General features: G+C 70.5%; 104 protein-coding genes and 6 pseudogenes (2 of these 110 running past the window's edge). 47 read left to right on the top strand and 63 right to left on the bottom strand.

Features of this window, described 5'->3' with window-relative positions; all coding sequences use genetic code 11:
* Together CES90_RS18245 and CES90_RS18240 are read left to right on the top strand one after the other, a co-directional pair.
* Positions 1-65, top strand: partial view of a DNA repair helicase XPB gene (locus CES90_RS18245; RefSeq protein ID WP_189785254.1) — the 3' portion only. It extends 1579 nt beyond the left edge of the window; 65 of the gene's 1644 nt are visible here — the last part of the coding sequence; its start codon lies beyond the left edge, outside the window; it ends in the stop codon at positions 63-65.
* Between the two features lie 66 nt (positions 66-131).
* The gene (locus tag CES90_RS18240; RefSeq protein ID WP_189785253.1) at positions 132-590 is read left to right on the top strand and encodes a PPOX class F420-dependent oxidoreductase; all 459 of its coding nucleotides are present in this window, start codon (positions 132-134) and stop codon (positions 588-590) included.
* Here CES90_RS18240 and CES90_RS18235 read toward each other — a convergent pair.
* Both CES90_RS18235 and CES90_RS18230 read right to left on the bottom strand, forming a co-directional pair.
* On the bottom strand, positions 580-1782 hold the full coding sequence (locus CES90_RS18235; protein ID WP_373313488.1) for a glycosyltransferase 87 family protein: 1203 nt from the start codon (positions 1780-1782) through the stop codon (positions 580-582). The genes CES90_RS18240 and CES90_RS18235 overlap by 11 nt on opposite strands.
* Positions 1783-1854: 72 nt before the next feature.
* On the bottom strand, positions 1855-2052 hold the full coding sequence (locus tag CES90_RS18230; protein ID WP_189785252.1) for a hypothetical protein: 198 nt from the start codon (positions 2050-2052) through the stop codon (positions 1855-1857).
* A 384-nt stretch (positions 2053-2436) separates the two neighbouring features.
* Between CES90_RS18230 and CES90_RS18225 the strand changes: the two genes are divergently transcribed.
* Positions 2437-4401, top strand: coding sequence for a HelD family protein (locus CES90_RS18225; protein ID WP_229914088.1), 1965 nt, complete (start codon positions 2437-2439; stop codon positions 4399-4401).
* 78 nt (positions 4402-4479) lie between these two features.
* On the opposite strand, the gene CES90_RS18220 is transcribed toward CES90_RS18225, so the two are convergent.
* Positions 4480-5682, bottom strand: coding sequence for a trypsin-like serine peptidase (locus CES90_RS18220; protein WP_189785250.1), 1203 nt, complete (start codon positions 5680-5682; stop codon positions 4480-4482).
* 439 nt (positions 5683-6121) lie between these two features.
* Here CES90_RS18220 and CES90_RS18215 point away from each other — a divergent pair, with 439 nt between their 5' ends.
* Positions 6122-6901, top strand: coding sequence for an NPP1 family protein (locus CES90_RS18215; protein WP_189785249.1), 780 nt, complete (start codon positions 6122-6124; stop codon positions 6899-6901).
* A 76-nt stretch (positions 6902-6977) separates the two neighbouring features.
* Here the strand turns inward: CES90_RS18215 and CES90_RS18210 are convergent, their stop codons facing one another.
* The 3 genes and pseudogenes from CES90_RS18210 to CES90_RS18200 form a co-directional block, all read right to left on the bottom strand.
* Complete coding sequence (locus CES90_RS18210) at positions 6978-7250, bottom strand: hypothetical protein (RefSeq protein WP_308437884.1); 273 nt, start codon at positions 7248-7250, stop codon at positions 6978-6980.
* Between the two features lie 139 nt (positions 7251-7389).
* Positions 7390-8555: pseudogene (locus CES90_RS18205) on the bottom strand (RNA-guided endonuclease InsQ/TnpB family protein).
* Between the two features lie 340 nt (positions 8556-8895).
* The gene (locus tag CES90_RS18200; RefSeq protein ID WP_189785248.1) at positions 8896-9609 is read right to left on the bottom strand and encodes a copper homeostasis protein CutC; all 714 of its coding nucleotides are present in this window, start codon (positions 9607-9609) and stop codon (positions 8896-8898) included.
* A gap of 171 nt (positions 9610-9780) precedes the next feature.
* Between CES90_RS18200 and CES90_RS18195 the strand changes: the two genes are divergently transcribed.
* Complete coding sequence (locus CES90_RS18195; RefSeq protein ID WP_189785247.1) at positions 9781-10644, top strand: helix-turn-helix domain-containing protein; 864 nt, start codon at positions 9781-9783, stop codon at positions 10642-10644.
* The gene (locus CES90_RS18190; RefSeq protein ID WP_189785246.1) at positions 10604-10894 is read left to right on the top strand and encodes a DUF397 domain-containing protein; all 291 of its coding nucleotides are present in this window, start codon (positions 10604-10606) and stop codon (positions 10892-10894) included. Before CES90_RS18195 ends, CES90_RS18190 begins: the two co-directional genes overlap by 41 nt.
* A gap of 42 nt (positions 10895-10936) precedes the next feature.
* On the opposite strand, the gene CES90_RS18185 is transcribed toward CES90_RS18190, so the two are convergent.
* Positions 10937-11314, bottom strand: coding sequence for a beta/gamma crystallin domain-containing protein (locus CES90_RS18185; RefSeq protein ID WP_189785245.1), 378 nt, complete (start codon positions 11312-11314; stop codon positions 10937-10939).
* 239 nt (positions 11315-11553) lie between these two features.
* On the opposite strand from CES90_RS18185, the gene CES90_RS18180 reads away from it, so the two are divergent.
* A complete protein-coding gene (locus tag CES90_RS18180) occupies positions 11554-12354 on the top strand; it encodes an SGNH/GDSL hydrolase family protein (protein ID WP_229914069.1) in 801 nt (266 codons plus the stop codon).
* A gap of 14 nt (positions 12355-12368) precedes the next feature.
* Here the strand turns inward: CES90_RS18180 and CES90_RS18175 are convergent, their stop codons facing one another.
* Both CES90_RS18175 and CES90_RS18170 read right to left on the bottom strand, forming a co-directional pair.
* On the bottom strand, positions 12369-13043 hold the full coding sequence (locus tag CES90_RS18175; RefSeq protein WP_189785243.1) for a maleylpyruvate isomerase family mycothiol-dependent enzyme: 675 nt from the start codon (positions 13041-13043) through the stop codon (positions 12369-12371).
* A gap of 9 nt (positions 13044-13052) precedes the next feature.
* Positions 13053-13421 carry an AQJ64_40280 family protein gene (locus tag CES90_RS18170; protein WP_189785242.1) on the bottom strand — a complete coding sequence of 123 codons (369 nt, stop codon included), beginning with the start codon at positions 13419-13421 and terminating at the stop codon, positions 13053-13055.
* 49 nt (positions 13422-13470) lie between these two features.
* On the opposite strand from CES90_RS18170, the gene CES90_RS18165 reads away from it, so the two are divergent.
* Genes CES90_RS18165 through CES90_RS18155 form a run of 3 tightly spaced genes read left to right on the top strand, consistent with a single transcriptional unit; the run spans position 13471 to position 16590 of the window.
* Positions 13471-14127 (top strand): HD domain-containing protein, encoded by a 657-nt coding sequence (locus CES90_RS18165; protein ID WP_189785241.1) that lies wholly within the window; start codon positions 13471-13473, stop codon positions 14125-14127.
* Positions 14128-14182: 55 nt separating this feature from the next.
* A complete protein-coding gene (locus tag CES90_RS18160) occupies positions 14183-15463 on the top strand; it encodes a Cmx/CmrA family chloramphenicol efflux MFS transporter (RefSeq protein WP_189785240.1) in 1281 nt (426 codons plus the stop codon).
* A 29-nt stretch (positions 15464-15492) separates the two neighbouring features.
* Positions 15493-16590 carry a GNAT family N-acetyltransferase gene (locus CES90_RS18155; protein ID WP_189785356.1) on the top strand — a complete coding sequence of 366 codons (1098 nt, stop codon included), beginning with the start codon at positions 15493-15495 and terminating at the stop codon, positions 16588-16590.
* Positions 16591-16622: 32 nt separating this feature from the next.
* Here CES90_RS18155 and CES90_RS18150 read toward each other — a convergent pair whose 3' ends face one another.
* On the bottom strand, positions 16623-16889 hold the full coding sequence (locus CES90_RS18150) for a DUF4031 domain-containing protein (protein ID WP_189785239.1): 267 nt from the start codon (positions 16887-16889) through the stop codon (positions 16623-16625).
* Positions 16886-17311: a hypothetical protein gene (locus CES90_RS18145; RefSeq protein WP_189785238.1), complete on the bottom strand. Its 426-nt coding sequence runs from the start codon at positions 17309-17311 to the stop codon at positions 16886-16888. Before CES90_RS18145 ends, CES90_RS18150 begins: the two co-directional genes overlap by 4 nt.
* A 56-nt stretch (positions 17312-17367) precedes the next feature.
* Between CES90_RS18145 and CES90_RS18140 the strand changes: the two genes are divergently transcribed.
* The 3 genes from CES90_RS18140 to CES90_RS18130 all read left to right on the top strand — a co-directional run bounded on the left by CES90_RS18140 (position 17368) and on the right by CES90_RS18130 (position 20420).
* Positions 17368-18318: a MurR/RpiR family transcriptional regulator gene (locus CES90_RS18140; protein ID WP_373313478.1), complete on the top strand. Its 951-nt coding sequence runs from the start codon at positions 17368-17370 to the stop codon at positions 18316-18318.
* Between the two features lie 216 nt (positions 18319-18534).
* Complete coding sequence (gene murQ / locus CES90_RS18135) at positions 18535-19488, top strand: N-acetylmuramic acid 6-phosphate etherase (RefSeq protein WP_189785237.1); 954 nt, start codon at positions 18535-18537, stop codon at positions 19486-19488.
* A gap of 350 nt (positions 19489-19838) precedes the next feature.
* Positions 19839-20420 carry a hypothetical protein gene (locus CES90_RS18130; protein WP_189785236.1) on the top strand — a complete coding sequence of 194 codons (582 nt, stop codon included), beginning with the start codon at positions 19839-19841 and terminating at the stop codon, positions 20418-20420.
* Positions 20421-20442: 22 nt separating this feature from the next.
* Here CES90_RS18130 and CES90_RS18125 read toward each other — a convergent pair whose 3' ends face one another.
* Positions 20443-20655, bottom strand: coding sequence for a hypothetical protein (locus CES90_RS18125; RefSeq protein WP_189785235.1), 213 nt, complete (start codon positions 20653-20655; stop codon positions 20443-20445).
* Positions 20652-20891 carry a hypothetical protein gene (locus CES90_RS18120; RefSeq protein ID WP_229914068.1) on the bottom strand — a complete coding sequence of 80 codons (240 nt, stop codon included), beginning with the start codon at positions 20889-20891 and terminating at the stop codon, positions 20652-20654. The genes CES90_RS18125 and CES90_RS18120 overlap by 4 nt, the downstream gene beginning before the upstream one ends.
* Before the next feature lie 114 nt (positions 20892-21005).
* On the opposite strand from CES90_RS18120, the gene CES90_RS18115 reads away from it, so the two are divergent.
* The 9 genes and pseudogenes from CES90_RS18115 (at position 21006) to CES90_RS18075 (ending at position 27332) form a co-directional block, all read left to right on the top strand.
* Positions 21006-21845, top strand: coding sequence for a helix-turn-helix domain-containing protein (locus CES90_RS18115; protein WP_189785233.1), 840 nt, complete (start codon positions 21006-21008; stop codon positions 21843-21845).
* Complete coding sequence (locus tag CES90_RS18110; RefSeq protein ID WP_189785232.1) at positions 21829-22116, top strand: DUF397 domain-containing protein; 288 nt, start codon at positions 21829-21831, stop codon at positions 22114-22116. Before CES90_RS18115 ends, CES90_RS18110 begins: the two co-directional genes overlap by 17 nt.
* Before the next feature lie 66 nt (positions 22117-22182).
* On the top strand, positions 22183-22707 hold the full coding sequence (locus CES90_RS18105; RefSeq protein WP_189785231.1) for a DinB family protein: 525 nt from the start codon (positions 22183-22185) through the stop codon (positions 22705-22707).
* 298 nt (positions 22708-23005) lie between these two features.
* Complete coding sequence (locus CES90_RS18100; protein WP_189785354.1) at positions 23006-23836, top strand: hypothetical protein; 831 nt, start codon at positions 23006-23008, stop codon at positions 23834-23836.
* Positions 23833-24519: pseudogene (locus CES90_RS18095) on the top strand (Uma2 family endonuclease); the annotation flags it as partial. The gene CES90_RS18100 and the pseudogene CES90_RS18095, both read left to right, overlap by 4 nt.
* 546 nt (positions 24520-25065) lie before the next feature.
* On the top strand, positions 25066-25542 hold the full coding sequence (locus tag CES90_RS18090; protein ID WP_189781234.1) for a roadblock/LC7 domain-containing protein: 477 nt from the start codon (positions 25066-25068) through the stop codon (positions 25540-25542).
* A gap of 49 nt (positions 25543-25591) precedes the next feature.
* A complete protein-coding gene (locus CES90_RS18085; RefSeq protein WP_189781233.1) occupies positions 25592-26029 on the top strand; it encodes a DUF742 domain-containing protein in 438 nt (145 codons plus the stop codon).
* Positions 25977-26591, top strand: a complete 615-nt coding sequence (locus CES90_RS18080) for a GTP-binding protein (RefSeq protein WP_189781232.1) — start codon at positions 25977-25979, stop codon at positions 26589-26591. Before CES90_RS18085 ends, CES90_RS18080 begins: the two co-directional genes overlap by 53 nt.
* A gap of 105 nt (positions 26592-26696) precedes the next feature.
* The gene (locus CES90_RS18075) at positions 26697-27332 is read left to right on the top strand and encodes a LysE family translocator (RefSeq protein ID WP_189781231.1); all 636 of its coding nucleotides are present in this window, start codon (positions 26697-26699) and stop codon (positions 27330-27332) included.
* Between the two features lie 202 nt (positions 27333-27534).
* On the opposite strand, the gene CES90_RS18070 is transcribed toward CES90_RS18075, so the two are convergent.
* The 5 genes from CES90_RS18070 to CES90_RS49665 form a co-directional block, all read right to left on the bottom strand.
* The gene (locus tag CES90_RS18070; protein ID WP_189781230.1) at positions 27535-28650 is read right to left on the bottom strand and encodes a hypothetical protein; all 1116 of its coding nucleotides are present in this window, start codon (positions 28648-28650) and stop codon (positions 27535-27537) included.
* Positions 28647-29837 carry a hypothetical protein gene (locus CES90_RS18065; protein ID WP_189781229.1) on the bottom strand — a complete coding sequence of 397 codons (1191 nt, stop codon included), beginning with the start codon at positions 29835-29837 and terminating at the stop codon, positions 28647-28649. Before CES90_RS18065 ends, CES90_RS18070 begins: the two co-directional genes overlap by 4 nt.
* A 21-nt stretch (positions 29838-29858) precedes the next feature.
* Entirely contained in the window at positions 29859-30920 is a 1062-nt protein-coding gene (locus CES90_RS18060; RefSeq protein WP_189781228.1) for a glycosyltransferase family 2 protein, read from the bottom strand.
* Positions 30917-32113 (bottom strand): glycosyltransferase, encoded by a 1197-nt coding sequence (locus CES90_RS18055; RefSeq protein ID WP_189781227.1) that lies wholly within the window; start codon positions 32111-32113, stop codon positions 30917-30919. The genes CES90_RS18060 and CES90_RS18055 overlap by 4 nt, the downstream gene beginning before the upstream one ends.
* Before the next feature lie 87 nt (positions 32114-32200).
* Positions 32201-32923 carry a LuxR C-terminal-related transcriptional regulator gene (locus CES90_RS49665; RefSeq protein WP_229913628.1) on the bottom strand — a complete coding sequence of 241 codons (723 nt, stop codon included), beginning with the start codon at positions 32921-32923 and terminating at the stop codon, positions 32201-32203.
* Positions 32924-33148: 225 nt separating this feature from the next.
* Between CES90_RS49665 and CES90_RS18045 the strand changes: the two genes are divergently transcribed.
* The 4 genes from CES90_RS18045 to CES90_RS18030 are packed head-to-tail and all read left to right on the top strand — an operon-like array spanning position 33149 to position 37061.
* The gene (locus CES90_RS18045; protein ID WP_189781226.1) at positions 33149-34696 is read left to right on the top strand and encodes a tryptophan halogenase family protein; all 1548 of its coding nucleotides are present in this window, start codon (positions 33149-33151) and stop codon (positions 34694-34696) included.
* Positions 34696-36000: a cation:proton antiporter gene (locus CES90_RS18040; protein ID WP_229913627.1), complete on the top strand. Its 1305-nt coding sequence runs from the start codon at positions 34696-34698 to the stop codon at positions 35998-36000. Before CES90_RS18045 ends, CES90_RS18040 begins: the two co-directional genes overlap by 1 nt.
* Positions 35987-36565 (top strand): flavin reductase family protein, encoded by a 579-nt coding sequence (locus CES90_RS18035; RefSeq protein ID WP_189781225.1) that lies wholly within the window; start codon positions 35987-35989, stop codon positions 36563-36565. Before CES90_RS18040 ends, CES90_RS18035 begins: the two co-directional genes overlap by 14 nt.
* A gap of 1 nt (position 36566) precedes the next feature.
* A complete protein-coding gene (locus CES90_RS18030) occupies positions 36567-37061 on the top strand; it encodes an aminoacyl-tRNA deacylase (RefSeq protein WP_189781224.1) in 495 nt (164 codons plus the stop codon).
* A 90-nt stretch (positions 37062-37151) separates the two neighbouring features.
* On the opposite strand, the gene CES90_RS18025 is transcribed toward CES90_RS18030, so the two are convergent.
* The 5 genes from CES90_RS18025 to CES90_RS18005 are packed head-to-tail and all read right to left on the bottom strand — an operon-like array spanning position 37152 to position 42972.
* Positions 37152-38339 (bottom strand): NAD(P)/FAD-dependent oxidoreductase, encoded by a 1188-nt coding sequence (locus CES90_RS18025; RefSeq protein ID WP_189781223.1) that lies wholly within the window; start codon positions 38337-38339, stop codon positions 37152-37154.
* A complete protein-coding gene (locus tag CES90_RS18020) occupies positions 38329-39270 on the bottom strand; it encodes an L-tyrosine 3-hydroxylase (RefSeq protein WP_189781222.1) in 942 nt (313 codons plus the stop codon). The genes CES90_RS18025 and CES90_RS18020 overlap by 11 nt, the downstream gene beginning before the upstream one ends.
* On the bottom strand, positions 39267-39779 hold the full coding sequence (locus CES90_RS18015; protein WP_189781221.1) for a VOC family protein: 513 nt from the start codon (positions 39777-39779) through the stop codon (positions 39267-39269). The genes CES90_RS18020 and CES90_RS18015 overlap by 4 nt, the downstream gene beginning before the upstream one ends.
* A gap of 10 nt (positions 39780-39789) precedes the next feature.
* A complete protein-coding gene (locus CES90_RS18010; RefSeq protein ID WP_189781220.1) occupies positions 39790-41595 on the bottom strand; it encodes a gamma-glutamyltransferase family protein in 1806 nt (601 codons plus the stop codon).
* Positions 41596-41604: 9 nt separating this feature from the next.
* The gene (locus tag CES90_RS18005) at positions 41605-42972 is read right to left on the bottom strand and encodes a TrpB-like pyridoxal phosphate-dependent enzyme (protein WP_189781219.1); all 1368 of its coding nucleotides are present in this window, start codon (positions 42970-42972) and stop codon (positions 41605-41607) included.
* Between the two features lie 187 nt (positions 42973-43159).
* Here CES90_RS18005 and CES90_RS49660 point away from each other — a divergent pair, with 187 nt between their 5' ends.
* Positions 43160-43537, top strand: coding sequence for a nuclear transport factor 2 family protein (locus tag CES90_RS49660; RefSeq protein WP_229913626.1), 378 nt, complete (start codon positions 43160-43162; stop codon positions 43535-43537).
* Positions 43538-44109: 572 nt separating this feature from the next.
* The gene (locus CES90_RS17995; protein ID WP_189781218.1) at positions 44110-47463 is read left to right on the top strand and encodes a S8 family peptidase; all 3354 of its coding nucleotides are present in this window, start codon (positions 44110-44112) and stop codon (positions 47461-47463) included.
* A gap of 195 nt (positions 47464-47658) precedes the next feature.
* Here CES90_RS17995 and kstD read toward each other — a convergent pair whose 3' ends face one another.
* The 7 genes and pseudogenes from kstD to CES90_RS17970 all read right to left on the bottom strand — a co-directional run bounded on the left by kstD (position 47659) and on the right by CES90_RS17970 (position 52230).
* Complete coding sequence (kstD, locus tag CES90_RS17990) at positions 47659-49413, bottom strand: 3-oxosteroid 1-dehydrogenase (protein WP_229913651.1); 1755 nt, start codon at positions 49411-49413, stop codon at positions 47659-47661.
* Positions 49414-49851: 438 nt separating this feature from the next.
* On the bottom strand, positions 49852-50082 hold the full coding sequence (locus CES90_RS49655; RefSeq protein ID WP_229913625.1) for a hypothetical protein: 231 nt from the start codon (positions 50080-50082) through the stop codon (positions 49852-49854).
* Positions 50083-50106: 24 nt separating this feature from the next.
* Positions 50107-50271, bottom strand: coding sequence for a hypothetical protein (locus CES90_RS51625; protein ID WP_332836429.1), 165 nt, complete (start codon positions 50269-50271; stop codon positions 50107-50109).
* Between the two features lie 188 nt (positions 50272-50459).
* Positions 50460-51248, bottom strand: coding sequence for an AAC(3) family N-acetyltransferase (locus tag CES90_RS17980; protein WP_189781216.1), 789 nt, complete (start codon positions 51246-51248; stop codon positions 50460-50462).
* Positions 51241-51876, bottom strand: coding sequence for a hypothetical protein (locus CES90_RS17975; RefSeq protein WP_189781529.1), 636 nt, complete (start codon positions 51874-51876; stop codon positions 51241-51243). The genes CES90_RS17980 and CES90_RS17975 overlap by 8 nt, the downstream gene beginning before the upstream one ends.
* Positions 51812-51991, bottom strand: a pseudogene (locus CES90_RS51980) (hypothetical protein); the annotation flags it as partial. The gene CES90_RS17975 and the pseudogene CES90_RS51980, both read right to left, overlap by 65 nt.
* Before the next feature lie 56 nt (positions 51992-52047).
* Positions 52048-52230 (bottom strand): hypothetical protein, encoded by a 183-nt coding sequence (locus CES90_RS17970; protein WP_189781215.1) that lies wholly within the window; start codon positions 52228-52230, stop codon positions 52048-52050.
* Between the two features lie 154 nt (positions 52231-52384).
* Here CES90_RS17970 and CES90_RS17965 point away from each other — a divergent pair, with 154 nt between their 5' ends.
* Positions 52385-53299, top strand: coding sequence for a DUF4231 domain-containing protein (locus tag CES90_RS17965; RefSeq protein ID WP_189781214.1), 915 nt, complete (start codon positions 52385-52387; stop codon positions 53297-53299).
* Positions 53300-53325: 26 nt separating this feature from the next.
* Here CES90_RS17965 and CES90_RS17960 read toward each other — a convergent pair whose 3' ends face one another.
* The 5 genes from CES90_RS17960 to CES90_RS17940 all read right to left on the bottom strand — a co-directional run bounded on the left by CES90_RS17960 (position 53326) and on the right by CES90_RS17940 (position 59837).
* Entirely contained in the window at positions 53326-53814 is a 489-nt protein-coding gene (locus CES90_RS17960) for a hypothetical protein (RefSeq protein ID WP_189781213.1), read from the bottom strand.
* Between the two features lie 133 nt (positions 53815-53947).
* Positions 53948-55027 (bottom strand): rod shape-determining protein, encoded by a 1080-nt coding sequence (locus CES90_RS17955; RefSeq protein ID WP_189781506.1) that lies wholly within the window; start codon positions 55025-55027, stop codon positions 53948-53950.
* Between the two features lie 228 nt (positions 55028-55255).
* The gene (locus CES90_RS17950; RefSeq protein ID WP_189781212.1) at positions 55256-56614 is read right to left on the bottom strand and encodes a carboxyl transferase domain-containing protein; all 1359 of its coding nucleotides are present in this window, start codon (positions 56612-56614) and stop codon (positions 55256-55258) included.
* Positions 56607-58067 carry an acyl-CoA synthetase gene (locus CES90_RS17945; protein ID WP_189781211.1) on the bottom strand — a complete coding sequence of 487 codons (1461 nt, stop codon included), beginning with the start codon at positions 58065-58067 and terminating at the stop codon, positions 56607-56609. The genes CES90_RS17950 and CES90_RS17945 overlap by 8 nt, the downstream gene beginning before the upstream one ends.
* A 348-nt stretch (positions 58068-58415) precedes the next feature.
* Positions 58416-59837, bottom strand: coding sequence for a non-reducing end alpha-L-arabinofuranosidase family hydrolase (locus CES90_RS17940; RefSeq protein WP_189781210.1), 1422 nt, complete (start codon positions 59835-59837; stop codon positions 58416-58418).
* Positions 59838-60271: 434 nt separating this feature from the next.
* Here CES90_RS17940 and CES90_RS17935 point away from each other — a divergent pair, with 434 nt between their 5' ends.
* Complete coding sequence (locus CES90_RS17935; RefSeq protein ID WP_189781209.1) at positions 60272-60727, top strand: ASCH domain-containing protein; 456 nt, start codon at positions 60272-60274, stop codon at positions 60725-60727.
* 180 nt (positions 60728-60907) lie between these two features.
* On the opposite strand, the gene CES90_RS17930 is transcribed toward CES90_RS17935, so the two are convergent.
* On the bottom strand, positions 60908-61624 hold the full coding sequence (locus CES90_RS17930; protein WP_189781208.1) for a tetratricopeptide repeat protein: 717 nt from the start codon (positions 61622-61624) through the stop codon (positions 60908-60910).
* Between the two features lie 95 nt (positions 61625-61719).
* The gene (locus CES90_RS17925) at positions 61720-62784 is read right to left on the bottom strand and encodes a MerR family transcriptional regulator (protein ID WP_373313282.1); all 1065 of its coding nucleotides are present in this window, start codon (positions 62782-62784) and stop codon (positions 61720-61722) included.
* Positions 62785-63160: 376 nt separating this feature from the next.
* Between CES90_RS17925 and CES90_RS17920 the strand changes: the two genes are divergently transcribed.
* From CES90_RS17920 to CES90_RS17910, 3 genes are all read left to right on the top strand, one after another.
* Entirely contained in the window at positions 63161-63997 is an 837-nt protein-coding gene (locus CES90_RS17920) for a DUF3152 domain-containing protein (RefSeq protein ID WP_229913650.1), read from the top strand.
* Between the two features lie 61 nt (positions 63998-64058).
* Positions 64059-64964, top strand: coding sequence for an ATP-grasp domain-containing protein (locus CES90_RS17915; RefSeq protein ID WP_189781205.1), 906 nt, complete (start codon positions 64059-64061; stop codon positions 64962-64964).
* Positions 64965-65088: 124 nt separating this feature from the next.
* Positions 65089-67617: a LuxR C-terminal-related transcriptional regulator gene (locus CES90_RS17910; protein ID WP_189781204.1), complete on the top strand. Its 2529-nt coding sequence runs from the start codon at positions 65089-65091 to the stop codon at positions 67615-67617.
* On the opposite strand, the gene CES90_RS17905 is transcribed toward CES90_RS17910, so the two are convergent.
* From CES90_RS17905 to CES90_RS17850, 12 genes are all read right to left on the bottom strand, one after another.
* Positions 67589-68167, bottom strand: coding sequence for an ATP-binding protein (locus CES90_RS17905; protein WP_232791323.1), 579 nt, complete (start codon positions 68165-68167; stop codon positions 67589-67591). The genes CES90_RS17910 and CES90_RS17905 overlap by 29 nt on opposite strands.
* Positions 68168-68184: 17 nt before the next feature.
* Positions 68185-69048, bottom strand: a complete 864-nt coding sequence (locus tag CES90_RS17900; RefSeq protein WP_229913623.1) for an MEDS domain-containing protein — start codon at positions 69046-69048, stop codon at positions 68185-68187.
* A gap of 271 nt (positions 69049-69319) precedes the next feature.
* Entirely contained in the window at positions 69320-69940 is a 621-nt protein-coding gene (locus CES90_RS17895) for a hypothetical protein (RefSeq protein WP_189781202.1), read from the bottom strand.
* Positions 69906-70730 carry an FkbM family methyltransferase gene (locus CES90_RS17890; RefSeq protein ID WP_189781201.1) on the bottom strand — a complete coding sequence of 275 codons (825 nt, stop codon included), beginning with the start codon at positions 70728-70730 and terminating at the stop codon, positions 69906-69908. The genes CES90_RS17895 and CES90_RS17890 overlap by 35 nt, the downstream gene beginning before the upstream one ends.
* Complete coding sequence (locus CES90_RS17885) at positions 70727-70975, bottom strand: Trm112 family protein (protein WP_189781200.1); 249 nt, start codon at positions 70973-70975, stop codon at positions 70727-70729. The genes CES90_RS17890 and CES90_RS17885 overlap by 4 nt, the downstream gene beginning before the upstream one ends.
* Positions 70972-71892, bottom strand: a complete 921-nt coding sequence (locus tag CES90_RS17880; RefSeq protein WP_189781504.1) for a hypothetical protein — start codon at positions 71890-71892, stop codon at positions 70972-70974. Before CES90_RS17880 ends, CES90_RS17885 begins: the two co-directional genes overlap by 4 nt.
* 14 nt (positions 71893-71906) lie before the next feature.
* Positions 71907-72653, bottom strand: coding sequence for a class I SAM-dependent methyltransferase (locus CES90_RS17875; protein WP_189781199.1), 747 nt, complete (start codon positions 72651-72653; stop codon positions 71907-71909).
* Positions 72653-74191 carry a condensation protein gene (locus CES90_RS17870; RefSeq protein WP_189781198.1) on the bottom strand — a complete coding sequence of 513 codons (1539 nt, stop codon included), beginning with the start codon at positions 74189-74191 and terminating at the stop codon, positions 72653-72655. The genes CES90_RS17875 and CES90_RS17870 overlap by 1 nt, the downstream gene beginning before the upstream one ends.
* A complete protein-coding gene (locus CES90_RS17865) occupies positions 74188-78591 on the bottom strand; it encodes an alpha-(1->3)-arabinofuranosyltransferase (protein ID WP_189781197.1) in 4404 nt (1467 codons plus the stop codon). The genes CES90_RS17870 and CES90_RS17865 overlap by 4 nt, the downstream gene beginning before the upstream one ends.
* Positions 78588-79328, bottom strand: a complete 741-nt coding sequence (locus CES90_RS17860; RefSeq protein WP_229913649.1) for a class I SAM-dependent methyltransferase — start codon at positions 79326-79328, stop codon at positions 78588-78590. Before CES90_RS17860 ends, CES90_RS17865 begins: the two co-directional genes overlap by 4 nt.
* Before the next feature lie 101 nt (positions 79329-79429).
* Positions 79430-80581, bottom strand: coding sequence for a glycosyltransferase family 4 protein (locus CES90_RS17855; RefSeq protein WP_189781196.1), 1152 nt, complete (start codon positions 80579-80581; stop codon positions 79430-79432).
* Between the two features lie 212 nt (positions 80582-80793).
* Positions 80794-81771 (bottom strand): DUF3068 domain-containing protein, encoded by a 978-nt coding sequence (locus CES90_RS17850; protein ID WP_189781195.1) that lies wholly within the window; start codon positions 81769-81771, stop codon positions 80794-80796.
* Positions 81772-82020: 249 nt separating this feature from the next.
* Between CES90_RS17850 and CES90_RS17845 the strand changes: the two genes are divergently transcribed.
* The 8 genes and pseudogenes from CES90_RS17845 (at position 82021) to CES90_RS17815 (ending at position 91522) form a co-directional block, all read left to right on the top strand.
* A complete protein-coding gene (locus CES90_RS17845; protein ID WP_189781194.1) occupies positions 82021-82173 on the top strand; it encodes a hypothetical protein in 153 nt (50 codons plus the stop codon).
* Positions 82174-82176: 3 nt separating this feature from the next.
* A complete protein-coding gene (locus CES90_RS17840; RefSeq protein WP_189781193.1) occupies positions 82177-83418 on the top strand; it encodes a PucR family transcriptional regulator in 1242 nt (413 codons plus the stop codon).
* A gap of 295 nt (positions 83419-83713) precedes the next feature.
* The gene (locus CES90_RS49645; RefSeq protein WP_229913622.1) at positions 83714-83866 is read left to right on the top strand and encodes a hypothetical protein; all 153 of its coding nucleotides are present in this window, start codon (positions 83714-83716) and stop codon (positions 83864-83866) included.
* Complete coding sequence (locus tag CES90_RS49640; protein ID WP_308437833.1) at positions 83863-84075, top strand: DUF397 domain-containing protein; 213 nt, start codon at positions 83863-83865, stop codon at positions 84073-84075. The genes CES90_RS49645 and CES90_RS49640 overlap by 4 nt, the downstream gene beginning before the upstream one ends.
* A gap of 535 nt (positions 84076-84610) precedes the next feature.
* Complete coding sequence (locus CES90_RS17830; protein WP_189781192.1) at positions 84611-89224, top strand: glycosyl hydrolase family 18 protein; 4614 nt, start codon at positions 84611-84613, stop codon at positions 89222-89224.
* Between the two features lie 98 nt (positions 89225-89322).
* Positions 89323-89530 (top strand): annotated as a pseudogene (locus tag CES90_RS49635) (hypothetical protein); the annotation flags it as partial.
* A 373-nt stretch (positions 89531-89903) separates the two neighbouring features.
* A complete protein-coding gene (locus CES90_RS17820) occupies positions 89904-90677 on the top strand; it encodes an IclR family transcriptional regulator (protein ID WP_189781190.1) in 774 nt (257 codons plus the stop codon).
* Positions 90674-91522 carry an SMP-30/gluconolactonase/LRE family protein gene (locus CES90_RS17815; RefSeq protein WP_189781189.1) on the top strand — a complete coding sequence of 283 codons (849 nt, stop codon included), beginning with the start codon at positions 90674-90676 and terminating at the stop codon, positions 91520-91522. Before CES90_RS17820 ends, CES90_RS17815 begins: the two co-directional genes overlap by 4 nt.
* 31 nt (positions 91523-91553) lie before the next feature.
* Here CES90_RS17815 and CES90_RS17810 read toward each other — a convergent pair whose 3' ends face one another.
* Genes CES90_RS17810 through CES90_RS17800 form a run of 3 tightly spaced genes read right to left on the bottom strand, consistent with a single transcriptional unit; the run spans position 91554 to position 94853 of the window.
* The gene (locus tag CES90_RS17810; protein WP_229913620.1) at positions 91554-92972 is read right to left on the bottom strand and encodes an FAD-dependent oxidoreductase; all 1419 of its coding nucleotides are present in this window, start codon (positions 92970-92972) and stop codon (positions 91554-91556) included.
* A complete protein-coding gene (locus tag CES90_RS17805; protein WP_229913619.1) occupies positions 92965-94272 on the bottom strand; it encodes an MAB_1171c family putative transporter in 1308 nt (435 codons plus the stop codon). Before CES90_RS17805 ends, CES90_RS17810 begins: the two co-directional genes overlap by 8 nt.
* A 20-nt stretch (positions 94273-94292) precedes the next feature.
* Positions 94293-94853, bottom strand: coding sequence for a toxin-antitoxin system, toxin component (locus CES90_RS17800; protein ID WP_189781187.1), 561 nt, complete (start codon positions 94851-94853; stop codon positions 94293-94295).
* Between the two features lie 372 nt (positions 94854-95225).
* Between CES90_RS17800 and arfA the strand changes: the two genes are divergently transcribed.
* The 3 genes from arfA to CES90_RS17785 all read left to right on the top strand — a co-directional run bounded on the left by arfA (position 95226) and on the right by CES90_RS17785 (position 98294).
* Positions 95226-96740, top strand: coding sequence for an arabinosylfuranosidase ArfA (gene arfA, locus CES90_RS17795; RefSeq protein ID WP_189781186.1), 1515 nt, complete (start codon positions 95226-95228; stop codon positions 96738-96740).
* Positions 96741-96788: 48 nt separating this feature from the next.
* The gene (locus tag CES90_RS17790) at positions 96789-97247 is read left to right on the top strand and encodes an RrF2 family transcriptional regulator (protein WP_189781185.1); all 459 of its coding nucleotides are present in this window, start codon (positions 96789-96791) and stop codon (positions 97245-97247) included.
* Positions 97248-97385: 138 nt separating this feature from the next.
* Complete coding sequence (locus tag CES90_RS17785; protein WP_189781184.1) at positions 97386-98294, top strand: sulfite exporter TauE/SafE family protein; 909 nt, start codon at positions 97386-97388, stop codon at positions 98292-98294.
* A 93-nt stretch (positions 98295-98387) separates the two neighbouring features.
* Here the strand turns inward: CES90_RS17785 and CES90_RS49630 are convergent.
* Positions 98388-98556 (bottom strand): annotated as a pseudogene (locus tag CES90_RS49630) (protocatechuate dioxygenase); the annotation flags it as partial.
* A 133-nt stretch (positions 98557-98689) separates the two neighbouring features.
* Here CES90_RS49630 and CES90_RS17780 point away from each other — a divergent pair.
* Together CES90_RS17780 and CES90_RS17775 are read left to right on the top strand one after the other, a co-directional pair.
* Complete coding sequence (locus CES90_RS17780) at positions 98690-99724, top strand: cellulase family glycosylhydrolase (protein WP_189781183.1); 1035 nt, start codon at positions 98690-98692, stop codon at positions 99722-99724.
* Positions 99725-99846: 122 nt separating this feature from the next.
* A complete protein-coding gene (locus CES90_RS17775) occupies positions 99847-100167 on the top strand; it encodes a hypothetical protein (RefSeq protein WP_229913618.1) in 321 nt (106 codons plus the stop codon).
* Positions 100168-100221: 54 nt separating this feature from the next.
* Here the strand turns inward: CES90_RS17775 and CES90_RS17770 are convergent, their stop codons facing one another.
* Positions 100222-100692 (bottom strand): ATP-binding protein, encoded by a 471-nt coding sequence (locus CES90_RS17770; protein ID WP_189781182.1) that lies wholly within the window; start codon positions 100690-100692, stop codon positions 100222-100224.
* A gap of 346 nt (positions 100693-101038) precedes the next feature.
* Positions 101039-102310 (bottom strand): ABC transporter substrate-binding protein, encoded by a 1272-nt coding sequence (locus CES90_RS17765; protein ID WP_229913617.1) that lies wholly within the window; start codon positions 102308-102310, stop codon positions 101039-101041.
* A 472-nt stretch (positions 102311-102782) separates the two neighbouring features.
* Here CES90_RS17765 and CES90_RS17760 point away from each other — a divergent pair, with 472 nt between their 5' ends.
* The gene (locus tag CES90_RS17760; RefSeq protein ID WP_189781181.1) at positions 102783-103655 is read left to right on the top strand and encodes a calcium-binding protein; all 873 of its coding nucleotides are present in this window, start codon (positions 102783-102785) and stop codon (positions 103653-103655) included.
* Between the two features lie 90 nt (positions 103656-103745).
* On the opposite strand, the gene CES90_RS17755 is transcribed toward CES90_RS17760, so the two are convergent.
* From CES90_RS17755 to CES90_RS17720, 8 genes and pseudogenes are all read right to left on the bottom strand, one after another.
* Positions 103746-105353 (bottom strand): pyridoxal phosphate-dependent aminotransferase, encoded by a 1608-nt coding sequence (locus CES90_RS17755; protein ID WP_189781180.1) that lies wholly within the window; start codon positions 105351-105353, stop codon positions 103746-103748.
* Positions 105354-105523: 170 nt separating this feature from the next.
* Positions 105524-106576, bottom strand: a pseudogene (locus CES90_RS17750) (aldose epimerase family protein); the annotation flags it as partial.
* A 55-nt stretch (positions 106577-106631) separates the two neighbouring features.
* A complete protein-coding gene (mmsB, locus tag CES90_RS17745) occupies positions 106632-107876 on the bottom strand; it encodes a multiple monosaccharide ABC transporter permease (protein ID WP_189781178.1) in 1245 nt (414 codons plus the stop codon).
* Positions 107873-109423 carry a multiple monosaccharide ABC transporter ATP-binding protein gene (gene mmsA, locus CES90_RS17740; protein WP_189781177.1) on the bottom strand — a complete coding sequence of 517 codons (1551 nt, stop codon included), beginning with the start codon at positions 109421-109423 and terminating at the stop codon, positions 107873-107875. The genes mmsB and mmsA overlap by 4 nt, the downstream gene beginning before the upstream one ends.
* Before the next feature lie 41 nt (positions 109424-109464).
* Complete coding sequence (gene chvE, locus CES90_RS17735) at positions 109465-110577, bottom strand: multiple monosaccharide ABC transporter substrate-binding protein (RefSeq protein ID WP_189781176.1); 1113 nt, start codon at positions 110575-110577, stop codon at positions 109465-109467.
* Positions 110578-110718: 141 nt separating this feature from the next.
* Positions 110719-111684, bottom strand: a complete 966-nt coding sequence (locus CES90_RS17730; protein WP_189781175.1) for a glycosyltransferase family protein — start codon at positions 111682-111684, stop codon at positions 110719-110721.
* 121 nt (positions 111685-111805) lie between these two features.
* Positions 111806-112810 (bottom strand): zinc-dependent alcohol dehydrogenase, encoded by a 1005-nt coding sequence (locus CES90_RS17725; RefSeq protein ID WP_189781174.1) that lies wholly within the window; start codon positions 112808-112810, stop codon positions 111806-111808.
* 34 nt (positions 112811-112844) lie between these two features.
* On the bottom strand, positions 112845-113735 hold the 3' portion of the coding sequence (locus tag CES90_RS17720; RefSeq protein WP_189781173.1) for a mandelate racemase/muconate lactonizing enzyme family protein. 273 nt of this gene lie beyond the right edge of the window; the window shows 891 of its 1164 coding nt (coding positions 274-1164); its start codon lies beyond the right edge, outside the window; the stop codon is at positions 112845-112847.

The raw sequence follows: 113735 nt of genomic DNA, 5'->3' as shown, positions 1-113735 counted from the left end.
TCCTGGCGGAACAGGGCTACGCCTACCGGATCATGGACGCGGACGAACTGTTGGCGGAGGGCTGACGAGAGCCGGTCGGGTTGCACACGAGAGCGTGGAATGCCCAGGAGGTCGCCCAAGTTGATCAGAGCATGACCCAAAAGCCGGCGCCTCGCGCCCTGTCCGACGAAGCCCTCTCCGACCTACTCGCCAGGCAGCAGTTCGGGACCCTGGCCACTGTCAAGCAAAGTGGCCATCCGCATCTGACCACCTTGCTCTACAGCTGGGACCCCGAGGCCCGCATCGTGCGGCTGTCCACCACGGCCGACCGCATCAAGGTCAAGCACCTGCGTCGCAACCCGCGCGCGGCGCTGCACGTGCAGGGCAGCGACGTCTGGTCGTTCGCCGTCGCCGAGGGTACGGCGGAGGCTTCCGAGATCACGACGGTGCCCGGCGACGCGGTCGGGCGGGAACTGCTCGCGGTGATCCCGACGGCCGCGAGGCCGGAGGACGAAGACACGTTCTTCAAGCAACTGGTCGCCGAGCGCAGGGTCGTCATTCGGTTGAGGGTGGAGCGGCTGTACGGGACGGCCCTGGATGTCAATGGCTGAGGGGCGTTTCGGAAGTCCTGTGCGGTGCCTGCGGTGCCCGCGGTGCCCGCGGTGCTCGGTGCGTGCCGTGCGCCGTGGGTGCTGCGCGGGACTTCCCGAACACCCCAACGGAGGTCGGGGCGGGGCCTGACACCGTGACCAGGGCGAACAGTGCGAACGTCAGCAAGGCGTACGCCGACGTCAATGGTTGCTGCCACCAAGGCAGTTGAAGGTCACGAGTGCCCTCGTGCGGGATCAGCCAGAGGGTGCGGGTGGTGAAGGCGGTGGCCACCAGCGCCGCGTAGCGGTGGTGGCCCTCCGTCCACAGGAGCGCGAGCAGCGGGACGCACCAGACCCAGTGGTGGGACCAGCTGATCGGGCAGACGAGCAGGGCGGTGAGTGCCGTCAGGGGGACCCCCCAGCGGTCCTCACCGGCCCGGCGGGCGAGCCAGAGGCCGAGGAACGCCGTCGCCGTCGCCGGTACGGCCCATGCGAGGCCCGGTGACGGGTCGCCCAGGGCTCGGGCCACCAGCCCCTGCAGTGACTGGTTGTCGACGATCCAGGCCTTGCCCACCCGCTCGGTCTCGTACAGCCGGCGGGTCCAGAAGTCGGCGGAGGCGGCGGGGAGGGCGAGGGCGCCGATGGTGACGGTGGTGGAGAAGGCGGCCAGGGCTGTCACGCCTTCGCGTACGCGTCGGGTCAGGAGCAGGTACGCGATGAAGACGGCCGGAGTCAGCTTCACTCCCGTCGCGATGCCCAGGGCGATTCCCTTGCCCGGCGCTCCGGGGGGCCGGGTCAGGTCCCACAGGACCAGGCAGGCGAGGGCGAGGTTGATCTGGCCGAAGAGGACGGTTTGGAAGACGGGTTCGAGCCAGAGGGCCAGGGCCGTGGCGGTGAGCAGGGTCGGGGTCGGGAGGCGGTGAGTGCCGGTCAGACGGGCGGAGAGGTGGACCAGGAGCGCGAGCAGTGCGGTGTTGCCGAGGACGAAGGCCGCCTTGAGTGCGGAGAGGGGCAGCCAGGCCGTCGGGACGAAGAGGAGGGCGGCGAAGGGCGGGTAGGTGGCGGGCAGGCGCCATTCGGTGACCGTGAAGCCGTAGAGGTCCGTGCCGTTCAGGACGGCCGCGCCCTCGGCCCGGTACACCAGCGCGTCGGCCATGGGGGCGTGCTGGACGACGCACAGCGCGACGAAGGCGCAGAGGGAGGCGAGGAGCAGGGCGCCCGATGCGAGGGGTGACCGGAGGATCGCGTTCCGTCTCCGTCGAGTCACAGAGCGGACCCTAGCCGGTCACGGACGTCGTATGCCCGCTTCCTCCGCGTACTCGCCGAGCACGATCACGCCGAACGCGGCGCCCGCGAACACCTTGATGGCGCGCAGGGCGTCGGCCAGGCGGTGGCGGTGGTGACGGTCGTCGAGGCCGGTCGCGCCGGGCGGCGAACCGGGTCGGCCGGAGGCCGAGGCTGGGATGAAGGTCGCTGCACTCATGTCTCCATAGTGGAACTCGCGCCTTTGGATTACGTCGGTCTACGGAGTGAACCCACTGAGCCCCCAGCTCACTCTCAGGTCCCGCCCACCCGTAGTACCGGCGACGTACCCACCCCCTAGGGGTACAGCAAGCCGGATGGAAATCCGTTGGCCTCCGCCCCCTCCCCTGCCCTAGGATCTCCGCTCTTGCCCGCCTCCCGTACGAGGAGAGCCGCCGCCCGGACGGAAACCGGTCGGCCCATCGCACTCATCACCCCGTAGCTCTCCGGAGGCACCGCCTTGTCCGCGCACCCCCACGACGCCGCGCACCCCGCCGACGACGTCACCGACCCCCTCTACCGTGAACGCTCCCACCTCGCCGCGTCCCGTTCCGCGCTCCGCGCCATGCGGGAGGACGTGGAGGCGCTGGACATCCGGGATGTGACCGCGAACTGGGTGAACGCGGAGGTGCTCGCGCATCAGATCGACGAGCGGATCAAGGCGCTGGCCGACCTCAGCGACACTCCCCTCTTCTTCGGGCGGCTCGACTACCTGCACGCGCCGGGCGCCGGCCAGGCCGAGGGGGCCGAGAGGGAACGGTTCTACATCGGGCGGCGGCATGTGCATGATGCCGACGGGGACCCCATGGTCATCGACTGGCGTGCGCCCGTGTCGCAGCCGTTCTACCGAGCGTCCAAGAAGGATCCGATGGATGTCGGGCTGCGGCGCAGGTTCGGTTACACGGGCGGTGATCTCACCGCCTACGAGGACGAGCATCTCTCCGACCCCGCCGAGGCGGCGACCACCAGCAAGCTGCTCCAGCAGGAGATCGAGCGGCCGCGTGTCGGCCCGATGCGGGACATCGTCGCGACCATCCAGCCCGAGCAGGACGAGATCGTCCGGTCCGACCTGTCCGGCAGCCTGTGTGTCCAGGGCGGGCCCGGCACCGGGAAGACCGCCGTCGGCCTGCACCGGGTCGCCTACCTCCTCTACGCCCACCGCGAGCGTCTCTCCCGCACCGGCACCCTCGTCATCGGGCCGAACCGGTCCTTCCTGCACTACATCGAGCAGGTCCTCCCGGCGCTGGGCGAGTTGGAGGTCAAGCAGGCCACCGTCGACGACCTCGTCGCCCACGTCGAGGTGAAGGGAACCGACGACGCCGCGGCCGCCGTCGTGAAGGGCGACGCGCGCATGGCCGAGGTGCTCCGCCGGGCCGTACGCTCGCACGTCACCCTCCCCACCGAGCCGGTCGTCGTCGTGCGCGGGTCCCGCCGGTGGCGGGTACCGGCGTACGAACTCGAAGGCATCGTGCGGGAGTTGCTCGGCAGGGACATCCGTTACGGTGCCGCCCGCGAGGCCCTGCCGCAGCGGATCGCGCACGCCGTCCTCGTCCAGATGGAGCGGTCCGGTGAGGCGCCCGACGACCGGGTGCAGGACGCGGTGGCCCGCAACACCGCCGTGAAGGCGGCCGTCAAGGAGATGTGGCCGCCCGTCGACCCCGCGAAGCTCGTCCTCCGCCTCCTCTCCGACGCCGACTTCCTCGCCGTACACGCGGACGGGATCCTGAGCGACGACGAGCAGAAGACGATCCTCTGGGCGAAGCCGGCCCGGAGTGTGAAGTCCGCCAAGTGGTCCGCCGCCGATGCCGTCCTCATCGACGAGGCGACCGACCTCGTACGGCGCACGCACTCCCTCGGCCATGTCGTCCTCGACGAGGCGCAGGACCTGTCCCCCATGCAGTACCGGGCTGTCGGCCGCCGCTGCACCACCGGCTCCGCGACCGTCCTCGGCGACCTCGCGCAGGGCACCACCCCCTGGGCGACCCGGAGTTGGCAGGAGGCACTGACACACCTCGGCAAGGCGGAGGCCCATGTGGAGGAGCTGACCGCCGGTTTCCGCGTCCCGACCGACGTCATCACGTACGCCTCCCGGCTCCTCCCCCACATCGCGCCCGGCCTGACCCCGGTCGCGTCGGTACGCGAGAACCCCGGCTTCTTCGACGTACGGCCGACCACGGACGACGGCCAAGTGATCGCCGCCTGCGAGGAGTTGCTCCGCAACGAGGGCTCGGTCGGCCTCATCGCCGCCGACGCCCGCGTCCCCGCCCTCGCCGAGGCGCTCACCGCGGCCGGCCTCGGCCACCTCGCGCCGGGCGAGGAGACGACGTACGAGACCCGCCTCACGCTCGTACCGGCGTCGCTCGCGAAGGGTCTGGAGTACGACTACGTGGTGCTCGACGAGCCCCGGGCGGTGGTCGACGGCGAGCCGGACGAACGGACGGGGCTCCGCCGCCTGTACGTGGCCCTCACCCGGGCGGTGTCGGGCCTGATCGTGACGCATGCGGCGCCGCTGCCGCCGCAACTCGTGTGAACGGGCGCGGCCCCCGGCGACCGATCGAGGTCACCGGGGGCCGCGCGCACGCCCACAGGGGCGCTTGCTTGACTTCGCTTACTTGAACTTGTTGCTCGTAGCCAAGTACACCTGCTTGGCGTTCTTCCCCAGCCGTGGCCCGGTGATGAACGTCGAGCGGTCGCTCAGCGAGTTGTTCGAGACGAGGTAGGTCTTGCCCTTGTAGCTCATGAACCAGGGGCCGCCGGAGGCGCCGCCGTTCATGGTGCAGCCGACCATGTACTGGGCGGGGTAGCTGCTCGGGTAGCTGTAGCCGAGGACGAAGCGCTTGGTGGGGCCCTGACAGTGGTACATCTTCGAGCCGTCGTACGGCGACTCGGCCGGGTAGCCGCGGACCTTCATGTTCTTGACCTTGTTGGCGGCCGGGGCGTTGAACCACACCGGCAGCGCCGAACCGACGCGCTCCTCGAGCGACTTGCCGCCCTTCTCGGGCTTCACGTGCAGCACGGCGTAGTCGTACGCGGCGGCCACGGTGCCCTTGCTGGCGGCACCGCCCTTGATCCAGTCACCGGAGGTGGTGGCCCAGTTGGCCCAGAAGATGCCGTACGGGGAGACGTTCCCGGCGCGGTAGTTGCGCGACGCCTGGCTGATGTTCAGCTTGCCCGTGTTGTTGAAGGACGGGACGAAGGCGATGTTGCGGTACCAGCCGCCGCCCTTGCCCGCGTGCACGCAGTGCCCGGCGGTCCACACGAGGTTGGACTTGCCCGGGTGGGCCGGGTCCTTCACGACCGCGGCCGAGCAGACGCTCGAACCCTGCGGGGTGGTGAAGAAGAGCTTGCCGACCGGCGGGGCGTACTTGTGGTACGTCGCCTTCACCTTGGCGGCCTGCTGCCGCTTCACCTTGCCGTCGGGCAGCCAGACCTTGGTTGTCTTGCCGGAGCCCTTCCCGGTGTTGCCCGCCTCGGCGATCTCGGGCAGCTGCGTCGGGAGCTGCGCCTTGGCCTCGGCGATCCGCTCGGGCGTCCAGAAGTCCTTGATGTAGGGGTTGGCGAAGTCCTCCGCCTTGGAAGCCCAGTTGCTGCTGAAGTCCTGCCAGCCACCCTCCTTCCACTTCTGCAGCGCGTCACCGGCGAGCTCGGTGGGTACGCCCTCCGGGAGCTTGAAGCCGCCGATGGTCGTGCCACCGTCGCTCTCGTTCTCGCCGGTGTCGACGTTCGCGCCGGTGTCGACCTGGGCGGTCGTCGAGGACGAGGCCTTCGCCGCCTCGTCGTCGGTCTTGCTGCAGGCAGTGGTGGTGACCATGACCGCGGCGATCACGGCGGCGGCGGCCGTGAGGCCGCGGCGGCGTATGGATGGCCGGCGTATGGATGGCGTGGATGGCGTGGATCGCATGAAGCGCCTGTCCCCCTGTGGCTGAAACTTGTCATGCCCCCGCTTGGCTTGGGGCGGACACAACTATGCACGTGGACGGGCGGGGAATGATCGCCGGGAGGGCTTTCACGGCGAGTTCGCACACAACAACTACGTGGCGGATATCGAGCCGTGATATGACGCGACGTCACCTTAAGCCCCTCGCGCCCCAGCTCACAGCGTCTTCACAGCAATTGACTCTTCATCACCAGGACACCTCCAACCTCTTGTGGACTACCCGCGAGTAGCGCCAATCTGACCTGCACATGCCATCACCTGCGCATGCCATCACCGTCGCCACCCCCGCGCCGCGGCCCACCAGGAGGACGCAGTGAAGAAGAGCTCACGCCGTTTCCGCATCCGCAGATCCGTGCTCACCGTCGGCGGCGCGCTCGCGCTGGTCGTCGGCGTCGCCGGCAGCGCGTACGCCGCCCCGCCCGCGGCCCTGCCCGCCAACGCGGAGACGCTGGAGACGACCTGGCAGCCCGCCTACGACTACGACGGCGACGGCTGCTACCCCACCCCCGCCATCGGCCCCACCGGCACCGTCAACGGCGGCCTCAAGCCGACCGGTTCGCTCAGCGGGGACTGCCGCGACGCCTCCGACCTGAACAACACCAACGGCTACTCGCGCTACAAGTGCAACAACGGCTGGTGCGCGATCATGTACGACCTCTACTTCGAGAAGGACCAGGCACTCGCGGGCAGCAGCATCGGCGGCCACCGCCACGACTGGGAGCACGTCGTGGTCTGGGTCCAGAACGGCTCGGCCCGGTACGTCTCGACCTCCAACCACGGCAAGTTCACCGTGCACGCCGCGTCCTCGGTCCGCTGGGACGGCACCCACCCCAAGATCGTCTACCACAAGGACGGCATCAGCACGCACTGCTTCCGTCTGGCGGGCTCCGGCGACGAGCCGCCGGAGAACCACAAGGGCACCTGGCAGTACCCGCCGCTCGTCGGCTGGAACGGCTACCCGTCGACCGCGATCCGCGACACCCTCGTCGCGTACAACTTCGGCAGCGCCAACTTCGGTCTGAAGGACGGCAGTTTCAACTCCAACCTCGCGGCCGCGATGCCGTCGGGGATCTCGTTCGACCCGAACGCGTAGCCACCCGGAGGGGCCGGTCGAGTCCGGTTGCAGGGAGGCGGCGGCGTTCCGGCGCCGTCCGCCTCCTCCCCACCACTCAGGTGTGCTCGCCCGACCGGCCCGCGCCCTCCGGCCAGACGACATCCACTGGCAGGCCCGCCCGGTGGGCCTCGGCCACGGCGGTGGCGGTGCCGCCCCGGGCCGTCGAGGACTCGCCGTCCCATACGGCGATCAGGCGGTCCGCGCGCTCCAGCAGGACACGGTTGACGTCCTCGTACGCCTGCCCGTCCGCGCGCTCGTGCCCGAGTACGACGACCTCGTCGGCGGCCTCGACGAGCCGGTCGAACGTTTCGGCGTGGGCGGGGCTCACCCGGCGGTCCCGTGATCCCCTCCGGCTCGTACGGCCGCAAAGCGTCCCGCAGGGCCTGCCGGACGAGCGGTACGCCCGCCTCGGTCAGGTCGATGTGCCCGTTGAATCCTCCCCTCCCTGAAGGGAAGGGATTCCTGGCTCAGGCAGCCTCCGGGAGCAGCGCTCCCGGAGGTCTTACGCCCTCGGCACCAGCCGGGTTGAGACCAGCCCGGACGAGCATCACGCGTGCGGAGTTCTTGTCCCGTGGGGACACGGTCCCGCATGCGGTGCAGGTGTAGGTGCGCTCACCCAGCGGCAGGCGATGCTTGGCTCTCGCATCGCAGTTGGCGCAGTCCATCGTGGTGTGCGCGGGGTGTACCAGGCGGATGTCCCGCCCGTGCTTGCGGCCCATCTCGATCAGAGCGGCCTTGGTGGCGCCGATGGCGGCGTCAGCGGCCTTGCGGGCCATCGTGGTACGGCTGAGGAACTTCGGACGGAAGTCCTCCACAGCGATAGCGTCATGCTCGCGGACCACCTTCTTCGCCCACTTACGGCCGGTGTCCTCACGCTGCCTGGCGACCTTCTTGTAGGCCTTCGCCCGCAGTTTCTTCGCCTCGCGGTAGCCCTTCGATGCCGGCTGTCCTTTCTTCGGCCTGCGGCGGGCCATCATCCGGTCGTACCGCGACAGCTTCTCCTTCGCCTTCTTGCCGTGCCCGGCGTGGGTGAGGTCGTGCGCGTCGGACGTGGTCGTCGCGGTCTCCTGCACACCCCAGTCGACACCGAGTACGCGACCGGTCTCCGGCAGCGGCTGCACCTGGGCGGGCACGACGAACGAGCAGTACCAGTGCCCGAGACTGTCCTGGTACACGCGCACCGAGGACGGCTCCGCCGGCAACTCGCGCGACCACACAACCCTCACCACGATCTCGCCCGCCAGATGCAGACGGCCCTCCTTCAGACGAAACCCGCGCGTGGTGTAGTTGAGGGTGGGCAGTGCCTCGCGCTTGGTCTTCCACTTCGGCATCCCGGCCCGCTGCCACACCGGCAGGCGTTCCCGGATGTCCTTGTGCGCCTTGGCGCGAGAGCGGCCGAAGTCACGAATGACCTGCTGCTGAGGAACCGAGGAGCCCTCACGCAGCCACGGCGTCGTCCGCCGGGCTTGGGTCAGCATCCTGTCCAGCTGCGCCGGGCCGCACGTCTGTTTCCTCCCACTCGCCTTGTTGCGCAGGTGCACCGCCTGAGACTTGGCGACACACTCGTTCCACACCACCGGCACCGGTCCCACTCCGCCGCCAGGACGGTGCGGGCGGTGGACGACACACGCAGCCGGTAGGTGTACCGGGCATGCCCGACTCCCCAGCCGCCCCCACCTGCGCCATCCCGCCCCCCTCACGGTTCCCAGCCGGAACGACACCGCATCCCGAACCCTCCGGGAAACCATATGTACGACCGCCGCACACACGTACCCTGATCCCACAGCCACCACCCCAACCAGCGACTCCCGGAACGCGCGTTCGAATCACTGTGGAAGCGTCCAACAGCAATACGGGCGCTCCGCGCCCTGAACCGGATGCGGCGACGCTCCGCGTCACAACACCCAGATGCGATTCCTCCCCGGCGTGAACGCCGGGGCCTCCTCTCAAGGAACAGGCGACGGCGATGGCGATCATCTCTGCCGCTGCCTCTCCTGCCTGCCGTCCAGCGCCGTACGCCATTGCCGTACGGCGTCGGCGTCGACCGGCGCGGTCCAGCCGGCGGGGCGGGCCGCGCCGCCGATGTGGAAGGCGTCGACACCGGCTGCGCGGAGCGTCGGGAGGTGGTCGAGGCGGAGACCGCCGCCGATCATGAGCCGCTGGGTGTAGCCGGGCTCCCCGCGGCGGGCGGCCTCGGCAAGCAGGAGGGGCATCCCGTCGTCGACCCCGTCGGCCGAACCGGCCGTGAGGTAGGCGTCCAGCCCCGGCAGATCGGCGAGTTGCTTGCGCAGGGCGTCCCGGTCGGCGGCGCGGTCGATCGCCCGGTGGAACGTCCACCGGCACCCGTCCAACTCCGCGACGACCCGCTCCACGGCATCGAGATCGGCCCCGCGGTCCTCGCCGAGGAACCCGAGCACGAACTCGTCCGCCCCCGCCGCCCGCATGTCGCACGCGACCCGTACGAGGGCGGCGAGGTCCCCGGCGGCGAAGCCGTCCGCGAGCCGCAGCATCACCCGTACGTCGATGTCCACGGCCGTCCTGACCTCGGCGTACGTCCGCACCGACGGGCTCAGCCCGTCCGCCCCCATGTCGGTGACCAGCTCCAGCCGATCCGCACCTCCGGCCTGGGCTGCGACGGCGTCCTCGGCATCGAGGGCGATCACCTCCAGGAGCGCACGCGTGGCCATGAGGCCCCTTTCTCTACGTCTCCACACTTCACGAACAGGTCTAGTCCAATTTACAACAGCCGTATCTGCTGGACGCAGCCCTCACGATCGGCACGCGGACGACTACCCTCCGCACCTACTCTCGAACCGGCGCAGTGCAACAAGACCGGCCGCCCGAGAGGGAGTTCTCGCATGCCCAAGCCCAAGACTCTCGACCCGTCCCAGTCCACCCGCGCCATGTACGGCGCCGAACTCCGCTATCAGCGCGAGCGAGCCGGGATGTCCCAGGAGGAGCTGGGGGCGGCGATGTTCGTCTCCGGGTCGTTCGTCGGCCAGTTGGAGTCGGGAGCCCGGAGGATGCGCCTGGAGTACGCGAAGGCGGTGGACGAGATTCTGGGGACCGACGGGTTCTTCGTCCGCAATCTGGAGGCGGCGCGAGCGTCCCCCTACAGCGCGCACTTCGCGGACGTGGTGGACATGGAAGGCATGGCGGAAACGATCAAGGACTGGGCCCCGACGCTGGTCCCCGGTCTCCTGCAGACGGCGGCGTACACGCGAGCGCTCGTCGAGGCGTACGACCCGTTCCTGCCCGAGGAAGACGTCGAGGCGCGAGTCCAGGCCCGACTGGCCCGTGCGCACATCTTCAACGGGCCGAATCCACCCCAGTATTGGGCGGTCCTGGACGAGACCATCGTCCGGCGCTCAGTGGGCGGCCCGGCCGCCATGGCCGAGCAACTTCACCACATCGCGGCGATGGCCCGCCGCAAGAAGGTCATCGTCCAGATGCTGCCCCTCTCGGAGGGGGCGAACGCCGGTCTGTCGGGCATGTTCAAGATGATGACGTTCGCCGATGCTCCAGCCGTCGTATACGTCCAAGGCACCGAAACCGGCCGCCTGATGGACGAACCGGCTGTAGTGACCCGCTCCACGCTGACTTACGATCTGCTTGGGGGTGCGGCGCTGTCGCCTGCCGCGTCCCTCGACCTGATCGAGCAGGCGGCCAAGGAGTACGAGGATGCGCACCGCGCCCGATCCGAGGACCGTGACTTGGCGTAAGAGCAGCTACAGCGGCGGCGAAGGCGATGAGTGCGTCGAAGTCGGCGGCGACTTCACCGGCGCCGCCCTGTCCTGGCGCAAGTCCACGCACAGCGGCGGCACCAGCGCCGAATGCCTCGAAGTCTCCGACAATCTCCCTGGCCTCGTCCCCGTCCGCGACAGCAAGAACCCCACCGGAGGTGTCCTCGTCTTCGGGGCCGCCGCCTGGTCGTGCTTCGTGGCGGCGGCCCGCGAGCTCAGTAATCGGTGATCGGTGATCGGTGATCGGTGATCGGTGATCGGTGATCACCGATCAGTAAATGGTGATCTGCTCGATCTTGTGGACCTTGCCACTGGGGGAACCGGACGCGCGGCCGAGGTCGAAGGCGTAGTACTTGGGGAGTCGGCCCGAGTCCCACTGCGGGCCACCCAGGACCGTGCGGTATTTGAAGCTCACCTCGTTGTTGCCGGTGTTCATCCAGCCCACGCCGTAAATGGCGACGTTGATGGTGCCGGCGTTGGCGAAGCAGGGATCGACGCCGTCGACCTCGAAGTAGAGGAACTCACCATAGTTGCCGCAGTCCACCCGGTTGATGGCGTGGGCGGGCAGGGCGGTGGCGACAGTGGCCGCCAGTGCCGCGCCGGTGACGCCGGCGAAGCGGAGGGCGCGGCGCGTGATCGAACGGTTCATCAAAGGCCCCTCTGTCTCTCACGATGGGGGTGGGAATGGGGATGGGATTCAGGGAGTGAGATTCGCCGGCGGCCCATCAGGTTGCCTGAGTATCGGCAAACTCGTCGAAGAATGCCCTTGAGGGCAAAGGCGGTTGCCCTCCCGTACACAGTGAATTGCGAAGCGGATTTCCCGCTGTACGCTCTGCCCGATCAATTCCGGTCCGGCTTGAAGCTTCAAAAGCGATGCAGAGGGAAGTCATGCGCAGAATCACAGCGGCCGTCGCCGCCGGTCTGATGACATTCGCGGGGCTGGTCGCGGCGGGTGCCCCGGCCCAGGCGGCGACCGAGGCGGAGTACGTCGCGCTCGGCGACTCGTACGCCTCCGGCGTCGGCGCGGGTTCGTACGACGCGTCGAGCGGCGACTGCAAGCGGAGCACGAAGAACTACCCCCGCCTGTGGGCGGCGGCCAACCCCGAGTACTCCCTGAAGGACGTCACTTGTAGCGGCGCGACGATCGCGGACGTACGGGCCGACCAGCTGTCCGCGCTGAGCGCGAGCACCAACCTCGTCACGCTCACCGTGGGCGGCAACGACGCCCAGTTCTCGACGGTGGTGCAGACGTGCCTCACCGACACCGAGAACGCCTGCGCGCTCGCCACCGGGTGGATGTCGCAGTACGCCAGGAACCAGCTGGTGGACGAACTCACGGGCCTGTACAAGGACATCAAGGCCCGTTCGCCCAAGGCCTTGATCCTCGTCTTCGGCTACCCGCAGACGCTTTCCACCAGCGGTGTGTGCTCCCCGATCGAACTCAGCGCCAAGAAGCGCGCCGGGATGAACGGGCTGGCCGACGCGCTGGCCGAGGGCACCCAGAAGGCGACGGTCGACGCGGGCGTCTACTTCATCGACATGCGCAAGCAGTTCACCGGCCACGGCGCCTGCGGCACCGACCCGTGGGTGCACAGCGTCAACGTGTCCGACACGAAGGCGTCCTTCCACCCCAACGCGGCGGGCCACGAGAAGGGCTACGCCGCGAAGTTCATCGCGACCTGGGGCTGACCGCCCTGCCGGGCTCAGGCGTACAGGTTGAGCTCGGCCTCGGTGGCGCCGGCCAGTTCGTAGAACGTACCGGCGGGTGGGCGGCGCCCCGAGTAGAGCCGTACGAGAGTGGCGGCGCCCCCGATGTACCGCGCGGGCGGACCGTCACCACTGGACGCGCCCAGCCGCAGGGGATCGTCCAGGTCGTCGAGGTCGGCGTGGAGCGGGACGGTTCCGCGTACGTGCGTGAGGTGGAGCAACAGGTCCAGGGCCAGGCCGAGTTGAGGGCCGCCGTACGCTCCGGGAAGCCCCCAGGCCTCCCGCACGTCCCCGGCGTGCACCCACTCCCCGAGGGCGATGCCGTCCAGCGCGCCGCCCGCGTCGGCGATCACGCGCCCGGCGTCGGTCATCCCCCGCTCCACCTCGTCCACGACCTCCGCCACGGACCAGCCGTCCCGCTCGGCGATGTCGCGGTCGTTCGACTCCGGGCTGAAAACCCCTTTCTCGAACCGCCCTTCCACCACCCGCGACAGCGCGGCCCCGCAATGCGCGAGCACATGCCGCACCGACCACCCCGGACAACACGTCCCCACGGTGAAGTCCTCTTCCGGCCGCCCCCGCAGCAGCGGCACGAGCACATCCCGCTCGGCGACCAGCAACCGGCCGGGCAGCTCCGAGTCACGTACACCGTGTTCCTCAGCAGCAGTCATGAAGCCAGGCTAGGCCGTCTCTCCCCGGACGCTCCGGAGGGCGGCCCGCACGCCCTTGCCCAGCACCTGGTGCACGGTCATGCCCGGCAGGGTGGGCAGTGCCGCCCAGTGGGTGACGGGTTCGGCGCAAGGCCGGCCGTAGGGCAGGCGGACGACCCGGTCGGAGTCGACGAAGCAGTCGCGGTACTCGGTCCCGTCCTCAGCGACGTGGAGGGTGGTGAAGTACATGGGCAGCACCAGCCAGAACTCCTCCCCTGCCGCCGCCTCGGGCCCCGCCCCGCCGTGGGGTGGGTAACGCCCCGTCGTCGCCGCTGCCACCGGCGTGCCTCTCCTCGGCAGCCGCTCGCGCACGTCCACCCACTCCACAACCGCGTCCATGTTCCCTCCAGCTCACTTCTGACCCCGCCGGCGACGGGACAATGGGCGTATGCCCGACTCCGACATCCGTGAAGCCCTCCGTTTCCGCTGGCTGGGTGCGTTGCTCTCCGCCCGCGACGGTGCCTGTCACCCCGAGCCGTCCCGGTATGCCGAGAACCTGCTGAAGCGCTGGTCGGAGCCGCAGCGGCGGTATCACACGGTTGAGCACCTCACGGCTGTTCTGGATCACATCGACACGTTGGAGGAGTACGCGGACGATCCCGACCTCGTGCGGCTCGCCGCCTGGTTTCACGATGCCGTGTACCTGCCGGAGCGGTCGACGAACGAGGAGCGGTCGGCGCGGCTCGCGGAGCGGGCGTTGCCCGAGGCGGGGGTGCCGCAGGAGAAGGCCGCGGAGGTCGCCCGCCTCGTCCGGCTCACCGTGACTCACGACCCGGCCGAGGGCGATCGCAATGGCGCCGTGCTGTGCGATGCCGACCTGGCGATCCTGGCGGCGGCGCCCGACGCGTACGCCGCCTACGCCGCCGCCGTCCGCGAGGAGTACGGCTTCGTGCCCGACGCGGCGTTTCGGGAGGGGCGGGCCGCCGTTCTGCGTCAACTTCTCGCGCTGCCACGGCTGTTCAGAACGCCGTATGGAGAGCGGGAGTGGGAGGCGCGGGCGCGGGAGAATCTGCGGGGCGAGTTGGTCGCGCTCACTGCGGAGTGAGCCACTCCGGTCGTACGAGGGAATGCGCCCCCGAAGTCGTCAGTTGCCCATGAACATGCCCGCTCATCCTGACCGTCCCCGCGTCCCCCTCTCCGTCTACGTCCTCGGGCTCGCCGTTTTCGCGCTCGGTACGAGTGAGTTCATGCTCTCCGGGCTGTTGCCGCCCATCGCAAAGGACATGGACGTGTCCATTCCGCGGGCGGGACTACTCATCTCGGCGTTCGCGATCGGGATGGTCGTGGGGGCGCCGCTGCTGGCCGTGGCGACTCTTCGCCTCCCTCGCCGGACCACCCTCGTCACGCTCATCACCGTCTTCGGGATCGGGCAGGTCGCGGGGGCCGTGGCGCCCAACTACGCCGTGCTCTTCATCTCTCGGGTCGCGAGTGCGCTCGCGTGTGCCGGGTTCTGGGCCGTCGGGGCAGCGGTGGCCGTGGCCATGGTGCCCGTCAACGCACGGGCCCGGGCGCTCGCCATCATGATCGGCGGGTTGTCGATCGCGAATGTGCTGGGCGTGCCGGCGGGGGCGTTCCTCGGGGAGCACTTCGGGTGGCGGTCGGCGTTCTGGGCGGTGGCCGTGGCGTCGGCCGTCGCGCTCCTCGGGGTCCTGACGCTCGTCCCCGCCATCCCGCTGCCCGAGGAACGGCCCCGCCTGAGCCATGAAGTCCGGATCTACCGCGAACCCCAGCTCTGGCTGTCCATCGGCGTCGTCGCGCTCGCCGCCGCAGGGGTGTTCTGCGTGTTCAGCTATCTCGCTCCGCTGCTCACGGACGTGGCAGGGCTGGACAACGGCTGGGTGCCCACCGTGCTCGCGCTGTTCGGGATCGGGGCGCTGATCGGCACCGCGATCGGCGGGCGCATCGCGGACGCGCACCTCTTCGGGGTGCTGCTCAGCGGTATCGCCGCCTCCACCGTGCTGCTCGTCGCCCTCGCTCTCCTCGCCCAGTACGCCGTCGCCGCCGTGCTGCTCTCCTTCCTCCTCGGGGTGTCCTGCTTCTACACGGCCCCCGCCCTCAACGCCCGTATGTTCGACGTCGCCGGGGCCGCCCCCACCCTCGCCGGCGCCACCACCACCGCCGCGTTCAACCTCGGCAACACGAGCGGACCCTGGCTCGGCGGGATCGTCATCGACGCCGGGTTCGGGTTCACGTCGACGGCCTGGGCGGGCGGGGCGCTCACCGCGGGCGCCATCGGCATCACCACCGTGTCGCTGCGCCACCACCGTCGTACGGCCGCGTCGCGCGTCGTGGCCGGGGGCGACGGCGGGGAGGGCGGCATAGCCATCGGCGAGAAGCGAGAAGTGGAGACCGTCGTAAAACCAGTGCGTGGCGAGCCCTGACCCCACCTATCCTCGCCGCCATGCGACCAATGGGTGGGGAACAGGTACGAGAAGCCGTCGAGCACAGCCTCGGAGTGCTGCGGGAGGCGGTCGGCCGGGACTGGGAAGGGGTCAGGGCGGGGCGGCTGGAGTGGAGTTGCCGGGAGACCGCCGAGCACATCGCGTCGTGTCTCCTCGGGTACGCGGGGCAGTTGGCGGGGCGGGCGACGACGTCGTACCTGCCGTTCGAGTTCACGATGGACGAGGCAACCGGCAACGCCGACGTCCTCGACGTCATCCGGACGACCGGCGAACTGCTCGCCTCCACCGTCCGCACCACGCCCCGCGAGGTGCGCGCCTTCCATCCGGCCCCGTTCCGCGCGGCCGACCGCGAGGGCTTCGCCGCGATGGGGGTCACCGAGGTCCTGCTGCACACGCACGACATCGTCGAGGGGCTGGGGCTGCCCGCGTACATGCCGCCGGCCGACCTCTGCACGAGCCTCCTCACCCGGCTCTTCCCGCACGTCCGCCCCGGCGACGACCCTTGGCCGACCCTGCTGTGGGCCACCGGCCGCGCCGATCTCCCCGGCCGCGCCCGCGTCACCGAGTGGCGCTGGAGCAATACGCTGCACATCCCCGCCGAACGCATCGTCCTGCAGGGCATCCACCCGGCGGCCGCCGCCGACCTGGCCGAGGGCGGCACCGGCGGCTTCGACTGGATCGAGGGCGGGCCCGTCGAGGGGACGCGGGTCGGCGCCGGGATGGTGTTCAAGGCGTACGAGGCGGGGGTGCACCGGCCCGAGTGGGGCATGTTCGCCCTGGTCCGCAAGGAGGACGGGCTGGCCATCGGCGCCCTCGGCTACCACGGCGCCCCCGACGAGGACGGCCGCACCGAGGTCGGCTACGACTTGGTCGAAGGAGCGCGCGGCCGCGGTTACATGACCGAGGCGTTGCGCACCCTGGCCGACTGGGGGCGCGAACGGGCCGCCGAGCGCGGGGACGTCCGCTCCCTCTTCGCCGTCGTCGACAAGGACAACGCCCCTTCCCAGGGCGTCGTCTCCCGCGCCGGTTTCGAGAAGGTGAGCGACGACTGGGGCGACGGGGAGGACGGGGCGCAGTTCGCGTACGAACTCCGGCTGCGCGACTAGGGACTTCCAAAGCACCCCCTGGCGTACGGCGGTTACGCCGGGCGCCCCTTCGGCCTCCGCAACCCCGCTTCCACCAGCCTCCGCAGCAGCTCCTTCGAGCCGACCTCCACCGCCCCCGCCCGTACGACCTCCGCGTAACGGTGGGAGGGGATGTCGTAGTGGTCGCGTTCGAAGGCGCGCTCGGGGACGCCCACCCGCCGTGCGAAAGCGTGCAGTTCGTCGAAGGAGACATCGCTGACGAGGTGCGACCACATGCGTCCGTGCCCCGGCCAGGTGGGCGGATCTATGTAGAGCGTCACGACGACGGCGTCTCCCCGGTCGCCCCGCCGGTGGCGGTCCCCAGCGACCCCACCGCCGCGACCCGCACCCCCGCCTTGTGGCACACCCACTGCGGATCGGGGCCGAGCTCCGGTTCGACGTCGAGGGCGTGCGGGTCGCCGGCGCCGCAGACCGGGCAGAGCGGCCAGCGGCCGTAACGGTCCAGCAGCGCGTCCTGGACGTCCTGCGCGACGAGCCCGGCCACGTACGCGGCGCCGTCCGGCCACTGCTCCACCCACCAGCGGCGCTCGACTACGGAGTCCTCGACCAGCGAGACGACGTCCGCCTCCGCGACCTCGCCCGCGACGAGATCGGCGAGCACGAGCGCGCGAGCCGCGTGCAACGCCCGCTCAAGGAGGCTTACGGGGTCACCGGGGGCACCGGGGGCACTGCTGGGGCTCATGCATCCATTGTGCGCACCCTTGACCACACAGCCGAACAGAAAATATCTTTCATGGTGTGAGCGACGAAGTGAAGGAAATTTTCACAGCCACCGGGGCCACCACGACCGCCGCATCCGCGGCCCCGCCCGCCCCCGCCGCGCTCGCGGCTAAGGTGCGTACGCTGGCGCCTTCCATGACGCGTTCCATGCAGCGGGTCGCGGAGGCGGTCGCGGGCGACCCGGCGGGCTGCGCGGCGCTCACGGTCACCGGTCTCGCCGAGCTCACCGGCACCAGCGAGGCGACGGTCGTGCGCACCGCCCGCCTCCTCGGCTACCCCGGCTACCGCGACCTCCGCCTCGCCCTCGCCGGCCTCGCCGCCCAGCAGCAGTCGGGCCGCGCGCCCTCGGTCACGGCCGACATCGCGGTCGACGACCCGCTGCCCGATGTCGTCGCCAAGCTCGCGTACGACGAACAGCAGACCCTCGCGGACACGGCCGCCGGACTGGACATGGGCCAGCTCGGCGCGGCGGTCGGGGCGCTCGCCGGGGCCCGCCGGATAGATGTCTACGGTGTGGGGGCGTCCGGCCTTGTCGCCCAGGACCTCACGCAGAAGCTGCTCCGCATAGGGCTGATTGCCCACGCGCACAGCGACCCGCACCTCGCCGTCACCAACGCGGTGCAGCTCCGCGCGAAGGACGTGGCGATAGCGATCACCCACTCCGGTTCGACGGGCGACGTCATCGAACCGCTGCGGGTCGCCTTCGACCACGGGGCGACGACGGTCGCGATCACCGGACGACCGGACGGGCCGGTGTCCCAGTACGCCGACCACGTCCTGACCACGTCCACGGCCCGGGAGAGCGAGCTGCGGCCGGCCGCGATGTCGTCCCGGACGAGTCAACTGCTGGTGGTGGACTGCCTGTTCATCGGGGTGATGCAACGGACGTACGAGTCGGCGGCGCCGGCGCTTTCGGCGTCGTACGAGGCGCTGGCGCATCGGCATCGGAGTGGGGGTGCTCCGCGGTAGGACGTTGGGCGCCGTGGATGGTTGGCGCCATGTGTGACTGCGGGCCGTCTGCGGCTGATCGCTCCCCCCTCTCGGCTTCTCCCCCACTCTCGACTTCGCTCGAGCGGGAGGGACCCCCATGAGCGGGGGGACCCCATCGCGGCGGAGCCGCACATGTGCAGAGTCCCGCGCTCCTTGAGGGGCGCTGTCGGCACCGTACGGATAGAGAGTCAGCCCATGCAATCCCTCCCCTCCGACGCCTCCCCCAACCACCTCGCCGTCCGTGCCGAGTTGGAGATGTTGACGACCGAGGCTTTCCGGCCGGAGCTCGCCGACATCGACCGGCTCCCCACCCTCGACATCGCGAAGCTGATGAACGGCGAGGACGCGACCGTGCCGACGGCGGTGGCGGCGCGGCTGCCGCTGATCGCGGCGGCGATCGACGCGATCGCGGAGCGGATGTCCCGGGGCGGCCGGCTGATCTACGCGGGCGCGGGTACGGCGGGCCGGCTCGGTGTGCTGGACGCGTCCGAGTGCCCGCCGACCTTCAACACGACCCCTTCCCAGGTCGTGGGCCTGATCGCGGGCGGCCGGGAGGCGGTGGTCACGTCGATCGAGGGCGCGGAGGACTCGGCGGAACTGGCCAGGACCGACCTCGACGCGCTCACCCTGACCCCCGAGGACACGGTGGTCGGCGTCTCCGCCTCCGGTCGTACGCCGTACGCGATCGGCGCGGTCCAGCACGCCCGCGCCCACGGAGCCCTGACGGTCGGCCTCTCCTGCAACGCGGCCAGCGCGCTCGCGGCGGCCGCCGACCACGGCATCGAGATCGTCGTGGGCCCCGAGCTGGTGACCGGCTCGACCCGTCTGAAGGCGGGCACGGCCCAGAAACTCGTCCTCAACATGCTGTCGACGATCACGATGATCCGCCTCGGCAAGACGTACGGGAACCTGATGGTCGACGTACGCGCCTCCAACGACAAACTCCGCGCCCGCTCCCACCGCATCGTCGCCCTCGCCACCGGCGCGACCGACGACGAGATCGAGACGGCCCTCACCGCGTCGAACGGCGAGGTGAAGAACGCCATCCTGACCATCCTCAGCGGAGTGGACGCCCCGACGGCCACCCGCCTCCTCACGGAGAACGAGGGCCACCTGCGCGCGGCGCTGGCGGCGGCGACGACACCGTGAGGCGCCGCTGGGGGCAAACGCGGCGGTGGGGCCGGGACAGTCGTGCTGTCCCGGCCCCGTCGTGGTTCACCTCGCCGCCGGAGCGAGGGTGCCAGGTGGATGGTGGGCCCGCCACCCCAGGTACGGTCACTTCTTGCCCGGCCGGAACGGGTTCCGTCCGTCGGTGCCCGCCAGGTACTTCTCGGCCGTGCAGTCGGCGGCCTCGGCGTCGGTACGTTGCGCGCCGTACCGCGAGGTGTGCGGCTGCTGAAGCGCCGGGCTCGGCCGAGGCGGCGATGTCAGTGGCGTGTGCGAGTGTGGGCACGAACGACCTACGTACGGGACACGGATACGAAACGGAGCCGCACGCCGTGAATCACGCCCAGCTCACCGCCCTCGGCCGAGCCCTGCGCGTCCTCGGGGAGCACGGCGAGGCCCTCACCGCCGAAACCCCGGACGCCAAGTTGCACGAGGTCAAGGCGGACATCAAGCGTGCCCTGGAGCTGCTGGACGAGACGGTCACGACGGCCGCCCCGACGACGCGCTGCGCCGAGCATCCGAACGGCCCGGTCGACGAGGAGGCCCCCGACCGCTGCCTGCTCTGCGAGACCCGCCGCCGCGCCGCCCGCCGCACCGAGCTGAACGACAGCTACGGCCAGGCCCGCCCCACCGGCCCGGCCGCCCCGACCCCGTCCCGCTACGGCGTACGGGACGACCGCCCCCAGCCCCAGCAGCGCTGGCTCCCGGAGTCCTGGAACGGCCAGGTCTGGCAGCTCTGCGGCACCCCCCGCCGAGACCGCCGCGAGGCCGAGCTCTACCTCACCGCCCAACGCCGCGGCCCCCGCCCCGCGATCTCGTACCGCCTGGTCCACGAGTTCACGGACTACGAGGTGCTACGGGTCTGGGGCGAGCCGGTACGGGTGGACATCGAGCCGATGGGGGGCGGCCTGTAGACCCGCGGCCCTTCGAGGCCGCTCAACAGGGCAGCCGCCCCGCCTCGTTGACCTGCCGCACCCGCTCCCGCAGCACCTCCCCCGTCGCCGCCTCGCGCACCGACTCGGGCGGACAGTCCCACTCGCGCCCGCCCCCGACGGGCCGCAGCTGCACGTAACCGCCCTCCCGCCCCATCACCTCACCGAGCCGTCCGCTGCGTACGTCCACGGCGTACGACCGCAGCCGCCCGGTCACGTCTCCGCCACCTTGCGCAGTACGTCGGCGAGCCGCGACGCGACCTGGATGTTGCACCGGCCCAAGTCCACGAGTGCGTCCGGGAGTTCGCTGGCCCCGGTCAACGGGTCGACCCGCAACGACGGCAGGATGATCCCCACCCCGCGCAACGCCTGATCGAGCCGCTCCACGACCTCCTCGGTCGACCCGAGCCGCCCACCGACCCGCCGCGCGTTCGCTGCCGCTCTGTTCTTCACGTCCACTTCCTCCACGCTGAGTTTCCAGTTCGCCACACAGAGTGGCCGAGACCTGTCTAGCCTGGCCAGATACGACGCCCCAACATCAAGGCTGCTGGACAGGGAGTTGTGGCCATGCCAGGACCGAAGGATCTCGACCCGTCGTCATCACCACGCGCGATGCTGGGAGCGGAGCTGCGCCATGCCAGAGAGAGGGCGGGCCTCAGTCAAGAGGAACTGGGGCAACGGCTGTTCGTGAGTGGTTCGTTCGTCGGCCAGTTGGAAGCGGCGACGAGGCGGATGACGCCGGAGATCGCCCGACTGCTCGACGAAGTCCTGGACACGGACGGGTTCTTCTTGCGGAACTGCAAGGTGGCGGCCAAGTCCAAGTATCCGGGGCACTTCGCGGAGGCAGCGGAGGCGGAAGCGGCCGCCCTGGAGCTCCGGCAATACTCCCCGATGCTGATTCCCGGGCTCCTGCAAACTCCCGCGTACGCACGGGCCGTCTTCCGCGCCTACCGCCCCACAGCGGCAGAGGAAGCGATCGACGCGTTGGTGGTGGCACGGATGGAGCGGGCCCACATCCTCGATGGTCCAACAAGTCCGTTGTTGTGGGCGGTGATTGACGAGGCAGCATTGCGTCGCGTGACAGGCGGGAAGGAGGTGATGGCCGAGGCACTACGCCACATCGCCACCCTGGTCCGTCAGAACGGAGCCATCGTGCAGGTGCTGCCGTTCGACGCGGGAGCCCACGCTTCGATGGAGGGTTCCATCAAGCTGATGGACTTCGAGGACGCCCCACCACTCGTCTACTACGAAGGGGTCGGCACCGGACGACTGGAGGATGACCCTGCCACCGTCCGACACGTGCGGCGCAACTACGAATTCCTCACGGCCTCCGCTCTCTCGCCGGAGAACTCCCTGGTTCTGCTCGATGCAATGGCGCAGGATTACGCGCATGAGGAGCATCTCTGAGTACGACCTGGACGCGGCCACCTGGTACAAGTCCAGCTACAGCGGCGGCAGCGGCGGAGACTGCCTGGAAGTCGCCCGCTGGCACAAGTCGAGCTACAGCGGCGGCGACGACGGCAACTGCCTCGAAGTCGCCGTCGCCCAAGGCCACCCCACCCACCTCCCCGTCCGCGACTCCAAGACCCCCCACGGCCCGAAGCTCGTGTTCCGGGCGGAGGCGTGGTCGGCGTTCGTCGAAGACCTGAAGCACCCGAGGCAAGCGGACAGGATCTGACCTAATCGACTCCTAACGTGGGTCTCGACCGACGGACCGGAACCAAAATCCACGGAGGCCGAGACCATGAGCCAGACCATGAACGACACCGAGCGCGCCGACCTGCTTGAGACCCTGGCCAACCAGCGCCACTTCCTCCGCTTCACCACCCGCGACCTCACCGACGAGGAGGTCGGGCGCCGGACCACCGCCAGCGAACTCTGCCTGGGCGGCCTGATCAAGCATGTCACGTCGGTGGAGCGGAGCTGGGCCGGCTTCATCCAGGACGGTCCCTCCGCGATGCCCGACTTCATGGCCATGACCGAGGCCGACTACGCCAAGCGCGCCGACGAGTTCCGGATGCTGCCCGGCGAAACGCTGGCCGGTGTGCTGGCGGCCTACGACGAGGTGGCCGCCCGGACCGACGAACTGATCGCCGCCCTGCCCGATCTGAACGTCGCCCACCCGCTGCCCAAGGCCCCGTGGTTCGAAGGGGACGCGCACTGGTCGGCCCGAAGGGTGCTGATGCACATCGTCGGCGAGACCGCCCAGCACGCCGGCCACGCCGACATCATCCGGGAGTCCCTGGACGGCGCCAAGAGCATGGGCTGATCCACCCCTTCAACCGCCCCGAAGCTCAAGCACCGAACTCCGAGCCCTCTTTTCAAGGAACGGGTGGAGGGCCTCAACCCACCCTCCCACCCGGCAAGTTGACGCGACGCGTTCGGTTTGCCACACACGGTGACGCTCGTCTAACGTGCCCGCATAACGAACAGCCCCCGCCAGGTGCTACCAACACCTGCGGGGGCTTGACCTACGAGATCGAGAGAGATTCGATCCCATGGCTGACGCCAAGCTTAGTGCTGCCTTCCTGCCCGCGCACGCGACCCCGCTCGACTCCGGCCACCCCATGGCCAAGCCGGGCTACGGCAAACGCGCCGCCCCCGACGAACTCCCCCGCACGGCCCACGACTTCGCCCACCTCCCGCCCCGCGAAGCCGCCATCGCCGCATACATCGACCGCCTCCCCAACGGCGCCGACATCAGCGTAAAAACGCTGGCCAAGAACCTCATGTACGGCCAATGCGCCCTCCGCACTGCCCTCAACAACCTCCAACAGGCGGGCCACTTGCGCCGGGGGCGCGAAAAGCTGACCGCCGACTCGGGCGGCTCGCAATGGATCACCCGAACGTGGTTCACCCGTACCGCGCGGGACGACGACTGGTGGGCGAGTTTCACGCGGGGCGACGCACCGCAAGAGCCGCACAAGCCCCCGCCCACCCGCTCCCGAGCCCACATCCTCCTGGCCGCCCTCGGCCGTACGGCCCCGGCGCTCTCCCTCTCCCAGGCCGACTGCGCGACCCTGGCCCCGCTCCTGACGCCGTGGTTCGAGCGAGGCGCGACGGACGAGTACGTACGCCAGGCCCTCACCAGCGGCCTCCCCACCCCGGTCCACAGCCCGGCAGCCCTGCTCCGCACCCGCCTGCGCGACAAGCTCCCGCCGGAACCGGAAGCCGCTCCCGCACGCCCACCCCTCCGCATCCTCGAATGCGCGGACTGCGGTGTCCCGGGCCCTCCGGAAGTCCTCCCCGGCGGCTTCTGCCGCGCCTGCCGAGGCGAACGCGCACCCGTTCACACCCGCACGCCCCTCCCGGCCGCCGCAGTCCACCACCGCGCGGCCGAAATCCGTGCGGCGATGTACCAGCAACGACAAGAGCACCAGGAAAGGGCACCCGTATGACCGCTCCTACGGTCCGACGACACCACGCCGGGGCACGATGGGAGGAAGGAGGCGACACCATGACCCCTGATACCGCTGAGCACCCGCAGATGTCCGTCGAGGACTTCGAGGAACTCGTCCGCAGGGCCCCCAGGGAGCTGCGGAACCGGCTGGAGTTCCTCGGCGGGAGGCTGTGCGTCCGGCACGGCCCGCTCGACGTCGACGAATTCGAGGAGCTGGCCGCTGTGGCTCCCGAAACCGTGCGGCTTGAGTACATCAACGGAAAAGTAGAGGTCAAGGCAGTGCCGGACGGCAACCACCGGGAGATCTTCGTCTGGCTGCAGGAACAGTGCATGCAGCATCGCTCCGACCTCCGCCTCTACGGCGAGTCCGGCGTCAAGACCGAGGCCTACCGCAAGGGTCGCGCCCGCACCGACGGAGCCGTCGCACGCAAGGGCCATTTCAAAGGCCACGGCGAGTGGTCCGCGTCCAACGGCATCCTGATGGTCGTCGAGATCACTTCGCACGACCGCGACACCCATCAGCGAGACCGCATCGACAAGCCCATCGGCTATGCGGCGGTTGACATCCCCGTCTACCTGCTCATCGACCGCGCCAACAACACTGTCGTCGTGTACAGCGAACCCCAGGAAGGCCGCTATCAGCAGACTGCGTCCTTCCCCTGGGGCACCCCCGTCGTACTCCCCTCATTACCTTTTTGGTGGCCCCGCAATGGGGCGCCCGGCCTTCGGAGTTGGTATGACTTTCTCCCCCTGTCGATCGCATGTCTTCGGCCGCCGCTTCCGGTGAACCGGGGGCCGCTTCCGGTGAACCGGGGGCTGTTTCCGGGGGATCGGTTGCCGCCCCCGGTGAACCGGCTGCCGCTTCCGGTGAACCGGGGGCTGCTTCCGGCGGATCGGGCGCCGCCTTCGGTGAATCGAGGGCTGCTTCCGGCGGATCGGCCATCGCCTTTGGTGAACCGGGCGCCGCCTTCGGGGAACCGGGCGTCGCGCAGGCCGCTCGGCCGCTGCGGCGGCGAGTGCGGGGAGCGACGCTCGCCAGGACCGCTTCACCGGCCGACCGGAGGCCCTCGGCCGTACGGCAGCCCGCCGACGCCGAGGCCGTCCGCTCGGAACTCGACGAGTTCGAAGCCGCCGTACGCCGCGCGGAGCAGGACAGCGCCTACGCCCCGACCGGGCCGGCGGCAACGCACCAAACGCACCACCAGAAAACCCAGAAGGAGCCCGGCAGTGACCACGTCGACAGCTGACAGCTTTTCCGAGCGGCCGGAACCGACCGACCTGCGAGCCGCCGCGGCCGACTTCACCTGGCTGCTCGACCGGTTCGCCACGGAGACCGCGGGTGTGGTCGACGCCATCGCGGTGTCGTCCGACGGCCTGCTGATCGCCGTCTCCCGGCTGCGCGACCACGCCGACTCCGAGCGGCTCGCCGCGATCGTGTCCGGCCTGACGAGTCTCGCCGCGGGCGCCTCCGGCAACTACGGTCTCGGCGGCCTCAACAAGGTCATCATCGATCTGGAGGGCGGCCATGTGCTGGTCTCGGCCATCGGCTGTGGTGCTGTCCTCGGAGTGGTGGCCTCCAAGGACGCGAAGCTGGGCAACATCGCCTACGAGATGACCCTCTTCGCCAACCGGGCCGGGGCCGCGCTCACTCCTCAGCTGGTGCTGGAGTTGAAGAACAATGTCGGCGCGGCGCCGACCGGCTGACCCTGCCTCGGCCGGGGCACGGGTACAGGCACTTCGGGAAGGGATCGTGATGGGCGTCGTCGGACCACCACACGAGCCGGCGGGGGACGCCGGGGGCTCGCCGGAGCCGGTCGGCCGCGCCTCCGCGATCCGGCCGTTCCTGTTGACCACCGGCCGGGTGTCGGGAGACGGTATCGCGCCGATCCCGGTCGAGACCCAGGTCGTGTCGACGTCGGCCGGGCTCTCCGCCCTTCACACGCTCGCCTTCGAGCACCACGACATCGTCGCGGCCTGCCGGCGGCCGCAGTCGGTGGCGGAACTCGCCGCCGGGCTGCGACTGCACCTCAACGTGGTTCGCGTGCTGGCCGAGGACCTGCGCGCCGCCGGGCATCTGGCGGTCCACCGGCCGAACGCCAGGACCGCCCAGGATCTCTCCGTACTGCGAAGGGTTATCGATGGTCTCCGTGCCGTCCCCGACTCACGGGGCACACTCCGTGACACCAGCTGAACAGCCCCCGACGCCGGTCAAGCTGGTCATCGCCGGCGGCTTCGGAGTGGGCAAGACCACGGCCGTGGGCTCGATATCCGAGATACGACCGCTGACCACGGAGGCCGCGATCACCGAGGTCGCGGCAGGAGTGGACGATCTCTCGCACACACCGGGCAAGATCACCACCACGGTCGCCATGGACTTCGGCTGCATCACCATCGATCCGACACTGAAGCTGTACCTGTTCGGCACCCCGGGTCAGGACCGGTTCGGCTTCATGTGGGACGACCTGGTGGAGGGCGCCCTCGGCGGTCTCGTGATCGTGGACACCCGCCGGCTGGACGACTGTTACGCGGCGGTGGACTACTTCGAGCACAAGGACGTCCCCTTCGCGGTCGCCGTCAACGCGTTCGACGGGGAGGTCGAGCACGACCTCGACGAGGTGCGGTGGGCACTGGACGTCGCCGAGCACGTACCGCTGATCGTCTTCGACGCGCGGAAGATGGGCTCGGTCCGCGACGCGCTGCTGGTCGTACTGGGAGTCGCCCTGTCCCGCGCCGAGGCCGCCGCGGCGCTCTGATGGGCGCACCTAACGCCGAGCGGCCAGGAGTGGTGCCTTCGCGTCGAGCCGCCGGGTTCGCCGAAACGGCGGGGGAGTGGAGGGCGTCGTGCGTATGCTGTGGAGGTGATCGGATTAGAGCGTCTCGCTGTCTTTCTGACCGTTGTGACCGTGCTGATCGCTGTGCCCGGGCCGAGTGTCCTGTTCGTGGTGAGCCGGGGGGTGGCGCTGGGCCGACGTGCCGCCGTGTCCACGGCGGTGGGCAACGAGGCGGGACTCCTCGTCCAGGTGGTCCTCGTGGCGTTGGGGCTCGGGGAGGTGCTCGCCCGCTCCTACCTGGTGTTCTCGATCCTGAAGTTCGCCGGTGCCCTTTATCTCGTCTACCTCGGTGTTCAGGCCTGGCGGCACCGCAAGCTGCTGATGGTGGAGGAGCGGACCGTGTCGGAGGCGGGACGTCCGGGGCGGGTCTTCCGGGAGGGCTTCATCGTCGGGGTGAGCAATCCCAAGGGGCTGCTGATCTTCGGTGCGGTGTTGCCGCAGTTCGTCGACCCATCGGCGGGGAACGCGCAGGTGCAGCTGTTGCTGCTGGGCATGATCTGTGTCCTGATCGCGCTGATCTCCGACGCGACCTGGGGCCTCCTCGCCGGGACTGCCCGCAACTGGCTCGCCAGGTCGCCGCGCCGGCTGTCGTGGATCGGTGGGGCGTCCGGTGTCGTGATGGTCGGACTGGGGGTCCGGCTCGCCTTCAGCGGACGGGAATGAGCCGGACGGGCAGACAGGGCATGACCCGGCGGGGATGAGGCAGACAGGGCATGACCCGGCGGGGATGAGGCAGACAGGGCATGACCCGGCGGGGATGAGGCAGACAGGGCATGACCCGGCGGGGATGAGGCAGACAGGGCATGACCCGGCGGGGATGAGGCGGGCCGGGGCAGGACCCGCTCTCGCCGGTGTGGACGTGGTGTCAGGCGCCCAGGACTCCGTCGGCCAGATAGTGGGCGGCGTTGCGGTCGATGATGCGACTGCCGGGGGTGTCGGCGGCGGCCAGCCAGTTCGTCCAGGACTCCAGCAGCCGGGCGCGGGCCAGAGCCGTACCGTCCGCGCCTGCCAGGTGGGCGAGGGCGCGGGTCGAGCCGGAGACCGTGTAGCCGTACAGGGTGAGGCGGTCAAGTCGTTTGACCAGGGTGTCGGGGTCGGCCAGGAGGGCGTCGAGTAACTGCCCGACGTCCTCGGCAGGTCGGGGCGGGGACGCCTGGCCGGGCGGTGTGACGAGGTCGTCCAGCGAGGTGCGGAAGAGCCGGTCGAGGAGTTCGCGGTGCTGGATGTGGCGGACGAGGTCGAGGGTGACGTGGAAGTTCTCCAGGGGCTTCGTCACCGAGACCTGGGTGCCCTGGAAGACGTCGAGCAACGCCCAGAGGGTCATCTCGGGGAGGTTGCCGGGGAGGATCTTCTGCCCGCTGTCGCGGTGCTCGGGCGGCAGATACACGTACGCCGTGCTGGTCTCGCTGTTCTGGGAGAACGAGTAGACGCGGGTCGAGCCGTCGACCGAGGCGATGCCCGAGCGGGTGTGCTCGACCTCGCGGGGAAGCCGGCCGAGGGTGACGATGCCGTGCGCGCCGGTCGTGGCGACGGCCGCGGCGGTGTCCCGGATGAGCGCGTACGTGGCCGGGACGTCGATGCCGCCCGTGTCGGCGCGGATGCCCCAGGAGCCGTCGGGGTTGAGGGCGAGAGAGAACGGGTCGACGGTGCAGCGGGTGCCGGGCGGGGTCTCCCGGACCAGCAGGGCCGTGGCGGCGGTCTGCCGGTCGAGGCGGCCTTGTAGGGGACCGGGCCGGGAGTCGCTGATCCGGACCACGAACTCCTCGATGCCGAGCCGGCGGCCCTCCCGTATGCGTTCCACAGCGGCCGCGCGGCCGTGGCTGTACCAGCCGGGTAACGCGTCGACCGCGGCCCGTGCCTCGTCGGGGAGGGCCAGATCGACGTCCACGGGCTGGACGAGGCGGTCGGGGGTGATCCGGTGGAGGGGTTCGTCGGAGATGCGGCGGCGGGCGTCGGGGGAGAGCCGGTGGGGTGGAGTCATCGTGTTCCTCCTGCGGGGCGAGGGGTGAGAGTGAGGGCGGGGGTGGAGCGGGCGTGGAGCAGTACGGCTGCCGCCGTCGCGCAGAACGCGGCCGCGATCCAGAACAGGCCGGGGCGGTAGCCGGGGACGGCGAGCGGGGTGAGGATGCCGATCAGGGACCCGAGTTGCATCAGCGCGGCGAAGAGCCCGGCACCGGCCGGCAGACCGCCCGCCAGGAGCCGGCCGAGGAGCAGGGGACCGAGTGCTTGCAGCGCGGCGGTGAACGGGGCGTACAGCAACTGCGACAGCAGCAGCGAACCGAGGGAGGCGAAGGCCGCGCTCACGGTGAAGGACAGGACACCGACCACGGCGGCCGCGCCGAGCAGCAGGGGCGCGGGGCGGTGCTCGCCGAGCCGCCCGAGCAGGGGCAGGACGAGGAGTTCGACCGCCGCGGTGGCCAGGAACAACACGCTGATCAGCCGTTCGTCCCGACCGGAGGCGACCACGAACAGCGGCAAGTACACCAGCCGTATGCTGTCGGCGGCCTTGAGCAGGACGATCGCGGCCACCCCGGCGACCAGGAGAAGACCGGGTGTCGCGGGAGGCGGCGGTTCGGTTTCGCCCTTGACGGGGGACGGCCGGGAGGCGACGGCTGCCGAGCGGGCGCCGGCGGCGGCCAGGGCGGCGGCCGCGAGCAGCAGGGGGATCGCCGCGTGCACCGGCGTCCAGTGGGGCCAACGGGTGGTCAGCGAGGCGGAGACGCCGAATCCGGCGACCCCCGCCAGATATCCGGCGACCGCGATCCAGCGGGTACCCGCCGCGAGTACCGAGTCGGACAGGGCGGCGGTCCCCGGTGCCGTCTGGATCTGGCGGATGATCAGCGGCATGGTCACCGCCGCCGCCATCGACAGCGCCCCGCCCAGGCACACCAGCGGCAGCGACCGGCCGCCGACCAGACCGACGCCGACCGCGCCGACCAGGAGCGCCACGACCAGCAGCGGGCGCGCGCGCCGCAGAGACGCGGGACGCGAGGCCGTGAGCGCCAGCGCGAACGCGGTCACCGAATCGACGACGAAGAAGACGGCGATCCCGCCCTTGGAGAACCCGGCCGCCTCCAGGGCGACCGGGTAGCCAACGCTGATCAGACCGGTCATGGCGGACCCGAACAGCAGACAGAGGCCGTACGGCGAGCGAAGCAGACGACTCATGCGACTCATCCGACTCCGTGGTCAGGGGATCACGGTGTGGTACTCGATGTGGGTGAGGGCGTCCCGCTGGATCTCCAGGGCCAGGCCGGAGTCGCGTAGACCGTCGACGATCCGGAGCGGTTCGCCGGCCGGCAGCAGCCGTCGTACGTGATCGGCGTCGGCCGGGGAGAGGACGGTCAGGGTACGGACGGGCGGCTCGGGAGCGGGGAGGGAGTCGATGCGGCGGAGTTCGTCGTCGAAGCGGCGGAAGGAGTCCAGCCACTCCTGGCCGGGGGACGAACGTTCCCCGGTCGGATAGTTGTCGATGAGCGCCACCGCCTGGGCGTGCGGCTTGGGATGCCGGGAGAGGAACGTACGGCGGTTGGCCTCCCACTCGGCGACCCGGGCGGCGTCGGTGCGGACGACGTGCTGGAAGTCCCAGCTCCACCCGTGCGGATTGTGGACGGTGGGTACGCCGGCCGCCCAGGCCCGGTAGCCGAAGTCGTGGTCCTCGAAGCCCCAGCCAGTGAACTCGTCGCTGTAGCCGCCCAGTTCGTCGTACACGGCCGCCGGGACGGAGAGATTGCAGCTGAAGGGCAGGTACCAGGCGGCGGCGATGCGGCGGTAGTTCTCGGAGTACTCGGCCGTGACACGGGTGCGTACCTCCGGTCTCCACAGCGGTGAGTCCGGGGTCGTGCGGTGCCGTCGGTGGCCCACGACCACGGCGGCCGGGAACGCGCGCTGCCAGCGCAGATGCTCGGCGACCCAATGGGCGGGCGCTTCCTGGTCGGCGTCGAGGAAGGCCAGATACCGGCCCCGGGCCCGGGCCGCCCCCGCCGATCTGGCCGCCGACCGGTTGCCTGTGCCGTCCCGGCGTACGACGACCAGCGGTACGTCGTCGGCCGCGGCGGCGAGGCCGGGCGCCACGGGGGCGGCGGATCCGTCGTCCACGACGACGACCTCGTACGGCGCGTCGGTGTCCTGCCGCCCGCGGCCGAGGGACGCGACGAGTCGGCGTACGGCGGTCGGGTCGTCGCGGACGATGACGACGACGGACAGCTCCGGAACCTCGGCGGGCTCGGCCGGCTCAGCGGGCTCGGTCACCGGGCCCTCCGATCCAGCGCGGCCAGGGCGGCGAGGTCCAGGGCGTGGCCGGCCAGGGCGGTGGCGCCGTCGCGGGCGCCGAGGACGGTGGCGACGTCACGGGCCCGGTCGGCGAGGAGGCGGTCGGAGAGCAGGCGTTGCGCGGTGGGCAGGAAGGCGTCGGCCACGGCGTCGGCCGGGAGGATCTCGCCGGTGCCGAGGGTGACCGCCCGTGAGGCGTTCCACTCCTGTTCCGCGTGGCCGGGAACGGCCAGCAGCGGGGTGCCCAGGCAGAGTGCCTCCATCGTGGAGGTGTGCCCGGCGTGGGTGACGACGAGGTCGGCCGCCCTGGTCCAGAGCATGCTGTCCTCGGTGTAGCCGAGGGCCAGGTCGGCGGTCTGGTCCGGGAGCCGGTCCAGCGGGATGTTGGGTCCGGTGACCAGGACCGTACGGGCGGGGACGCGGCCCAGGCGGGGGGCGACCTCGCAGAGCGTGGCGAAGCCCTGGGCCGTACCGCCGAGGCTGACGTACACCAGGGGGTCGTCGCCCTCGACGCCCAGCCGTTTGCGGGCCTCGGCGCGGGACGGCACACGGGCGGGCGACTCCTTGAGTACCGGGCCGACGTGCCGGATCTCGCTCAACGACCCGAGGGCCGCGCCGGATTCGGCGGAGTCGATGCCCGACAGCGGGTCGAAGCGCGACCAGTCCGGGATGTAGAGGACGTCACCGAGGATCCGTCGCGCGGCTTCCGCGGGCACCCCGAGTCTCTCCAACTCCGGTACGACATCCCGTACGACCTGGGGAAAGGGGAACGAGAAGAAGCCGGTGTTGACGATCCAGGCGGCCGGTACGCCCTCCAGCGCGGCCGACACGGCGCCCGTGACGCGGAAGTCGACGATCACCAGGTCGGGCCCGAACTCCCGGATCGCGGCCCGCTCCTCGGTCAGGGCCGTCGCCAGGTAGTCCGGGTCGGCGAGCCGGATCCGGCCGTCCGCCGGCGGAGGCGGCGGCTCTTCGTCCGCCCGCCGGGGCGGGAAGGGCGGTAACTCGCTCACCGCGAACGAGTCGAGGCCGCGCGCGGCCATGATGTGCCGGGCGGGCTCCGCCGTACCGACCAGCACCTCGGCGCCGGCGGCGGCGAGTTCGGCGCCCACCCGGGCGCACCGGACCACATGACCGAGGCCGTGGTAGAAGGTCAGAAGCAGGATGCGCATACGTCCCCTCGGGGTGTCGGACTGTCTGGCTGTCGGACCGCGTCGGGTATCGGGGCCGGTGCGGGGCAGGGGCGACATGGCTACCCGTCAACCCGCCCATTCGGCCCGGGTGATGCCCAGCTCGTACGCGACCGCGACCGCGCTGGCCCGGTTGCGCAGGCCGAGCTTGATCAGCAGGTTCTGTACGTGTGTCTTGACCGTACTCTCGCTGACCACCAGTTCTCCGGCGATCTCGGCGTTCTTCATGCCGCGTGCCAGGAGTTTGAGGACCTGTCGCTCGCGGAGCGTGAGCAGGTCGAGTGCCGTGTGGCGGACGGACTGCCTGCGGGACGGGGTGCGGTCGGGCTCCCCCTGGTCGGGTACGCCGATCCGGTAGCCCCCGGAGACGAGTCTGATCGCGGACACCAGGAACTGCGGTTCCTCCCAGGCCAGCACCACACCGCCGGCACCCAGCTTGTCGGCCTCGGCGTGGACGGGGTTGTTCGCGTCGTTGGTCAGCAGCAGCATCCGCGAGACCCCGGCACCGGAGTAGTGGGCAGCACGGTGCATCAGGTTCACGACGTCGATGGACCGGCAGGCGGTGTTGATGACAAGCACGTCCAACGAGGAGTCGAGTGTCGCTTCGAGCGCCGCGGGACTGTCGCGGGCGCTGCCGACCAGGGTCAGGTCGGGATATTCACGGAGTACATGGGCTAGTCCGGCGTGCACCAGGCTCGAGTCGTCGATGAGGAAGATGCGTAATGGTTCCGGCCTCTCGCCGTCGATCACGTCGCCCGATGTTGGATTCTGGTCGGATTGAGCCTCGGTCACGAGCCCCCCTGTGCCGCTTCTCGCGGCAGTGGACAGAATCGAACAACACTTCATCTTGTCTCACGGTCCCTGTCCGAAGCGCATGTTTTTTCGCCACATTTATCTGGCAAGTGCATAAGGGCGGAGCTGGTCACTTCGGCCTAGTCCGTTCGTCGTGGGGTCCTGCCGCGGTCGGTCCGATCTGCCGAAGACGCCGTCCGGCGAGCACACCTAGGGTCACGAGACATGACACAGAGCGTGGTGATCCTGGGCGGTGGAACGGCTGGGTGGATGACCGCCTCCTACCTGCGGGCGGCCTTCGCGGACAGCGTCGACGTCACCGTGGTGGAGTCCCGGCGGATCGGCACCATCGGGGTGGGGGAGGCCACCTTCAGCACGGTCCGCCACTTCTTCGACTATCTCGGTCTCAGCGAGGCCGACTGGATGCCGGAGTGCAACGGCACCTACAAACTGGCGGTGCGCCTGGAGAACTGGCGCGCGCCCGGCACGCACTTCTACCACCCGTTCGAACGGATGCGGGTCGTCGACGGGGTGCCGCTCACCGACTGGTGGCAGAAGGTCGGCGAGAGCGACTGCTTCGACCGGGACTGCTTCCTCATCCCCTGGCTCTGCGACGCGAAGGCGTCCCCCCGGTACCTGGACCACCGGCTCTTCGAGCAGGACTTCGACGAGGACCCCGACCGTCCGCTCTACCGGACCACGCTCGCCGAGCAGAACACCCAATTCCCCTACGCCTACCACTTCGACGCCTCCCTCCTCGCCGACTTCCTGTGCCGGTACGCCGTCGAGCGCGGCGTCCGCCGGATCGTCGACGACGTCGTGGACGTACGCCTCGACGAGCGGGGCTGGATCGAGCACCTGGTCACCCGTGAGCACGGCGACCTGACCGGCGACCTCTACGTCGACTGCTCCGGCTTCCGCAGCCGGCTCCTCGGCGACGCCCTGGACGAGCCGTTCATCTCCTTCCAGGACGCCCTCCCCAACGACCGCGCGGTGGCCCTGCGGGTCCCCGTCGACACCGCCGTGGAGGGCATCAGGCCGTGCACCACGGCCACCGCCCAGGACGCGGGATGGATCTGGACGATCCCGCTGTACGACCGCATCGGCACCGGATACGTCTACGCGGGCGACTACTGCGAGCCCGAGGAGGCCGAACGCGTCCTGCGCGACTTCGTCGGGCCCGCCGCCGCGGACCTGGAGGCCAACCACATCCGGATGCGGATCGGCCGCTCCCGCCGGGCCTGGGTCAACAACTGCGTGGGCATCGGACTCTCCGCCGGCTTCGTCGAACCGCTGCAGTCGACCGGGATCTTCCTCATCCAGCACGCGATCGAACAGCTCGTCAGGTACTTCCCCGGCACGGACCGCGACCCGGTGCTGCGCGACACGTACAACCTCAGCACGGCCCGGGCCATCGAGGGCGTCCGGGAGTTCCTGATCCTGCACTACCGGGGCGCCGCCCGCGTGGACAACGACTACTGGCGCGACGCGAAGAAGCGCGCGGTGCCCGACGACATGGCGATGCGCCTGGAGCAGTGGCAGAGCAAACTCCCCGACAACGACACCACCTACCCCTACTACCACGCCTTCGAGCCCTACAGCTATGTCTGCATGGCCCTCGGCCTCGGCGGCATCCCCCTGCGCCACCCGCCCGCGCTGGACCTCGTCGACCACCGCGCGGCACGCGCCGAGCTGGCCCGGGTCCGGGAACAGGCGCGAAAGCTGGTCGAGACCCTGCCCAGCCAGGTGGAGTACCTCTCGGGGCTGCGCTGATGGCGTATGCCCTCCACACCCTGGCGGTGCTGGCCGTGGTGCTCGTGGTGGCCTGGCCGGCCCGCCGGGCGGCGACGCTGGTACGCCAGCCCCCCGTCATCGGGGAGATCGCCCTCGGCGTGGTCGTCGTCCCCCTCCTGACGGCGGCGGCCGGCCCCGGCCTCGTCGCGACGCTGCTGCCGTCCGGGGTCACCGGCCATCTGCACACCGTCGGCCTGGCCGGTCTCGCGCTGTACCTGACCGGCGTCGGGCACAGCGCGAGACCGCGCCGCGACGAGATGGCGCCGCGCTCGTACGGACGGCTGCTGGCGGGCTCCCTGCTGCCCGGGCTGCTGGCCGGGGTACTGCTGGCCGTCTGGGTGGTGTGGCGGGACGCGCCGGGGGAGCGCGGTACGGCGCCCACCGCGGCGCTCGTACTGCTGCTCGCCGCCGCGTTCGCCGTCACGGCCGTGCCGGTGCTGGCGCGGATCCTCACCGACCGGGGCATCGCGGACACCACCGAGGGCCGGCTGTCCCTGCTCGTCGCCGTCTCCATCGACGCCCTGACCTGGCTGGTCCTGACCGCCGCGCTGGCCGCCGCCGCGGAGGGCGGCGGGCGGCTCGTCCGGGCCGTGGCCGTGATCGTCGGCGGTGCGGTGACCGCTGTCCTGCTGCGGCGACTGCTCCGCCGACCGACTGTCGGAAGGGTGTGCGCCCGGTGGCCGGCCGCCGCCGCCACCGTCCTGGGCGCGGTCGCGATCACCGCCGCCCTTGCCACCGAACGGGCCGGCCTCACCGCGATCTTCGGCGCGGTACTGATCGGCCTCGCCGTGCCTCGCGATGACCAAGAGGACGACGAGGGGGCGCGGAGCAGGGTTGTGTGGGGCGTGGAGCGGTGTGGGCTGTTGCTCGTGCCGGTGTTCTTCGTGACGGCCGGGCTTCAGGTGTCCACCGACGGGCCGGACGGCTTCTCCTTGGCGACCTTCGCCCTGGTGCTGGTGCTCGCCACCGCGGCCAAGCTGGGCGGCGGTTACGCCGGCGCTCGCGCCGCGGGGCTGCCCACCAGGACGGCGCTGCGCTTCGGCGTGCTGATGAACACCCGTGGCCTGACCGAGATCGCCGTTCTGCAGGCCGGGCTGTCGGCCGCGATCCTCTCTCCCGGGCTCTTCCTCGCCCTGCTGCTGATGGCACTGGTGACCACGGCCGCCACCGGCCCACTGCTGTCGTTCACGGAACACCGCCCCCGCCTCCTTCACCGCGGCAGCCCTGTCGCTGTGGTCCCGCCCCGCCCCGCGTCCGAGGAGCTGTCCCATGACGAGGCCTGAGACCGCCGTTCAGGAAACGGCCCTGGGCGAGGGCGACTTCAGGGCGCTGATGTCGCTGTTCCCGACCGGCGTCGCCGTGATCGGGGCGATGGACGGTGCCGGCCGGCCCTGGGGCATGACCTGCTCGTCCCTGTGCAGCGTCTCCCTCAGCCCGCCCGTGCTCCTGGTGTGCGTGCGCAGCGGCAGCCCCACACTGGCCGCGCTGGAGCGTACCGGGGCGTTCAGCGTCAACCTGCTGCACCACTCCGCCCGGGAGGTGGCGGAGCTGTTCGCCTCCGGTGACCCGGACCGGTTCCGGCGGACGGCCTGGCATCTGCCGGACGCGCTGGCGGCCGGGCCCCATCTGCGGGACGCCGCGCATGCCGTGGGCGACTGCCGGGTCGACGGCGTACGGCGGGTCGGCGACCACACCGTCGTATTCGGCCGGGTGATCCGGGTCAGCGTCGGCACCGGACCCGAACGGGCCCCGCTGCTGTACGGGTTGCGCCGGTACGCCGCGTGGCCGGTGAGCGGTAGCGTGGCGGAGCCCGGCCGGTCCCGGCCGGACCCGGCCGACGAGGAGTGAGATGTCCCAGCCGTCCCAGCCCGTGGAGCCCACCGGTGTCCTGTCGCCCGAGGAGGTGCTCCGCAAGTCCGGGGTGCCCTTCACGGTCCTCGACCACGTCCCGATCGTGGGACGGGACGACGCCGAGAACAAACTCGGCCTCTCCACCGAGCAGTTACTGAAGACCATGGTCTTCCGGACGGCCGACGGCGGCTTCGTACTGGCCGCCCTGCCCGTCACCGGACGCGTCAACTACGGCCGGCTGGCCCGGGCGGCGGGCGTGTCCCGCGCCAAACTCCGGCAGGCCGAACCCGACGAGCTTCGCCTGCTGGGCATGGAACCGGGCGGCGCGAGCCCCGTGTGCGACCTGCCGGACGTCGTGATCGTCTTCGACGCGTCGGTGACCCGTATGGGCACGGTGTACTGCGGCAGCGGACGCGCCGACCGGACCGTGGTGATCGAGGCCGCGCGGTTGATCGAGCTGGTGGGGCCGAAGATCGAGGAACTGTCCTCGTGAACCAAGCCGATTGCCTCTGAGGATTTCCCGTAAAGGGTGAGGCGGTGCGGGCCGGGTGTTCCGGCCCGCACCGCCTCCCGGCTGTTCGGCTCAGCCGTCCTCGGCGAACCGTTCCGGCGCGAACGGCTCGGCGGCCGTCGGGCGTCGGCCGGACATCAGGTACTCCGTCAGCAGCCGGGCGGTGCCGGGGGCCAGCGGCATGCCGTCGATGCCGAAGCCGGTGAGCAGCCACAGGCCCGGCGCACCGGGGGCCGGACCGACCATGGGCAGGCCGTCGGGGGACATCGGACGTACGCCCGACCAGGCGGCTCGTACCGGTGTCTTGGCCAGGACCGGGGCGTGCCGGGCGGCCGCCGCCGCGATACGTGCGACCGCCTCCTCGCCGTCCCGTACGTCGTCGGGTTGCAGCGCCGGACCGCTGCTGGAGCCGAGCACCACCTCCCCGCCCGGCAACGGCTGGAGGGAGAAGACCACTTGCGTGGCCGTGGGTGCGGGGGCGGCGACGTCGGCCAGCAGCGGTGGGCCGTTGCGCTTCAGGCCGACCGGGCCGTGCCAGGTGGACTGCATGAGGGTGTGGCGGAACACCGTGCCCGTGACGGGTGCGGTGCGCAGCAGCCAGCCACGGGCCCCGAAGACCGGCACATCGCTCCCGGCCTGCTGGGCCAGGCTCCGCGACCACGGTCCCGCCGCGAGCACGACCGCGCCCGCCATCAGCGGACCGTCGTCCGTGACCACACCGGTGACCCGGTCGCCGTCCGCCGTCAGGCCCCGCACCGGTGTGTGGGTGCGGATCTCGGCGCCCGCGCGGGCGGCCCGCCCGGCCAGGGCGGTGGCCGCCAGCACCGGGTGCAGGGCGTGCGCGCCCTCGACGGCCACCGCGCCCGCCAGGTCGGAAGCGAGACCGGGCTCCAGTTCCCGCAGTTCACGGGGGCCGACCTCATGGGCCGGGAAGCCGACCTCGGACAGGGCGTGACCGTGGCCGCGGGCCCGGTCCATGCCCTCCTCGTCCGCGGCGACCAGCAGATAGCCGTGCGGACGGAACCGGAAGGGCACCTCGCTCTCCCGCTCGGCCCGTTCGTAGTAGGCGACAGCCTCGGCGAACAGGCCGCCGCAGGCGGGCAGCGGGCTCGGCAGCAGACCGCCCTGGTTGCGGCCGGTCGCCCCGCCGGCCAGCGCGCCGCGCTCCAGGAGCAACACGCTCAGCCCCTGACCGGCCAGCCGCTCGGCGGCGGCACAGCCCGCTATGCCACCGCCGACCACGATCACGTCATGCGCCATGGGATCCGCTTCCTTCCAGGGAACGCCGTACGGAGTCGCGTGCGATGCAGGTGAGGAGCCGGGGGACGGTGCGCTCGATCTCCTCGACCCGTTCCGTCCGCAGCGACTCCGGTTTCTCGTCCCGGCTGGTGGTGGCCGCCGGGTACAGGCCGTTGGCCGCCAGGTCCTCCCGTACCACCCGTATCCGGCGCAGGAGTTGAGCGGCGACCTCCGTGGGCGAGCAGGGTGCGCGCAGGGTGAGGAAGTACGTGTCGAACAGGACCGCCCGGACATCGCGCGGCAGGGGGCGGCCGTGGCCCGCCGCCGACTGGAGCAGCGAGGGGGCGTCGGGCACCAGTTTCGTGGCGATGCCCTCGTGCACGGTCTCGTTGAGCGCGCACTCATCGAGCAGGACCTCGGCCCCGTCGGCCCAGGCGTCGGGGAGCCGCCCCCGCAGCAGCGCCCGTACGGGGCCGTAGTCGCGGGCCCAGGCGCCGCTGAACGCGGGGTGGTGCAGCGCCATGCCCGGCCGGATGATCCGGTGGTAGACGTCCCGGGTGCACGACGCCGTGTACAGGAGCATCGCCGAGTAGCCGCGCACCAGCCGTGCCGCCGCGGCCACCTCCCCCTCCGGCGCAGGGACGGCGGCCTCGGCGGCCCGCCGTCCCAGTTCCTGCCAGAGCATGAAGGTGAGCTGGTGGCCGGTGATCCAGCGGAACCAGAACAACTGCTCGTCGGAGTCCGCGGCCCCGAGAGCACCCGATGGCTCGTCACCCGCCTCCGGACCCGGGCCGAGGAGTTCCGCGTACCGCCGGGCCAGATGACCGTCGCCGCTGCTGTGCACCGGGTCGGGCGGCAGCACCAGGGGTTCGAGCCCGTAGGCGCGGCCGCCGAACTCGGCGACCCCGGCTTCCAGCAGACCGGTGGTCGAGTTGCCGTCCAGCGCGCTCACCGTCCCTCGGCCTCCGCCGGTATGTGGGTGAACTCGTACTCCAGACCATTGACGTCGTAGGCGTAGAAACTGCTCACCCCGTCGGCGTCCACGACGATCTCCGTCGGGGGTTCGGGACGGGCGAAGACATAGCGGCCGGAGGCGAACAGCAGGTGCCAGCGGTCCCGCCACCGCCGTAGCTCCTCCGCGGTCGCGGCGGTCATACAGACGTGCTGGAACTGGAGCGTGTCCGGATGCGGGCGGGCGTAGGCGGCCGAACGGGTGAACACATGGAACCGGGTGCCGGCCGCCACCACCTCGGTCAGCCGGGTGATGCCGGGCAGCCGTTCACGGGTCAGGCCGGAGAAGGTGTCGAGGGTCCAGGCGGCGGTGCCGTCGAAGAAGTCGGTGTACCACGCGACGCAGTTGTCGAGGTCGGCCGTTTCGACCGCCAGGTGGTGCAGTCCGGCCCGCGGGGCGCGGCCGGGCGGTGAGGTTTCGTCCACGGGGAGGGACACGGATTCGGTCATCCTTTCCGGTTCATCGGGCGATCGCGTACGCCTGTTCGCCACGCGGTGACGCGGCGGCGAGCAGCAGGCCGTCACCCGGTTCGACGCCCACGGCGCACACCTTGCCCAGCGACCGGTCCGGTACGGACACGAGCGCGTGGCCGCGGCGGGTCAGGTCGGCCGCGACCGCGTCGGAGCGGCCGCTCTCGATCCGTACGGCGAGCGGCCGGTGGGTGCGGGGCGTGAACGAGGACGGGACGTGCTCGGAGTGGAAGGCGAGGGTCTCGGTGGCGCGCTGCAGGTCGAGTCCGAAGTCGGTGTGCGCCAGGAAGAAGCCCAGCGTCCACTGGTCCTGCTGGTCCCCGCCCGGTGTGCCGAACGCCAGCCGGGCCCGGCCGTCCTGGAGGACGAGGGTGGGGCTCAGCGTCGTACGGGGCCGCTTGCCCGGTGCCAGGGAGTTGGGGTGCCCCTCCTCCAGCCAGGCCATCTGGCCCCGGGTGCCGAGCGGGAAGCCGAGCCCCGGCACCACCGGGGAACTCTTCAGCCAGCCGCCGCTCGGGGTGGCGGCCACCATGTTGCCGTGCCGGTCGGTGACCGTCAGACAGCAGGTGTCGCCGCGGGCCTCGGTCGCCGCCACGACCGGAGGGACGACGGTGGGCAGCCCGTCGTACAACTGCCCCTGCCAGTACGGTCCGTCGGGCGGCTCCGCCCGGTCCAACGGCGGGATCCACGGCGGCCGGCCCGCCGGGGCGCCGGGGCGCAGGGTGTCGGAGGCACGGGCGCCGACCAGTCGGCGGCGGTCGTCGGCGTAGTCGTCGGACAGCAGCGCCGACAGGGGTACGTCGGTGAAGTCCGGGTCGCCGTACCAGGCCTCCCGGTCCGCGTAGGCGAGCTTGGCGCACTCGATCACGGTGTGCAGATGATCGGCGCTGTCCAGGCCCATCGCCGCGAGGTCGAACCCCTCCAGCAGGGCGAGCTGCTGGAGGAAGACCGGGCCCTGCGACCACGGGCCCGGCTTGTGCACCTCCAGGCCCCGGTAGGCGCGGCTCACCGTGGCCTCCGTACGCGGCTCCCAGCGGGCCATGTCGTCGCCGGTGAGCAGGCCCCGGTGCCGCCGTCCGGTGGCGTCCAGTACGTCGGTGCCGCGCAGGTGGGCGTCGATGGCCTCGGCGACGAAACCGCCGTAGAACGCCTGGTGGGCGGCGCGCAGCTGCTGCTCACGGCCGGGTCCGGCGGCCTCCGCCTCCTTGAGGATCCGCCGGTAGGTCTCGGCCAGCGCCGGGTTGCGCAGCCGGGAGCGGGGGCGGGGCGGCGCGCCGTCCACCAGGTAGGTGCGGCCGGACTCCGTCCACTCGTCACGGAACAGCTCCGCGAGGACTGCGATGGCCTCGGCGGCCTTCGGCAGGACCGGGTAGCCGTCCGCCGCGTAGCCGACGGCGTACTTCAGGACCTGCCCGAGGCGCATCGTGCCGTGCTCCTCCAGCAGCCTCAGCCAGGCCCCGAACGCCCCCGGCACGGTGGCCGGGAGCAGCCCGGAGCCGGGGATCCGGGGCAGGCCGAGGGTCCGGAACGCCGCCGGTGTCGCCGCCCGCGGCATCGGCCCTTGCCCGCAGATCACTTGGGTCCGGCCCGAGGCGGCGTCGAAGAGGAGGATCGGTACGTCACCGCCGGGCCCGTTCAGGTGGGGTTCGACGACCTGCAGCACGAAGCCGGTCGCGGCGGCGGCGTCGAAGGCGTTGCCACCGGCCTCCAGGGTCGCCATGCCCGCCGCCGAGGCCAGCCAGTGCGTCGAGGCCACCGCGCCGAAGGTGCCCCGCAGTTCGGGACGCGTGGTCACCACCGCCCCTCAGGCCGAGGCGGCGGGGGACGGGAGGTCGCTCAGGCTCGCCGCGATCTGCTCGTCCGTGACCGTCGGGTTCTCCAGCGTCCCGGCCAGGAAGGAGTCGAACGCGGCCAGGTCGAAGTTGCCGTGCCCGGAGATGTTGAACAGCACGACCCGCTGTTCCCCGGCCTCACGGGCGGCCAGCGCCTCGACGAGCGCCGCCTTCAGCCCGTGCGACGACTCGGGGGCGATGACGAAGCCCTCGCTCCGTGCGAAGCGCACCGCGGCGTCGAAGACGTCGGTCTGCGGGAAGGCCCTGGCCTCCACCAGACCGTGCTCCTTCAGCAGGCACAGGCTGGGCGCGTCGCCGTGGTAGCGCAGCCCGCCGGCGTGGATGGAGCCGGGGATGAAGTCGTGGCCGAGGGTGTGCATGTACAGCGGCGGGGTCAGGCCGGTGGTGTCCGGGTAGTCGTAGGCCAGCTTGCCGCGGGTGAGGGTCGGGCAGGCCTCGGGTTCGGCGGCGACGAACCGGGTCCGGGGGCGTTCGCCGCTGAGCCGGTCCGCCAGGAACGGGTAGGCGAGTCCCGCGTAGTTGGAGCCGCCGCCGACGCAGCCGATCACCACGTCGGGGTACTCGCCCATGATCTCCATCTGCTTCTTCGCCTCCAGGCCGATCACGGTCTGGTGCAGCAGCACGTTGTTCATGATGGAGCCCAGCGCGAACCTGGTGTCGTCCCGGCTCAGCGCGTCCGCCACGGCCTCGCTGATGGCGATGCCGATGCTGCCGGGCGAGTCCGGGTTCTCGGCCAGGATCTTCCGCCCGGCCTCGGTCCGCTGCGTGGGCGAGGCGAACACCTGGGCGCCCCAGCTCTGCATCAGCGACTTGCGGTAGGGCTTCTGCTCGAACGACGCGCGGACCATGTAGACGTTCACTTCGAGCCCGAACAGCGCACCGGCGAACGACAGCGCCGAGCCCCACTGGCCCGCCCCGGTCTCCGTCGTCAGCCGGCGCACGCCCTCCTCGGCAGCGTAGTAGGCCTGGACGACGGCGGTGTTCGGTTTGTGCGAGCCCGAGGGGGACACACCCTCGAACTTGAAGTAGATGTGCGCCGGGGTGTCCAGCGCGCGCTCCAGCCGCTCCGCCCGCACCAGCGGGGAGGGCCGCCAGATCTTGTACACGTCCCGCACCCGCTCCGGGATCTCCACCCAGCGGTCCTGCGTGAACTCGTGCTCGATGACCTTCCGCGGGAGCAGGTCGACCAGATCCCCCGGCTGCAGCGGGGCCATCGTCACCGGGTTGAGCGGGCCGGGGAGGGGAGCGGGGAGATCGGGAATGATGTTGTACCAGCGGTCGGGCAGATCGGTCTCGGAAAGCAGGACTCGCTTCAGCACCGGTGATTCCCTTCGAGAGCCAGGACTTCGAGAGCCAGGACTTAGGACATTCCTGTTACGGGATCGTAGGAGTCGAGAAAGTCGGGCAGCCTCGCCTTTTCTGCTTGTTCGGCGGGATGGCACTCGGCAGATCGGACTAGGCCGAAAGGCGCACGACTCGCGCCCGGCGAAGGTGCAGACTGACGACGTGGATGTCATACGTGAAGCGGATGTCATACGTGAACTGGAGAGGCGCCGTTTCCGCGTCATCGTGGAACGGGACTTCGACGGTTTCGCCGAACTCGCTCATCCCGATCTCTCCTACACGCATTCCAGCGGCACTCTGGATACGCTCGATTCGTTTGTCGGGAAATGCGAGAGCGCCTATTTCGTGTACCACCGCATTGATCACGTCGTCGACAGTGTGACCGTGGTGGGTGACACCGCCGTGGTAATCGGCGAAATGCGCGTGAGTATGAGCGCGGGGGGAATACGGAGGCAATTGGACAATCGCTCGCTGGGGGTGTGGGCCCGCGCCGACGGCACATGGAAGCTCCTCGCCCACCAGGCCACCGCGAAGCGGTAGGGGAGCACCTGCCCCGCGGGTGGCACCCCTGAGTCCATGGCGCCCGGAGGTGAACCGGCCCGCCTCAACCGGCGGTCACAGGGGTGAGACCGAGGCCCATGGCGGCCTCCTGAAGGGCGTTGACCAAGACAGAGGCTCCGGCCCCGAGCGGGTCGGGCGCCGGACCGCTGCGATGCGGCGGTGCCCGGCTACCGGGACGGTGGGGAGGGTCCACTGTTTCGGGTGGGGCGTCGGCCAGGGCGAGGGTGGGGACCACGGCCGCGCCCAGGCCGGGCTCGCACCAGGGCGAGGGCTGTGGGGAACTCGCGGCAGGTGTGGACGCGGCGTGCGGTGAGCTCGTACTGGGCGGACATCCGTTCCAGGGCACGGCCGCACGCGGTGGTGGGCGGGGCCGAGACTCAGGGGCGGTCGGCGAGATCCCGGACCGAGCGGGGCGGCGGTGACCAGTCGGCGGGGGTGATCACGCGTTCTCCCCTCCCCGGATTTGCGAGCGCCTCCGAGAACCGATCACGGCTGAGGCGCGTGATACCGGAGAACGCGTTGGCATGCACACGAGGGCGGGGGAAACGCGAGTGGTATCCACAGCACGCGCGAGAACGGCGGCACTGGCCGCCGTAGTGGCCGGGGCGCTGGTCACGGGAGCGGTATCGGTCGGGGGCCAGTCGGCGCAAGCCGCCGGCTCCACCGCGCAGGACGGGACGAAGACCCGGGCGAAGGTGAAGCCACCGGCGACCGTCACATTGATCACCGGCGACCGCGTGGTCGTCGGCTCCGACGGTCAGGTTGTTCGGCTCGTGCGCGGCAAGGGCCGTGAGAAGATCGGCTTCTCGCTGCGGCGCGAGGCCGGCCACACGTACGTCGTCCCGCAGGACGCGCTGCGCCTGGTCGCCGACGGCGTGCTCGACCGGCAGTTGTTCGACGTCGCGCAGTTAGTCAGGGACGGCTACGACGACACGCGTCGCAGCACGCTGCCGCTGATCGTCGGCTACCGGCAGGTCGGCGCAAGGGACTTGGCAGCCGCCGGCGACCCGTTCGCGGGCGTGGCCGTCCGCGAGCGCCGTGCGCTGCCCGCGGTCGGCGGCGAGGCCTTCGCGGCACCCAAGACCGGTGCCCCGGCGCTGTGGGCGGCCGTCACGAGCCGCTCTTCGGCCCGTACGGCAGGCGGCACGGCCGCCCCGGCGCGGCCCATCGCCCACATCTGGCTGGACGCGAAGGTCCGGGCCGCCCTGGCCGAGAGCGTGCCGCAGATCGGTGCGCCCGCCATGTGGAAGTCGGGCTTCACCGGCAAGGGCGTCACGGTGGCGGTCCTGGACTCGGGCGTGGACGAGACCCACCCGGACCTCAAGGGCGTCGAGATCGCGCAGAAGAACTTCAGCGAGTCCCCCGACGTCAAGGACCGCTTCGGGCACGGAACGCACGTGGCCTCCATCCTCGCCGGGAGCGGCGCGAAGTCCGGCGGCCGCTACAAGGGCGTGGCGCCCGACGTGAAGCTGCTGGACGGCAAGGTCCTGGCCGACGACGGCTTGGGAGAGACCTCGGACATCGTCGCCGGCATGCAGTGGGCCGTCGACCAGGGCGCGCAGGTCGTCAACATGAGTCTGGGCTCCCCCGACACCCCGGGTGTCGACCCGAAGGAGGCGGCCGTCGCCCGGCTCTCCGGCAAGGCCCTGTTCGTGGTGGCCGCGGGCAACGCGGGCGACGAGCCCAGCACGCTCGGGTCGCCCGGCAGCGCTCCCGCGGCACTCACCGTCGGCGCCGTCGACAAGCAGGACCGGATCGCCGACTTCTCCAGCCGCGGCCCGAACGCCGACGGCAGCCCCAAGCCGGACATCACCGGCCCCGGCGTGGACATCACCGCCGCCCTGACCACGCAGAGCGACGTGCCCTCCAGCGAGGGCTACGTGTCGCAATCCGGCACGTCGATGGCCTCCCCGCACGTCGCGGGCGCTGCCGCCCTGGTGCTCCAGCAGCACCCCGACTGGAGCGGAGCGCGGCTGAAGGCGCTCCTGACCGGTTCGGCCAAGCCCAACCCGCTGCTGAACGCCCATCAGCAGGGCGCGGGCCGGGTGGACCTGGAGCGCGCCGCCACCGCCGTGGTCGTCTCCGAGCCGGGCTCCCTCGGCTTCGGCATGCAGGCCTGGCCGCACGCCGACGACAAGCCGGTCTCCAAGACCCTCACCTACCGCAACTACGGCACCCGGGCCGTCACCCTGCAGCTGACCGCCTCCGGGGTCGATCCGTCGGGCGGACCCGCCCCGGCCGGCATGTTCACCGTCAAGGACACCCGGCTCACCGTTCCGGCCGGCGGCACCGCGAAGACCACCGTCACCGCCGACACGAGCAGGGGCACCCTCGACGGCGTCTTCGGCGGCACCGTGCTGGCGTCGGGAGACGGCCAGCAGGTGCGCACCGGTCTCGTGGTCGAGCGCGAGGTGGAGTCGTACGACGTCACGGTGCGGCACATCGACGCCGACGGGGCGAACCCGGCCACCTACGCGACGACGATCAATTTCGTCGACGAGCCCGGCGAGTACGTGGAACTCCCGTACCGCGCGAACGGCACGGTGGTCCAGCGGCTGCGCAAGGGGTCCTACCAGCTGGAGAGCCTGGTCTTCGCCGAGGACAACGAGCTCGGCTTCTTCGTCCAGCCCGTTCTGCAGGTGACCGGGAACGTCACGGTCACCCTCGACTCCCGCAAGGCGAAGCCGTTCGCCGTGAAGGCCCCGGATCCGGCCGCGAAGCTCGTCACCTCCACCGTCGGTTACTCCGACGACTCCGTGGGCGCGTTCAACACCTGGTCGACCAGCGGGGTGCCGCCGATCCGCACCGCCGCCCTCGGACCGGCATCCGCCACGATGCGGGCCCAGTTCCACGGAGTGTGGAAGAACCCCGGCGCGGCCGGCAAGAACGTCGACTACCGGCTCGCCTTCAACCGCAAGGGGAGCTTCTTCACCGGCCTGACCCGCACCGTCACCCGGGCCGAGGTCGCGGAGGTGAAGCTCGGCTTCGGCGCCTCCGTCACCGGGGCCAAGGGCCAGGTCCACATCACGCCGCTGGACGAACTCGGAAGCAGCGTCGGCATACAGGAACCGCAGGAGCAGAAGCTGCCGCAGGCCACCACGCACTACCTCAGCACGGCCGGCGTGCGCTGGTCCTGGACGGCCGCGCAGCTCAACGCCCGCAACGAGGTGCGCATCATCTACACCAAGAAGCAGGTGACCTACAAGCCGGGCTCCAGCCACACCCTGAGGTTCAACACCGGCGTGGTCGGCCCCGATATCGCGGCAGGGAGCCCGGAGGAGCAAGGTGCCAATCGGACCGGTGACTACATCGACGCCAGGATCCCACTGTTCAACGACGGCAGCGGCAACCCGGGGTCCTCGACCGTCACCACCGGCTTCGCCCGGCTGGAATCCGGCGGGCGGATCCTCGGCGAGGGCTCGGCCACGGACTGGCTGAGCGCCGAAGTCCCCGCCGCCTCCGCCGCGTACCGCCTGACGGTCGAGGCGAGCCGCTCGGCCGAGGACACCTCCACCAGCACGAAGGTGGCAGGGGTGTGGACGTTCACCTCGGCCCGGCCGGCGTCGGACGGCACGGCCAGGCTGCCGCTGTCGACGGTGCGGCTCGCGCCGAAGCTGAGCCTGCGCGGGACGGCTCCGGCGGGCAGCACGCTCGCGGTGCCGCTGAAAGTGAGCGGCGCGGCCGCCGTGGCCGGGCAGGTCGCCGCGCTGACCGTGAACGTCTCCTACGACGCCGGCCGGACCTGGAAGCCGCTCACCGTGACGACCGACGCGAACGGGGCGCGCTCGGTGAGCGTGAAGCACCCGGCGACCGCCAAGGCCGTGTCCTTCCGTGTGGACCTCAAGGACAAGGGCGGCAACACCGTGCGAGAGACGATCATGAACGCCTACCGGCTCGCTCCATGAGATGACGCTACGACGGTGACTGTTGTACGGCACCTGTGAACCCTCCGGCCTGGTCCCCGCATCTGCGGGATCAGGCCGGAACCGCGTCGGGCGTCGGGCCGGCGGTGTGCAAGGCCGTCGATCATCAGGGTGAGCGTGAAGCAACCTGCGTTGCAGTTCGTCGCGGTCAAGGACCCATTCCTCCACGGAGATCCATCAGAAGGGCCCTCGGGGTGCCTGGAGGTTGTCCGCGATGTCCAGCGCCGCCACGTACCCGAAGGTCATCGCGGGCCCGATCGTCGAACCCGCCCCCGCGTAGCTGCGGCCCATCACGGCGGCGCTGGCGTTGCCCGCCGCGTACAGGCCGGGGATGACCGAGCCGTCGGGGCGCAGGACGCGGGCGCGGGCGTCGGTGAGGAGGCCGCCCTTGGTGCCGAGGTCGCCCGGGACGACGCGGAGGGCGTAGTAGGGCGGCAGCCACAGGGGTGCCAGGCAGGAGTTGGGCCGCACGGAGGGGTCCGTGAAGTAGTGGTCGTACGCGCTGTCGCCACGCCCGAAGTCGGTGTCCTCGCCCCGCCGGGCAAGGGAGTTGAAGCGGTCGACGGTGGCGCGCAGGGCGGCCGCCGGTACGCCGATCGCGGTGGCCAGCGCGTCCAGTGTCCACGTCTTGTGGACGGCCCCGGCGTCGTACCACTCGTCGGGGAACGGGAACGTCGGCGCGATGTCCTTGAAGAGGTACCGGTTGCGGTAGTTCTGGTCGACGATCAGCCAGGCCGGGATGTGTGCGGCGGACGGGGTGTCGCGCTCGTACATGGTGTGGACGACGTCGCTGTACGGTCCCGCCTCGTTGACGAAGCGTGCGCCCGCCGCGTTGACCAACAGGCCACCGGGGAGGGTGCGTTCGACGAGGCAGAACCACGGCTGCCCGGGGGTGGGGATGACCGGCCCCCACCAGGCGTCGTCCAGCAGGTCCGTCGCCGCGCCCACCTGTTGCCCCGCCCGTATGCCGTCCCCGGTGTTCTCCTTCGCGCCGAGGGTCCACTCGGTCCCCACCGGCTGCTCCTGGTACCGCGCGCGCATGGCCGCGTTGTGCTCGAAGCCGCCGGAGCCGACGATGACGCCGCGCCGGGCGCGTACGAGACCGGGGGCGCCGTCGCGGGTGACGACCGCCCCGGCCACCGCCCCGCCCTCCATGTACAACTCCGTCAAAGGGGTGTTGAGCCACACCGGTACGCCGGCGGCGAGGAGCCCCGCGCGCAGTCCGCCCGCCAGGGCCTGCCCCATGGTGAGCGGCTTCTGTCCGAGCAGCGCGGCCTTCGTCCCCCGCGCGAGGCACTCGGTGGCGACGGCGAGCCCTTTCGCGCTCACGGCGGTCAGGGCGAGCCACTTGTAGTCGGCGCCGAAGACGACCATGCCGGCCGGAGTGGACAGATACGACGGGTTCAGCCGGGCCAGTTCGTCGCCCAGGAGGTTCCCGTCGAGCTGGTCGGGCTCGATGGAGCGGCCGTTCGACAGCCCGCCGGGCAGCTCCGGGTAGTAGTCGCTGTACCCCTCCATCCAGCGGAACCGGAGCGGGCTGTTCGCCATGACGAAGGAGAGCATGGCGGGCCCGTGGTCCAGGAAGGCCTTCTGCCGGTCGGCAGGCACGTCGTCACCGACCACGGCCGCGAGGTACTGGGCCGCCTTGGCGGGGGTGTCCGGCACCCCGGCGGCCTTGATGACACTGTTGTTCGGCAGCCAGATCCCGGCCCCCGACCGTGCCGACGACCCCCCGAAGGTCGGCGCCTTCTCCACGACCACACAGCTCAGGCCCCGCTTGGCGGCGGTCAGCGCGGCGGTCATCCCGGCGGCTCCGGAGCCGATGACGACGACGTCGTAGGTGCCGAGGAGGGGCGGGGCGGCGGCGTCGGCCGTGCCCGTGAGCCCACCGGCCGCGAACACGGCCCCCGCCCCCGCGGCGGTACCGAGCACCCGGCGCCGCGAAGGCCCGGCCGGTGCGGTCGTACGTCCGGCCGGTGCGGCCGTACGTCTGTCAGGATCCGCGCTCTTGGGCATGCAGGTCGCTCCAGCCTGGCGATGGGATGGGTGGCCGTGCTGATCCGTGCTGCTCCCCGGGGGTGTTTGACTACTTGCATCCCGGATGTGGTGCGGAGTCTCGAATCTGACGTGGAGGTCCTGTGAAGTCAAGACGCGTGTAGGTCATGGCGCTCACGTGGCGTGAGCCGTATTCGTGCCGCAGCGAGCCGTGAAGTCGAGCGCGTCACATGGGAGTTGGTCGTCCGGAGTTCCTCATGCGGCGCGCCGGCGAAGCCGTGACCAAGCGTCGAGGCGCTGCGGACCTCGCAGTACGGCTGGATTGACGACGCGCTCGCGCTCACCTCGTCCTGGCGGACTCGCGGGCGGGGACGCTCACACCGCCAGTGGCTCCAGGTCCCGGTAGATCCGGCGTTCCCGGAGGGCCAGGCTGGTGATGCCGTTGCCCTCGCCCAGTTGGCGGCTCAGGCGGCGTAGGTCGGTCAAGGTGGCCTCGCGGAGGCGGTGGGACTCCTCCTCACGGCCGAGGGCGCGCAGTGTGAGCGCGGAGTTGCTGATGACGGCGAAGGTCTCGGGGTGCTGGGGGCCGAGGATCTCCTTGAGCATGTTGCGGGCCGGCTCCTCCAGCGCTCAGGCCTCCTCGACGAGGCCCCGCTCGGCCGGCACGTTGGCGTAGCTGGCGCGCGCGAACAGGGTGTGGGGGTGCCCTTCGCCCAGGACCTCGGTCATGCGCTGCACGACCCGCAGGAACAGGGCCTCCGACTCGTCGGCCTCCCCGCAGGCCCACTGGTGGATGCCGAGGTTGTTGAGCGCGGCAGGGCGTACGGGTGCTGCTCGCCCGCCACCCTCTTGTACTCCCCCAGCGCCGCCTGCGCCGCCCGCAGCGCCTCTTCACGCTGGTCGTCAGCGAACAGGTCGGCCGCCAGGTTCAGCTCGCAGGCCGGCGAGTCCGGGATCGCCAACAATGTGCCTTAACGCCACCTTCACCCGTTGGTTTGGTTCACGCCATTTTGTCCGCGATATCTGGACATCAGTTCACGGGCCGCGTCGACGGCGTCGCGCATCTGGAGGAGCACTGTGGCCTTTCCTGCCACTTCCCGCTCAGTGACAAGACCACGCGGAAGCCGAGCCCCGATCTCGCCGAAGTCCTGGTCGCACAGGTCGAGATCCTCGTACTCGATCCAGTTGCCCCTCGCCTTCACCACACAGCGGTAAGTCCGCACTGGCGGCGCGGACATCCGGTACTCGGCCAGATGGAACGCCGTGCACACCTCGAACCCGACCCGCAGCAGCAGGATCTGAGCGTCGGCCGCGTACAGCGAGGCCAGGGGCGAGCGCTCGCCGAGATGGCAGTACGGGTCGTGATCGGCGAGCAACTCGGCCGCCCGGGGCCCGAGCCCGGCGAAGGAGGTCTGCGGGTGGAGGCTGCGGACCGCACCGGGCGTGGTCCGTACGCACTCGGCGAGCGCGCCCATCGTCGGGCAGGGGGAGGCATCCGGCTCGAAGGGCGGCATCGACGCCCGGAACTCGGCCTTCTCCCGTTCGCTCATCCCTTCGGTCAGCCGGTGGTACGCGGGGGAGGTGTCGGAGTTCTCCGGCGTGAAGGCCGGCACGACGAGGGTGCCGCGCGGGCCCAGCGCGTCGAGGAGGACGTCGCGTACGGCGCCGGGAGCGAGGCCGGTTCCACCTAGGGACGCGTGCACCATGAGCACCCCGCCGACCCGGATCCCCAACGTGCCCACCGCATCTCGCAGCCGCGTCGGGTCAGCCATGGAGCCTCGTCCACTCCCGGGTCAGTTCGTCAGCGAAGTAGGCACCGTTTTCGGTGAGTTCGCCCGGGGCGAGGGCAGCGAGCCGGTCCAGGGTCCGCCCGGCCCGCGCCGGCGCCTCGGCGTCGTGGCGGGCTGCGGACGTGCCCAGTTGTTCGCTTGCCTCATCCAGTAGCCGTCCGGCGCTGCTGCCGGGCACGTGCAGATCCACGACCTCGCGCAGGGCAGTGAGTCTGGCCCTTCTTCCCAGCAGGGGCAGTTGACGCACGAATTCCTCCGATTCGAAGTCGACGGCCACTCCGAGCGCGCCCGGCCCGTGTGAGCCGAGCCGCAGTCCCGAGCCCGCCGCCAGGGGGGTGATCGTGGTGGCGAGCGACGCGTTGACGTTTTCACGCCAACCGGGCTCGCGCCCGTCCAGCATCTCGTACGCCGTGCGCAGCCGCTTGCCGAACAGCGCCAGGAGGGGGGACCCCTCAGCCCTGTCGAGTCCGAGTTGCCGGGCACGCACGCCGGGGTGGTCGGCGAACTCCTGGAAGCTGTGGTGGACCACGTCGTAGCCGGTGGCCGGGGCGCCGTCGTACGCCGACTGTCCAACCCTGGTCCGCGTGCTCGTACACGTAGCAGTGGTCACAGACGAGGTCGCAGCGACTGTGGATCTTGAGGACCAGTTGCTGGATGGACCGCTGAGCCTGGGAGTCCGTCACTTCCCGCAGTCCATGCGCCGGGTCGGTCACCGGAAGACCCATGGAACACCAACTTCCCTGACTGATCGGCTGGTTGACTCCGTCGGCAGTGGAAACTGCTAGATGGTCGAGGTGAACTCAGCCGACCTGTGGGGACGTCCGGGAAGGTCCGTCACCCGCGCGATCGACCGCAGGGTGCCCGGCGCGCTCGTGCCGATCGCCGTGAGCCGGGCGAGCCTCCTGGTGGCTGGCGGCGTGCTGTGTTCCGGGCGGGTCACGTTGATGATCAAGAGGCTGCTCATGGGCTGTCTCGTCTCTCCGCTCAGGGGTGGGGGACCACCCTCTGTCCTCGACTGTGACGGAATGCGCCGCCGACAGAGAGGCGGTGTGGTGCCATTCTGTTATTGACGAGAGCATGACTCGGTTGTCAATTCCATTGAATCCGCGAGGTCCTGCATGGTGTCGTCGCCCGGCCCCAGCACCACCGTGAGCGACCGCGATCTCCCCCCGTTGTTCCGCGTCAGCGATGAGAAGGCGCTGGCCCATCAAGGTGAATCCTTCCGAGTCGTCCGTACGCAGCTGGTCGTCCTGCTGCTGGCCACCGCGACCGCCTCGCTCGCCGAGCGGGTGGGCAGCCGTATCCCCTCGGGGATCGCCGCCGTTCTCTACGCCCTGACGATCGTGATCGGCGTCTACGCCTCCCGCCGCCGCGCCCGGGCCCACTGGCAGGCGCACCGGGCCGCCGCCGAGGTGATCAAGTCGCTGGCGTGGCAGTACATGGTCCACGGCGGCCCTTTTCACTCCCGTCTGCGCAACCCCGACGCCCTGTTCGCCGAACGGCTGGAGGAACGCCTCAGCGAACTGCGGAAGGTGGGGTGGGAGGACTCGCGGGAGAGCGCCGCCGAGTTGGGCCTCGGACAGATCACCGGGAGGATGCGGGAGGTACGCGCCAAGCCGTTCGCCGCCCGGCGCGACATCTACCTCCGCGACCGGGTCGTGGAGCAACTCACCTGGTACGGCAGCAAGGCCGGGCAGGCCCACCGGGCGTCCGTGCGCTGGTCCGGTGTGACGACCATGCTGACCTCGCTGGCCCTGCTCACCGCCGTCCTCAGGGCCGTCGGGGCGATCGGCAGCCGCTGGGACCCCACCGGCGTACTCAGTGCCGCGGCCGCCGCCGGTGTCGCCTGGCAGGAGGTCCGCCGACACCGCCCGCTGACGTACGCCCACTCCCTCATCGAACAGGACCTCGACACGCTCCGGATCGCCATGGGGACCACCGTCACGGAGGAGGGGTGGGCGGACGCGGTGGCGGAGGCGGAGCGGCTGGCCTCGCCACAACACACGGACTGGCTCGTGCGGTTCGGATCCTGACGGGGCGCCAGTCGACCTGGTGGGGATCAGGCACGGCGCACTCCGGGGCTCCACAGCACCGTCACCGGTACGCCCGTCCGGCGCGCGTAGGCGACGATGTCGGCCGTGCCGCCGAGGCCGCGGGCCGGGGCGCCGTCCCAGACGGCGACCATGCGGTCGGCGTGCTCGACGATGTAGCGGCCGGCCGCGTAGTACGCCTCGTCGTGGGTGCGTTCGTACGGCAGTTCCACGCGCTCGGCGCAGCATTTCAGGAGCCGGCGGTACGACGCCCGCACCTCGTCGTCGCCGAGATGGGTCTCGTAGTCCATGCCGGGGATGACGGCGGTCAGCGGGATGTCGCAGTCCAGGGCGATCTCCGCGAACAGTTGGTCCGCGCCGGCGGCGAGGCTGCTCAGGGCCCGGGCGGCCGGGCGGCCCTGTAACTCCGTACGGATGCCGGAGCGGACGGCGGACAGGGCGGCGTCCGGGATGTTGCGGTGTCCGGTGATGCCGATCCGGCTCACGGGCCCAGCCATCCGTGCGCTCACCTCCGTGGCCGCGGTCGTCAATCAACTCACCCTAGCGTCGGCAGAGTTGTACCGAAACGAGGCAAACATATGCTCGACGGGGCACGGGGGGGCTCACAGAGGTCTGGCGACGTCGTTCTGCTCAGTCGTCCAGCGGGTCGGTGCGGTCGTCCAGCGGGTCGGTGCGGTTGTCCGACGAGTAGAGGGAGATCGGGGCGATGCGGCCCTCCAGCATCGCGCCGACGCCCAGGGCGGCGCACACGTCGGGGCGTTCGGCGATGTGGACCGGCATGCCGGTGGCGTGCCGCAGCATCTGGTCGAAGCCCGGAAGGAGGGCGCTGCCGCCGACCATCATGATGCCCCGGTCGGCGAGGTCGGCCACCAGGTCGGGCGGGCAGTCGCGCAACACCTTGCCGATGCCGTCGACGACGGCCGTGAGGGGGGTCTGGATGGCGTCGCGCACGGCGGCTGTGTCCACCTGGACGGAACGGGCCAGCCCCGTCGCCACGTCCAGGCCGTGGATCTCCGTCGACTCGGGCCCGTGCGGGGTGAGGCCGTTGCCGGAGAGGGCGAGCTGGAGCGGCCGTACGGACTGGCTGGGCAGGGTCAGCTCGTGGCGCAGGCGCAGGTGCTGCACGATCGCCTGGTCGATGGCCTCGCCGCCGACGGGGATGCGTACGGCGTTGACGACCGAGCCGAGGGAGAGGACGGCCAGCTGGGTGGCGGCGGCACCGCAGACCATGATCATGGTGGCCTCCGGCTGCTCCACGGGCAGGCCACAGCCGACCGCCGCCGCGATGAGGGTGTCGACCAGTTCCACGCGGCGGGCGCCGAGGCCCACCAGCGTCTCGATCGTGGCGCGCTGGGCGAGGGGGTCCGCGTCGTGCGGCGTGCAGGCGGCGGCGCGCAGCACGGGCTTGCGGCGCAGTGCGCGGCGGACCTTGTCGCCGAGCAGCTGGCGCAACATCCGCTGGGCCATCTCGATGTCGACGACCGTGCCGCCGGAGACGGGCCGCACGACCCTGATGTAGTCGGGCGTCCGGCCCATCATCCGCTCCGCGAACTCCCCGACCGCGATCAGCGCGCCCGTCCGTGTGTTCACGGCGGCGACGCTCGGCTGGTCCACGACCAGACCCGCGCCCTTCACATACACCCGGGTCCGCGCCGCCCCCAGGTCAACGGCGAAATGGCAGCGGCGCAACTGCTCCAGACTGTCGGTCATGGCGGTCATGGCGGTCATGGCGGCGGATCCTTCCGAGACACGGACCGTACGGGCCGCCGGTCGGCGGATCCCCGGTTCCCTGGTTCCCTTGCATCGTGTGTCCCGGGGCGGGGCGGGTGCCTGTTGGGGTGGGCCGGGTGGGGTGCCGCTGGATGGGTGGTTCCTGGTGGCGGCGGCCGTGTCTCGCTCACGTTCCGGCCGTCGGGCCGGTAATGCCGGTCATGCCCGTCATGCCCCACCCAGCGGGCCGCTGATGCCCCGTACGACCCTCAGTTCCACCAGATCCTGCGGTCGAAGCCGCAGCTCGTCCGCCGTTGCCTGGATCTGTTCCTCCGGTCGTTTCAATATGGCGGCTGCCAGCTCCGGGGCGATCACCGAGAAGTAGCTGTCCGGGGTGGCCCAGGTGTTGTCGGGGGCGGCGAGGGCGAGGGCGCCGCCGGAGCCCCCCTCGCCGATGAGGAGGGTGGTGACGGGGGTGCGGGCGGTGGCCACGGCGGTGAACAGGGCGGCGATGGCGGTGCCCGCGCCCTGGCGTTCCGCTTCGGCGTCGTTCGCGGCGCCGGGGGTGTCGATCAGGGTGAGGACGGGGATGTTCAGGCGGTCGGCCAGGTGGATCAGGCGGGTGGCTGTGCGGTAGCCGGCGGGGCGGGTGGGCGTGCCCAGCTGGGCGGCGTAGGCGATCGTCCGGCCGTCGTGTTCGCCGAAGCCGCAGAGCATGCCCGGGTCGGTGCCGCCGCCGACGCGGTCGCCGCTGATGGTCGTACGGCGGGTGAAGTAGGCGTCCAAGTAGGCGTCGGCGCGGGGGCGTCGAGGGGCGCGGGCGCGTTCCACGGCCTCCCGGCCGGTGGCGGGGAGGGTGGGGGACGCGGACAGGGCGGGGGGCGGGGGAGCCGGTTCCGTGGCGGGGTTGGTGAGGAGTTCCAGCCACAGGGTCAGCGTAGGCCGTAGGTCCTCCGGATGTACGACCGCGTCCGCCGCGCCCGTCGCCACCTGCGACTCCGCGGTGTACGCCGCCGGGTCCGCGTCGGGCGGGCGGACCCGGGAGCCGGCGAAGCCGACCTGGGCGGCGGGGAGGGCCAGGATCACATCTGCGCCGGCGCCGAGGGTGGCCCAGCCGCCGCCGGTCGTCGGGTCGCGGAGGACGGCGAGCTGAGGCAGGCCCGCCTCGCGGGTGAGTGCCGACTGGCGGGCCACGCGCTGGAGTTGGGTGAGGGCGCGCATGCCCTCCTGCATACGGCTGCCGCCGGTCGCGATGAGCGAGACGACCGGGAGGCGGTGCTCGCGCGCGTACGCGTATGCCGACTCCAGGCGGTCTCCGGTGCGTTCGCCGAGCGAGCCGCCCAGGAAGCCGAACTCGAAGGCGATCAGTACGGCCGCCGTCGGCCCGATCGTCGCCCGCCCGCATACGACGGATTCTTCCTCCCCGGTGCGCTCGGCGGCACGTGCGCGCGAGGCGTCGTAGCCCTGCCAGGAGAGGGGGCCGTCGGGGGCGTACTCCTTTGTGGGGGTGGGGGCTTCGAGTTCGAGTTCGGTGAAGTCGTCTGTCACCAGGGCGATGGTGCCGCGGGCGGAGAGGCGTTCAGTCATGGGTCCGCAGCGCCCGCTTCATGATCTTGCCCATGTCGTTGCGGGGGAGGGCGGTGAGGTAGTGGACGGTTCGGGGGCGCTTGTGGGGGGCCAGGCGGGTGGCCACATGGCTCGCCAACTCGTCGGCGGGAGGCGGGGATTGGTGGTCTGCCGGGACGATCCAGGCGACCACGCGTTCGCCGAGGTCGGGGTCCGGTTCGCCGGTGACGGCGGCCTCCCGTACCCCCGGGTGTTCGAGGAGCGCGTTCTCGATCTCACCCGCGCCGATCTTGTAACCGCCGCTCTTGATCAGGTCGGTGGCCTTGCGGCCGACGATCCGTACATAGCCGTCGGGATCCCGGACCGCCATGTCGCCGGTGCGGAACCAGCCGTCCGGGGTGAACGCGGCGGCGGTCGCGTCGGGGCGGTTGAGGTACTCCGTGAAGAGGTTCGGGCCGCGGACCTGGATCTCGCCGACCGACTCGCCGTCGTACGCCGTGAGGGGCGTGCCGTCGTCCTCCACGAGCCGCAACTCCACGCCGGGCAGTGGGACTCCGACCGTACCGGCGCGGGGCTCGCCGTCCGCGCGGACGCTGGTGTTCATCAGCGTCTCCGTCATGCCGTACCGCTCGATCACCCGGCGGCCGGTCGCCGCCGCGATCCGCTCGTGGTCGTGCACGGGAAGCGCGGCCGAGCCGGACACGAGCAGCCGGGCGCCGGCCAGCGCCTTCGCCAGTGCCGGGTCGGTGGGGAGCGCCTCCGCGATCCGGTGGTACATCGTCGGGACGCCGAACAGCATGGTCGCGCCGGACGACAGCTCCCGGGCCACCCCTTCCGTGTCGAACCTCCCGAGGTGACGGACCGCGCCGCCGCGCCGCAGGGGGCCGAGGATGCCGAGGATCAGACCGTGTACGTGGAAGAGGGGCAGGGCGTGGACCAGTACGTCGTCCTCGGTCCACTGCCAGGCGTCGGCGAGGGCGTCGAGGGTGGTGGCGATGGCGCGGCGGGGGATGACGGCGCCCTTGGGAGGGCCGGTGGTGCCGGAGGTGTAGACGACCAGGGCGGGGGAGTCCGGGGAGATGTCCTCGAAGGCGTGAGGCCCGCCCTGTCCCCGTAGTTCTTCTACGTCGATGTCCACGCGCTCCAACTCGCCCAGCGCGGCTGGCAGTTCGGTGCCGGGGGCGGTGAGGGTCAGGGTGGGTGCGCTGTCCCTCACGATGTGGCCCAGCTCGCTCTCGCCCGACTTCGGGTTGAGCGGTACGGCGGGGACTCCGGCCAGCAGGGCGGCCACGACACCGACCGCCGTCTCCAGCGTCGGGGTCGCCCAGACCGCCACGCGGCCCGCGTCGCGCAGGCGGGGGGCGAGCGCGGCGGCCGCGGTGGCGAGTTCCGCGTACGTCAGGGAGCGGTCGCCGAAGCGGAGGGCGGGGTGGGGCGCCGGGGTGCCTGCCAGGGCGGGGAAGAGGGAGGACACGCGAGGTAACTCCTTGATCTTGGCCGGTGCTCCCACCCTTCAGGGCGGAGGTGAAGGCCATCTCAAAAATGCTCTGACCTTGACTTGAAGCATGGATCCGCGCTGTTGATCTCAGCTTACGGGGCGCTGCTGGTTCTCGACGTACTGACGTACGACGGTCAGCAGTGCCCCGCCGGTCCTCCTCGCCGTGATGAAAGTCCGCGAAAGAGAAGGAACCCCAGCCGACGCGCGGCTGGGGTTCCTCGAGGTGGTGGGTATCGGTCAGCGGGTGGAGTCGCCCCCGTCGTAGACGGCTCGTCTACGCGTCGGCGGACCGCACCACATCGCGATCACCGTGGATCAGGCTGGTCAGCGCTGCAGGGTGAGCAGGCCCGGCCGGTACGGCAGTTGCAGGTAGTCGGGGACGTTCGCGTTGGGGTCCCTGCCCTGGTAGAGGAACTGCAGGTTGCAGGGGTCGATGGTCATGGTCTGGTCGGGGTTGTTGCGGACCAGGTCACCGTGGCTGATGTCGGTGGTCCAGGTGGCACCGCTGTTGGCCTTGCCCGCGAAGGGGCTGCTCTCGGTGCCGGCCTGCACGGTCCACGGACCGTTCAGGCTGGAGGCGGTGAACGAGCGGAAGTAGCGCGCCCCGTTCGTACCCTTTGCCTCGACGATCATGAGGTACTGGTTCTGGCCCTGGACCTTGTAGACCTCCACCGCCTCGAACAGTTTGTCCTCCGTGTCGCTCATGACCGTCGTGTACGACGTGCCGAAGCTGCTCGGGAAGTTCCCGATCGGCATGGTCGACTTGAAGATGCTGCCCGCGTCATTGGCGAAGAACAGGTACATGTTCTGGTCGTCGCCGATGATGGTCGGGTCGATCGGGCCGCCTACGGGGAGGTCGCCGTTGAACAGCTCCTGCGGCGCGGACCAGCCGTTGGGGTTGGTGGGGTCGCTGGACGTGCGGTAGGTGAATTTCCAGTTGGTACCCCACCCGTTCGAGATCAGCACCCAGATGTTCTTGGGCGCGAAGTAGAACAGTCTGGGCGCCACCGCGAGCTGGTTCATCTGGGTCTGGGTGGCCGAGCCCATGTCGGACCAGTTCGTGAAGGGACTGAACATCATCGAGCGCCATCCCGATGACGTGGCGTTCGTCGCGTAGACCAGGTGCTTGCCCTGGTACGTCACGGTGGTGAAGTCCTTCAGCGAGTACCACCCGTTCGCCGGCTGCGCCAGCGGACCTGTGGAGGTCCACCGGTACGTCGACGGAAGAGGACACGAGTTGGACGCCCCGGACAGGCCGGTCCACTTCTGGTTGTTGCCGCCGGTGCAGTTCCAGAGCTGCACCGCCGTGCCGTTGGCCGTGGCGCCGCCGCTGACGTCGAGGCACAGCCCGGACTCCACGGCGACGATCGTGCCGTCGGCGTTCGCCCGCCACTGCTGGTTGGTACCGCCGTTGCAGGACCAGATCACCGGCCGGGTACCGGCCGTGTTGGCGTGGCCCGGGACATCCAGGCACTTGTTGCCGTACACGGTCAGCTGGTTGCTGTCCGTCAGCGTCCACTGCTGGTTGGTCCCGCCATGGCAGTCCCAGATCTGCACGTTCGTGCCGTCGGCCTGGCTGGCGCCCGACACATCGAGACACCGGCCGGAAGCGACACCGCGCACGGCGCTGGTGGTGGCTGCCTCGGCCGGGGTGGCGACGAGCATCGCCGCCAGCGCGGCCAGGGCCGCAACCGCGGCGGCGAGCACCGCAGACGGATGTCTGCGGCTGAAACTTTGTCTGTGCATGGGGACCTCGGGATCCTGGAGCAAGCGGTTCTGGTCGGCGCCCGTCGGAGGCTGTCCGGGTTGTCGGTGCGGCGCGGCCCTGGCGTGTTCGCCATGTCGAACAAATGTCGAAATGTCGAGCGAGCTGGATGAGATGATAAAGATCCGGTGACCGGCGTCAATACCTCTCGCATAATCCGCGAGCAAAGCATTCGCAGGGCTGCACGAATGTAACCTCGCAGGTCAGCCGATGGAAGAGCCGACCTGTGGGGATGGACAGCCCCTTGACGTCGGGAGCGGGGCCGGTTTCGCGCTTGAGCGGGCACCCGGCTTGCAGAGGCAGGCCCCCGCGGCTTGGCCTGCTGTCGTGGGACGTGCTGCCGGTCCACAGGTCGGTGAGGGTGAGCGACCCTCCGGACAGGCCACTTGTGCGGATGGGTCGCTACTGTGACCACATGACGACGGACGCCACCTCACCCGTGAACCTCGCGTCGATGCCCAGAGCCGAGTTCGCCTTCCCCGGCCCGCTGCGCGACCAGCTCGTCGCAGCGATCCTCAGCGGTTCCAAGACCTCCACGACAGGGCTCGTCGTCGACTACGAGCATGAAGGGGAGCCCCTGCCGGAGGTCGGGAGTCGTTCGGTGGTCATCGACTCGGACGATCGTCCCGTCGCGGTCATCGAGGTGACCGGCGTACGCGTAGTCCCGCTGGCGCGGGTGGATCTCGCTCACGTGGTGGACGAGGGAGAGGGGTACACGAGCGTGGCTGAGTGGCGGGCGGGCCATGAGCGGTTCTGGCACAGCGAGGAGATGCGTGCGGCGTTGGAGGACCCTGGGTTCACCGTGGACGACGCGACGCTCACGGTTCTGGAACGCTTCCGCCTCATCGCCGACCTGCGCCCCGCCGATTGACCATCCGGCTGTCGCTCACTGGACATGAGCCGCCGACCGGCCCTGCTTGTCGACGGGTGTGCCGCTGACCGGCCCTGCTTGTCGACGGGTGTGCCGCTGACCGGCCCTGCTTGTCGACGGGTGTGCCGCTGACCGGCCCTGCTTGTCGACGGGTGTGCCGCTGACCGACGACAGGGTCCCTCAGTGGCGACGCCACCAGCGTCGTTTGCGCGCGGCCCGGAGATTCCGGAGGTTGTCGGCCGCGACGGGGTTGCCTGCCTCTGCCGACCGGCGGAACAGGCTCTCAGCCTCGTCGAGGTCGCCGCGGTCGGCCAGGAGGCGTCCGAGGTTGTTGGCGGCGTCGGCATCTCCGGCATCAGCGGCCCAGCGGAACAGGCTCTCGGCTTCGTCGAGGTCGCCACGGTCACGGACCAGGAGGCCGAGCAGTACCGCACCGTGGGTGTTTCCGGCATCGACGGCGCGCCGGAACCAGGTCTCGGCCTCGAGGAGGTCGCCGCGGTCACGGAGCAGGACTCCGTAGTTGCCGGCGCCATCGGGGTCATTGCCCTCGGCCGCCTGGCGTAGCCAGGGTTCGGCCTCGGCGGTCTCGCCGCGCTCGTTGAGGACGGCTCCGAGGCAGAAGGCGGCCCGGGCGTTGCCGAGTTCGGCGGCCCGACGCCACCACGCCTCCGCTTCGGCCCAGTCCCCGTCCGCGGCGAACAGCATGCCCAGCACATGCGGCTCGCCCGGTGAGTCCGGCTCGATGGCGCGCATGTACCGGACGTGAGCCTTCTGCTCTTCACCGGCCGCCCGCAACTGGAGGCCGAAGCGGTAGACGGCGTTGATTTCGCCCACGTCGGCGGCCACCTCCCGCCCGGGGTACGGGAGTTCAGGTGTGCCCGCTGAGTCCGCGTCCATCGTCCGCCTCTCCTTCCGCCCTGCCGGAACGGCATGGAGATTATGGCTCAACCACTGGTCACCTGCCCCGGATGATCTCGGTACGGCTGGTGTGATCACGGCGTCGGAGCATCTCCACCCCCCACCACATCCGCCACCACACAGCTCACGTTGTCCGGTCCGCCCGCCTGATTCGCCTCGGCGACCAGCGTGCGTACGGCTGCTTCCGGGGCCGGTACGGAGGTGAGGATCCGCTGGATGGCGGGATCCTCCACGACCGAGGACAGGCCGTCCGAGCAGAGGAGGTAGCGGTCGCCGGGGTGGGCGTCCTGGAGGCGGAGGTCGGGGGTGGAGATGGTGTCGTCGGTGGTCAACGCCTTGATGAGCAGGGCGCGTTGGGGGTGGGTCGTCGCCTCCTCGGGGGTCAGTCGGCCCTCGTCGATCATCGACTGGACGACGGTGTGGTCGTGGGTGATCCGGAACAGTTCGCCGTCGCGAAGCAGATACGCGCGGGAGTCGCCGATGTGGACGAGGGCGAGCTGGGAGCCGGTCCAGAGCATCGCGGTGAGGGTCGTGCCGTCCTCGCCGCCGGCGATGTTCCGTACGGCGTTGGTCGCGCCCTGCACCGCGTCCTCCAGCAGGTTCAGCACGCTGCCCGCCGGGAGGGTCTCGCGGTCCAGGGTCTTCAGCGCCTCCACGGCCGCCGTGCTCGCGGGAGCCCCGGCCGGGCCGAAGCCGTCGGCCACGGCGAGGACGCGGGTGCCGGCGTAGGCGGTGTCCTGGTTGGCGGGGCGGACCAGGCCGGTGTCGGAGAGCGCGGCGTAACGGAGTTCCAGCATGGCGGTGTCCTCCTCGGGTGTAGGGATGAGGTGGTCCACGAGGAACGCGGCCAGGTCGCGTCGGGTCGCCGTCTCGGCCTCGACGCCGGCCCAGTACGCCCGGATCTCCCGGGCCGCCGGGCCCGGCGGAAGCGCGCACACCGTACGGATGCGGGCCAGTGGCATGCCGAGCCGGCGCAGCCATGCCACCAGCCGGGCCCGCTCCAGTTGCTCGGGGGCGTAGTAGCGGTAGCCGGTGTCGGGGTCGACCCGTGCGGGCCGGAGCAGGTCCAGCTCGTCGTAGAGCCGCAGGGCCTTCGGCGACAGGCGGCTCGCCTTGGCGAAGGCCCCGATCGTCAGCATCGTCCCCATGGCTCCCCCTTCGGCCTCGGCCGTTCCTCGTTCCGTTCCCGATGCTGGGGCTTCCCCGAAGGTGAAGGTCAACTGACAGGGGCTTGTGGTGAGTTGTCGGGTGAGCTGTCCCACGCGTGGTCCGGAACGGCGCCGGGCCGGATCAAACATCCGTTATCGTTCCGTGATCACTCGGGCGGCATCCGATCACACGCTGATCACACTCTGAAGGAATATGACCGCGCACAAAGCACCATCCGGGCGTCGAGGCAAGGCCCCTGCGCGCCGGGCGAAGACCTCCGGACGTCGGGGCGGCGCCCCTGGGCGGCGGGCGAAGAAGAGCGCCGCACGTCGTTGGAAGGGCCCGTTATGGGGAGGCCTGGCGGTGGTGGCCGTCCTCGGCGCCGCCGGGCTCGCGGCCATGGTCTGGGCGCCCGGCGACAGGGAGGAGCTGTCCGCCGACGCCGTGCCCAGCTCGTCGCCGAGTGAGTCGGTGAGCGAGTCCGCGAGCCAGTCGCGGAGCCCTTCGCCCAGTACATCCCCCAGTACGTCGCCCAGTGGGTCACCGAGTACGTCGCCGGACGCCACCCTCAGCAAGGCGCCGACCGAGACACCCGGCAAGTCCCCGAGCACGTCACCCAGCTCGTCCCGGATCACCATCCCCGAGACCGGGCCGGGGACGTTCACCACGGCATCCGGCACCAGTGCCAAGGTGGGGCAGGGGCGGACCTGGCGCTACCGGGTCGAGATCGAGAAGGGCCTGGAGCTGTCCGCCGCCGATGTCGCCGAGGAGGTCGAGGGCATCCTGAGCGACCCGCGCGGCTGGACGACGGACGGCAAGTCGGCGTTCCAGCGGGTCTCCGGCGGCACCACCGACTTCGTCGTCAAGGTCGCGACCCCCGGCACCGTCGACGACATCTGCGGCGAGCTCGGCCTGAACACCGGTGGCGAGTACAACTGCCAGGCCGGCAAGAACGTCATGGTCAACCTCAAGCGCTGGGACTTGGCGACCCCCGTCTACGCCGACGACGTCAAGGCCTACCGCGCCCTGATCATCAACCACGAGGTCGGCCACTTCCTCGGCCACGGCCACGCCGGCTGTCCGGGCGAGGGCGAACCGGCCCCGGCGATGATGCAGCAGATCAAGGGCATGGACGGCTGCGTTCCCAACGTCTGGCCGTACGACGAGCAGGGACGGTTCCTCACGGGGCCCGCCGTACCCTGAGCCGGAGACCGGTCGTCCGAGCGGCCGTCCCAGGCGACAGCCGTACGAGAATGGAGTGCCCGTGGCCCGCACAGCCGCCCCCCGCATAGCCCTCGCCACCTACGACTCCGGGCCGGAGGCCCATGCCGACCGGGATCTGCCGGGGCTGGTGGGCGCGCTGCGGGAGGCGGGGGCGGACGCGGTGGCCGTGAGCTGGGACGACCCGGCGGTCGACTGGTCAGGTCACGACCTCGTCGTCATCCGGTCCACCTGGGACTACAGCTGGCGCGCGGCCGAGTTCGCGGCCTGGGTGGAGAAATGCGGCAAGGCCACCCGGCTCGCCAACCCGGACGAGGTCGTGCGGTGGAACACCGACAAGCGGTACCTCGGGGACCTCACGAAGGCCGGGGTGCCCGTCGTGCCCACGGCCTATCTCGCGCCGGGCGACCCCGTCGACCTTCCGACCGCGCACGAGTACGTCGTGAAGCCCACCTCCGGCGCGGGCGCCCGGTTCGCTGCGCGGTACACCCCCGAGCAGCGGGACACCGCCGTACGGCATGTCGAGCGGATGCACGCCGAGGGGCTCACTGCGATGGTGCAGCCCTTCGTGACGAGCATCGACACCGCCGGTGAGCGGGCGCTGCAGTTCTTCGGCGGGCGACTGCTGCACGCCAGCCGGAAGGGGGCGGTGCTGGCGCCCGGCACGGCGTACGACGCCGACAAGGTCGCCCACCCGGACCTGGTGCCCTGGACTCCGACCGAGGCCGAACTCGCCGTCGCCGAACGGGCGTTGGCCGCCGTACCGGTGGCCGTACCGGGCGCGCCCGAGCTGCTGTACGCGCGTGTCGACCTCGTCACCGGTGAGGACGGGCAGCCGTGCGTGATGGAGTTGGAGCTCGTCGAGCCCAACCTCTTCCTGTGGCTGCACACCGACTCGCAGGCCCGCGTGGCCGAGGCGATCCTCGCGGCGGCCACCGCCCCGCACTGATCCCCGTACGCACCGAGGCGCCTCACTCGAAGAGGCGGCAAATCCAGGAAGCCGCCGCACCGCCCGTGCCCGCTGCCTGCCCTTCGCGGTTACAACAGCTCGTACGGGAACCACAACTGAGGGCGTGACCGGGGTCGTGGGCGGAGCGGAGTCGCGGCGCACTTCCGGCTTCCCGGCGGAGCTGACGAGCTTCGTGGGGCGGCGGGACGAGGCGGCGGAAGTCAGACGGTTGCTGTCGGCGGGGAGGCTGCTGACGCTGACCGGACCCGGCGGGGTGGGCAAGACCCGGCTCGCCGCGCATGTGGCGGGGCAGATCGCGCGGGCCTTCCCGGACGGGGTGTGGCTCGTACCGCTGGCGGCTCTGCGGGACGAGGTGTTCGTGCCGCACGCCGTGAACGACGCCCTCGGCGTGCGCAACGAGACCGTACGGCCGCCGCTGGAGATCCTCGTCGAGTACCTGCGGGAGCGGCGGTTGCTCATCGTTCTCGACAACTGCGAGCATCTGCCGCGCAGTTGCGCGGTGCTCGCGGGAACCGTGCTCGCGGCGACCGAGGAGGTACGGATCCTCGCCACGAGTCGGCACCGGCTCGGGCTGGTCGGCGAGCAGCTCTTCGAGGTGCCGCCGCTGCTCGCACCCGCGGCGGAGGAGTTGAGCCCAGCGGCAGGCTCGTCGGCAGCCCTGTCGGCGGTCGACCGCTTCCCCGCGCTGCGGCTGTTCGCCGACCGGGCGGCGGCCGTGGTCCCCGGCTTCACGGTCGGTGAGGGCAACCAGCAGGCGGTGGCCCGGCTCTGCCGGCGTCTCGACGGGCTGCCGCTCGCCATCGAGCTGGCGGCGGTACGGGTCCGCGCCCTCGGTGTGGACCAGCTCGTCGAACGCCTCGACGACCGCTATCAACTCCTCACCTGCGGCAGCCCCGCCTCCGCGCCCCGCCACCGCACACTGCGCTCCGCCGTCGACTGGAGCCACGAACTGTGCACTCCCCAGGAACAGTTGGTGTGGGCAAGGCTGTCGGTCTTCGTCGGCGGCTTCGACCTGGCGGCGGCGGAGGCGGTCTGCGGCGGGGACGGAAGCGGGGAGGACGGAAGCGGGGAGGACGGAAGCGGGGAGGACGGAATCCGGGAGGACGGAAGCCGGGAGGACGGAAGCCGGGAGGACGGAAGCCGGGAGGACATGGAGTCGGCCGATGTCCTGGACGCCGTTGCCGGGCTGGTGGACAAGTCGGTGCTTGTGCGGGAGGAGTACGGGGGGCAGGTGCGGTATCGGCTGCTGGTTTCCCTGCGGGACTACGGGCTGGAGAAACTGCAGGAGTCGGGCAAGGTGACGGAGACCCGGCGGAGGCACCGGGACCATTTCGCGCGGCTGGGGGCCGAGTACGAGCAGGCCTGGTTCGGGCCCGACCAGGTGGAGATCACCGAGCGGCTGCGGATCGAGCAGGACAACTTCCGGGCCGCGCTGGACTTCTGCCTCACCACCCCCGGCGAGGCCCAGCACGGGCTGCGACTGGCCTCCAGTCTGTGGTTTCACTGGGTCGCGGGCGGCAGCTGGGGCGAGGGGCGGCACTGGATGGACGGCGCGATGCGGGCCGGGGCCCGGCCGGACGCGACGCTGACCCGGGCCATGTGGGCGGGCGCCCTGATGTCGCTGGTCCGCAGCCGCTCGGCCGCCGTCCTGGCCGGCCTCGACCCGGCGCACGCCGCGGCGGCCGCCGACGAACTTCCCGTGCCCGCCCCGCCACCCGTACCGGCCGGCACCCTCGGCCCCGGCCGCGCCCGCACCTGCACCGCCAACTTCGTCGTCCTCACCCGCGTCGAGCTGGCCTGCACACTCGTCAGCCGGGGCCGCGCGGCGGAGGCGATCCCGCTGTGCGCCGAGGCCGTCGCCCTGTGCGAGGCGCACGGCGAACAGTGGGCCCGGTCCTGGGCGTTGCGCACCCTCGCGCTGGCGCACTGGTCGGCGGGGGAGTACGACCGTGCCGCCGAGCACGCGCGGACGTGTCTGCGCCTGCCGTACACCGTGCGGCAGCGCCAGAGCCTCGCGCGCACCCTCGATCTGCTCGCCGCCGCCGAGGCCCTGGCGGGCGAGGCGGAGCGGGCCGCCGTACTGCGCGGCGCGGTCGACCGCATCTGGCACGACATCGGCGGCAACCCCACGGAGTCCCCGCACCCGGGCCGCCCCCGGCCCGCGGAACACCACGCCCGCCGCGCCCTCGGCGACCACGCCTACGAACGGGCACACCGGCGCGGCGCCGGCCTGTCCGTGGCCGAGGCCGTCGCCTACGCCCTCGGCGAGCCGCACGAGGACACCGCCCCGGCCGTACGCCACTGCCCCGGCTCGACCGGCGACGCCGAGGCATCGGCCGCGGCAGCGCACAAGGGCTCCGGCCCGCCGACCGGATGTGACGGCTCGGCCCCGATCAGGAGTCCCGACTCCGCCACCGGCCCCGGCCCCGAGCCGGTCCCGCTCACCCGGCGTGAACTCCAGGTCGCGGCCCTTGTCGCCCAGGGCCGCACCAACAAGCAGATCGCCGACGACCTCGTCATCGCCCGTCGTACCGCCGAGGGTCATGTCGAGCGCATCCTCGCCAAGCTGGGCTTCCACAACCGCAGTCAGGTGGCGGCCTGGTTCAGCACACGGTCGCGGCCGCGGCCGTAGGCATGGGGATCGGGGTGGGGACGCGTACGGAGAGCGTCGCCGTGGTGCCCTGAGGGGTGGCGTGGAGTTCGAGGCGCCCGGCCAACGACCGGACGAGGGACCGGGCGAGACGCGGCCCGTGCGCGTCGGGCCGCGCCGAAAGAAACCCGGGCCCGCTGTCCGCGACCTCACAGCGCAACTCGCCCGCCAGCACCCGCAGTTCGATGCACCCCGTCGTCCGCCTCGTCGTCCGCCTCGTGTCCGTCGTCCCCGTACCGCCGTCGTGGGTCACGGCGTGGGCGGCCAGCTCCCAAGCGGCCTGTACGAAGGCGCCGTTGGCGGTACCGTCCAGTCCGGCCCGGAGGACACCGTCCGCGATCAGGCCGCGCAGGAGCGGCAGTTCGGCCACGTCGAACTCCATCCGCAGCAGCCGTTCCCCACCCCTCGCCACGACATCCCTCGCCACGACATCCCTCGCCACGACATCCCTCGCCACGACATCCCTCGCCACGACATCCCTCGCCACGACATCCCTCGCCACGACACTCCTGGCCGCGACATTCCTCGCCACGACCGAACGCTCCTCGCTCACCGCGTCCCTTCCCCGTCGTCGTTCCCGCTCTCCTGCTCCCCCTCCATGCTGACCGCCAGCTGCGGCACCTCGTCGGCGCCCAGCTGCTCCAGAACCAGGCCGAGCAACTCCCCGCAGCGGACGGTGAGTTCGCTGCCGGTCGGCAGTGACGAGGCGAGGCTGATCAGTTGCCAGGCGCAGTGCGCTTCCATGAAGCACAGGTCCCGCAGGTCGAGGACGAGCCGGCGGGGCCCGGAGTCCTCACGCCGCTCCAGCGCATCCCGCAGGGCCTCGACGAACTCCGTCCGCGTACTCGGCTCCGCGGTGCCGGCGATCCGACCGCCGTCCGGGCTCTCGGTGACGTCCAGCGCGTCCAGACGCTCCATGACCCGCAGCGGGTGGACCTTGCCGACATCGGCGGCCATGCCGTCGCCGAACCGCTGCCGGTCGTACCAGCAGATCGCGGTGAACAGCGGGTCCGTGAACAGGGGCGCCACCGACGCCTCGTAGTCCAGCAGCCGGTCCTGGTCGAGGTTCACCCGTGGCGCCCAGCCCATGTCGGCGGTGACCCGCAGGCCCGACCAGCCCTCGCTGAAGGCGCGGTCGACCTCCGCCGCGTACGCGTCGATCGTGCGCTGCTCCTGGAACCGCCCGTCCGGGACGTACATCTCCGTGTTGCGCTTGAGCGACAGCTGCCCACTGGCCCGCGCCGTCGCGACCTGACCGCTGCCCCGGTCCAGCAGGGAGACGACTTCGTCGTCGTGGAGGTCGTCCGGGTCCATGACCAGCAGGACCTTTTCCCCGCGCGCCAGACTCGTCCGGGTGTACGCCGTGAACACCTTCCACGGCGACTCCCCGTTCCCGTCGCCACCCACCCCCATACAGGCATGATCACCCAGCTGAAGCCGCTCAACAGGCACGGTTCGCTCCGCCGGGTGCCGGGTTGTCATCGGGACGCCTCCCCTTCGAGGACTTCGAGGACTGCGAGGACTGCGAGGACTCGGACTCTGCACGGACCGTAGGCCCATATACAGCGCCATCGGGGAGATGATCGGGAATGGCCTACTTGGGCCCGGCTTTGGAGCAAAGGGTGACCAGGGCCGACCGTTCACGCCCAAAACCCCGGCCCGCACCCATAGGGGCGCGGAGCTCTCAGGCGTCGGCGCCCACCCGCTGCAACAGCCCCCACGTGAACTCGGCGACACACTCGCGCCGCACCCCCTGCCCGTCAGGCGCGACAAACGCCAGCCCCCACCGCGTGGGCGCCGTCCCCTCCAACGGCCGAGCGGGTGCGAACGCCCGCGCCACCTCGACCACCGTGCACGACCAGGGAACGAGGTCCTCCAGCGAACGCAACTCAGGGCCGGGGGCACCCGGCGCCCGAACGAGCCACTCGTTCCACACCGCCCCGTTCGGCGAGACCATCACCTCGAACCGAAGATCCGCCCACAACGGCACCGGCCACAACCACGCCTCACACTCCAGATCACCGATCTTCCGGGGCACGACCGACTCCGGCACCCCCAGAACCGACCGGTACCGTGACGCGGCCCCCCGCCCCCGAGGCGACCGCACCATCGCCTGCCACCGCCTGTTCGCCTCCCGCATCTCGGCGATCGACACGCCCAGCTCACGCCGGGCGTCCTCGACGAGCTCCGGATTGTGGTCGGCCATGCGCCGCAGCAGCACGAGCTGGAAGTCGCGCCGGGTGAACGGACGTGACGAGCCCCCCGAGGGGCTACCGGGACGCTTCGCGGGAGGCATGTGCTCCATCGTGACGTACGGCGCCGGAGGCGGACGGGGGCCTCCGCCCGTCCGGAAGGAACAGCACCGAGTTGACGTAGCGCGGCCCCGCGAACGGCAGCACCCGGCGCAGCAGCCCCCGCGAGGCGACGTACGAGGTCCGGGCCTGGTGGGCCTCCAGGGCGGCAGGGTCGAGGGGGAGCCAGGGGCGGCCGGGGAGGACCCAGCCGGCGTAGCCGAAGCCGGCGAGGAGGTCGACGACCGGGGTGATCGGCTGGATACGGGACTCGAGTTCGACGAAGAGCGCCGGGCGGTCGCGGACGAGGAGGCCGGACGCCCCGCGCAGGACGGCCAGTTCGTTGCCGTCGACGTCGATCTTGATGAAGCCGACGTCGGTCAGGCCGAGCCCGTCCAGGGTGACGCACCGGACGTCCAGCGCACGGGCATGGATGTCCCGGCGGACCAGGGACGACACGCCACGCTCGCCGTCGTCGCCCGACGGCAGCCACAGCCGGGCCGTGCCCGGCCGGTCCGACGCGGCGGCCTGGACCACGCGGACGTTGGCGGGGGCCGCCGAGGTGAGCAGCCGGGCCAGCCGGGGCACCGGCTCCACGGTCACCACACGTCCGGCTCGTCTCGACAGCCGCCGCGTCCAGGGGCCGTACCAGCCGCCGACGTCCACGGCCGTACCGCAGTCCGGCGGGCACAGTTCGTCGAGCCGGGCCAGCTCCGGTTCGAAGCGCGGGTAGACGAGCCGGGCGGCCGCGGCGACCAGCCGGTCCGGCAGGAGCGGTGCGACACGGGCGGCCAGGGTGGTCATGAGCTCATCCTCTTGAGAAGTGCCAGGAGTTCTTGATGCTCGTCCTCCGTCACCTGCTCGCCCGACGACGGCAGCAGCTGCGGAATGCCGTCGACGATCGGGTAACGGCGGTGCAGCCGGGGGTTGTAGAGCGACTCCGATGCCTCGGAGGCGTCCGGTCGCTCCTCCTCATGGACCACCAGGTGCAGCGGGCCCTTGTCCAGTGGGCACGCCAGGATCTGGAGCAACGGGTCGTCGGGGTTCATGGCGGAGTCAACTCCTTGGCCGGAACAGGGGGTTGGGGCGCGGTCGGCGTCGCCGGCGGGTCGTGCTTGGGCATGCTCAGCAGTACGGCGACCGCCAGCACCGTCCCGGACAACCGCAGCGTCAGCCGCAGCGGATCGTCCGGCAGCGACTCGCCGAACGAGAGGGTGCCGAGCACGGCCGTGAACAGACACGTCACCGTCGTGCACACCGGCACGATCAGCGAGGCCCGGCATCGCTGCAGCGCCGCCTGCGACATGACCAGGCCGAACGCGCCGGTGAAGAGCAGGAGATACGGGTACGGGGAGCGCAGCACACCGAGAACCGCGTCCCCGAGACCACCCGCCGTCAGATAGCTCGACACACCCTTGATCGCGAGCGAGCTGACGCCGTACAGCAGGCCCACCGCCACGCCGTACTCCACGCCGGTGGTCGGCAGCCGGTGCCGGTGCCGGGCCCGCCGCTCGGCGGACCGGTACAGCCACACGCCCATCGCCAGGGACGGCAGACAGATCGTCAGGACCAGGGCGTACGGCGCCGCCCGGCTGACCGTGTCGGCGCGCTCGTCCAGCGACAGCACCACCATCAGCAGCGCGACGAGGATGGCACCGAGGGCGTATCTCTCGCGGCCCGTCGTCTCCTCGCCGAGCAGCCGCGCGGAGAGGAGGACGAGGAGCACCAGGCCCGACACGAAGATGCCCTGCGCGGCCGCGATGGGCAGCGTCCGGTACACGGCGAGCTGCGCCGCGAACCCGGCGGCCAGCGACAGCGAGCCGCCGATCCACAGTGGGCTGCCGAGCACCAGCCGCAGCAGCCGCAGGGGTTCCCGGACGGTCACCTGGGGCAGCGAGCCGAGCGCCCGTTTCTCCAGGACGAATCCGGTGCTGTACAGGGCGTTCGCCAGCAGTGCCGCCGCCACTCCCCACCACATGGTCACGCCCGCTTCCGCGCGTGCAGCAGCAGGATCGACGCGGCCGAGGGGGCCGCGCAGGCCAGCCGGTCCAGCGGGCGCAGCGGACGCGGTACGCCGTGGAAGGGCGCCCCCCGCAGCCGTACGATCTCGAAGCCCGACGCGGCCACGAACTCCCGTAGCGCGCGGGCCGTGTAGAGCCGGAGATGGCCCACGACCTCCGTCCCGGGGCGGCCGTGGATGCCGCGCAGGCTCACCTCCGAGAACACCGGCTGGACGCCCGCCAGCAGCAGGGCGCGGTTGTACCAGGCGGCGAGGTTCGGCGTGGAGAGCATCAGATGGGCACCCGGCCGCAGGACGCGCCGGATCTCGTCCAGCGCCGAGTCCGGGTCCACGAGATGCTCGACCACCTCGCTGAAGAGCACCGCGTCCGCCGAGTCCGGTCCGAACGGCAGCCCGCCTTCGGTCAGTTCACCGCGGATCGCGTACGGGATGCGGGTACGGGCGCGTCTGAGGGCGTCCTGGGACCAGTCGACGCCGATGATCCGGTGGCCGGGGAGCAGGGGCCCGGCGGTGGCGGCCGCGGTGCCGTCGCCGCAGCCGATGTCGAGGACGGTACGGGGGCCGGTGGCGGACGCCGGGCCAAGGGCCTCGGCCAGCATGCGGGCCTGGGCGAGGCTGCGGGGGGTGCCGGAGGCGACGGGGACGGACGGGTCCTCGTAGAAGTCCCGAAGTCCCGCTCGGGGTACGCGCGTTGTCGTGGTCGGCATTACTGGGTGTCCTCTTCCGTCGCGTGCAGGTAGTGCTCGAAGAGGTCGCGGAGGTGGGCGCCGTCGCCGTGGCTGAGCAGGGCGCGGGACCAGCGCAGGGCCAGGTGGAGGCGGCCGGCCGTGGAGGCCGTGGTCACCGTGAGGCCGCGGGGCATGCGGGCCGGGGCCGAGAACCACACCGCGTGGGCGCGGCCGGCCTCCTCACCGAAGTCCAGCGCGTACGGGACACGGCCGATGTTGCTGAGCAGCGTCGTCGACGTCCATGGGGCCGCCGCCCTGCGCAGGCCCCGGGTGACGGCGGCGCGCCACGCCACGGGGACGATCGGTGCCGTCAACAGGGAGGCGCCGTGGCCCAGTTGGGGGCGGGGGAGGGACTTCAGGGCGCGGGTGCGTTCCGATGTGCGGCGCAGGAGGGTGGGCAGCGGGGTGTGGGCCGGGTCCAACTCCTCCGGACCGAAGGGGACTTCCACCAGGCGGGTGCCGTTGCCGATCGGCATGTCCGTGTCCCGGGGGCGGTCGTCCACCGGCATCGTGATGCGGAGGGGGCGGGGGCGGGCGCCGTGTTCGCGGTTCCAGTGGGCCAGCATCAGGGCCGTGGTGACCATGAGCTGGTCGTTCACCGTGTACGGGGCGGACTTGGGGCGGCGGGGGACGGGGAGCTCGGTGACGAGCATGCCGTTGCCGGGGGAGGGTTCGGGGGTGCCGGGGGCGACGCGGGCAGGTGGGGTCCAGTTGGAGGGGGGTTCCGTTTCGGGACGGCTTGACTCCTGAGTGTTCGTCCTGATCGGGGCTGCGGTGGGGGAGTTGTCCTTGCCGCCGTACAGCTGTGCCGCGGTGGCGAGTATGCGGAGGCAGGCCGGGCCGTCCAGTGCGGTGTGGTTGATGGTGAGGAAGAGGACTGTGCCCCGTGTTACTGGGCGCGCGGGGGTGGTGCTGGGCGGGGGTGGGTCCGCTGCTCGGCGGTTACGAGGTGCCGCTGCGCCCACCCTCCCCCAATCTCGGCTTCGCTCGATCGGGGGGACCCCCATCGCCCCAGCGGCACGATTGCCCGCAGCTACGCGGGACTGGTTGCCCGCTGCTATGCGAGCTACGCCGACCGCGTCGCTCGCCTCGCTGCCCACCGCCGGCCCCGCCCCCGCGACCACCTCCAGGCGGATCGGCGGTGACAAGGTCAGCGGCGGGGCCTCCACCAGCGCCCGCGTCCGTGCGTCCCGTAGCGCATGCGGGCCCGGGGGCGGAAAGGTCACCACCTCCACCTCGGGCTCGGCGGTCAGTTCCCACTCGTAGCGGCGGCTGTACCAGTGGAAGGGGGCCTCGCGCATGAGGATGCGGGGGTGGTGGTGGAGGGCCGCCGTGAAGGCGGTGCGGAGGCGGTCGGGGTCGAGTCGGCCGGGGAGGTGGACCTCGATGTGGACGGTCTCCGGCTCCTCCTCCTGGAGGCAGTGGCGGGACACCTCGTCGACCACCGGGAAGGGGATGCGCACGGGGTCACCCCCGTGGGCCGCGCCGTCCCGCGCGGGATGCGACACCGCCGTCATACGGGCTCACCCCTCCCCACGGCGCCGTCGTCATCGCTCTTAGGCGGCGTCACCTTGAACTTCGGCTTGGTGAACGCGATCCGCTGGGTCGGCGGATCGGGCTCCGGCTGCAGGGATCCGGGGCCCCGCGCGGAGATCGTCGGGCTCGCGACGCGCCCGGTGGTCCGCCGCCGCTGCGGCAACGGCTCCGTCGGCGCCTCCGCCCCCGGCGGCACCTCGAACTCCCACGTCGACCCCGACCGGTTCCCTACGGTCTCGGCGCCCGCCCCCACACTCACCAGCGCCGCGAACAACCCGATCAGCGCGAGGAGTTGGGCCACGGGCCCGAACGCCCCCGTGTCCGCCGCCACCGGCTCGCCCGCGCCCGTGGCGGCGGCGACACCGGCACCCGCGAGGCCGAGGAAGGCGATCGGTACGAGCAGGGTGTGCCGTTTCCAGGCGAGGAGGGCCAGGAGCGGGACCAGCAGGGCGAAGAAGCCCGCGATCACGATGCCCACGAGGGTGAGCGCGACCGTGCCCAGCCACAGACCGGGGCCCGGCGGCACGGTCTGCGGCGCGTCCGGGTTGGGCTCCCGGCGCCGCCACAGCGCCAGACCGACCAGGGCCGCGAGGCCCACGCCCGCGCCGATCAGCCCGGCCTCGTAGGTGACGGACGGCTCGTACGACAGCTTGACCGCGCCGCCCGCGCCGCCGGGGATCCGCCAGCCCTGCTGCCAGCCGTCGAGCCGTACGGGGGTGAGTTCGCGGCCGCCCAGCGTGGCCTTCCAGCCGTCGTTGAAGTTCTCGTACGTCGTGAGGTACGAGGCCGCGCCGTCGCCGACGGTCACCTCGCGGCGGTCGCCGAGCCAGTCCCGTATCCGCAGCTCGCGACCGGTGGCCGTGGGCTCGGGGACCGTGCCGCGTGTGAGGGTCACGGCGGTGACGGCGAGGGCGCCGGAGTCCTCGGACTCGAAGCTGTGCCGCTCGGCCGCCCCGAGATCCAACTGCCCGAGTGACCGGTCATTCCGGCAGAGCGTCAGATCGATGGGCCGCCGCTCCACCAGGTCCCGTACCGTCCCCTGCGCGCTCGTCTCGTACCGCTTCCCGTCCACCTCGACCACCGGGCCCTCGCCGCACGGGAGGTCGAACTCCCGGGTCGGCGCCGGTTGCGGGGTGCGGTACTGGTCGAGCGCCGGGATGTACGCCTCCGTGAGGCCGACCGGCAGTCGCAGGTCGTCGTCGGCGACCGGGTTGTGGACGGTCAGCGGGGCGGTCTCGGTGATGGTGATGTCGAGGCGGTCGGTGGTGATCGGCTCGAAGCGGACCCAGCCGTTCTCGTCGACCCCGGCGATGACGGCACCGTCCGGCGAGCTGATCTCGACCTGGGTCGCACGGGTGGACAGTCCGCCCGCCGGGGCGAGGACGAGCGAGCTGATCGGCCACTTGTCGTTCCAGCTGAGGTGGATCGTCGGCTTGTCGCCCGCGATCCAGGCCGTGGTCAGGTCGCCGTCGGTGAGGTTGCGCGGGGACAGCCCGGCGCCCAGCGAGGCCGTGGAGTCGGCGGTCGCCGTCATCCGGGTCTGCTGATCCGGCGCGACCTCGTACAGCAGCCTGTCGAGCTCCTCGCCCGGCACGGGTACGGCGGTCGCCTTCACCTCGTACGTCCCCGCCGTGGCGGTGGCGAAGGTGCGGTGCAGCCCGGGTTCCGTGCCCGTGGGGGAGAGCCCGGTGGGGTCGGCGGCCCGGTGCAGGGAGATCGTCTCCGCGGAGGCGGCGGAGGCGGCGGAGGCGGCCGAGGTGTCGGGTTCTTGGGCGTCGACCGGCAGCCGCAGCATCCGGGTCACCCGGACGCCGGGGATGTCGATCTCGGAGAAGCCCGCCCCGACGAGCCCGGTGTGCCGCTTGTCCGAGTCGAGGATGGTGATCTTCATCCAACCGGTCTCGCCGGCAGGGGCGTTGGTCGTCTGGGTCGAGCCGTCGGCCCGCAGATTCGTGGAGCGCGACCCCCGTTCGGTCTCGACCTTGATCCGCGTGGGCGCCGACCGCACGCCATCGGGCGGCAACGGCGTCACCTCGAACGTCGACGGGACGTCCTGGCTGCCGTCGAAGCCGATCCGCAGCCACTGCCCGTTCGCCGACCCGGCCGTACCCTCCGCCCAAGCCGTGCTCCGGTCCCCGTCGAAGGCGTTGACCGGGTCGTACTGCGGAAGATGGAACAGCCAGTTGCCGCTGGTCGAGGCGGTTACCGACTCCGCACCCCGCAACTCGGCCACCGTCTGATGGCCGAGCCCCGTCACCGGCAGGATCTGTTTCGGCTTCTCACCCGGGTCCTGCGCACTTCCGCTCGGATTCCGCTCGTCCGCCGTGTAGGTGTACGACGTGTTGGCGTTGACCAGCCCGAACCGGGTGTCCGCGAGGCGCAGCCCGTCGCCGACGATCTGCACCGCCGGGGTGCCGAGCCCGGGATGGTTGTCGCCGGTCAGCACGGTGGCCCGGTCGCGCAGCGACGGATCGGCGGCGAGCGGCAACAGCGACTCGGGGCCACCGGAGACGACCGCGGTGTCGGCGATCGCCTTCAGCCCGGCCTGCCCGGGCCGCGGCACGTCCTCGGCCGGCCGGTAGATCTCGACGGCCCGCTGTCGCGGGTACAGCCCCTCGACCTGGAGCGGGGTGTCCTCGGCGATCCGTCCGCCGGTCATCAGCGGCCCCAGCCCCTTGACCCGCTCGTACCCGGACTGCTCCAGGGCCCGTTTCACGGTCGTGGTCGGCACCTGGCCGACCTGGTCGGGGTCCAGATCATTGCGTACGACGACGTAGTACAGGCCGGCCCGGCTCAAGTAGTCGGCGAGCCCCGGGACTTCGCCGCCCGTCAGCAACGCCTGCTCGACGGCGTCCATCGCACGCCGGTTGCCCGGGGTGCCGAAGGGCACGTAGTCACGCTGGGCCCAGCGCGACTCGGCGAGCACGTCGAGCGGCTGGTCGATGGAGGAGCCCCAGGTGTAGATGCCGTGCGCGGTGGCGGGCACGACCAGCGCCCGCGAATCCGGGGAGTACTTCTCCAGCCAGTCGGCGGTGGCCTGCCAGTACTTGGGCAGCTCCTGGAACGAACCGGGTTGCAGCACCGACCCGTTGAGGTACGGCCACAGCAGCCCGGGCAGGACGAGTACGGCCGCGATCAGCGGAGCGAACCGCCGCCCCCGCACCCGTCGGGCCCCGCGCGCCTGGGCGGCCACGCCCACCAGATGGGCCAGCCCGAGGACGAGCGCGAGCGCCGCCCCCGTCTGGAACTTGTAGATGTTCCGGAAGGGCGCGAGCGCCCCGTTCAGCCAGTCCTGGACCACCCCGTGGAAGGGCGCCCCGAACGAACCCCCGTACCCGGCAAGTGTGATGAGCGCTGCCACCAGCACGGTCAGCACCAGCCACCGCCGCTCCGGCATGTCCCGCCGGGCGAGCCCCGCCAGCCCCAGCCCCGCCGCGAGCGCCGAGCACACGATCACGATCCCGGAGGCGGCGACGGACCACCCGGCCGGCAGCCAGGCCTCACCGAAGTGCAGATACCCCACCCAGTTACCGGCGCCGCGCAACGCCTCGGTGGCCGACATCGTGGCCGTGGTCGTCTGCGAAGTCTCCACGTAGGGAAGGAAGTTCTCGCCGTGAATGCCGAGCAACAACAGCGGAACGACCCACCACGCGGTCGCCAGGATCACCCCCGGCACCCACCAGAGGATCAGCCTCCGCTGCCGGACCCCGCGCGGCCGGCTGAGCAGATACAACCCGACGGGCAACAGCGACGCCAGGGTCGAGGCCGCGTTGACCCCACCCATGAACGGAATGACGACCGCCGACCGCAGCGCGGCCACCCGCGCGCTGTACCGCTCATTGGTCAGCGGCAACAGCACCCACGGCAGAAAGGCCCCCGGCAGCGCGGCCGCCGAGGTGGACCCGACGACGGTGGTGAAGACGGGCCACAACGCGTACGCGGCAGCGGCGAGCAGCCTCGACGAACGGCTCCCCACCCCCAGCCGCTCGGCCAGCCGCAGCGCACCCCAGAAGGCCACGGACACGATGAGCGACATCCACAACCGCTCCGCGAGCCACACCGGCAGCCCGACCAGATCGGTCAGCCCGTAGTACGGCAGCATCGGCCACAGATAGCCGACGTACTGATCCTGGATCCCGCCGAACCCACCCCGGTCATGCCACAACTGACCGAGATCGGCCACGAACTGCCAGGGATCGGTGGTCACCCCCAGCTTGGTGTCGAAGGTCTGCCGCCCCGGCTGCACCGCGACCAGCAACACGAACACCACGGCCCAGAACCCCAGCAGCCAGCGCCGCGACCGAGGACCCTCGGGAGGTCCTTCGGTCGTGCCCGTCGGCCGTACCGGCGCGGGGGGTGGGGCCTGGACCGTGCTCGTCATGGTGGACACCGCCGAAGAATGAGAAGGAGGTTCCAGGTGGCGAACTCACGCAGCCCCGGCGCCTTCACGACGGTCTCCGCGAGAAACGGCCAGTAGCGGGAGCGCGCCGACACGACCGTCACGTCGTCCCGGCCGCGCACCTGCCGCAGAGTGCGTCCGATGTGCACGGCGAAGAGGTTCTCGCCGAGCGTGTGCTTGGCGTCCTTCCCGGTACGCCGCCGATAACGGGCCCGAGCCCGCTCCGCCCCCAGGTAATGCCAGGGCGCCCACTCATGCCCGCCCCAGGGGGACAGCCAGTTCGTGAACGAGACGTAGATCAGCCCACCGGGCCGGGTGACGCGGATGAGTTCACTGAGGAAGGTGGGCGGATCGGCGACGTGCTCCAGCACATTGGAGGAGAAGGTGACGTGAGCGACGCCATCGGCGAGGGGCAACAGATATCCGTCGGCGACCACGGACCCGTCGGGCGGCTTGCCTCCGAGCTCCCGCAGATCGGGTTCGAAGAGATAAGCGCGGGCTCCCCGCCGCCGAAACTCCTCGGTGAAGTACCCGGCACCCCCGCCGACGTCAACGATGGTCCCGCCATCGACCCGACCGCCGTACGCCTCAACCTGATCGACGGCATCGCGAGCGAGAAGGGAGTAGCAGTACTCGGGATCGTCCTGCTCACGTAAGAAGGCCCGGAAGAGAGTGATGGAGCGGCGCAGAGAGGGGTCCTTGAAACCGCCGCTCCTCAGGGTGCGCGGGGCTGTGACATTTGCGGCTCCGCCGCGTGGGCGCGACAAGCCACGGCGAACCCGCAGTCGCCGTCCATCAGCCGAGGCACCCCCTTTGGCGCTCACGACCCCCAACCCCGCACAGCCTCTTCAGCGACCGTCCGAAACTGGCGAACCGTATGCCCCCACCGGTAATGCGCGGCCCGCTCCCGCGCCGCCTTCCCCATCAGCACACGCCTGTCCGTGGACAACGCAAGCGCGCACCAGGCCGCAGCGAACGACGACTCCCCCCGAACCAGCACCCCGGTCTCCCCGTCAACCACGGAATCCCGTAACCCGGGCACATCAAAGGCAACGGACGGCGTCTCCCGCACAGCCGCCTCGGTCACGACCAGCCCCCACCCCTCGACCGCCGAAGGGTGCAGCAGCAACCAAGCCGCGCACAGCAGCCGATGCTTCTCGGCCTCGGAAACATGCCCGGCGAACTCGACACCCGGCCCGGCCATCGCCTCCAGCCGCCCACGCTCGGGCCCGTCACCCACGATCACCAACCGCCCACCCGTGACCGGCCGCACCCGTTCCCACAACCGCAGCAACAGATCGATCCGCTTGTACTCGACCAGCCGCCCCACCGCCACGAACAACGGCTCGGGCGACCGCTCGGCACGAGGCCCCGGCTCCTCGACCCCGTTGTGCACGACCCGTATCCGCTCCCGCTCCACGCCGATCGAGCGAAGCGCCGTGGCGGTGGAGGAGGAGACCGCGACCACGAGGTTGCGACGCTGCGCCCCTGTCAGCGCCCAGTGTTCGAGTCTTCGCCCGAGCCGCGCGGCCGGCGCCAGCGGACCACCGAACCGCAACTGCCAAAGATCCGTATGCACATGGTTGACCAGGCACAACGTGGGCCCGCGATGCCACAACGGCGCCAGATACGGCATGCCGTTGCACACCTCGACCAGCAGATCGCAGTCACCGACCTGCCGGGCGAACGCGGTCCTGGCCCGCAGATGATGGCTCAGGTCACCGCCCGCCGACACGACCCGGTAGTCACGGTAGGCCGCGGGCCCGCCGCACAGCAGCGTGACCTGGTGACCGAGCCGGGTCAGACCCGTGGCGAGCCGGTCGACGAGGAGCTCGGAGCCCCCCGCCGCCGGATTACCGAGGTCACGGCGGGCGAGGAAGACGATTCGGCGCGGCGGTGGGGCGCCTGCCGGAAGGTGCCGGACGCCACGCGGAAACGCGTCGACCAGCGAGAACGGCACGTGCTGGGGCATGGGTGCTCCAACTCGTCTCGGGGTGCGGAACTCAGCGGGGACAAGAAGGTCGCTGTGAGGGATGTTCCGATCGTGTGTGGGGGGAGGGTTGGCTTCTGGGACCGAGGTGTGGGTGGGCTGTGCTCGGGTGGGGTGGACAGTTTTCGCCGCGTGGTTCGATGCTGCTACTCACCGGCGTGACAATTTCCGGGGTTTGTTGAGCTGACGCCCTGTCACATCGTGATCGGTTCCTGGGATGACTCGGGCGTATCGGGTCGCCGCCTCCCGCGCGCGACCAGAACGACACCCGCCACGGCGAGGACGAAACCGGCCACAGCGGTACCGATCGGCACCGTCCGCCCCACCAGCCGCAGCAGTCCGCTGTCCTTCTCCGCCTGCTCGACCGCGAACTTCTGCGTCGCCGGCGTGAACGCCAGCTTCTCCGCGTCGAGCAGCACCGCCGCGTCCTCCTCCGCCCCCGGCGCGCGGAGGGTGCGGCGCGGCCCGGTCTGCGCGTAGATCACGCGTCCCGTGCTCTGGTCGACGACGAGTTCGACACCGTGGTTGGCGTACCACTCCTCGGCGAGCACCTGCGGCCGGTTCGGCTCGTCGACGAGGGCGCCGGGGACGAGCCGGGTGCCGGTCCTGGTCGCCGGGACCTTCGCCGTGAAGCGCATCCCCTCGTAGCCGCGGATCTTCTTGCGGCCCTCGTAGTGGAGCGTCACCGTGGCGCCGAGCGTGTTGTCCCACCAGCGGTAGGAGCGCTTCTGCACGTCGAAGGGGAACTTCAGATAGGCCTCGCCCTCGATGTACGGCCTCTCGTCGCAGCAGTGCACCGGCCGGTTGGTCTTGCGGTCGCTGACCCAGCGGTGCGGGGTGAAGTCCAGCGCGTCGTGCGGGTCGGCCGCCGGGAGCGTCTTGTCGGTGTCGACCGTGGTCGTCACGTCCCAGACGGCGGCCCCGCCGCGCTTGCTGTCGGCGACGTCACCGCGTACCCGCTGGGTCACGGTGATCTTCTGGTCCGGCACGGTCTTCACCTGCTCCACGTCGAAGACGCTGCCCGTGCCGGTGTAGACGGCGGTGGTGTCGATGTCGATCGGGTTCACCGCCGCCCGCGGCTGCACATACCACGCGAGCAGCGGCGCGAGCACGAGCAGAAAGGTCCCGAGACCCAGCAGAATCAAGGAGAAAGGTGAGGCTGTACGGCGCATCCGGGCACTCCAGGGGCGTTGGGAGGTGCGACTCGGGTAGGCGTGCGGAGGGTCGATCCCTCCACAGAGCTGTGGGGATCGTGCGCGTGCGACAAGGGGGCCGGACAGCACCGGCCGTACGGCACCCCGCTGGGCCGGGAACCGTAGGCGGACTCTTGACGCAGTGTCAATGCATTGCTGACACTGGGCCGGACGAGGTGCGGGGTGCCCTGGGTGGGACGACCTTTCGACAGAGAGGCTGACCCTGCGATGTCCAGACTCCTCGCCGCCGTCCTCACCATGGTGGCCGCCGCCGCGCTCGCCGTGGGAGCCGCGCTCGGCATCGTCGCGCTGCTCGAGGCGACCCCGGAACAGCCCAACACCCCACTCATCACGTACGAGAACACCGGCCAGGAGCGCTGAGACGTGACCGGCCGCCCGGGAACCGTCACCGTACGCTCCGCCTGGCACGACGTGCCGCGTCTGCAGGTGCGGCAGTTCGCCACGATCGCCATGGCCGAGGCCCCCGCCCTGGCCGACGAGATCCTGCGCGAGATCCGCCGCGAGTACCCGCATCTGCCCGTCGTCCTCGACGACTCCGGCGAGCCGATGGCCCTCATCGGCATCCGCCGCGCGATCGAGGTCTTCGTCCAGCACCTGGAGACCGCCCAGGGCCGACCGCGCGTTCCCCCGGGCGTCTTCCAGGAGTTCGGCCGCGGTGAGGGCCTGCACGGCCGCAGCCTGGACTCCCTCCAGGCGATCTACCGTCTCGGCGTACGGCTCGCCTGGCGCCGTTTCGCGGAGATCGGCCAGCGCGTGGAGATCCCGCCGCCCGCGATGTACGAGCTCGTCGACGCCGGATACGAGTACCTGGACGGCCTGGTGGACCAGTCCGTGCGCGGCTATGCCGAGGCGGCGGCCCGGCAGGCCGGCGAACGCCTGCGACTGCAACGCCGCCTCATGGAACTCCTCCTCGCCGAGCACCACCGGGGCGACCCCGCCGACGCGCTCACCGAACGGGCCGCCCGCATCGGCTGGCCGCTCCCGGAGAAGGTCGCGGTCGGGGTCCTGTTACGCCCCGCCCGCGAGGCCATGGCCCCGGCCGTCAGCCAGGGCGTCCTGCTCGACATGGAGTACGAGCAGCCCCGCATGGTCGTCCCCGAACCGGCCGCCGCCGGCCGCCCCGAACTCCTCCACCGCGCCCTCACCGGCTGGTCCGGCGCGATCGGCCCGCCGGTGCCGCTGGCCGAGGCGGCGAAGTCGCTGCGCTGGGCCGAGGCCGCGGTCCGTCTCATGGAGCGCCGCCTGCTGCCCGGCGGCGAGGTCCTGCACTGCACGGAACACACCGAGGCCCTGGTCCTCCTCCAACCGGAGGAACTCATCGACGACCTGGCCTTACGCTGTCTGGCGCCGTTGGCCCACTGCGGCCCCACCCACGGCCGCCGCCTCGCCGAGACCCTCCTGGCCTGGCTGGAGACCCGCGGCGGCGCCCCCGAGGTCGCCACCCGACTCGGTGTACACCCGCAAACCGTCCGCTACCGCCTCCGCCAGATCCGCGAACTCTGGGGCGACGAGATAGACGACCCGGACCGCCGCTTCGAACTGGAACTGGTGCTCAGGGCCCAGCGGTTGCGGGGGGAGCTGGGGGATCCGCGGGGCAGACGATGACGGACGATGTCCATCCAACGGTCCATGGCCGTACGCCGAGCGGCGCCGTTCGCCCTTCGACCTGAGGGCGGTCGTCAGGACGGTCGTCACCGAGGAAGGGACAGAGGTACGGGACTGGCAGGTGGACCGGGCTTCCGTGCGGCCTTCCCTTCCGCCTTCCGCACCTTCGGTGGGCGGCGGGGTTGTTCGTCCCTCAGCTCGAACCACACGCCCTTCCCCGACGCGCCCAGCGACTCCGTCCCCCCGCGGCCGTCCGTGACCGTGTCGACGATCCACATGCCCCGGCCTGTTGGACATGGTGCAGATCGACACAGGTCACGGGAGTGCGTTCTTCTCTGCCGAACCGCTACTCAAGCAGCGCAGGAAGCGCTACGACCTGGTGGCCAGCTCCGCCCTGCCGCCGGCAGAGTCCCGGGACTTCATCGTCGAACTACTTCAGGAACTGTGAAAGGCGCCCCCGTGTCCAGCCCTCACGCATGGCAGAAGTCGACCTTCTCAGGCGGTGACCAAAGCGAAGCCTGTGTTGAACTCGCCCTCGCCACTGCCGCCATGCGCATAGGCGAAAGCGACCACCCCACCACCCACCTCACCACCACCCCGGCCCCCCTCCAAGCCCTTCTCGCCACCCTCAAAGCAGGCCCCCTGGGCCGTCGTTGACCCGCGGCCCCCTCGTCGGCGTTCGACCGGACGTACGACGGCCAGGGCTGAGTCGTCGGCGAGTAGGCGGTGTGCCCGACGGGTGGCCTGCTCACGCTTGCGCGGCCAGGACGCCGGCCGACGGAGGGTATGTACCGCGTCGTCGAGCGCGCGGGGCTTCGTAGGTGGTCCGTACCCGCCACAGCGGCCGACTGCCGGTCGCCAGCAGCTCCGGGTCAGGAGTCGTACGCCCAGGGGCCGACCCGTTAACTACAAAACTGCTCACGGCCTGATCAAACAACCGCGTGTTGCAACGACCCCTTGAATCCGCCAAGTTGACGGGACCTCATGAACGATCGAGGCTATAGTTGAGAAGTCAACTAGTTTCCAACGATTCGGTTGTTCCCGATCTGTTGGATGTGAGAAACGGGGGGAGCTCTTGTTCCGCCGCTTAATCTCCGTAGCGGTGATGATGGCCGGACTGGCAGCGTCACTTGTCGTTCCGGCCTCCGCCACCGATTTCCCTCCGGCCACCACGCACTTGATCTCCTGGAACATGCAGGGGTCCAATAACAAGGCGAAGACCGGCAGCAAGTGGACCAACACGGTCGTGACGCTGACGCAGCAGTCGCCGATCCTGATGCTTCAGGAGGTCGGCCCGGAGCCACCTCCGAACAGCGTCGCACAGCCTTCCCAGACCTTCACGACGACCGACCAAGCGGGCGTCCAGCATCAGTACACCGTGCTGCACCACAGGTGGAACGTCAACAGCGGTACCCGCGCCCCCTACCCGACCCGTGAGGTCTACTACCTGCATACCGAGGACGACTCGGACAACCCGCGTCGGATCGGCGGCCGGGTCAACATCGCGCTCGTCCTGCGCGACACGCCCGACGAACTGATCGTCGTCGGCAACCCGATCGACGCCGGCCGGAACGCGCTCGGGGCGCGGTTCGGCAACGAGTGGTACTTCACCTTCCACGGTCTGTCCGGCAGTGGCGGTGACTCCGGGCCGATGATGAGGGCCATTCACGACCAGATCAGGGCCCTCGCGACCCAGCGTGGCGCGACCTACAACGCGACGGTCGGTGGCGACTTCAACGTCGACCCGGACGAACTCGTCCAGCGGGGGAGCTTCCCGTCGCAGGACATGCGGATCCACAGCTCGGGTCTGGCGACCCACGTCCATGGAAGTGAGCTGGACTACTTCGTCACCACCCACCAGACCTTCAATCTGCCTGTCACGGTCACCGGCGAGGGCACCTCCGACCACTGGCCGGTCCGGTCCAACCAGCTCAGAGCGGCCGGGCCCACTCCGTCGCCCGCCGCCAGCCCGGACATCGAAGAGCTCCGGGTGATGGCTGCCGGTGACGAGATCACGGCCGGTGTGAACAGCACCGACGAGACCGGCTTCCGGGGCTACCTGGACACCATCGTGAAGGGTCTGGACACCCTTGCGGTGCTCGGTGTCGGAACAGCGGCCACTCTCATCTTCAAGCGCACGGACTTCGTCGGTGAGCTGAAGAACGGCAAGCGCGGCGACCCCGACCACATGGGGTTCGAGGGCAAGGGCATCGACGACATCAAGGCCCAGACGATCCCCGCGTTGCAGACGCTGCGGCCGAACATGATGACCCTGGTCGCGGGCACGGCCGACCTGACCGGCGGTGCCGACGGTGCGGCGACGGCCGAGAAGATGCGGGGCTTCGTGGACGCGATCCACCGGACCTCGCCGACGACCACGGTCCTGCTCGGGACCCTGCCGCCGTCGACGAACCCGACGTACCAGGCCCGAATCGACGCCTACAACAAAGCGCTCCGCACGATGGCCTACGCCAAGATCCAGGCCGGCGCACGGCTGGTGCTGGTCGACCTGGGCGCGGTGACCACGGAGGACATCACCAACGAGATCTACCCGACCGAAGCCGGCTACAAGAAGATCGCGGAAGCCTTCGGCGCAGGCACCCGGATCGCGGTCCTGCAGGGCCTGATCAGCAACCGCTCGTACGTCTGGAAGCCGATCGGCAAGATCCGGGACGCCGCCGCGACCGGCTCGAAGATCGCCTTCCCCGACCTGAACGGCGACGGCAAGGCCGACTACGCGGTGGTCGGTACGGACGGCAAGGTCACCGGCTGGCGCAACGACGACCCGACCAAGGAAGCGGTCTCGCTGGGCGACATCAGCCCGGCCGACCGGGGGAACAAGCCGGCGCTGGTCTACTTCGCCGACCTGGACGGTGACGGCAAGGACGACTACATCCGGATCCTGCCGGCGGCCGACTCGCCGACCGGTATCGCCGCGATGCGGATGTCGCGCAACACCAGCAGCGGCGGCACCATCAGCTGGGGCAGCGCGACGATCGTCGCGAACAACCTCGGCTACGAGCCGGAGCTGTACTTCACCGACCTCGACGGTGACGGCCGTGACGACCTGATCACGCTGGACCGGATGAGCTTCCCGACCGCCTGGCAGAACAAGGGCAAGGGAATGCCGACCGAGGGCGGCTGGACCAAGATCTCGGGCTTCGCCACTCCGGGTGAGGCGCGTGGCGCGCAGGTCGCCTTCGCCGACATCACCGGTGACGGCAAGGCCGACACGGTCCGGGTCGAGTTCACCACCGGTGAGGTCCGGGCCTGGCAGAACACCGGCTCTCCGTGGAGCGTCACCGCCGGCTGGAAGTCGCTGGGCGTGATCCGCAACGACGACCCGTTCCAGGGCACCTTCGGGACCTTCGCCGATCTGAACGGCGACGGGATCCAGGACTTCGCCGTGACCCGCTCCGGTACGACCACGACGGCGAAGACCACTGCCAGGACGGCCGTCAGGGCGGCGGCCGTGGCGAGTGATGCCGGTGACATCGAGGGCTGGCTGGTGCCGAGCTACGGCGACGGCAGCCGCACCGACGGCGGCGCCGGTGATCTCGGTATCAACGGTGGTGTCGGTGACCCGATGGAGTCGCACCCCGGTGGCGACGACGGCGGTACGCGGCCTGCCGCGTCCGGCGACTGCCGGCCGGAGGGCCTGGCGACCACGCCGGGCGTCGCGACGCCGTATTGCAAGGTCTACCAGAGTGACGGCCGGGAATGGCTCGGCGAGGGCCGGGGCCGCCGGGTCGTGGGCTACTTCAACGGCGGCCGCACGGGCGCCGACGGCACGCCGCACTACCTGGTGAAGAACATCCCGTGGTCGAAGGTGACCCACCTCAACTACGCGTTCGCGTCGGTGGAGAACAACAAGATCAAGGTCGACTCGAACGCCACCCAGAAGGAGTGGCCCGGCGAGGTCGGCGCCGAGATGGATCCCTCACTGCCCTACAAGGGGCACTTCAACCTGCTGACGAAGTACAAGCGCCTGCACCCGCGGGTGAAGACGCTGATCTCGGTCGGTGGCTGGGCCGGTTCCGGTGGCTTCTACGCGATGACCACCAACGCCGACGGCTCGGTCAACCAGGGCGGGATCGACACGTTCGCGAGCTCGGTCGTGGACTTCCTGCGGACCTACGGGTTCGACGGTGTCGACATCGACTTCGAGTACCCCACGGTCCTCGAGGACACCGGCAACCCGGCCGATTGGGCGGTGTCGAACCCGCGTCGCAAGGGTCTGCCCACGACGTACGCCGCGTTGATGAAGACGCTGCGGGACTCGCTGAACCGGGCTTCGGTCGCGGACAACAAGTACTACCTGCTCACCTCGGCGTCGTCGGCCTCCGGCTACCTGGCCCGCGGGATGGCGAACCAGACGGCGCTGAAGTACCAGGACTTCACCAACCTGATGGCCTACGACTACCACGGCACCTGGAACGACGTCGTGGGTCCGAACGCGGCACTGTTCGACGACGGCAAGGACCCGGAACTGGCCGACCAGTACGCCACCCCGGAGTACGGGAAGATCGGGTACTTCAACACCGACTGGGCGATGAAGTACATGCGCGGCTCGATGCAGGCCGGGCGAGTCAACATCGGTGTCCCCTACTACACGCGCGGCTGGCAGAACGTCACCGGCGGTACGAACGGTCTGTGGGGCAAGTCGCAGAAGCCGAACGGCTGCGAGCCGGGTACCGGCATCAAGAGGCCGTGCGGTGACGGTGCCTTCGGCATCGACAACATCTGGCACGACGAGACCAACAACGGCAGCGAGCTCGGCTCCGGGACGAACCCGCTGTGGCACACCAAGAACCTGGAGAAGAACATCACGCCGGTCTACGCCCCCAGCGTCGGGCTGACGCCGCAGACCGACGTCACCGACCGGCGCACGGGCCAGTACATCCGGTACTGGGACGACACCACGAAGACGTCGTGGCTGTGGAACGCCGAGAAGAAGGTGTTCCTGTCGACCGAGGACGAGCAGGGCATCGACGCGGTCACCGACCTGGTCAAGTCGACCGGCGCGGGCGGCGTGATGATGTGGGAGCTCGGCGGCGACTACTCCTGCCCGACGGACGTCCAGCCGGACACCCCGTGCGGGATGGGGTACACGCTGACCACCCGGCTGAACGAGAAGCTGGGCAACATCGGCGCCTACAACAACAGTCTGCGCGCCGGCACCGGTGGTGCCGGGCCGACGGTGACCGCCAAGGTGAGCGTCGAGATGGTCAACTACCCGACCTCCACGGCGAACCTGTGGCCGCTGCAGCCGACCGTCCGGATCACCAACAACACCGGGCGCACGCTCGGCGGTGGCAAGGACACGAAGCTGTCGTTCGACATCCCGGCCTCGACGTCACCGCTGGTCAAGGACGGCAACTGGCAGACCGGCGCCCAAGGCGGCCAGTGGCAGGTGACGGCCGGTTCGACGTTCCACCGGGTCAGCACGACGCTGGACTACTGCCAGATCATCCCGGCCGGCAAGTCCCTCGACCTGCCGATCATCTATTTCCTCCCGATCACCGGCCCGGTGAACACGAGTCTGTCGATCGGCGGTACGGCGTACGCCCCGGTGACCGACAACCTCAAGGGACTCGGTACGGCGACCCCGCCGGCCGGTGGCTGCAGTGCCGCCAACTGGGACGCGACCAAGATCTACTCCCCGGCGAGCCAGCCGATCGAGCAGACCACGGTCAAGTACAACGGCAAGGTCTGGAAGGCCAAGTGGGAGACGAAGGGCAGTGCCCCGGGCACCGGGGCCGACGCCGACCACGAGCCCTGGAAGCTGATCGGCAGCGCCGGTTGACCGTTCTCAGCCACCCAGCCTGACACTCCACGTCTTGATCAAATAACCGGAGAGTGCTTCTGACCTGCAACGATGGGACTTGTCTAGGGTCCTGTTGACTGCACGGAAAGAAGCACTCTCCAGGTGGGGTGGTCTTGCAGGCCGGGGCGGTGCTGTTGGTCGAGACGGTCCGCAAGGTGGGCCTGGACACCGCGATATCGGCGGCGCCGGGCGCCGTGGCGCAAGCCGCGGACGGTGTACGACCCGGGCAAGGTCCTGCTGGAGATCGTTTCCCTCGCGCTCGACCTCAGAAGCTCCGCCTGCGCCTGTTCTCCGCCGCCGCCCAGCTCGTGAACACCGGGCGCCGCCACTGGCTCCGCTTCACCGCCCGATGGCCCTGGACCGATGCCATCACCCACGCGATCGACAGGCTCCACGGGCCGGGGAAACGGCCTGACGCGGTTCTTCCGCTGGGCGAGTCCCGCGCCGCCTGGAAAACTCCCCCAGCGCCTACACCAAACGCTCAAAGTCGTCCTCTGACGCAACGCCCAGCCGCAGACCCCGTCACCTGACCCCACCACCTCACCGTTACTCGCCCATTGCCCGGTGACAGGCAATATGACTAGCCTGTGTTCGTTATGCCGATCGACCGTTGAAATATCGAACACAGTCACCACAGACACAAGGGAGGGAGCCGACCGTGGGACGCCTAGTACCTGCCGTGACCCGGGCGCTCGACATATTGGAGCTCTTCCTCGACGGGGACGGCACACTGTCCGCCCCTGACATCGTGCGCAAGCTCCAGCTGCCCCGCACCACGGTGCACGAGCTGGTCACCACGCTGGCCGCCCGCGGATACATCGTCGCGGTGCAGGGCCAGCCGGGCCGCTACCGCCTCGGAGTGCGGCCGTACCAGCTCGGCAGCCGGTACGCCGAGCAGCTCGACCTCGCCGCCGAGGGCCTGCAGGTCGCCCGGTCCGTCGCCGAGACCTGCGACGAGACCGTGCACGTGGCGATCCTGGAGTACACGGACGTCATCTACATCGCCAAGGTCGACTCCACGCACGCGGTCCGCATGGTCTCCGCCGCCGGCCGTCGCCTCCCGGCGCACTGCACCTCCGTGGGCAAGATGCTCCTCGCCTCCCTTTCCGAGGCCGAGCTGAGCGCCCGTATCCCGGACGACGCCGACCTGGTCGCCATGACGCCCAACAGCATCACCGACCCGGCCGCCCTGCGCGAGGCCCTGGCGCGGATCCGTGAGCGAGGTCTCGCCGTGGAGAACCGCGAGTCCAACCCGGACGTCTCCTGCGTCGCCGCCCCGGTCCGCGACCGCGCGGGCAAGGTCGTCGCCGCGCTGTCGATCTCCGTCCCCATGATCCGCTGGAGCGACGAGCGCCGTATCGAGCTGGAGCAGCTCGCCGCCAAGGGCGCCGCGGAACTCTCCGAGCGCCTCGGACACCGGAGCGTGGCATGAGCACATACGAAGTAGCGGTACGGGCGGAGGCCACCCTCGGTGAGGGCCCCACCTGGGACGCCGAAGCCCAGCGGCTGATCTGGATCGACATCCTCGGCTCCCGGGTCCACACCTACGACCCGGCCTCCGGCCGCCGCACGGTCCTCGTCACCGAGCAGCACGTCGGCGCCGCCAAGCCCCGCGCCGGCGGCGGCCTCGTCCTCAACCTCCGGGACGGTGTCGGGCTGCGCGACACCGACGGCGGCTTCCGCTGGCTGCACCACGAGCCGGTCCCCGGCCGCCGCGCCAACGACGCCGCCGTCGCCCCCGACGGCTCCCTCTTCGCCGGCACCATGCGCTACGACGAGGCCCCGGGCGGCGGCACGCTCGCCCGCTTCACCGCCGACGGCCTCGACCGGACCGTCCTCGACGACGTCGCCGTCAGCAACGGCACCGGCTGGAGCCCCGACGGACGGCTGATGTACTACATCGACTCGCCGACCCGCCGGATCGACGTCTTCGACTACGAGACCGGTCAACTGCCCGTCAACCGGCGCCCGTTCATGACGATCGAGGAGGGCGGGGGCTTCCCCGACGGCCTCACCGTCGACGCCGAGGGCTGCGTCTGGGTCGCCCTGTGGGAGGGCGGCGCCGTCCGCCGCTACACCCCATCCGGCGAACTGGACCGGGTGATCACCCTCCCGACCCCCCGCCCCACGGCCTGCGCCTTCGGCGGCGCCGACCTGACCGACCTGTACATCACCACGGCCCGCATCGGCACCGAGACCCCGCACCCGCTGTCGGGCTCGCTGCTGGTGGTCCCGGGCGCGGGGAAGGGACTGGCCCAGCCCGCGTTCGCCGGCTGAGCCTCCGGGGTCACAAGTCCGGCCGCCTTCGTCACAGACCGGCCGCCTTGCGTTCCTCCGCCGTGAGCGGCGCCCCCTCGAGCGGTGGCTTGAGGGGGCCGAACGCGGCGGCCAGGAGCACGCCGGGGGTGAGGAGCACCTCCGGGCCGCGCTCCAGTGAGGTCACATCGGTCAGTCGGCGGGCGATACGGCCGTTGCCGGTGGCGGTGAGGAGCACACGGTTGACGTACGCGGCCACCACCCTGTCCCGTAGGGTGGGGCCGCTCTCCGTGGCGCCCTCGTAGAACACGTCCTGGCCGGTGGCGAGATCCCAGGCCGTACCCACCGGACGGGCCAGCGCCTTCTGCACCCGCCGGGCCAGACCCGGTGCGCCCCACCCCCGGCGACGGATCACCTCCCTCAGTACCACGGCACTCTGGGCCGCGATCGTCATACCGTGCCCGTAGACCGGGTTGTACACGGCGAGCGCGTCCCCGACGACGGTGAAGTTCTCCGGCCAGCGCGGCATCCGCTCGTAGAAGTAACGGCGGTTGGCGGTGGAGCGGGTGAACACGACATCGCCCAACGGCTCGGCGTGGGTGAGCAGTTCACCGACGGCGGGGTGCCGCAGCTCCTCGCGGGCGAACCGTACGAAGTCGTCGTTGTGCGGGGACGGTTCGCCGCCCCGCGTCCCGGACAGGGTGACGATCCACTTCCCGTCCTCGATCGGAAGGAGGAACGCCGACCGGCCGGGGCCCTCCTGCCGGGTGTCGGCCGTCACACTGACGACGGGGTAGCCCCGCCGGGCCCCTTCGGGGGCGCGGTAGACGCGGGAGGCGTACGCGAGACCGGAGTCGACCACGCGCCGCCGCGGTTCGGGCAGCCCGAGCGCCGCCAGCCACCCGGGCGCACGAGAGGAACGGCCGGTGGCGTCGACGACGAGACCGGCGTCGAGTACGCGCTCGGTGCCGTCGTCGTGGCGGACGCGCACCCCGGTGACAGCGGCACCGGTGCCGACGAGCCCGAGCACCTCGGTGCGCTCGACCAGCTCGACCCGGGCGTCGTCCAGGACGGCCGCGCGGACGGTCGCGTCCAGCAGGTCCCTGCTGCACAGCAGGTTGCGATGGGACACGGGCCAGCGCCGGAACCAGCCCTGCGGCGACAGGATCACCATGTCGGTGGTGACCGCCTGCCGGTGCGCCCCCGCCGCCGACAGCCGCTCGGCGGCGCCCGGCACGAGGTCCTCCAGCGCCCTCACCCCGCCGGACCACAGCATGTGGGCATGGCGGGCCTGCGGCAGGTTCCGGCGCGGCCCCGGCCCGTCGGGCAGCGCGTCCCGCTCGACGACGGTGACCTTGTCCACGAACCCGGCCAGCGCGCGGGCGGCCAGCATCCCGGCGTGCGAGCCGCCGAGCACGACGGCGGAGCGAAGCGGCTGGTCGGCCCGGTCGGATGCGGGGCGTTCATTCATGTACGGGCACGCTGCTCTCTGCTGCGGAGGCGGCCGCGAGGGTGCGCACCGCCTCGATCTCGGCGGTCTGGCGAAGCACTTGGGAGACGGTCTCGATGTCCTGGAGCAGGTCGGCGGGGCTGACGACATGCGTTCCGGCGACGTGCCTCCCGGCGACGTGCCTCCCGGCGACGTGCCTCCCGGCGACGTGCCTCCCGGCGACGTGGCTGCCGGTGACGTGCGAGCCGGCCCCCTGGGGCGAGACCTCGCGCGCGGCGATGGCGTCCCGGATGGTCACGGCGGCGGCGAGGGCCTTCGCCCGGCCGGGCTCGTGACCGAGGCCGAGGGCCGCGTCGTACGCGCGTCGGCGCAGGTCCTCGTCGAGGTGGCGGGCCAGTTGGAGCAGGGCGTCGCGGATGAAGGTCTCGCGGCGGGTGAGGCGCAGCTCCGGCGTGGCACGCAGCGTGAAGGGGACACCGGAGCCGTTGACGGTCCTGGTCAGCAGATACAGGGGCCGCAGTCGCCGGTGGCTCCTCCGCACCTGCCAGCGGTCGTGCAGATACTGTCCGCCGTGCGGCAGGATGAACCCGACCGCGATGAAGATGCCCGCGATGGCGACGACCGGCGGCGCCAGATGGGTGCTCAGCCAGTCCAGGTCGTGCCCCGTCCAGCGGGCGACCACCGCCGTGAGCTTCAAGGCGTCGAACACCAGGTTGAGCGCGTAACCGGCGCCCAGCGCCTTCAGGCCGCCGCGCAGCCACAGGTCCAGGCCGTCCGTACGGACCCAGTTGCGGATCAGCCGGAAGGTGATCACGCAGGCCACCGTGTGCGCGACGAGATAGAGCAGGATCTCCTCGCGCATGAAGGGCGTGGTGGCGTAGTACGTGTCGAGGTCGCGCAGCCGCTCCCGGGGGACGTCCGCCAGCGCGAACAGCACCCACAGGAGGACGATCACCGAACCGTACCCGGCGACGACCCAGCGCCGGGCGCGACGTGTCGTCGCCGATCGGTCGGCCGGGCCGTTGCGCCAGGCGACGATCAGCAGCAGACAGGACGCGCAGAACGCGGTGATGAGGGAGTACACCCAGGGCGCGGCGATGTTCGGCACGCCGACGACACGGTTGGTCCACGCGATGATCGAGGGCACCGCGAACACGAACACACAGGAGGAGAGCAGCAGCAGTCCGCCGACCGCGCGCAGCAGCGAGTCCTTCCACAGCTTCACGATGCTGGGCAGCTTGATCACCAGGGCGGCGGTCAGTACGGCTGTGGGGATCCAGAACGAGATGTACAGCTCGCCGAAGAAGTCGGCAGGACTCATGGCCGTCCTCATGCCCGTCCTCATCCACGGGGCTTGCGATAGCCCAAGGACGCCTGGATGGCCTGCCCCACGGGGTCGGCGGGATGATCTCCCCCCTGCCCGGTGTCCACACAGGACCGGAAGGCGGTGGCGAGCCGGTGCCCGAAGTCCTCGGCCTCCCGCTCGTCCGACGCGTGCGAGCCGTTGCGGGCGGCGATGGGGGTGCCGCCCCGCTCCAGGGCGGCCGACAGCTCGGGGGAGAGAACGATGGGCGCGAGATGACAGTGCCCGGCGTGCATGTGCCACAACTCATGCCCCAGGATGACCAGTTGCTGCACGGCCTCCGCGCGCTCCTCGACGATCACCAGGTCGAAGTCCGGGAACTCCATCCACAGCCCCGTCACCTCGAACTCGTCCGGAAACCGCTCGAACCGCAACTCCACCGGCCGCCCCCCACGCCGAGCACTCATCTCGGCACACAGCGCGGCGCCCAACTCCCGCACGTCGACGGGCGCGTCGAGCCGCGCCCGCACCGCTCTGGTGAGAGCGGCGGTCAACTTCCGCATCTCGGCGCGGGACCGGGAGGGCCAAAACGCGAACACGGCCCGACCTTACGTTCCCGACGCCGCCGACACCATGGGGTCCCGGCGATTGTAGGGTGCCGTCGAACGATGGCTGGGCATCAGCCCCTTAGAGGGGCGCGGGGCTGTATCGACATGCGGCTGACGCCGCGTGGGCGCGACAAGCCACACACGACCCGCACCCGCCCGACCTGCGCACCCGCCCGACCGGCGCACCCGCCCGACCTGCGCACCCGGCAGACGCTGAGTGGCACGGCCCCATTGACTCCCCCCGCCTCCGACCATAACGTCCCGTTCGCCTCAACGATCAACATCCGGAATACCGAACAGCGAACGCCCCGCCCCGCACCGCACACCACACACCCCACCCCGACCCGAAGGGCCCGGCCCCCCATGACCCGCACCGCCCGCTTCACCCTCGACCCCGCTTTCAAGGTCGGCGAGGTCAACCCTCGACTCTTCGGCTCCTTCGTCGAACACCTCGGCCGCTGCGTCTACACCGGCATCTACGAGCCGGACCACCCGACGGCCGACGAGGCGGGCCTGCGTACCGACGTCCTGGACCTGGTCCGCGAACTCGGCGTCACCACGATCCGCTACCCCGGTGGCAACTTCGTCTCCGGCTACAAGTGGGAGGACTCCGTCGGCCCCGTCGAGGACCGCCCCCGCCGCCTCGACCTCGCCTGGCGCTCCACCGAGACCAACCGCTTCGGCCTCTCCGAGTACATCGCCTTCCTGAAGAAGATCGGCCCCCAGGCCGAGCCCATGATGGCCCTCAACCTCGGCACCCGCGGCGTCGCCGAAGCCCTCGAACTCCAGGAGTACGCCAACCACCCCGCCGGCACGGCCCTGTCGGACCTCCGGGTCGCGCACGGCGACAAGGACCCCTTCGGCATCAAACTCTGGTGCCTCGGCAACGAGATGGACGGCCCCTGGCAGACCGGCCACAAGACGGCGACGGAGTACGGCCGTGTCGCCGCCGAGACGGCCCGCGCGATGCGCCAGATCGACCCGAGCGTCGAACTCGTCGCCTGCGGCTCCTCCAGCCAGTCCATGCCGACGTTCGCAGCCTGGGAGGCGACGGTCCTGGAGGAGACGTACGACCTCGTCGACCACATCTCCCTGCACGCCTACTACCAGCCCGAGGACGGCGACGTCGACTCCTTCCTCGCCTCCGCCGTCGACATGGAGTCCTTCATCGAGAACGTGGTCGCCACCGCCGACCACGTGGGCGCGAAGCTCAAATCCAAGAAGAAGATCAACCTCTCCTTCGACGAGTGGAACATCTGGTACATCTCCAAGTGGCACGAGATCGAGGACTCCGACGCGAGGGACTGGGCGGAAGCCCCCCGACTGCTGGAGGACAACTACAGCGTCATGGACGCGGTCGTCTTCGGTTCCCTGCTCATCGCCCTGCTGCGGCACGCCGACCGCGTCACCGTCGCCTGCCTCGCCCAACTCGTCAACGTCATCGCCCCCGTCATGACCGAGCCGGGCGGCCCCGCCTGGCGCCAGACGACGTTCTTCCCCTTCGCCCAGGCCTCCCGGTACGGCCGCGGTCAGGTCCTCGACGTACGTGTCGACTCGCCGACGTACGAGACGAAGAAGTACGGCGAGGCGGATCTGCTGCACGCGACGGCGGTACGGGCGGACGACGGGTCGGTGACCGTGTTCGCGGTGAACCGGGGCCGTGACGCGGCGCTGCCGCTGGAAGTGTCCCTGAACGGACTGGAGTTGAGCCGGGTCGTCGAGCACAGCGTGTTGGCGGACGCCGACCCGGACGCGCGGAACACGTTGGCGGAGCCGGAGAGGGTGAAGCCGCGGGTGGTCGACGGCACGAGCCTTCAGGACGGGAAGCTGACCGCTGTCCTCGAACCGCTGTCCTGGAACGTGATCCGGCTCGGCTGAAGGGGCGCGGGTGCCGGGCGGCGGTGAGAATCAGGCGACAATGGCCCCATGAGGATCTCTGCACGGGCGGATTACGCGGTACGGGCGGTGCTGGAACTGGCGGTGCGGCAGGAGAGCGGGCCGGTGAAGGCGGAGGTCATCGCCACCGTGCAGGAGATCCCGCACAAGTTCCTGGAGGGGATCCTCGGCGACCTGAGGCGTGGCGGGTTGGTGACCAGCCGACGGGGCGGCAGCGGCGGGTACCAGCTCGCCCACGCCCCCGCCGAGATCACCGTCGCGGATGTGATCCGTACCGTGGACGGCCCCATCGTGTCCGTACGCGGTGAACGCCCCACCGGCCTCACCTACACCGGCTCCGCCGAACCCCTGCTGCCCCTGTGGATCGCCCTGCGCGCCAACGTCCGCCGCATCCTGGAGGGCGTCACGATCGCCGACCTGGCGGCGGACGCCCTGCCCGACCCGGTGAAGGAGCTGGCGGCGGAACCGGCGGCCTGGGAGAACCCGTAGCACCCGCAGAACCCGTAAGTCTCCACCAGATCGTTACCTCGTCCTCAGTATTTCCTCAGCTTGGCCTCATACGGTGGCCCGGTCAATCCCTATCTACCCGGTAGGAAAGCCAGGAAAGAAAGACGGGACGTAAGAGACATGCGGACGCTGGTACTGCTCGCGCTGGCGGGCCTGGGCGCCCAACTGGTGGACGGCAGCCTGGGCATGGCCTACGGCGTGACCTCGACCACGCTGCTGCTCGCCATGGGCACCAACCCGGCCGCCGCCTCGGCCACGGTCCACCTCGCCGAGATCGGTACGACGCTGATGTCGGGCGCCTCGCACTGGCGTTTCGGCAACGTGGACTGGAAGGTCGTCGCCAGGATCGGCGTACCGGGAGCGGCGGGCGCGTTCCTCGGTGCCACCGTCCTGTCGAACCTCTCCACCGAGGCCGCCGGCCCGGTGATGTCGCTGATCCTGCTCGGCCTCGGCCTCTACGTCCTGTCCCGCTTCACCCTGCGCGGCCTGCCCAAGGAGCGCCTCGGTCAGCCGCTGGGGAAGCGGTTCCTGTCCCCGTTGGGCCTGGTCGCGGGCTTCCTGGACGCGACGGGCGGAGGCGGCTGGGGCCCGGTGGGGACCCCGGCGCTGCTCGCCAGCGGCCGCATGGAGCCCCGTAAGGTCATCGGCTCCATCGACACGAGCGAGTTCCTCGTCGCCGTGGCCGCCAGCCTCGGCTTCCTCTTCTCTCTCGGCTCCCAGGGCCTCGACTGGCTCTGGGTCGGTGCCTTCCTCCTCGGCGGCCTGATCGCCGCCCCCATCGCCGCCTGGCTCGTTCGCCTCGTCCCCCCGCGGGTCCTCGGCTCGGCGGTGGGCGGCGTCATCATCGTCACCAACGTCCGTACGCTCCTGAAGAGCGACTGGATCGCGGCGTCCGGAACGGTGAGTGCGGTGGTGTACGTCGCGGCCTACGCCCTCTGGGCCGCCGCCCTGACGTACTCGATCCGCGCCCACCTGAAGGACCGGACGGCGGAGCCGGCGGCCGCCGAACGGCAGCCCGTGACGGCCTGAGCCTGTGACAGCCGACCCGGCCGGGGGATCCGTCACGGTCTCGGATCCCCCGCCCGGAGCCGGCTCCGCCACTCGGCCGCTGACCCCGCCGGCTCAGGCGCTGTCGACGCCGACCGTGACGGTCGCCTTGTAGCCGTCCGCCGCACCGCTTCCCAGCGCGGTGAGCGTCAGCAACGCGCTGGGCGCCCCTCCGTCGTCGTAGACGCTGTCTTCCGAGAGGGCTGTCTGTCGGCGTGGTGTTGTCCGAGTACGGGGAGGTCGCCAATGAGACTTTGTGTGCAGATGTGTTGACCTCTGTTCAGATCATCTTCTAGTTTGCGGGAGCCATCGAGTCGCCGATCTGTGTCAGCCCGTCAGTGAGTTTCACCAGCGCAAACTGCTCAGAAGGGGATGTCGTGCCACGAAAGAACCACCGCCGCACAGCCGGCCTCAGTGCACTGCTGGCCTGCGCCACGGCTTTCGGGGGAGCACTCGCCTCCCCCGCGTCCGCCTCCCCCGCCTCCACCGAGGTGGCGCCGCCGCCCGTCAGCGACTTCCGCGGGGTCAACTGGGCCGACCCGCGCGACAACTACGCCGACGACGCGGTCGTGCCCTCGGGCCTGTCCACCTCCGACGGCTACACCACGACCCGCGCCAAGTCCGCCGCGATCATCGGCGGCTTCGCCAAGCTGGGCGCCAACACGGTCCGCCTCCCGGTCAACCCGACCTCCGTCAACGGCCCGTTCTGGAAGTCGTACCGGGGCGCGATCGACGCCGCCACCGCGAAGGGTTTCAAGGTCATCCTGGGCTACTGGGAGGCCGACAACGCCAAGGACGGCAGGATCGACAGTAGGGCCGCCTACGACCAGATGTGGGCGCGGATCACCTCCGCCTACGGGCGCAACTCCAAGGTGTACTTCGAGCCGATGAACGAGCCGTTCGGCTACACCTCCCAGGAGTGGCGCGACATCGCCGCCAACTGGCTGACGACCCACCGCTTCATCCCCCGCGAGCGCATCCTCGTCGGCGGCATCAAGTACAGCGAGGACGTCAAGCCCGTCTGCGTCGACAGCCGCCTGAACGGCACCCGGATCGCCCTGCACAACTACGGCTTCTGGCACACCGACTGGACCAGCTACGACCAGTGGAAGCAGGACTTCAAGGAGCGCATAGGCGACTGCGCCTCACGCACCATCCTGGACGAGTTCGGCGCCACCATGACCTCCGGCCTGAACTACAACGGGCCCATCAACGGCTCCAGCGAGATCGCCTACATCCAGGCGGCCACCGACACCATCCGCGAACTCGGCCTGGGCTCCGTCTACTGGCCCGGCCTGCGCAACGGAGACACCTACTCCCTCACCACCCTCCAGGGCACCGGCACCAACCTCACCCTGAAACTGAACAACCAGACCGGCCTGGACCGCCTGCACTGGGCCTGGAGAAAGTAACCGCCGCCCCCCAGGAGTGCCCTCATCCCCGAACCACGAGGGCACTCCGACGCACGGCGAATCGGGGGTCACCATGAGGCCGCTTGACATGTGTTGAGGTGTCGTGAGGTGATCCACACGCCGTGACCTCTGGGGGAGATGCCGTGTCGTACATAGCCGTAACGCTTGCTGGTGCTGACTCACCGGGTGAGCATCTTCAACTGGCGGCCTTCACGGCCATGGCCGCGGTCTTCTTCATCTGGGTGGGACGGAGGCAGCGCCACACCGGGCGCAGCCTGATCGCCCCGAACGAGACGATGAGAACCGCCGATCAGCTGGTCGCCCCGCCCCCACCCAGCCGCGGTCGCCGAACCGCCGGGTGCGTGTGGATCGGCGTGGGGGGTGTCTTCGTCCTGCCGACCGTGTTCAATGTCGTGTCGGCGATCCAGGGACTCATCGGCTAGGGCCCTAGGCCTGCGGGGGCCTGCCCATCGCGTCGGTGGGATTCCCGGCCCGCCTCACCCCAGCCGCATCGCCAGAGTCACCGTCGAACCCGCCTCCGCCCCGTCCGTCGTGACCGTCAGGCGGTCTGTGACCAGGTGGGCCAGCCAGAGGCCTCGGCCGGGGCAGTTGGATGTGAGGCCGGGGAGGAGGTCGGGGAGAGTGGGGGTGAAGCCCGGGCCGTGGTCGGTGATGCGGCATTCGAGTTCGGTGGGGAGGCGGCGGAGTTCCAGGTGGCCTTGGCCGCCGGCGTGTTCGACCGCGTTCGTCGCGATCTCGCTCACCGCGAGGGTGAACTCGCCGAGGCGTACGCCGGTCAGGCCCGCCGCGGCTGCCGTGTCCTCGACCTGGGCGCGTACCTGGGGGAGGTTGTCGGCGGTGAAGTGGCGTTTCAGCAAGAGTGTTTCGGGGGCGAGGGCCGGGCCCTCGGCATAGGGGCCCTCGGTACAGGGGCCCTCGGTTCCGCCGTCTGTTTCCCCGCGCGGCATCACTGCCGCCTCCTCTCGCTGGGCGTCAAAAGCGAACTGGCAACACGTTGCCCACGCTAGTGCCCCGACAGGCAACGTTCGCCCCGTCGCGACGCCCGGCACGCACTCTCGCCGCACCGGCCGAAAGCCCAAGTACATCCAGTCCATCTACGGGGACTTCCGGCCGGCACACCGAGAGCACGCACCGGACGCCGCTCCTTGACGGGCAAACGTTGCCTGCCGGGGTACTAGCCGCGCTCGCCCGATGAGTACCCAGGGAATCGAGAGGGCATGAGGTATGGCCGTAATCGCATGAAAACGATCGGGGCGTGATTGTTCCTGGCCGGGCTCGGTTGATCGGTGTGCGTCAGCTCGTGCCGTCCTTCGTGACCGCCGCTATCGACTCCAGCACCGCCCTGGGGTTGCCGTTCGGCGTCATCGCTTCGCCGATCCGTTGGCGGATCGTGGTGGCGACCCGGGACCAGTTCGTCTCGGCGACCGGGTAGAGCTGGAGGTTCTGCAGGGTGTCGAGGCCGTTCCACAGGGGCTGGTGGCCTTTGTCGGCGCGCATCGCGTCGGCGGCGGGGGTGGTGACGGGGAGCAGTTCGTACTGGGCGGCCTGTTCGATGACGTACTTGTCGCTGTAGAGGAAGTCGAGGAACTGTCCCATCGCGGCGCGGTGGTCGTCGTTCTTGAAGGCGATGACCCAGTCGGCGGTGCCCATGGTGAGGGTGGTCTCGCCGTCGCGGCTCGGCAGGGGGACGGAGCCGTAGGGGACGGAGTCGGAGGAGTCCTCGATCTGGCGGATCAGGGAGAGCGGGCCGTTGACCATGGCCGCGTCGCCGGTGAGAAAGGCCTGGACGGCGGCATCGCGGTTCAGCTCGCCGGGTGCGACCGGGCCGGTGAGGCCCTCGTCGACCAGGTTCTCCTTCAGCCAGGTCAACGTCTCCACATTGGCGGCGGAGGCGATGTCGTAGTTGTTGGTGCTGTCGGTGTAGCCGCCGTCGCCGGACAGCAGCCACATCAGGGTCTCGGCCTCGGCCTCCTCCGGGCCGAGCGGCACGGCGATCGGGTATGTCACGCCCCGCTCCTTCAACTGCCGTGCGGCGGCCAGGAGTTCGTCCCAGGTCTTCGGGGGCTCCAGCCCTGCCCGGTTGAAAAGGTCCCGGTTGTAGTACATCAGCCGGGTGCTCGCGGTGAACGGCAGCCCGTACTGCTTCCGGTCCATCTCGCCGGCGTTCACGAGGCTCGGTACGAAGGAGGCCTGGACCGGGACCGACAGCAGTTCGTCCGCGCTGTAGAGGAGGCCCTCGGCGGCGTACTCCGAGTAGCCGTCCGTCTGCACGATGTCGGGCGCCCTGCCCTGTTCGACCAGCTCGGCGACCTTCTCGTCGATCTCGCCGGGGTCGTAGACCTGGACGTCCACGTCGATGTCAGGGTGCTCGGCGGTGAAGGCCAGGGTGAGGCGGCCCCAGTAGCCCTCGGAGTTCTTGTGGACGTTGTCGCCGTAGTTGGTCGCGACGACGGTCAGGGAGACGGAGCCCGCCTCCGCGTCCGTGTCCCCACCGCAGCCTGACACTCCGGCCGCGAGTGCCAGCGCGGCCGTGGCCGCCACCACCATCCGGGCGTTCTGACGCACCGTTCACCACTTCCAGCCGAACCTGGGACACACGTGAGTACAGGGACACATGGGCATACGGGCACTGACCTCGCACGCACGCGTATGCGAAGGGCTTGATCGTATGGTGCGTGCTCGCGCGGTACGGGGCCGTGGCGTTGCGTTCTGATTCCAAGGCTGTGTCCGAGGCTGTGACGGGGGTGACCCGAGGCGGCCTGTGGACAACAGGAAGTACGGATTCGACGCCTGCGTCGTTCAGGTCGTGGCACGACACGACATGACACGGCCCAGCTGCGGCCACCGGCCGCGCCTCGGCATCGGTGACGCCCGGTGAACCCGAGGTGAACTCCCGGTACTTCAGGCGAGGGCTGCGAGGTGAAGGCCTCACGAGGCGCGAGTCCGTTGCGCGTTTCGTACAACTTCCGCCCGTGCCCTCGTGTCGTAACCCACACAGACCTCCAACTCGAACCGCCTCGCGAAGGGTCGCTTCACCATGGCTACACGCAGAACGTTCACCACCGCCGTCGCCCTCACCGTCGCGCTCGGCGGTGCCCTGCTGGCCGCGCCCACCGTGCAGGCCGCGCCGGCGAGCAAGGCCTCGCTCGTGTACGAGAAGGGCGAGCTGTGGTTCAAGGCCGCGCCGGGGCAGGCGAATCGGCTGACGGTCACCGGGAAGATCGTGCCGGGGGAGCAGGACTGGGAGGCCTTCTACGTCCTCACGTTCGACGACCGGTACGACATCACCCTTGCCGCGGGCGCGTGTTCGTACCCCAAGGACTACGACCACACCACCGCCGAGTGCAAGGTCCCCATCCCGGTGGGCTCAGACGACTCCGACATCTACGACGTCAACGTCGGCGACGGCAACGACACCGTGACGATCGCCAACTCCCTCGGCGCGTACGCCTCGATCTACGGCGGCGCCGGCGACGACGTCCTGCTCGGCAACAACTCCGTCGTGCTGTACGGCGAGGACGGCAACGACCGCACCGACGGCGGTGGCGGTGTCTGGTGGGTCGGTTCCTTCGGCGGCCGGGGCAACGACACCATGACCAACTGTGTCTCCACGTGCCGCGGCGGCGCCGGCAACGACAGCCTCACCGGCGGCCCCAGCCCGGAGGACTTCGACGCCAACGCGCTCTTCGGCGACTCCGGCAACGACATCCTGCGCGGCAAGGCCGGCGCCGACCTCATCCGCGGCGGCACGGGCAACGACCGCATCTACGGCGACCAGGGCGACGACCGGCTGTACGGCGAGGACGGTAACGACACGATCTACGGCAACAGCGGCAACGACACGCTGTACGGGGGGAAGGGTAAGGACAAGCTCTACGGGGGGCCGGGGAAGAACAAGGTCCACCAGTAACCGACGGCAGGAACGACAGAAGGCGTACGTCCGATGGGGCCATCCCCGGACGTACGCCGGCCGTCTGTCTCGGACCTCACCCCATGGGGCTCAGCCCACCTGGTTGTACATCGCCCCCGCCGACGGCCACCCCTGCGGCTCAGGGACCGGCTCCGGCTCCGTACGGCCGCGCACCTGCGCCGCCGTGAGGCCCTGGGCGGCACCCGTGGCGCGGCGGCCCGCGGCAGCGAGGCCGGGCATGCCGGTCTGGGCGACGGGCTGGAGGCCGGGGGCCGGCATGCCGGCGGCGGGCGCGGCCACGGGCGTCGGCATCGGGGCCGGTGTCGGCATCGGGGTTGGTGTCGGCATCGGGGTTGGTGTCGGCATGGGGGCCGGTGTCGGCATCTGCATCGGCGCCGGGGCGGGGGTGGGTGCCGGGGCCGCGAAGGTCATCGCGGCGGGGACCGGGGTGGGCGTGTTCATCGACTGGGCGGCGAGGCCCGCCATACCGGCGCCGTTGGTCTCGCCCATCAGCCTGTCCACGGCCGCCGTACCCGAGCTGTAGCTGGTCCCGGTGCCCAGCTCAGGTACGGCGGCTCCCCTCCTGGACCCGTAGAGAACCGACTCCAGGCCTGACACCAGGCGACGCACGTCCACCTGGGGCCGGACCGCGAGCCGCAGGAAGCGACTGGACGAGCCGACCTTGTTGCCGCACTCGCGGACCAGGATCCGGTGCTCGGTGAGCAGCCGGTCCCGGACCACGGTGCCCTCGGCGCCGACGGGAAGGCGCACGAAGAGGAAGTTCCCCTGCGACGGGTACACCGTCAGACCGGGGAGGGCGGAGAGCTGGCGGGACATGTCCAGGCGGTCCCGGCGCACCTGGTGCAGGCTCTCCATGTACTCGGCGCCGTGGTTCTTCAGCATGAACACCACGTGCTCGGCGAAGGAGTTGAGGTTCCACTTCGGCAGCATGGAACGGACCTTCCCGGCCAGTGCCGGGTTGGCGACCATGTAGCCGAAGCGGATGCCGTGCAGACCGAAGTTCTTGCCGAGGCTGCGCAGCACGACGACGTTGGGGCGCATGACCGCGTCCTGGACGGTGCTCGGCTCCTGCTCGGCGTCGGCGAACTCCAGGAACGACTCGTCGATGACGACCAGGTCCAGGTCGGCCATCGCGTCCATGAACTGCACCAGGGCGTGCCGGTGGATGAAGCCGCCGTCGGGGTTGTTCGGGTTGCAGATGACGGCGACCCTGGTGCCGCGGGCGCGGATGAACTCGGCGTACTGGGCGAGGTCCAGGGCGAAGCCGCTGGACTCCTGGAGCGGGAACATGTCGACCCGCTTGCCGGTCTCCATCGGCTGGTCGGTCCAGCGGCCGAAGGTGGGGACGGGGACGGCGAGGGACTCCCGGACCAGCAAGTGGTCGATCCAGGTGATGAGTTCGGTGGATCCGTTGCCCATCGCCACGCACTGCGGCGGCAGTTGGAGCAGGTTGCACAGCTCGGCCGTGATGGTGTCGGCGCTGCTGGGGTAGTACGTGATGATGTCCCGCAGCTTGCTCGCCATGTCGTCGAACATGGCGGGCGTGGGGAAGTAGGGATTGCACGGTATGCAGAAGTCCACCGGACCGACCCCGTCGCCGCCCTCGCGCGCCAGCGCCGCCATCGAGGGGCTGTGCGCCGCCGTGCTGCGGAACAACGAGGTGACGTTGTCGGCCATGGAACCTCCGCTAGGGGGCGGACCCGCTGGGGACGACCGGGTCCGACGACTAAGGGTGGCCCGCGCGGGGGAGCACGGGCCGTCCTTACATACGGAGGCTTGAGTGGCGCTGTTCAACGGCTGAGGATTTGGTGGGAACTTGTGAGAAGCCTGTGAAGAAGGCCGGTTTTTCACATGCCGAAGGAGTGCACCGTCGTCGAGTGGTACACCTGCCCCGGCCGGAGCACCGTCGACGGAAACGCCGGCTTGTTCGGCGAGTCCGGGAAGGCTTGCGTCTCCAGGCACACCGCGTCGCCCTGGCGGTAGGCCCTGCCACTCGTCCCGACGAGTGTGCCGTCCAGGAAGTTCCCGGAGTAGAACTGCATCCCCGGCTCGGTCGTCGCCACGGTCAGCGCACGGCCCGACGCGGGGTCCCTCAGCGTGGCAACCGGCTCCGGCTCCGTCGTCCCGCCCTTGTCCAGCACCCAGTTGTGGTCGAACCCCTTGGCGTGCAGCAACTGCTCATCGGCCGCCCGGACATCCGCCCCGATCGCCTTGGCCCGCCGGAAGTCGAAGGGCGTGCCCTCGACCTCGGCCAGCTCCCCGGTGGGGATGAGCCCGGAGTCGACGGGGGTGTAGCGGCCGGCGGCGATCTCCAGCTCGTGGTCGTGGACGGACCCGCTGCCCTCGCCCGCGAGGTTCCAGTAGACATGGCTGGTGAGGTTCACGACGGTCGCCCTGTCCGTCGTGGCCTCGTAGTCGATACGCCACTCGCCCCGCTCGGTGAGGGTGTACGTCACCTTCACATCGAGCGTGCCGGGGTAGCCCATCTCGCCGTCGACGCTCGTGTAAGACAGACACAGGCCGACGTCCGAGCCCTTCTCGAACGGCTCGACCTCCCAGACGACCTTGTCGAAGCCCCCGGCACCGCCGTGCAGGCTGTTGTCGCCGTCGTTGACGGACAACTGATATGTCTCGCCGTCCAGTACGAAGCGGCCCTCGCCGAGCCGGTTCCCGTACCGGCCGATCAGCGCCCCGAAGTACGGGCTGGAGGCGACGTACTCCTCGATGGTGTCGAAGCCCAGGGAGACGTTGGCGTACGTGCCTTTCGCGTCCGGGATCTCCAGGGTCTGCACGATCCCGCCGTACGACAGGACCTTGATCCGCGTTCCGCCGTTCTCCAGTGACCAGCGGTGGATCTCGGTACCGTCGGCGAGCTTGCCGAAGAGTTCCTTCACGGGTTGCTCCTCTCACATGAAAAGGGGCCCCGCCGCTCGGCGAGGCCCCTTTCAGGTGCGGTCAGTTGCCGCCCTTGCGCTTGTTCCACACATCGAACCCGACCGCGGCCAGCAGGGCCAGGCCCTTGATGACCTGCTGCCAGTCGGTGCCGACGCTGAGGAGGTTCATACCGTTGTTCAGCACGCCGAGGACGACACCGCCGATGATCGCGCCGAGCACGGTGCCGACACCGCCGCTCATGGACGCGCCACCGATGAACGCGGAGGCGATCGCCTCCAGTTCGTAGCTCAGACCGGCCTTCGGCGAGGCGGCGTTCAGCCGGGCGGCGATCGCCAGACCCGCAAGGGCCGCGAGCACGCCCATGTTCACGAAGACCAGGAAGGTGACCTTCTTGTCCTTCACACCGGACAGCTTCGCCGCCGGCAGGTTGCCGCCGATCGCGTAGATGTGCCGGCCGAAGACGGAGTTGCGCATCAGGTAGCCGTAGCCGACCACCAGCGCGCCCAGGATCAGCAGGATGATCGGCGCGCCCTTGTAGCTGGCGAGCAGCATGGTGACCGAGAGCAGCGCGGCCGTGATGGCGACCAGCTTGAGCAGGAAGATGTTGCGCGGGACCACGTCCAGGGCGAACTCCTGCTGACGCCTGCGGTCACGCATCTCCTGGATGACCACGAAGGCGATCATGGCGAAGCCCAGCAGCAGCGTGATGTTGTGGTAGTTGGTCTGCGGGCCGGTCTCGGGCAGGAAGCCGTTGCCCATCTTCTGCAGGCCGTCGGGGAACGGGCCGAGGGTCTGGCCCTCCAGGAAGATCTCCGTCACTCCGCGGAAGACCAGCATGCCCGCGAGGGTGACGATGAACGACGGTATGCCGAGATACGCGATGAAGAACCCTTGGGCCGCGCCCGCCACGCCACCTGCCAGCAGACAGAGCACCACGGCGACCGGCCACGACACATCGTGCTGCACTGTCAGCACGGCCGCGAACGCGCCCACGAAGGCCGTGAGCGAACCGACCGACAGGTCGATGTGACCCGCGACGATCACCAGCATCATGCCGATCGCGAGGATCAGGATGTAGCTGTTCTGCAGCACCAGGTTGGAGACGTTGCGCGGCAGCAGCAGGTCACCGTCGGTCAGGATCGCGAAGAAGGCGACGATCAGACCGAGGGCGATCAGCATGCCGTACTGGCGCATGTTGCGGCGCAGTCCGTCCAGCATCAGCTGCAGCAGATTGCCGCCCGTGGCCGATCCGGTCCCGCCCGGCGGCGCCGGGGCCGGGCTCTTGGCGGTCACATCCGTGCTCATCGGGTTACCTCTTTGTCCTTCGTCATCTGACGCATCAGCGATTCCTGCGTGGCCTCGGCACGCGGGAACTCACCCGTCAACCGCCCTGCGGCCATCGTGTAGATGCGGTCGCACATCCCGAGCAGTTCCGGCAGCTCGGAGGAGATGAAGACGACCGCCTTGCCTTCAGCGGCCAACTTGTCGATGACCGTGTAGATCTCGTACTTGGCGCCGACGTCGATGCCACGCGTCGGCTCGTCCAGGATCAGCACATCCGGACCCGCGAAGATCCACTTGCTGAGGACGACCTTCTGCTGGTTGCCGCCGGACAGCTTGCCCACCGGCTCGAACACCGTCGGGGCCTTGATGTTCATGGTCTTGCGGTAGCGCTCGGCGACCTGGCGTTCCTCGTGCTCGTCGACGACGCCCCGCTTCGCGACCTTGCGCAGGGCGGTCAGCGAGATGTTCCGGTTGATGGTGTCGATGAGGTTGAGGCCGTAGTGCTTGCGGTCCTCGGTGACGTACGCGATGCCGTGGCGGACCGCCTCGGCCACCGACTTCGTACGGATCTCGGTGCCGTCCTTGAGGACCGTGCCGCCCGCGTAGCGGCCGTAGGACCGGCCGAAGACGCTCATCGCGAGCTCGGTGCGGCCGGCGCCCATGAGGCCCGCGATCCCGACGATCTCCCCGCGCCGTGCGTGGATCGACACATTGTCGACGACCTTGCGCTGCTGGTCGATCGGGTGGAGCACGGTCCAGTCCCGGATCTCCAGGGCCGGTGCCGCGCCCACCTCCGCGTCGTGCGGGGTGCGCTCGGGGAAGCGGTGGTCGAGGTCGCGGCCGACCATGCCGCTGATGATCCGGTCCTCGGTGGTCTCCGGGGCCTTCACATCGAGGGTCTCGATGGACCTCCCGTCGCGGATGATCGTCACCGAGTCGGCGACCTTGCGGATCTCGTTGAGCTTGTGGGAGATGATGATCGAGGTGATGCCCTGCTTCTTCAACTCCAGGATGAGATCGAGGAGTTTGCCGCTGTCCTCGTCGTTCAGGGCGGCGGTCGGCTCATCCAGGATGAGCAGCTTCACCTTCTTGGAGAGGGCCTTCGCGATCTCCACGAGCTGCTGCTTGCCCACGCCGATGTCGGTGACGCGGGTCTCCGGGTGGTCGTCCAGACCGACCCGGCGCAGCAGCTCGGTGGCGTGCCGCAGGGTCTCCCGCCAGTCGATGAACCCGCCCTTGGCGTGTTCGTTGCCGAGGAAGATGTTCTCCGCGAGGGAGAGGTACGGCGACAGCGCCAGTTCCTGGTGGATGATGACGATGCCGCGCTCCTCGCTCGCGCGGATGTCCTTGAAGTGGCACTCCTCTCCCTCGAAGAGGATGTCGCCTTCGTAGCTGCCGTGCGGATGGACGCCGGAGAGCACCTTCATCAAGGTGGACTTTCCGGCGCCGTTCTCACCGCAAATGGCATGGACCTCGCCCTGGCGGACGGTCAGTGTGACGTCCGACAGTGCCTTGACGCCGGGAAAGGTCTTGACGATCGAGCGCATTTCCAGGACGGGTCCCGCCATGGTCGTGCCTTCCAATCAGAGTTGGTTCGGGGATTCCGTCATTACTTCAGGTCGCTTTCCTTGATGTAGCCGGAGTCGACGACGATCTTCTGGTAGTTGGTCTTGTCGACGGCGACCGGCTCAAGGAGGTACGCCGGGACGACCTTGGACCCGTTGTCGTACGTCTCGGTGTCGTTGGTCTCGGGCTTCTTGCCGTTCAGCAGCGCGTCGACCATGCCCGAGGCCACCTTGGCGAGTTCGCGGGTGTCCTTGTAGACCGTCATCGCCTGCTCGTCCGCGATGATCGACTTCACCGAGGCGACCTCGGCGTCCTGGCCGCTGACGACCGGCAGCGGCTTGTCCTTGGAGCCGTAGCCGTCGGACTTCAGCGCGGAGAGGATGCCGATGGAGATGCCGTCGTACGGCGAGAGCACGGCGTCGACCTTGCCGCTCTTGTACGACTTGGTGAGGATGTCGTCCATGCGACGCTGGGCGGTGGCGCCGTCCCAGCGGAGCGTGGTGACCTTGGTCAGCTCGGTCTGGCCGGACTTGACGACGAGCTGCTTCTTGTCGATGTAGGGCTGCAGCACGTTCATCGCGCCCTGGAAGAAGTAGCGGGTGTTGTTGTCGTCGTTAGAGCCGGCGAAGAGCTCGATGTTGAACGGGCCCTTCTTGGAACCGTCCTTCAGGCCGAGCTTCTCGACGATGTAGTTGCCCTGGAGCTCGCCGACCTTCTCGTTGTCGAAGGAGGCGTAGTAGTCGACGTTCTCGGTGCCGAGGATCAGGCGGTCGTAGGAGATGACCGGGATGTTCGCGTCCTTGGCCTGCTGGAGCACGTTGTTCATCGACTTGTTGTCGATCGCCGCGACGATCAGCGCCTTCACGCCCTGCGTGATCATGTTCTCGATCTGCGAGACCTGCTTGGCGGGGTCGTCCTCGCCGAAGACCAGCTGGGTCTTGTAGCCCTTGGACTTGAGGTCCGCGACCACGTTGTCGCCGTCGGCGATCCAGCGCTCGGAGGACTTGGTCGGCATCGAGATGCCGATGGTGGCACCCTCGGTGCTGCCACCCTTCTCGTCGCTGCCGCCCTCACTGCTCTGGCCACAGGCGGACAGGGTGAGGGCGAGGGAGGCGGCGGAGGCTATCGCGGCGAGGGCGGCTCGGCGAGTACGCATGGATCATCATCCTTGATGTCTTGAAGACCTGGAACGGTCTGGCGGGGACGGCGCTTCATGAGCCGAAGGACGCCAGAGGGAGATGCGGGGGATTCTGTGTGACTGCGTCGTCTTCTGTGAAGACAGTTGTCCGGTTCGTTATCAGGGAGTTTCGAACCGCTTCAGCGCGCCCGGCAGACGTGAGCCGAGCGGTGCCATGTCCCCGTCAGCTCCATGCCGTGCGAGCAGGTCCAGGGCGAGCCGGCCGCGCCGCACCCGCTCCTTGGCGGTGGACAGGGTCAGATCGCGCATGTGGTTGCCGTAGGGGTAGATCCCGGGCGACTTCGACAGGCCGAACTTCAGGTACAGCGGGGCGCCGCGCCGGATCAGCTCGGCGACCTCGTACATCCTGATGTAACCGCCCAGATCGTCGGGGGCCTCGATGTACATGTCCATGGGGGCGGCGGAGACCCGGCGGATCTCGGTGAGGTGGTCCAGCGTCAGGTCGCTGGGCACGTTGATCGAGTCGCCGCCGAGGTTCTCGTACACGGCGTACGCCGTCGGGTTGACCGGACCGATCAGCGCCGACACCTTGAGTGTCGTGTCGGCCGGCAGGATCCCCGCGACCCGCGCCCGGTGCAGCGTCCACAGAACACCCTCGTCGGCGACGAGGAGGCACTTCACGCCCAGCTCGGTGGCGCGTACGGCGTCCTCGACGCACCCGGCGACCGCGTCGTGGCCCCGGGCGCGCAGCCCGCCGCCCTTGGAGTCGGTACGGGTGGAGCCGCCGATGTCCCAGGTGCCGCGCGGGCCGGTGAACAGGCAGAGCTCGATGTCGCGCTCGGCGGTCGCCTCCACCATCTCGGTGATCTCGGCGTCGGTGAGCATCCAGATACCGCTGCCCTGGCTGATCCGGTGGACCGGCACATCGAGCCGCGAGGACTCCTTGAGGACCACGGCGAGCGCCTCGGGGCCCTCCACGGAGGGAACCTCGGTGCGCCAGCGGCCACCGCCGGGGAAGGTGTGCGGAGAGGCGTCGGAGGGGTCGAGGGCGGGCGCCCCCAGGCCGAGTGCGGCGAGCGCCTGCTCGCCGGGTCGGCGCGGCGTCGGAGCGGTGGTGTCGGTCACAAGCTGTCCTTCATGTTCGATATTTCGGACGAGGGTCGCGGCTCTGGTCGTGCGGGGCTTTGGGTGTACGCCGGTACGAAGTCGTCAGGTACCCCGTACCGGCGTACGGCTCAGGGGTGGGTCATGGCCGGAGCAGGACCTTTCCGACCTTCGGATCGCCGGACCCCACCAACTCGATGGCCTGCGGGAACTCCTCCAGCGGCAGCTCGTGCGTGACCAGCGGCAGCGGGTCGAGGAGTCCCGCCCCGAAGACCCGCACGGTGTGTGCCCAGGCCTCCGGTGCCGCGCCGAACACGGTCTGCACCTCCAGTTGCCGTACGACGAGATCGGTCGGGTCGAGCCCGTCCGCGCCCGGCGCCGGAATGCCCGTCAGGATCAGCCGTCCACCGCGGCGCAGGAGGGCGGCGGCGGTGCGCGCCGCGTCCGCGGACCCGGCGGTCTCGATGACGACGTCGAAGTCGTCAGGCAGTTCCTCGTCCTTGGTGCGGAAGTCCGTGGCGCCGAACCGCTTCGACAGCTCGGCCCGGTCCGGACGCGTCCCCACGACGAGCAGCTCGGCAGGCGAGCCCGCCTTCAGGAACTGAACGGCGAACATCCCGAGCGTGCCCGTGCCCACCACGGCCACCCGCTCGCCCGGCACCGCGTTCGCCTTGAGCGCGGCGGCCGCGATGCACGCGGCCGGCTCCAGCAGCGCCGCAGCCGTCAGATTCGCGTCGTCCGGAAGAACGTGCAGCAGGCGGGCGGGAAGCGTGAGCGTGGTGGCCATGGCGCCCGGCTGGGTGAAGCCGGTCTCCTCGTAGCCCGCCGTGCACAGTGTGGTCTCGCCCGCGTGGCAGCGGTCGCAGACCTGGCAGTTCCGGAAGCCCTCGCCCACGACCTTGCGGCCCACAAGACTCGAGGGGACGCCGTCACCGACCGCCGCCACCGTCCCGGACCACTCGTGGCCCGGCGTGAGCGGATAGCGGACGTACCCCTCCGGCCGGTTGCCCTGGAAGACCTCGCGGTCGCTGCCGCAGATCCCCGAGGCGTGTACCCGGACCAGGGCCTCGCCCGCTTCCGGCTGCCGGGGCTCGTGCGGGACGAGCCGGTGCTCGCCCGGAGCCTCGATCACGACGGCGGTGCTCACTGGGTCCTCCCGATGCCGGGGTGGGTGTGGGTGCTCACTCGGTGCCCTTGGGCTTGCGCTGCTCCCAGCCATCGGCCCACAGGTCGAACCGGGCCTGCTGCTGCGGGAACTCCGCGGCGGCGTCGACGTCCAGCTCCACACCGAGACCGGGCTCGTGGGAGAGGTGGAAGCAGCCGTCCTCGGGGTTCACCTGGGGGGCGCCCTTGATGACCTTCTTGATCTCCGCGTCAGCGAAGTCGTTGAAGTGCTCAAGGATCTTGAAGTTGGGGGCGGTGAAGCCGACCTGGAGGGAGGCGGCGGTCAGCACGGGCCCGCCCACGTTGTGCGGCGCGACCAGCATGTAGTGCGTCTCGGCGGTGGCGGCCAGCTTACGGGTCTCCCAAATACCGCCGATGTGGCCGACGTCCGGCTGGATGATGTCCACGGCCTGGCTCTCGAAGAGCTCACGGAACTCGATGCGATCGTGAATGCGCTCACCCGTGGCGACCGGCATGTCGACCTTGGCGGCGACCTTCTCCAGCGCCTTCAGGTTCTCCGGCGGCACCGGCTCCTCCAGCCACGCGGGCTTGAAGGGCGCCAGCTCCTTGGCCAGGCGGACCGCCGTGGCGGGGGAGAACCGGCCGTGCATCTCCAGCATCAGCTCGGCGTCCGGGCCGATGGCGTCGCGCACGGCCTCGATCAGGGAGACCGCGTAGAGGCTCTGCTCGTGGTCCAGCTCGAAGTGGCCGGTCCCGAACGGGTCGATCTTGAGCGCCCGGTAACCGCGCTCCATGACCCCCTGGGCCGCCTTGTGGTACGCCTCGGGCGTCCGCTCGGTGGTGTACCAGCCGTTGGCGTACGCCTTGACCTTGTCGGTGACCTTGCCGCCGAGCAGCTGCCAGACCGGCACGCCGAGCGCCTTGCCCTTGATGTCCCAGCAGGCCAT

Source organism: Streptomyces capitiformicae (assembly GCF_002214185.1).
GTDB classification, from domain to species: Bacteria; Actinomycetota; Actinomycetes; order Streptomycetales; family Streptomycetaceae; genus Streptomyces; species Streptomyces capitiformicae.
Note: the sequence above shows the minus strand (reverse complement) of the source record. Positions and strands in the feature narration are given on the sequence as shown.

Excerpts from the sequence above, each read along its gene's own strand:
- CES90_RS18240 (WP_189785253.1), top strand. The coding sequence starts at position 132 with ATGACCCAAAAGCCGGCGCCTCGCGCCCTGTCCGACGAAGCCCTCTCC.
- CES90_RS18230 (WP_189785252.1), bottom strand. The coding sequence starts at position 2,052 with ATGAGTGCAGCGACCTTCATCCCAGCCTCGGCCTCCGGCCGACCCGGT.
- CES90_RS18225 (WP_229914088.1), top strand. The coding sequence starts at position 2,437 with ATGCGGGAGGACGTGGAGGCGCTGGACATCCGGGATGTGACCGCGAAC.
- CES90_RS18220 (WP_189785250.1), bottom strand. The coding sequence starts at position 5,682 with ATGGTCACCACCACTGCCTGCAGCAAGACCGACGACGAGGCGGCGAAG.
- CES90_RS18200 (WP_189785248.1), bottom strand. The coding sequence starts at position 9,609 with ATGGCCACGCGTGCGCTCCTGGAGGTGATCGCCCTCGATGCCGAGGAC.
- CES90_RS18195 (WP_189785247.1), top strand. The coding sequence starts at position 9,781 with ATGCCCAAGCCCAAGACTCTCGACCCGTCCCAGTCCACCCGCGCCATG.
- CES90_RS18190 (WP_189785246.1), top strand. The coding sequence starts at position 10,604 with ATGCGCACCGCGCCCGATCCGAGGACCGTGACTTGGCGTAAGAGCAGC.
- CES90_RS18185 (WP_189785245.1), bottom strand. The coding sequence starts at position 11,314 with ATGAACCGTTCGATCACGCGCCGCGCCCTCCGCTTCGCCGGCGTCACC.
- CES90_RS18180 (WP_229914069.1), top strand. The coding sequence starts at position 11,554 with ATGCGCAGAATCACAGCGGCCGTCGCCGCCGGTCTGATGACATTCGCG.
- CES90_RS18175 (WP_189785243.1), bottom strand. The coding sequence starts at position 13,043 with ATGACTGCTGCTGAGGAACACGGTGTACGTGACTCGGAGCTGCCCGGC.
- CES90_RS18170 (WP_189785242.1), bottom strand. The coding sequence starts at position 13,421 with ATGGACGCGGTTGTGGAGTGGGTGGACGTGCGCGAGCGGCTGCCGAGG.
- CES90_RS18165 (WP_189785241.1), top strand. The coding sequence starts at position 13,471 with ATGCCCGACTCCGACATCCGTGAAGCCCTCCGTTTCCGCTGGCTGGGT.
- CES90_RS18160 (WP_189785240.1), top strand. The coding sequence starts at position 14,183 with ATGCCCGCTCATCCTGACCGTCCCCGCGTCCCCCTCTCCGTCTACGTC.
- CES90_RS18155 (WP_189785356.1), top strand. The coding sequence starts at position 15,493 with ATGGGTGGGGAACAGGTACGAGAAGCCGTCGAGCACAGCCTCGGAGTG.
- CES90_RS18145 (WP_189785238.1), bottom strand. The coding sequence starts at position 17,311 with ATGAGCCCCAGCAGTGCCCCCGGTGCCCCCGGTGACCCCGTAAGCCTC.
- murQ (WP_189785237.1), top strand. The coding sequence starts at position 18,535 with ATGCAATCCCTCCCCTCCGACGCCTCCCCCAACCACCTCGCCGTCCGT.
- CES90_RS18115 (WP_189785233.1), top strand. The coding sequence starts at position 21,006 with ATGCCAGGACCGAAGGATCTCGACCCGTCGTCATCACCACGCGCGATG.
- CES90_RS18110 (WP_189785232.1), top strand. The coding sequence starts at position 21,829 with ATGAGGAGCATCTCTGAGTACGACCTGGACGCGGCCACCTGGTACAAG.
- CES90_RS18105 (WP_189785231.1), top strand. The coding sequence starts at position 22,183 with ATGAGCCAGACCATGAACGACACCGAGCGCGCCGACCTGCTTGAGACC.
- CES90_RS18100 (WP_189785354.1), top strand. The coding sequence starts at position 23,006 with ATGGCCAAGCCGGGCTACGGCAAACGCGCCGCCCCCGACGAACTCCCC.
- CES90_RS18085 (WP_189781233.1), top strand. The coding sequence starts at position 25,592 with ATGGGCGTCGTCGGACCACCACACGAGCCGGCGGGGGACGCCGGGGGC.
- CES90_RS18080 (WP_189781232.1), top strand. The coding sequence starts at position 25,977 with ATGGTCTCCGTGCCGTCCCCGACTCACGGGGCACACTCCGTGACACCA.
- CES90_RS18070 (WP_189781230.1), bottom strand. The coding sequence starts at position 28,650 with ATGACTCCACCCCACCGGCTCTCCCCCGACGCCCGCCGCCGCATCTCC.
- CES90_RS18065 (WP_189781229.1), bottom strand. The coding sequence starts at position 29,837 with ATGAGTCGTCTGCTTCGCTCGCCGTACGGCCTCTGTCTGCTGTTCGGG.
- CES90_RS18055 (WP_189781227.1), bottom strand. The coding sequence starts at position 32,113 with ATGCGCATCCTGCTTCTGACCTTCTACCACGGCCTCGGTCATGTGGTC.
- CES90_RS18045 (WP_189781226.1), top strand. The coding sequence starts at position 33,149 with ATGACACAGAGCGTGGTGATCCTGGGCGGTGGAACGGCTGGGTGGATG.
- CES90_RS18040 (WP_229913627.1), top strand. The coding sequence starts at position 34,696 with ATGGCGTATGCCCTCCACACCCTGGCGGTGCTGGCCGTGGTGCTCGTG.
- CES90_RS18035 (WP_189781225.1), top strand. The coding sequence starts at position 35,987 with ATGACGAGGCCTGAGACCGCCGTTCAGGAAACGGCCCTGGGCGAGGGC.
- CES90_RS18030 (WP_189781224.1), top strand. The coding sequence starts at position 36,567 with ATGTCCCAGCCGTCCCAGCCCGTGGAGCCCACCGGTGTCCTGTCGCCC.
- CES90_RS18025 (WP_189781223.1), bottom strand. The coding sequence starts at position 38,339 with ATGGCGCATGACGTGATCGTGGTCGGCGGTGGCATAGCGGGCTGTGCC.
- CES90_RS18015 (WP_189781221.1), bottom strand. The coding sequence starts at position 39,779 with ATGACCGAATCCGTGTCCCTCCCCGTGGACGAAACCTCACCGCCCGGC.
- CES90_RS49655 (WP_229913625.1), bottom strand. The coding sequence starts at position 50,082 with ATGCTCAAGGAGATCCTCGGCCCCCAGCACCCCGAGACCTTCGCCGTC.
- CES90_RS17980 (WP_189781216.1), bottom strand. The coding sequence starts at position 51,248 with ATGGCTGACCCGACGCGGCTGCGAGATGCGGTGGGCACGTTGGGGATC.
- CES90_RS17970 (WP_189781215.1), bottom strand. The coding sequence starts at position 52,230 with ATGAGCAGCCTCTTGATCATCAACGTGACCCGCCCGGAACACAGCACG.
- CES90_RS17965 (WP_189781214.1), top strand. The coding sequence starts at position 52,385 with ATGGTGTCGTCGCCCGGCCCCAGCACCACCGTGAGCGACCGCGATCTC.
- CES90_RS17960 (WP_189781213.1), bottom strand. The coding sequence starts at position 53,814 with ATGGCTGGGCCCGTGAGCCGGATCGGCATCACCGGACACCGCAACATC.
- CES90_RS17955 (WP_189781506.1), bottom strand. The coding sequence starts at position 55,027 with ATGACCGACAGTCTGGAGCAGTTGCGCCGCTGCCATTTCGCCGTTGAC.
- CES90_RS17950 (WP_189781212.1), bottom strand. The coding sequence starts at position 56,614 with ATGACTGAACGCCTCTCCGCCCGCGGCACCATCGCCCTGGTGACAGAC.
- CES90_RS17940 (WP_189781210.1), bottom strand. The coding sequence starts at position 59,837 with ATGCACAGACAAAGTTTCAGCCGCAGACATCCGTCTGCGGTGCTCGCC.
- CES90_RS17935 (WP_189781209.1), top strand. The coding sequence starts at position 60,272 with ATGACGACGGACGCCACCTCACCCGTGAACCTCGCGTCGATGCCCAGA.
- CES90_RS17930 (WP_189781208.1), bottom strand. The coding sequence starts at position 61,624 with ATGGACGCGGACTCAGCGGGCACACCTGAACTCCCGTACCCCGGGCGG.
- CES90_RS17925 (WP_373313282.1), bottom strand. The coding sequence starts at position 62,784 with ATGCTGACGATCGGGGCCTTCGCCAAGGCGAGCCGCCTGTCGCCGAAG.
- CES90_RS17900 (WP_229913623.1), bottom strand. The coding sequence starts at position 69,048 with ATGGGGGTGGGTGGCGACGGGAACGGGGAGTCGCCGTGGAAGGTGTTC.
- CES90_RS17895 (WP_189781202.1), bottom strand. The coding sequence starts at position 69,940 with ATGGAGCACATGCCTCCCGCGAAGCGTCCCGGTAGCCCCTCGGGGGGC.
- CES90_RS17890 (WP_189781201.1), bottom strand. The coding sequence starts at position 70,730 with ATGACCACCCTGGCCGCCCGTGTCGCACCGCTCCTGCCGGACCGGCTG.
- CES90_RS17885 (WP_189781200.1), bottom strand. The coding sequence starts at position 70,975 with ATGAACCCCGACGACCCGTTGCTCCAGATCCTGGCGTGCCCACTGGAC.
- CES90_RS17875 (WP_189781199.1), bottom strand. The coding sequence starts at position 72,653 with ATGCCGACCACGACAACGCGCGTACCCCGAGCGGGACTTCGGGACTTC.
- CES90_RS17870 (WP_189781198.1), bottom strand. The coding sequence starts at position 74,191 with ATGACGGCGGTGTCGCATCCCGCGCGGGACGGCGCGGCCCACGGGGGT.
- CES90_RS17865 (WP_189781197.1), bottom strand. The coding sequence starts at position 78,591 with ATGACGAGCACGGTCCAGGCCCCACCCCCCGCGCCGGTACGGCCGACG.
- CES90_RS17855 (WP_189781196.1), bottom strand. The coding sequence starts at position 80,581 with ATGCCCCAGCACGTGCCGTTCTCGCTGGTCGACGCGTTTCCGCGTGGC.
- CES90_RS17850 (WP_189781195.1), bottom strand. The coding sequence starts at position 81,771 with ATGCGCCGTACAGCCTCACCTTTCTCCTTGATTCTGCTGGGTCTCGGG.
- CES90_RS17845 (WP_189781194.1), top strand. The coding sequence starts at position 82,021 with ATGTCCAGACTCCTCGCCGCCGTCCTCACCATGGTGGCCGCCGCCGCG.
- CES90_RS49645 (WP_229913622.1), top strand. The coding sequence starts at position 83,714 with ATGGTGCAGATCGACACAGGTCACGGGAGTGCGTTCTTCTCTGCCGAA.
- CES90_RS17830 (WP_189781192.1), top strand. The coding sequence starts at position 84,611 with ATGCAGGGGTCCAATAACAAGGCGAAGACCGGCAGCAAGTGGACCAAC.
- CES90_RS17815 (WP_189781189.1), top strand. The coding sequence starts at position 90,674 with ATGAGCACATACGAAGTAGCGGTACGGGCGGAGGCCACCCTCGGTGAG.
- CES90_RS17810 (WP_229913620.1), bottom strand. The coding sequence starts at position 92,972 with ATGAATGAACGCCCCGCATCCGACCGGGCCGACCAGCCGCTTCGCTCC.
- CES90_RS17805 (WP_229913619.1), bottom strand. The coding sequence starts at position 94,272 with ATGAGTCCTGCCGACTTCTTCGGCGAGCTGTACATCTCGTTCTGGATC.
- arfA (WP_189781186.1), top strand. The coding sequence starts at position 95,226 with ATGACCCGCACCGCCCGCTTCACCCTCGACCCCGCTTTCAAGGTCGGC.
- CES90_RS17790 (WP_189781185.1), top strand. The coding sequence starts at position 96,789 with ATGAGGATCTCTGCACGGGCGGATTACGCGGTACGGGCGGTGCTGGAA.
- CES90_RS17785 (WP_189781184.1), top strand. The coding sequence starts at position 97,386 with ATGCGGACGCTGGTACTGCTCGCGCTGGCGGGCCTGGGCGCCCAACTG.
- CES90_RS17770 (WP_189781182.1), bottom strand. The coding sequence starts at position 100,692 with ATGCCGCGCGGGGAAACAGACGGCGGAACCGAGGGCCCCTGTACCGAG.
- CES90_RS17760 (WP_189781181.1), top strand. The coding sequence starts at position 102,783 with ATGGCTACACGCAGAACGTTCACCACCGCCGTCGCCCTCACCGTCGCG.
- CES90_RS17755 (WP_189781180.1), bottom strand. The coding sequence starts at position 105,353 with ATGGCCGACAACGTCACCTCGTTGTTCCGCAGCACGGCGGCGCACAGC.
- mmsB (WP_189781178.1), bottom strand. The coding sequence starts at position 107,876 with ATGAGCACGGATGTGACCGCCAAGAGCCCGGCCCCGGCGCCGCCGGGC.
- mmsA (WP_189781177.1), bottom strand. The coding sequence starts at position 109,423 with ATGGCGGGACCCGTCCTGGAAATGCGCTCGATCGTCAAGACCTTTCCC.
- chvE (WP_189781176.1), bottom strand. The coding sequence starts at position 110,577 with ATGCGTACTCGCCGAGCCGCCCTCGCCGCGATAGCCTCCGCCGCCTCC.